We start from the raw sequence: 115,343 nt of genomic DNA on the forward strand, positions 1-115,343 counted from the left end.
AGCGGATGATGCGCGACGCCAAGATCACCCAGATCTACGAGGGCACCAACCAGATCCAGCGCATGGTCATGGCCCGCCAGCTCCTCAAGTAGCGCGGTCCCGAAGCAGCGCGGTCCCGAAGCAGCGCGGCCTCGATGCAGCGCGGCCTTGAAGCAGCGCGGCCTTGACGCAGTGCGCGGGACGGCCGTCGGGGCGGGCCGTGCGGCCCGCCCCCTCGGCTCCGGCTCGCCGGTGCGAGCGGCTCGCCTGGGCGGAAGGCTCAGGCGTGTGAGATGTCGAGGATGACGCTGCCGTCCTTGCCCCGGTGCGGGCGCAGCGTGATGCCGTTGTAGGTGCCGGAGCTGGGCCCGTCCGTGTCGAGCGAGGCGGTCAGCGTCCCCTGGCGGCCGCGGGCGGTGAAGGTCAGCCGGCGGCCCTCGATCTTGATGTGCAGCGGGGCCATCCCGTACTTCTTGTCGAACGTGATCGTCTGGCCGTCCTTGACCTCGACCTGGCACTGCGCGTCCTCGCACGCCTCCAGGTCGGTGCCGTCCTCGGCCTCCGACTTCGGCTCGGGCTTGCCCTTCGGCTTGTGCTTGGACTTGTGCTTCGGCGGCGACTTCGGCGCCTCGGCCTCCGGGGCCTCCGCCTCGTCCGCCCGCGGCTTGGGGTCCGCCGACCTCGGGCGGGGCGCCGCGTTCTCCGACGACCCGTCGGACGACGGGTTCAGGCCGTATGCCGGATTGATGTCGTATGCCGGGTTTGTATCGAGGTTCGGGGCCGGCGGGGCCGGCGGCGGCGCGGTCTGCGGGCCGCTCGCGGCGGCGACGCCGGTGAGGGCGACCGAGATCGCGGCGGTCGCGGTGAGCAGTCCGGGAATCCTTGTGGACATTTCTCTGCACTCCTGACGAGGTCGGAACTCTGTTCACTGTCGCCCGGGCGCCACTCACTGTAGCAGAGTGATCACTTAGCGTGTTGGTCCAGCTCAGAGGCCGAGTTCAGTCGGACGGGCGCTCGTCCACGAGAAGGGTCTGCAGGACGCCGCCGAGCTCGCCGGAGCGGTCGGCGAGCGTGCCCCGGCACAGCGCGCTGCCGCCCGGGGCGGCGTCCAGCGACGCGTCGAGGCAGAGCCACTCGCCGACGGGGTCGCGGTGCAGTGCCACGGTCACGTCGGTGTTGATGATCAGCCATTTGGCCAGGTCGAGCTGGCTGCCGATGCCGGAGGCGCTGTCGGCGAGCGTCAGCGCGCGGACGAGGGGGGTGTCGGCCTCGCCGGCCACCAGGGGGATCCGCGAGCGCGCCCAGACCGTCCCCGGGCCGGGCTCGCCGAAGGCGCCGCGGACGAGCCGCCACTCCATCGCGGACAGGTAGCCGTCCATGTGCACGTCCGGCCATTCCCCGAACGGCCGCGGCGTCTCGGGCAGCGGCGGCGGCGTCGGCGCGTGCGCGACCGGCTCCAGCCGCGCGGGGGCCGCCATGATCCGCCAGGCGGAGGCGCGGACGACCGTCCGCCCCTCATGCGCGATCTCGCCTTCGAGGAAGGCGACCCTCCTGCCGGGACGGACCACGCGCACGCTGACGTCCAGTTCCGCCACGGGCACCGGGTTGAGGATCTCGACGGTCACCCGCGCGACGCGGCCGCCGGGGACGGGGTCGTGCCGCTCGAAGGCCCGCCCGATGAGGGCCGACACCGGCCCCCCGTGCTGCAGCCCCGGCGACCAGGGCCCGGCCGTGGCGGGCGTGCCGGCGAACCGCCCCTCGCCGGCCGGCTCGTAGAAGGCCCCGGCCGGCACGTCCTCGCCCATGCTGCTTCCTCCCCGCCCGTGACTAGAAAAGCATTCTAGAAGGCGAGGTGGCCGCGGGGACGGCGCCGGGCCGGCGGGCCGCTCAGCCGCAGAGCTTCTGGGTGGCCGTGCCGGTCTCGATCGCCGAGCCCGGCGACGGCGACGCGCTCGGGGACTCCTTCACCTTTACGTCCTTCACGCCGGCCCAGCCGGACCCGTCCCAGTCCGCGCCGACCATCACCTGGATCTGGGAGCCGAGCGAGGAGACCTTTTTCAGCTTGGCGTCCGGGATCGCGGCCGCGAGGGTCTTGGCCGAGTCCTCCCGCTTCGGCCCGTACAGGATCTGGGTCGTCTGCTGCCCGCGCCGCGCCACGCCCGGCGCGACGCTCACCTTGAAGCCCGCCTTGCGGAGCTGGCCGCCCGCCTGGGTCGCGAGGCCGCGGGTGCCGATCGCGTTGAGGACCCGGACGGAGATCTCGTCCGGCGGCACCGTCAGCTCGTCCTCGGCCTTCTTCGTCGGCGTGGCGCTCGGCTTGGGGCTCTCCGCCGCGAGCGGCTGGTCGCGGCGGAGCCGGGTGAACAGGTCGCGCGCCTTGTGCTGGTCCCACTGGACGGTCGACTGCGGCGACGGCGAGTTCCACAGCACGGCGTTGTAGCCCGGGTTCGACAGCGGCACCTTCGCGAACGTGAGGTCGTCGGTCGACAGGTTCTTCATCTGGTCGGCGAGCCCGGGCAGGTTGTCGGCGAGCTTCTCGTCCACGCGCAGCGACTTCAGCGAGGCGTTGAGGAACTTCGTGGACTTGACCGGGTCGCCGAGCGTCCTGGTCGACAGCGCCTGCTTCATCATCGACGCGATGAACTGCTGCTGCCGGTCGATGCGGCCGAGGTCGCTGCCGCCCGTCAGCGAGTAGCGGGCGCGGGCGAACGCGAGCGCCTTCAGGCCGTCCACGTGCGACTTGCCGGCGGGGAGCCGCAGGCCGCTCTTCTTGTCGTCGATGGCCTGCTCGGTGCACACGTCCACGCCGCCGAGCGCGTCCACCATGTGCACGAACCCGTAGAAGTTCACCTCGACGTAGTGGTCGATGGACACGCCGGTCGCCTGCTTGACCGTGCTGACGGTGAGGTCGGGCCCCCCGAACTGGTAGGCCCAGGTGAGCTTGCCGGGACGCGCCGGGACCCGCGTCCCCTTGGCGCCCTCCGACCCGTTCGACTTGTGCCCGGGGATCGTCACGTAGGAGTCGCGCGGCAGGCTCACCACCGACACGCTGTCGTGGTCGCGGGACACGTGCACCAGCATCATCGTGTCGGAGCGCTCGCCCGGCTCGTGCCCGAGCTTGGCCGCCTTCTGCTGCTCCTTGGTCAGCCCCTGGCGCCGGTCGACGCCCGCCACCAGGATCGTCATCGCGCCCTTCGGCGTGTCCTTGCCCTTGCCGAGGCCGCCGACCGACACCTTGTCGATCATGCCGGTGACGTAGTTCTGGAACGCCCACGCCCCGCCCGAGGTGAGCAGGACGAACGCCGACGCCGTCCCGGTGAGGGTGAGGAAGCGCTTCTGCCGCCGCGCGCTCACCGCCGCCCGCGGGCTCAGCCCCCGGCCCGGCCGGCGCGGCCCGCGCGGGCTCTCCACCGGGACCCGGGGAGCGGGCATCCCGTCGATGGTCACGCCTTCGATGTCGCCGTCGTCGTCGGCCGCGTGGGCGCCCGGACGAGGCCGGAAGTAGCGCTCCAGGGGGTCCGCGTCGCCGCGGCCCGAGTCCTGCCCGTCTGCCATGCCGGCCGCCGCCTCCCGATGATCACGTGCTGACGCGAGTCCACACCACTCTAAAGTGGGGGACACCCGTCCGTTCGCTACCTGGACGTCGTGTCCTTGCAGTAACGTGGCGCCGTCTTGACCACACCCCGGCGGCCCGCACGCAAACCTGGGTGGCGTGGGCTGCGTCAGACAAGCGAGCAAGAGAGAGGAAGGGGCGCCTCACTCCGGTCCGCCGGACGGGTGCGCCCGCGAGCCCACATGAATTCGTCTCCCCATGCCCAGCGCGCCATGAACCAGGAAACCCGCTACGCCGTGAAGCCCCTTCCCGACTCCGGTCAGCGCACGTGGCCCGCCGTCTCGGTCGTGATGCCCGTCCTCAACGAGGAGCGCCACCTGACCGACGCCGTGCGCCGCATCCTCGGCCAGGACTACCCCGGCGAGCTGGAGCTCGTGCTCGCCATCGGGCCGTCCCGCGACCGCACCGAGGAGATCGCGCGCAAGCTCGCCACCGAGGACCCGCGCGTCATCGTCGTCGCGAACCCGACCGGGCGCACCCCGCAGGGCCTCAACATCGCGATCAAGGCGTCGCAGTACTCGATCATCGTCCGGGTGGACGGGCACTCGCTGCTGCCCGCCGACTACGTGCGGGCCGCCGTCGAGACGATGGAGGAGACCGGCGCCGACAACGTCGGCGGGATCATGGCGGCCGAGGGCGTCACCCCGTTCGAGAAGGCCGTGGCGCGCGCGATGACCTCCAAGCTCGGCGTCGGCAACGCCCGCTTCCACACCGGCGGCGAGGCGGGCGAGGTGGAGACCGTCTACCTCGGCACGTTCCGCCGCAGCGCGCTCGACCGCGTCGGCGGCTACGACGAGACGTTCACCCGCGCGCAGGACTGGGAGATGAACCACCGCATCCGGCAGACCGGCGGCCGGATCTACTTCACGCCCCGGATGCGCGTCACCTACCGGCCCCGGCCCAACCTGCGGGCCCTCGCCAAGCAGTACTTCCACACCGGGCGCTGGCGGCGCGTCGTGGGGCGCGAGCACCAGGGCACGCTGAACCTGCGCTACCTCGCCCCGCCGATCGCCGTCGTGGCGATGGCGGCGGGCGCGGTCGCGGGGCTGTTCGGGTTCTGGCCGGGCTGGATCCTGCCCGGCGGGTACGCGGCCGCGATGATCGCCGGCGCCGCCGTGGAGGGGCGCGGGCTGCCGCTGTCGGCCTGGATCCGGCTCCCGCTCGTGTTCGCCACCATGCACGTGACCTGGGGCGTCGGGTTCCTGACCAGCCCGCCGCGGCTCGGCCAGCCCGCCCCGGTCAAGCCCGGCGAATCCATTCAGTAGCGGGACAGAAATACACGATCACCCCCGAACCCCCGTGGTGCCGGGCACGTCCGACCGTTAGGTTTGGCGGGATCTCGCCCGTCGCTGTTCGGAGGTGTCCATGTCCAACGGAGCACGCCACGGCCTCGGGGTGCTGATCGGGCTCGTGGTGACCCCGGTGGTCGCGCTGAGCCTGTGCTACAGCACGACCGGGTTCAACCGGATGTTCCAGTTCTACCGCCTGCACAGCGGCGACCGGTGGGTCAGCACCGGGCTGGTCCTCCTGGCGGCGGTGCTGGTCGGCGCGGTGGCGGGGTCACGCCTCTCGCCGCTCGCCTCGCTCGTCCCGGGCGTCGTCTACACGGCGGTCGGCCTCGCCTGGGCGGTGTCCCCGACCTGGGCGGTCGAGCACTCCGGCCGCGAATCGATGCGCGACGCGGCGCTTTCCGGGTTCCGCTCGCTGCCCGGCAAGATCCAGTTCGGCTACATGACGCTCGGCCCCTACGGGGTCTTCCTGCTGCTGGGCGTCGCGCTCCTGGTCGCCTCGCTCGCGCCCTCGCGGTGGAAGTCCCGGAAGGCGGCCGCCGCCGCACCGCAGTTCGGCGGCCCGCCGCCCGCACCGATGGGTCCGCCGCCCATGCACGGCGGTCCGGCGCCCATGGGGGCGCCCCAGCAGCCTCCCGCGCCGGGGCAGTCCCCGTCCTGGCAGAGCCCGCCGCAGTACGGGCAGCCGGCCGGCTCCAACCCGCCTCCGCTGCCGCCTGCCCGGTCCGGCGAGGACCGGCCGTCCGAGCCGCCCGCCAAGAGCGGCTCGGAGGACGACGAGCCGCCGGGCGAGTGGACGCAGATGTACGGCGGCAACCGCCCGAGCTGACTCCCCGCCGCCCGGGCCGTCGCCGGCCGCTGTCCGGCGCGGTCGTCAGGCGCGGTCGTCAGGCGGGGGCGTCGGCCCCGGGCGCGGCCGCCGACGGCTGGACGGCCGCGAGCACGCCGGGGACGTCGTTGACCACCATCGCGTCGAACCCGGCCTCCGCGTACGTCGGGGCGGCCTCGGCGGACGGGCACCAGGCGATCGCCTCCAGGCCCGCCTTGTGCGCGATGTCCACGCAGTGCTCCAGCGGCCGCAGCCGCGTGTCGGGGTGCTCGATGCCGCACGACCCGGTGTGCACGGCCACGACGTCCATGCCGAGGCCCGCCGCGGCCGGGACGGCGTGCCACAGCGGGAACCGCAGCCACGTCAGCAGCCCGAGCGGGACGCCGGGGACCTCCTCCCGCAGGAACATCAGCAGCGACGGGTCGAACGAGGTGACGAGCAGCCGGCGCCGCTTCGCCTCCCGCCTCAGCACCGGCGCCAGCAGCGCCCCCGTGCGGCGGGACGGCTCGTCCAGCGCGTCCTCCAGGACGGTCTTCACGTCCACGTCCACCGCCACGTCCGCCGGCAGCGCGTCGAAGATCTCGGTGAGCCGCGGCAGGCCGCTCGCGGTCGCGGGCAGGTCGACCAGGTGGTCGCCGTCCACGGTCGTCGGGTCGTGCCGCAGCACGAGGACGTCGTCGGCGGTCCGCGTCACGTCGATCTCGACCCAGGACAGGCCCGCGTCGACCGCGGCGAGCATCGAGGGCAGCGTGTTCTCGGCGACGGGCTCCTGCGCCCCGGGCGGGGTGATCTCGCCCGAGCCGAGGCCGCGGTGGCCGATGACGGTGGGGGTGTTCTCGAAGATCAAGGTGCTTCCTCGCTGGCGAGATGTTCGGCGATGACGGCGTCGAGCGGCTGGGTGACCTTGAGGTTGCGCTCGCTGCCCGCGACGACCCGGATCGGGACGTCCGGCAGGTAGCGGTGCACGATCCCGCAGTCGTCGGTGGCGCGCAGGTCCGGGTCGGCGAGGGCGAGCTCGTAGGCCTTGCGGATCGTGCCGAGCCGGAACCCCTGCGGCGTCTGGAACCGGCTCAGCGTCTCGCGCGGAGGCATCGACGCGACCGTCCCGTCCTCGACCACCACGATCGTGTCGGCCGAGGGCACGCCGACCGCGACGGCCTCGCAGTCGTCCAGCGCGTCCAGCACGCGGTCGATGACCGGGCGGTCGACGAAGGGGCGGGCCGCGTCGTGGAACAGGACGCGGACGTCGTCGGGGCGGTCGTCCAGCAGGCGCAGCGCCGCCACCGTGGACGCGGTCCGGGTCGCGCCGCCCTCGATCACCGCCGCCGTCTTGCGGAACGGCGCGGCGATCACGGCGGCCTCGCGCAGGTGCCCGGCCGCCATCACGACCACGACCTCGCCGATCCCCGGATGCGCGTCGAACGCCCCGATCGCGTGCGCCAGGATCGGCCGCCCGCCGACCTCCATGAGCTGTTTGGGGCGCCCGGCGCCCATGCGCTCGCCGACCCCGCCGGCGAGCACCACCGCAACCGTCCGCGTCGCCATCTCTCTCCGGGATTCTCTGACTCCGTGTATCGGAGCCACTACGCTTTGCACTTACTCCGCTTCTCCGACCGGCCCGGAGGCACCGATGGATCAGGCGCCCGCGCGTGAGCGGCCGGTCACGCTCAACGTACCGGACCACCCCGCGGTCGCCCGCCCGGATCGAGAGGCCGCCCACGTCGTGGACTCTGTGGACCCCGTCGACGCCGCGGACCCCCTCGACGACGAGGGAGCGCGGCCGCGCGGTCGCGCCGAGCCCGGTGAGGGCCTCGTCGCCGGCTACGTGACCGGTCCCTGCGGCGCGCTCGTCGCCCGGTGGGCCGACGAGCGCGGGCTCAGCGCCGGCGCCGTGTCGGCGTCCTCGCTCGCACTCGCGGGTTTGGCGGCGGTGTGGTTCTCCGACGGCGCGCGCCACGGGCTCGTCGCGGGGGCGCTGCTGCTGGCCGCCTCGCTCGTCCTCGGGCAGGCCGGCGCGGTCCTCGGCCGCCGGGCGAGCCCGTTCGCCGTCCGGCCGGACGCCGTCCTCGACCGGGTCAAGGAGCTCGCCGTCTACGCGGGCCTGGCGGTCGGCGCCGCCGGTGCCGCCGGTGCCGCCGGGGAGGCCTCCGCGGAGGACGCGTGGTGGCTCGCGGTGGGCGCGGCGGCGCTGCTGGCCGTCCGCCACACGGTCTCGGCCTCCTACTCGGCGAGCAGGCCCGCGCGCCGCTCCCGCCCGTCCCGGCGAGGTACTTCCCCGCGCGGCGCGTCCCAGCGGGGCAGGGCCGCACGGCGCGCCGCCAAGAGCCTCCGGCTGCCGCTCGGCGAGCGGTTCGCGCTGATCTCGCTCACCGCGGCCCTCGCCGACGCGCGGCTGACGTTCGCCGCCCTGCTCGCATGGGGGTCGGCCGCCGCCGCGGCGACCCTGGCCGGGCGGGTGGCGAGGTCGCTCACGCCATGACGGCGGTGCGGGTGTACCGCGACGACGGTCCGCTGTCGCGCGCCCTCGGGCGCACGGCGGGCGGACGGCTCCCGCCGCTGCCGTTCACCGTGCTGGCGGCGGCGGCGACCGGCGTCCTGCTCGCGGTCGGGCCCCAGCCCGGGACGCGGATCGGCCCCGAACCGGCGGTGTTCGCCCCGCTCGTCGTGCTGCTGCTGGCCGGACCCGCGTCCGACCACCCGCACACCGGGCGGCTGGACTGGCTGGTTCCGCCCATTCTGCGCGGGATCGAGTATGGTTACCTCGCCGTGTTGGGGGATGCGCGGGCAGTTCCGGTGCCGCTCGTCTACGTGCTGCTCACGGTTCTCGCGCTCCACCACTACGACGCCGCCTACCGCACCCGCCAGGGGCGCCGGCCGCCGCGGTGGGTCCGCCTCGCCGGGCTCGGCTGGGAGGGCCGGATGCTGTTCACGGCCTTCGCCGGGCTGCTCGCGCCGCTTCCGTTCGCGTACGCGGCGCTGGCCGCCTACCTTGGCGTGTTGTCCGGCGGAGAGAGCGCCGCCACGTGGGCGCGGCACGGCCGCGCCGGCGGAGTGATGGTCGACCTGACGAAGAAGTTGTCCGAGGGTGTGGGGGACGGGCCCCACGGCGAGAGGGAGAAGAGAGCATGATCGGCATGGTGCTGGCGGCGGGCGCGGGCCGGAGGCTGCGGCCGTACACCGACACCCTCCCCAAGGCCCTGGTCCCCGTGGACGGCGAGACCACCATCCTCGACATCGCCCTCGGCAACCTCGCCGAGGTCGGGCTGACCGACGTCGTCATCGTCGTCGGCTACTGCGCGGACGCCGTGCACGACCGCAAGGCCGCCCTCGAGGAGCGGTACGGCGTGTCGCTCACGCTCGTCCACAACGACAAGGCCGAGGAGTGGAACAACGCCTACTCCATGTGGCTCGCTCGGCAGTACTTCACCAAGGGCGTCCTGATGGTCAACGGCGACACGGTCCACCCGGTGGGCGTCGAGAAGACACTATTGGCGAACCGCGGACCGGACATCCTCCTGGCGGTGGACGACGTGAAAACTCTCGCCGACGAGGAGATGAAGGTGATCCTCGACGGTGAGGGCCACCTGAAGACCATCACCAAGCTCATGGACCCCGCCACCGCGAACGGCGAGTACATCGGCGCCACCCTGATCGAGCCCGCCGCGGCCGGGCCCCTGGCCGACGCGCTCAAGGCCACCTGGGAGCGCGACCCCGACCTCTACTACGAGGACGGCTACCAGGAGCTCGTGAACCGCGGCGGCCGCATCGGCGTCGCGCCGATCGGCGAGGTCGACTGGGTCGAGGTCGACGACCACGACGACCTGGAGAAGGCCCGCCGGATCGCCAAGGGCTACTGACCGCACGGCACGAACCGACCTCAGGCCGGCACGACGCGAGGAGGCCCATGCCCCTGCTGACGCGGATGCTGAACGCGCCGCTCTCCATCGACGTGCGGCGCGGCGCCGTGGCGAGCCTCGGCGAGCTGCTCGCCGACAGGCGGATCGTCACCGAGGGGCGCGTCGCGATCGCCGTCGGCCCCGGCCAGGGCGACCAGATCGCCGAGCACGTCCGGCCGTCCCTGTCGTCCTGCGAGGTGTTCCACGTCGAGGGCGGCACCGTGGAGGCGGCGGTCAGCCTGGGCTCCCGGCTGCGCGCCGGGTCCTACGAGGCGGTCGTCGGCATCGGCGGCGGCCGGACGATCGACGCCACCAAGTACGCGGCGACGCTGTCGGGCATCCCGATGGTGTCGGTCGCCACGAACCTGTCGCACGACGGCATCTGCTCGCCGGTCGCCTCCCTCGTCCACGACAAGGGCAAGGGCTCGTTCGGCGTCGTGATGCCGCTGGCGATGATCGTCGACCTCGACTACGTGCACGCGGCGCCCGACCGGCTCGTCCGCGCCGGGATCGGCGACGTGGTGAGCAACTTCTCCGCCGTGGAGGACTGGCTCCTCGCCGCCGACGAGTGCGGCGAGCGGGTCGACCGGATGGCGCTCACCGTGGCGCGCACCGCCGCCGAGGCCCTGCTGCACCAGCCCGGCACCATCGACTCGGACCGGTTCCTCACCGTCCTCGCCGAGGGGCTCGTGCTGTCGGGGATGGCGATGGCGTTCGCGGGCGACTCCCGCCCGGCGTCCGGCGGCGACCACGAGATCCTGCACGCCATCGACCAGCTCTTCCCGGACACCGGCAACCACGGCGAGCTCGCCGGCATCGGCGCCGCGTTCTGCTACCACCTGCGCGCCACCCGGCTCGGCGCGGGGGAGGACCGGCTCGAAGAGATCCTCGCCTGCCTCGGCCGGCACGGGCTGCCCCGCTTCCCGGCCGACGTCGGGCTGACCGCCGAGCAGTTCGCGGAGGCGGTGCAGTACGCCCCGCACACCCGGCCCGGCCGCTATACGATCTTGGAACACCTCAGCCTCGACGAGGGCGAGACCCGCAAGGCGGTGCACGAGTATGTCCAGGCCCATGGAGGCTGAGCTGTCCGGGCAGAACCCTTCCACGCAGCCCCCCGGCTCCCCCGAGCGACCCGGCGCCGCCGAGCCGCCCGGCGCCGCGGAGCCGCCCGGTGACGACCACCGGCCGCACCGCAAGGGCGCGAAGGTCGCCGACATCCGCCGGTACGGCCAGCCGCCCGGCCTGAAGGACCGGCGCAACGAGGAGCACTGGGCCGGCCGCCTCTACATGCGCGACCTGTCCCCGTACTTCGCGTGGATCTCGCTGCGCCTCGGGTTCAGCCCCAACCAGCTGACCTACCTGATGATGCTCAGCGGCGTCCTCGCCGGCGTCGCGGTGTCGCTGCCCGCCGACCCGCTGTGGACGGCGCTCGCCGGCGCGTTCCTCATCCAGGTCTACCTGCTGCTCGACTGCGTCGACGGCGAGGTCGCCCGCTACCTGAGGCAGACGTCGGTCGCCGGGGTGTTCCTCGACCGGATCGGCCACTACCTCTCCGAGGTGTCGCTGCTCGCCGGGCTCGGCTTCATGGCGCAGGGCGGCTGGGAGAACGGCGGCTGGGTCGAGCTCGGCCTGCTCGCCGCGCTCGGCGCCGCGCTGATCAAGGCGGAGACCGACAACGTCGTCGTCGCCCGCGCCAAGTCCGGGCTGCCCGCCGACCCGACCGGCGGCGACCGCGCGCTGCGCCCCCGCTCCACCGGCATCGCGCTGGCCCGGCAGGCGGCGTCCATGCTGCGCTTCCACCGCATCATCGGCGCGGTCGAGCTGTCGCTGCTGATCCTCGCCGCCGCCGTGATCGACAGGCTGACCGGCGCGGACGACCCGGTCGCGGTCCGCGTCCTGATGGTCGCGGTCGCCGCCGTCGCCGTCGTGCAGACCCTGCTGCACCTGGTCAGCATCCTGGCCTCCCGGAGGCTGAAGTGAAACTGTCCGTCGTCGTCCTCACCATGGGCAACCGGCCCGAGGAGCTGGCCCGCGCCGTCCGCAGCGCCCTGGAGCAGGAGCACGTGGACGTCGAGGTCGTCCTCGTCGGCAACGGCGTCGACCCCGTCGGCGCGGCGGCGGGCGCGCCGCCGTTCGACGACGAGCGCGTCAAGACCCTCAGCCTGCCGAAGAACCTCGGCATCCCCGGCGGCCGCAACCGGGGCGTGGAGGCGTCCTGCGGCGACGTCATCCTGTTCCTGGACGACGACGGCTGGTACCGCTCGCCCCGCCTCGGCGCCCACCTGCGCGACCGGTTCTCCGCCGAACCCGACCTCGGTGTCGTCTCGTTCCGCGTCCGCGACCCCGAGGGCGGGCGCGGCGAGCGCCGGCACGTGCCCCGGCTGCGCGCGGGCGACCCGGAGCGCTCGTCCGCCGCCACCACGTTCCTCGGCGGCGCCTGCGCGATCCGCCGCGCCGCGTTCGACGCCGGCGGCGGCCTCCCGGAGGACTTCTTCTACGCCCACGAGGAGACCGACCTCGCCTGGCAGATCCTCAACGCCGGCTACCGCATCGTCTACGACGCCTCGGCGGTGATGTTCCACCCCGCCGTCCTGCCGACCCGGCACGCCATGTTCTACCGCTACAACGCCCGCAACCGCGTCTGGCTGGCCCGCCGCAACCTGCCGTGGCCGCTGGCGCTCACCTACCTCGCCGTCTGGGTCGGCATGACCGTCCTCCGCGAGCGCAAGCCGAGCGCCCTCAAGCCCTGGTTCAAGGGCTTCCTGGAAGGCTGGCGCAAACCAGCGGGCCCCCGCCGCCCCATCTCCTACCGCACCGCCTGGCGCATGACCCGAACAGGCCGCCCCCCGATTATCTAGGGGGTTGTGACGGCGGCGAGGATGAGGTGGGTCAGTTCGGCGGTTATGGCGTCGAGGGGGACGTCCTGGTCGCGGGCGGACCAGTGGTGGACGAGGTTGTTCACGGCGCCGATGACGGCGATCATCGTGAGGCGGTGGTCGCGGTCGACGGCCTCGCCGCGGGCGGCGGCCTCGCGGATCATGGCGAGCATCGCGTCCTCCCACCGGCCGCGCCAGCGGAGGCGGTGCCCCTCCAGGCCGGCGCTGACGCCGATCACCTCGACGAACGCGATGCGCGCCCAGCGCGGGTCGCTCGCGGTGACGGTGACGAACGCGCGGACCGCGCGCTCCACGCGGGTCGCCAGGTCGGCGCCCGCCGCCTGCGCGTACGCGGCGGCCACGGCCTCGGCGGCGCGGTCGTTGACGGTGCGGTGCAGGGTGGTGAGCAGCTCCTCGCGCCCGGAGAACTCCTCGTAGAAGTTGCGGGTCGAGACGCTCGCCGTCGCGCACAGCCGCTCGATGGACGTCGCCGCGTAGCCGCGCGTCCCGAACAGTTCGAGCCCGGCGGCCAGCAGGCGCTCGCGCCGCTCCGCGCGGCGCTCCTCGGCCGACCGGCCTGCGTAGCTGCGCCTGGGTGCGGGATTGCGGCCGCTCATCGGTCTCCGTTCACCCGTGCGGATGGGGCAGCGTCAGCCTAACCCCGAGCGGATCGGGCGGCGTCGGCTCCGACCCCGAGCGGAACGGGGCGCAGGGGTGCTCAGCCGGTGAGCAGGGCGTCCTTCCACTCCGGGTCGGCGGTGAGGACGGTCAGGCGCTGCGTCGCGCGCGACACCGCCACGTACAGCACGCGCAGGCCGCGCGGGGACTGGGCGGCGACGGTCTCGGGCGCCACGATCACCGCCGCGTCGAACTCCAGGCCCTTGGCCTCCAAGACGTCCAGGACCTGGACGCGCTCGGGCAGGCCCGCGCCGAGCCGGTCGCGGTCGGCGGGGCCCCAGGCCGTGGCGGGCTCGCCGAACAGCGCGGCCTGGGCGCCGGACTCCTCCAGGGAGAGCGGGACGATCAGGCCGATGGTGCCCTCGACCTGGCCGAGCAGCTCCTCGACGGCGGCGCGGGCGGCGGAGCCGAGACCGGATTCCGGGACGACCCGGACGACGGGCTCGAGCCCCGACGTGCGGACGGCGCGGGCCGGTCTCGCCTCCGGCAGCGCGCGGGCGAGCACCCGCGCGGAGACCGCCGCGATCTCGGTGGAGTTGCGGTAGTTCGTGGTCAGCTCGTACTCGTGCCGGGCGCGCGGCGGGGGCGCCTTGCGGGTCCGGCGGCGGCCCCGGGACGCGGGGCGCTCGCCGCCGAGCGCGGCCTCCATCGCGCGCCGGGCGGCGGCGAGGTCCTCCCAGGCGCTCTGGGCCGGGTCCTCGACGATCGTCCAGCTCGCCTGGCGGCCGCGGCGGCCGAGCATCCGCCACTGCATGGGGGACAGGTCCTGCGCCTCGTCGACGACGAGGTGCGCGTACTCGGGGCGGTCCTCCACCACGCCGTCGTCGACCCGGCGCGAGCGCTCCAGCCGCTCGATGGACGTGGTGAGCTCCTGCATCTCCGGCTCCCACGTCTCGTCCACGACCTCCTCGCCGGTGAGGATGTTGACGCCGTCCACCACGAACGGGTCGTCCTCGGACGGGGCCTTGCGGCGGCGGGACGGGCGGGGCGGGGAGCCGAGCAGCGCGTCGATCTCGTCCAGCAGGGCGACGTCCTGGTAGCTGAGCGGCGCGTCCTCCCCGGCCCAGGACGCGGCGACCGGCTCGACGTCGGCGCGGTCGAGGTCGCGTCCGGCGGCGCGGCGCAGCCGGGCCGGGTCGCCGAGCGAGCGCAGCACGTCCAGCGGGCGCCGGATCGGCCACCAGGCGACGAGGAAGTCGGTGAAGGCGCGCTGCTCGCGGACCCGCGCGTCGAACTGGGCGCGCTTGGGGTCGCCGTTCCCGTTCCCGCCGGCGTGGCCGCGCGCCGGCTCCTCGTCGAGGGAGGCGAGGCCGTCGGCGGCGAGGATCGCGTTCCACAGGCCCGCCTCGGCGCCCTCCTCGGCCTCGGCGGCCTCGGGGCCCCCGACCTCGCCGAAGCGGCGCCAGAGGGCGTCCAGGAGCATCTCCGCGGCCCGGCCGCGCGCGGCGTTCACGCTGCCGCGGCTGCGCCGGTGGACCTCGTTCCTGATGCGGTCGAGGCGGGCGCGGTCGAGCGAGACGACGACGCCCTTGAACACGACGCGCAGCTCCTCGGGGGCGCCGGGCGCGTGGTCGGCGACGGCGCGCCGCAGCACCGCCGCCATCGCCTCGGAGCCCTTGACGCGGGCGAGCCGCGGCGGGTCGTGGACGGTCGCGGCGGCGCCCTCGACGAGGTCGCCGAGGGAGCGGAGCGTCGCCGAGCCCTCGCCGAGCGACGGCAGCACCCGCTCGATGTAGGCGGTGAACCGGCGGTTCGGGCCGACGACGAGGACGCCGCGCGAGCCGAACCGGCGGCGGTGCCGGAACAGCAGGTAGGCGACGCGGTGCAGCGCGACGGCGGTCTTGCCGGTGCCGGGGGCGCCGCGCACCAGGACGGTGCCGTCGGCGGGGGCGCGGATCACCTCGTCCTGCTCCCGCTGGATGGTCGCCACGATGTCGCGCATGGCGCCCTCGCGGGTGCGGGCGAGCGAGGCGAGGAACGCGCCGTCGCCGACGACGGTCATCCCCTCGGAGGCCTCCGGGTCGAGCAGGTCGTCCTCCAGGTCGACCACGGTGTGGCCGCGGGAGTGCAGGACGCGGCGGCGCACGACGCCGCGCGGGTCCTCGGGGGTGGCGCGGTAGAAGTCCTCGGCGGCGGGCGCCCGCCAGTCGATGACGAGGGAGTCGTGCTCGCTGGTGCGGACGCCGACGCGGCCGATGTAGCGGACCTCGCGGGAGGCCAGGTCGAGCCGGCCGAACACCAGGCCGTCGTCGGCGATGTCGAGGGCCTGGACGCGCAGCGCCGCCTGGTGGACCATCGCGTCCCGGTCCACGAGCGAGCCCTTGGTGCCGGCGAGCGACTGGCGGTAGCCCTCGCGGATCATGGCCTGGGCGTCCGCGCGCATCTCCTCCAGCCGCGCGTAGGCGGTGTCGACGTAGCGCTGCTCGGCGGCGATCTCCCGATCCTTCACCGTGCCGCCGGGACCGGTCGGCCGCCCGTTGGCCTGGGACGACATGCAGGCTGCTCCTCGCGCGTGGGTCGGGCCGGGGACGTCCCGGCACCTCGAAGGCGAAGAGACAGCTTATGCGGTCCCGCCGACGTTCAGCGTCGGGCGAGCGCCGGGAGGAGCGCCCGGCGGGCCGGCCCGACCCGTACGTGGACGTCCGCGGCGGGACGCGCCAGCGAGCGGTCCATGGCGTCGAGGACGGGGCCGTGCGGCGTCCCGGCCGCCGCGTGGACGCAGCGCAGCGCCACGCCCCGCCCGCCGTGCTCGGCGAACAGCGCGTCGGCGTAGGCGGCCACTGCGGCGGCGGACGGGCTCTCCGGCGGGCCCGAGGCGCCCGGGCAGAGGAACAGCTCCCCGGCGCGGCGCTCCAGCATGCCCGGCAGCGTCGCCCGGACGATGTGGACGGCGCCGAGGACGTTCGTCCGCAGGACGTGCTCCACCTCGTGGAGCGGCTGCGCGAGCACCGGCCCGGCCGACGCGGCCGACGCGGCGTGGACGACGCGGTGCACGGGGCCGGTCATCGCCAGCACCTCGGCGACGGCGCCGGGGTCGGTGACGTCGCACACCCGCACGTGGGTGTTGGGGGAGCGGTGCGCCGTCTTGGCGAGACCGAGTTCGTCCACGTCCACCGCGACGACGTCCCACGCCGCCGCGGCCAGCCGCCGCGCCGCCGCGGCGCCGAGCCCGCGCGCGGCGCCGGTCACCAGCGCCGTCCGCCTCACGTGCGCACCTCCTCGGCGCCCTGGAAGACCATCTGCAGATGCCCGACGGTGCTGGTGGTCAGCGCCCGCGCCCGGTCGAGCCCGAGGCCGCGCAGCTCGTCGGCCACCGGGTGGTCGCCCAGGACGACCTTCGCGCCGCCCGGCCGGGTCCGGACATCGGACGGTGTGAGCGTCCACGGGGTCCGGCGCGTCACGCCGTCCAGGCAGGAGTAGGCGTCGACGCTCGGGGCGCCCGCCCCGGACGGCATCGGCAGGCCCGGCCGGACCGCCACCTCGATCACCGTCCGCCCGCCGATCCGCACCGCGCAGCGCTTCACGCGCCCGGCGAGGTCCATGGGGATGTCGGCGATCTCCTTGGGGAAGCCCCAGATCGTCCGTCCGGCCTCCAGCGTGAACTCCTGGTTGACCGGCAGCCAGTGGATGAAAGCCCCGATCCCGCGCAGCCGTCCGAGCACCCCCTGCGGCGGCGCCGCGCCGGGCGGGCGCACCAGGAAGGCGACGGCGAACTCGTGGTAGGGGCCGAGGTCCCCGTCCGCGTACCGGACGAAGGCCAGCGAGCAGATGGCCCGGCCTGGCAGCGGCTCGGCGACGTCGAGCCCGGAGTAGGCGATGACGTCCCGGGCCGCGCCGGCGGGCACGGCGAACATGGCCGAGGCGACGGCGGCGTCGCGGATCCGCACCGGGAGGGTGACCCGCTCCCCCTGGATCGCGTGCGCCTGGGCGGTGGTTGTCACACCGCTAAGTAGAACAGGTTCTCGTTTTGCTGCCAAGGACCGACCCGCGGACCGCGGCGGTCAGCCCTTCTCGAGGGCCGTCCGCATCCGGTCGAGGGTGGCGCGCATGCCCTTGCGGTTGACCTCGGCGCGCCCCTCGGCCGGGACGCCGGTGAAGACCTTGCCGAGCAGCGAGACGAACGCCGCGCCGCGGTGGTCGCGGCGCTGGTCCTCCCAGTACTCGGTGAGCCGGGTCCGGGGCGCGGCCGGGTCCTGCGTGACGTCCTCGAACCGGTAGCCCCACAGGGCCACGGGGATCCCGAAGCTCGACACCCGGAAGGCGAACACCTCCCCGGGGACCGCCGCGCTCACCTGGCACGTGGTGAACCACACGCGCCAGCCGGCGCGGTTGAACCCGACGAACCTCGTCCCCGGCCGGATCGCGCGCCCGCGCACCCAGGTCGCGAACACCTCCGGGCTCCAGTCGCCCATCCGCCGCGGATCCGCGACCGCCGCGTAGACGTCCCGCACCGGCGCGGCGACGACCACGCTCTCCTCGACGACCCACTCGCGTTCCATGGCCCGCATCCTCCCACTACATGACCGGCGGGTCACTGGAGGTGGGCGAAATGCCGCCTCCAGTCCGCGTACCAGGCCCGGAACCAGGGCTCGGGCTCGGCCAGCGGGACGATGTAGGTCAGGGTCTCGGCGTAGTAGCGGCGCTGGAAGTCCGGCGGCATCGCGTCGAGGGTCTGCACGTTGCTGGCGCGGTCGGCGAGCTTGACCAGGACCGCCTCGCGCGGGGCGTCCCGCAGGCGCCGCAGGTAGGCGGCCTTGGCGGCGCGCTTGGCCTGGCGTCCGGCCCCGCCGGCGGGCGGCTTGGTGACCCAGTCGACCAGCTCGGTCACCTCCGGGCCGAACTCGGCCTCCACGTCGGCGAGGGAGGCGGGCGTGTCCTCCACGACGTCGTGCAGGACCGCGGCGGACAGGACGGCGGACGCCGTCACCCCCGCCCCGCGCACGAGCACTTCGAGGGCCTCCAGCAGGTGCTCGACGTAGGGGGCGCCGGTCGGCCGCCGCTGGTCGCCGTGCCAGCGGACGGCGGCGGAGACGGCCCGGTCCAGGCCGTCCAGGTCCACGTCCGCACCGGACGCGGTGATGTCCGCCCGGGCCGTCTCCCAGGCGTGCCAGCGGGTGAAGACCTCCACGGGTCGCTCCGTTCTTTCCGGCCGTGTCGCGCGGGAGCCTCGCACAGGGCATGGTGGGTGTCGTCCTTTTGAGCACAGTCCTTGTCAGTACGGTACGTGGGGGAGGCGGCGCGGTCGTGGTCGGGAGCCGGCAGCGGCCTGAGGGCCGACCGGAGTCCGTGGGCAGGGTCCGCGTCGCGCTCGGGCTGCTGTCCGGGGTCGTCGCCGTCGCGCTCTGCGTCGTCCTCGTCGACACCTACGTCCTGCGCGCCGAGTGGTGGCAGGTCCGCCACACCGTGACCGGGGCGCCCGTGGCGCCGCAGAGCGAGGCGGGCCCGCCGCCGGGCCCGCTCGCGGTGAGCTGGGAGCGGACGACGCGGGCGCACCGCGGTTCCGTCGCCGGCTACGACGGCGTCGCCTACCAGGTCGCGCGGGGACAGGTCGTGACGGCGTCCGGGCACGGGATCGAGGTGCGGGACGCGCGCACCGGCGCCGCGCGCTGGAGCTACCGCCGCGCCGGGTGGTCCCTGCTCGGCTGGACGTCCACGGGGTCGCGCGTCGTCGCCTACTTCGAGCGGGACGGCGACCGCGGCGACCGGGCGCTCATCGCGTTCGACGCGCTGTCGGGCGGGCTGCTGTGGCGGCGCGAGGACGAGCGGCCCGCCGCGGTCTCCCGCACCACGCTGCGCTGGCCCGCCGGGTCCGACGTGCTGCTCACCACCGACGAGGGGCGCCGGACGCTCTTCGGGGTCTCGGCCGTGACGGGGAACCGGGTGTGGCGGCTGGCCCTGCCGCGCGGCTGCCGCCTGTTCGAGGGCGGGGCGCACCCGTCCGACGGCAGGGAGGACCTCGCCGCGCTGGGCCTGCGCTGCGCGGACTCCCGCGGCGATCGCGGCGGCGACCCGGGCGGCGACACGGGGCACCGCAGCCGGCTGCTGGCTGTCGATCCCACGAAGGGCCTCGTGCGCTGGGACCGGCGGCTCGGCTCCCGGGAGTCCCCCGAGGTGTCGATGCTGGAGGGCGTGACGCTCGTCTCGGACGGGACGGCCCTGCGCGCGTTCGACGACGGCGGCCGCCAGTTCGGCGCCTGGAAGGGCGACGGCGTGTGCGGCGACCTGATGTGCCCGGGCGTGCTGGCGGCGGGCCGGCTCGTGGTCGTCTACCACCCGGACGGGACCGGCCCCGAAGAGGACGGCCCTGACGGAAGCGGCACAGGGGAGAACGGCACCGAGGAGAAGAGCACCGAAGGGGACGGCGCCGACGAGGCCCGCATGGAGGCGGTGGACGTGCGCTCCGGGCGGGTCGAGTGGGGCCGCGACGTGCCCGCCTACGCCGCGCTCGCGCAGGCCGGCGGTCAGGTGTTCGCGCTGCGCCCCCGGCTTTCGGACCGCCTGCTGCCCGCGGGGGTCGACATCGTCGCGCCCGGTGACGGGAGCACCACGACCGCGCCCGCCCCCTTCTCGATGGACCCGGACCTGCCGGGCGTCCGGCCGTGGCTGGCGGCCGCGGGCGGGCTGCTGTACGCGGCGCTCCCGCAGGCGGCGCCGCGCCCGGACGGCGGGGCCCGGCTGGTCGCCCTGCGCGGCGGGCTCACCGGCACCGGGCCGCCGGAACTCGGCGGCGTGCCGGAGGAGGACTGGCCGGACGCGTGCGCCCTGCTCAAGAAGCCCGACCTGGCGGCGGTGCGGATGGCCGGCCACGCGCCCGAGCCGAGCCGCGCGGCCGTCGGGACGGTGCGCCTCCCGCACCCGGTGTCCTGCACGTACGAGCCCCGCGGCGGGCGGGCGCGGGCCGGCGGGCGGAAGTCCCCCGAGCCGAAGCCGAGCGCGACGGGCTCGGCGTCGCCGCGTCCCTCGGCGGGGCAGGAGGCCGTCCCGAACTCCGGCAAGGACGGCCCGCGAGAGGACGATCCGAAGAAGAGCGGCTCGAAGACGGACGGGCCGGACCCGGACGGCGGCCAGGAGGCGGTGGTCACCGGTCTCACGGTGAGCGTCCGCTGGGTCGCCGACACCGACGAGGCGGCGTCGCGGATGCTGGGGACGCTCCAGGCCGCGCAGGCGCAGGTCAGGCGGCGCCGCGACATCGGCGGCGACGAGGCCTACGAGATCGGCCCGACCGCGGGGATGATCGCGCTGCGGGTGGGCCGGTGCGTCGTGATGGTCGAGGCGAACCGGCCGCCGGGCGCCGCCGCCCGCATCGCCCGCTCGGTCGCCTACCGCCTGCGCCACATGTCCGAGTCCGGCTCCTGAACGCGGCCGGGCGGCCGCGGGCCCGGGCGGCTCAGAACTCGGGGACGGGCTCCGGCTCCGGTTCCGGGGCGACCAGGGAGGAGCGGCCCGCCCACGCCTCCAGTTGGGCGACGAACCGTTCGGCGTGGACGGGCCAGTGGAACCGCTCGCGGGCGGCCTCGTAGCCGCGCTTGCCGAGCCCCGCGCGCAGGCCGGGGTCGTCCCGCAGCCGCAGGACGGCCTTGGCGGCGGCCTCCGGCGCCTCGAACGGGACGATCAGCCCGCAGTCGGCGGGCTCGATGATCTCCACGGCGGGCGGGTTCGGCGTGCTGATCACCGGGATGCCGCGGGCCATGTACTCGACGACCTTCGTCGGCATCGAGTGCCGGTAGTTCGGCTCGTCGTGCAGCAGCGCCAGCCCGGCCATCGCGCCCTCGGCGATGCGCAGCGCCCGGTCGTTCGGGACGAACCCGTACCAGCGGACGATCCCCTCGCGCTGCGCGTCCCGCAGCGCGCCCCGGACGTCGGCGTCGGCCGCGCCGATCAGCTCCACCAGCACGCCCTCGGCGGCCAGGGTCCGGGCCATCTCGATCATGTCGAGGGCGCCGCGCGCCCGCGACAGCTGCCCGACGTAGACGGCGCGGCGGCCGTCCGGCGGTCCGGGCGGCACGTCGGAGACGTAGGTGGTGTTGGGCACGACCGGGTGCTCCCCGCGGAACCGGGCCCGGTAGCCCTCCTCGGCGAGCAGCAGCCGGTGCCGCCGCTCGCTGCGCCGCTCCAGATGGTGGACGGCCGGGCGCAGCAGGGGACGGGCCGGCCCGGGCACCCAGCCCTTGGCGGAGAGGGCGGCGGCGGTGTCCTCGTGGACGTCCCAGACGACCGTCCGCCCCTGCACCTCGCGGGGCAGCGACACCAGCAGCTCGGGGTCGTGCAGGAGGATGACGTCGGCGTACGCGGCGTGCTCGGCGAGCGCGCGGTGGGCGGCGCGCAGGGCCCGGATCCGGCGCCGTCCGGTGGCGCGCGGGACGTCCACCGGGCTGATGTGCCGCCACGGGGTCGCGTTGCACGCCCGGAACGGGGCGATGTACGTGACCTCGTGACCGGCGTCGAGGAGGGCGCGTATCTGCCGGTGCAGAATGCGCGCGTCCTCGGGGTGGTGCACGACCGTGCAAACGCAGACCCGCATCACACTCACTCCGCAATGTCCGAATCGACCATCACCGGTGATTCTTGGTCCCGGATGGAAATTGCCGATGAATTCCGGCTGGCCTGGGCATGGACGCTGCCGGGCGACTCGTCCTTGACTGATAGGGCCGTCCGCCGGTCAGGGACGTTCCGGCGGACGGGAAACCCCTGTCAAAGAATCCCGCCCGCCGGAGAAGTCCGCTTGCCCTGGAAGTCTCGGCGGTGCAAAGAGGCTCGAAGGCGCCGGAGAACTCGATGTCGAGAAAGCCTCGGCGCCACCGATGCTCAGAGGAGCTCGACGGTGTCCTGCTGGACGTTGCGGGTCCGGCCGCGGGTGTCGAACAGCAGCCGCGCGTGCCGGGACAGCGTCGCCGCGTCGTAGGCGGCGTGGTCGGCCAGGACGATCGCCAAGTCGGACGCCTCCAGCGCGGCGACCAGGTCGTCCCCGGCCGACGGCACCGGCGCGCCGTCCACCTCCCACGAGGCGACGAACGGGTCGTGGAACGACAGGTCGGCGCCGAGGCGGGCCAGCCGCCGCGCCACGGGGCGCGCCGGCGACTCGCGCTGGTCGGCGATGTCGGCCTTGTAGGTGACGCCGAGCAGCAGGACCCGGGCGCCCTTGAGCGCGCGGCCCTCCCGGTTGAGGAGCTGCTGGGCGCGTTCCGCCACATAGCGGGGCATCCGGTCGTTGATCTCCTGGGCCAGCTCGACGAACCGGAACGGGTAGCCCAGCGAGCGGACCTTGTAGGACAGGTAGTTCGGGTCGATCGGGATGCAGTGCCCGCCGACGCCCGGCCCCGGGCGGAACGCCTGGAAGCCGAACGGCTTGGTGGCCGCGCAGTCGATGGCGTCCCACAGGTCGATGCCGAGCTCGTTGCAGAACACCGCCATCTCGTTGACCAGCGCGATGTTGACGTGCCGGTAGGTGTTCTCCAGCAGCTTGGCCATCTCGGCCTCGCGCGTCCCCTTGGCCTCCACGACCCGGTCGACGAACTTGCCGTAGAACGACGACGCCGCCGACGCGCAGGCCGGCGTCAGCCCGCCGACGATCTTCGGGGTGTTGCGGACGCCGTAGACGGGGTTGCCGGGGTCGATCCGCTCCGGCGAGAACGCCAGGTGGAACTCCTCCCCGGCGACCAGGCCGGACGTCTCCAGGATCGGCCGGACGACCTCCTCGGTGGTGCCCGGGTAGGTGGTCGACTCCAGCACCACCAGCGTCCCGGGCTCCAGGTGCCGGGCGACGGTCTCGGCCGCGCCGCGCACCGCGGTCAGGTCCGGGCCGCCCTCGGGCGAGAGCGGCGTCGGGACGCAGATGACCACGGTGCGGGCGCCGTCCAGGACGTCCTCGTGCAGGCTCGGGGCGAACCCCGCCTGCAGCATCTTCTCGACCTCGGCCGGCGACACGTCGTCGACGTGCGACAGCCCGGCCTTGAGGCCGGCGACCACGCGCGCGTCGAGGTCGAGCCCGCCGACCCGCAGGCCGGCCCGGCAGGCCTCCCGCACGAGCGGCAGTCCCACGTAGCCGAGTCCGATGACCACGAGATCCACGCGGCCGGCTCCCTTCGATCCATGTGCTTGGCGTATCTGTGTGCTGGGCGTGTCTATGTGCTCTGGTGGAGAGCGAAGCGGTATGCGGCCCGGTATCCGGCCGTCACGGCGCGCCAGGTGCGTTCCGCCGCGACCCATTCACGGGCCGACCGCCCGATTTTCTGTCTCCTTTCGGGACTGTAAGCCAGGTCTTCCAGACAATTCGCCCAGGCTTCCGGGTCTTCCGGAACTGTTAACGCCCCCGTCACGCCCGGTTCCACGATTTCGCGGAGAGCCTTGACATCACTGGCTATAACGGGGATTCCCCCCGCCATGGCCTCGATCGGTTTCAGAGGCGTCACCAACTGGCACACCCGGTCCGCCCGGCGCGGAACCGCGAAGACATCGAGGACGGCGTGGTAACGGCGAACGGACTCCATCGGCACCCGGCCGGTGAACACGGCGTGGACGCCGCGTTCGGCCGCGCGCCGTTCGAGCGCGCCGCGCTCCGGGCCGTCCCCGACGAGCAGCAGCGTGACCGGGGCGCCGCGCCCGCGCAGCAGGGCGGCCGCGTCGATGAGCGTGTCGATGCCCTCGTAGCCGTAGAACGACGACGTGAGGCCCACGACCGTGGCGCCGGGGTCGATCCCCAGGCGTTCGCGCAGGTCCGAGGCGTCCGGGAGCGGTTCGAGGAACGCCTCGTCCACACCGTTCGGCACCGTGAAGATCTTCTCCTCGGGGACGCCGCGGGACGCGATCTCCGCCCGCATCGCCTCGCCGAGCGTGACGACCGCGTCCGCCTCGGCCATCCGGCGGGTCTCCAGCTCGCGGGTCAGCCGGTAGAACTCGTCGTCCTCGCGGTGCGCGGGATCGCGGGAGAGCCAGGAGTCCTCCAGGAAGCCGCGCACCTCGTAGACGACGGGGAGGCCGTGGCGGTGGCCGAGCTCCAGCGCGACGGCCGCGTTCAGGTGGTTGCTGACCGCGTGCAGGACGGACGGCCGCAGCTCCCGGACCAGCCGTCCGGCGAGGTCGGCGCTCTTCGCCACCGCGTCCAGCGGATCGGCCTGCGGGAACCAGGGCAGCAGCCGGTGGTACGGGACGCCGTCGACGTCCACGCGCGCCCGCGCGTCGCCGAGGCCCTGGCTGAGCGGGTATCCGAGCCGGGTCACGATGTGGGGTTCGACGCCCGTCTCGCGCAGGGCGAGGGCGATCCGGTGCGTCCGCACGGTGTAGCCCGCGTTCGTGCGCGGCAAAGCGTTGGTCACGAACTGCAGGACCACCCCGTGATCCACGGCGCCGCCCTGCGCGGAGCCGTCCTGGAGCGTCCGGCGCGCCCGCGCGGGCTGGGCGAGCAGGAGCCGCAGGTCCCGGGTCTCGCGCTGGACGTCCCGCGGCTTCGGGACGACGAGGCGGGAGCGCCGCAGCCGCGCGCCGAGCGGGGTCCGGGCGGCCAGCCGCACGGCGAGCCTGGACGCCCGCCCCGGATCGTCGCGGAGCTGGCGCCAGGCGAGTCCGGCCAGGTAGACGGTCTTCTTCACGGGTTCGTCGGGCACAAGGCCGGACGGTAGGCAACTCCGATGAACAGAAGGGAAATCGTGTTGGCACCCATCGTGCACGTCCTCGGGGCGCGACCCAATTTCGTCAAGGCGGCGCCGGTGATCTCGGCGCTCGCCGCGGCGGGCGCCGAGCAGGCGGTGATCCACACCGGCCAGCACTACGACGCGCGGATGTCGGAGGTCTTCTTCGACCAGCTGGGCCTGCCCGAGCCCGACGTCAACCTCGGCGTCGGGTCGGGCGGGCACGCCGAGCAGACCGCCGCGCTCATGATCGGGCTGGAGAAGGAGTTCACGGGCCGTTCACCCGCGCTCGTCATCGTGTACGGCGACGTGAACTCGACGATCGCCGCCGCCCTCGTCGCGGCCAAGCTGCACATCCCGGTCGCCCATGTGGAGGCCGGGCTGCGCAGCTTCGACATGACCATGCCGGAGGAGGTCAACCGCAGGGTGACCGACCAGCTCTCGGCGCTGTGCCTGGTCACGAGCCCGGAGGCCATCGGCCACCTGGCCGCCGAGGGCGTCCCGGTGGAGCGGGCCCACCTGGTCGGCAACCCGATGATCGACACGCTGCTGGCCAACCTGGACCAGTTCGACACGGCCGCCGTGCGGGCGGCGCACGGGCTGCCGGAGCGGTACGTCCTCGCGACCATGCACCGCCCCGCGAACGTCGACGCGCCGGAGACGGCCGCGGCGCTCGTCCGGCACCTGCACGGCGTCGCCGACCTCGCCGACCTGGTCATCCCCGTCCACCCGCGCGGGCGGGCGAACCTGCTGGCCGCCGGGCTGGACGACCACGACCGGGTGCACATTCTGGAGCCGCTGGGGTACATCGACTTCATCGCGGCCGTGCGGGGCGCGGCGGCGGTCGTCACCGACTCGGGGGGTCTCCAGGAGGAGACGACGATCCTCGGGGTGCCGTGCCTGACCGTCCGCCCCAACACCGAACGGCCGATCACGATCACCCACGGCACGAACCGGCTCGTCACGTTCGAGGAGCTGGTGCCGGGGGTCCGCAAGTGCCTGGAAGGGGGATCGGCGAGCGGGACGGCCGCGGCGCCGGGCGCGCGGGCGGGCGGGCGCAGGCCGCCGCTGTGGGACGGCCACGCCGGTCCCCGCATCGCCGATGTGATCATGGAGTTCCTGGGTGAGTGACGAGGAGACGAACGCCAAGGCCAACCAGCGGATCGGGCGGCTGAGGTCCGCGCTGCGCGAGCGCGAGGCGCGCATCGACGAGCTGGAGCGGCGGCTCGCCGCGCTGGAGGCCTCGACGGCCGTCCAGTTCGGGCGGCTGGTCGCCGGCGCCGCGCGCGACCCGAAGCGCGGCAAGCGGCTGCCGCGGGAGCTGTACCGGCTCTGGCGCAAGCGGAGCGCCCCCGTCTCGGCGGCGGCGCGCTCCACCGGCGGCGGGTCCCAGCCGGACCGCGTGGACCGGCCGGAGGACCGCCTGCTCGTCGCGGGCCCGTCCGACGTCCCGGTCATCGCGGGCGTGCTCGCGCCCGGCACGGCCGCCGTCCTCGCCGAGCACGCCAAGGTCGTCGCCCTTTACCCGCACGACGCCGCGATCGCCCTCGAAGCCGCCGACGTGGACGCGCTCGTGGTGGACGCGGCGGCCGGCGAGCCCGGCGGCCCCTGGGCCTACCTGGGCGTCCCCGGCATGTACGACCGCGATCTGGCGCTGCACCGGATCCGCCGGATCGCCGCGGCCCGCTCGCTCCCGCTCGTCCTGTGGGGCGAGGCGCCGCCCGCCACCCTGGCGTCCCTGCGCTGGGACGCGACCGCCACCGCGCCCGCCGCGCTCATCGAGCTCCTCGAACCGGCGCCTTCGCGGCAGGACGCGGAGGGGCGTCCCGCCACGAGGAGCCCGGCCCGTTGAAAGGAACCACCGTGCGACCACGCGCCCTCGTCTACGGCGACGTCGACCTGAACATGATCGACGGATCGGCCATCTGGGCCCAGGGCATGGTGCAGGCCCTGGCCCGCGCCGGCTGCGAGGTGACCCTGGTCCTGAAGGCTCCCGTCCGGACCGGCCGGCTCGTCGACCCGCTCCGCGCGCTGCCCGGCGTCACCGTCCGCAGCCCGCACGCCGAGGGGCTGTTCGACGGCCCCGCCGGCATGTCGCCCCGGCAGGCCGCCGAGGTCCTCGCCCGCGTCGACGAGGAGGCCCCGTACGACCTCGTCGTCGTGCGCGGCCGCCACCTCGTCGGCAAGCTCGCCGCGGGCCCCCTGGCCGGGCGGCTCTGGACGTACCTGACCGACGTGCCCCAGTCGGCGGCGGAGTTCACCGCCGCGGCCAAGGGCGACCTGCGCCGGATCGCGGACGCCTCCCGCGTCCTGCTCTGCCAGACCGAGGAGCTGCGCGGGTTCCTGGAGAGCGCCGTCCCGGCCACGGCCGGCAAGAGCGTGCTGTTCCCGCCGGTGGTCGTGCTCCCGGACGGCCTGGAGACGCGCCGCCCCGGCCCTCCGGGCCACCCGCTCCGCCTCGTCTACACCGGCAAGTTCGCGCCGCGCTGGAACACCTACGAGATGACGTCCCTCCCGCGCCTGCTGGCCATGCGCGGCGTGGACGCCGAGCTGCACATGGTCGGGGACAAGATCCACGACGACCCGGCCGACCCCGGCTTCGCGGCCCGGATGAGGACCGCGCTGGAGACGGGCGAGGGCGTGGTGTGGCACGGCGGCCACCCGCGGGCCGAGGCGATGCGGCTGACCGCCGGCTGCGACGTGGGCCTGTCCTGGCGCGACGCCTCCATGGACACGAGCCTGGAGCTGTCCACGAAGGTCCTGGAGTGCGGGACGCTCGGCGTCCCGGTCGTCCTCAACCGCACCCCCATGCACGAGCGGCTCCTCGGCGCCGACTACCCCCTGTTCGCCGCCACCGAGGACGACGTCCTCGACGCGCTCACCCTCATCGGCAAGAACCCCGAGGTCTACACGCTCGCCGCCGACCGCTGCCGCGCGGCCGCCGCCGCGTTCAGCCTCGACGCGGCCGCCGCCCGCCTGCGCGACCACCTGGCGCAGGCGTTCCCGGAGCCGTCCGACCGGGTCCTCGGTGTGAAGGGCCGCCGCCTGCGGGTGGGCGTGGCGGGCCACGACCTGAAGTTCTTCTCCCGCCTGCTGGACTACCTGCGCTCCCGCTCCGACCTGGAGGTCCAGGTCGACCACTGGGCCGCGCTGAAGGCCCACGACGAGGAGCGCAGCCAGGCCCTCGTCGACTGGGCGGACGTGATCGTCTGCGAATGGTGCGGCCCCAACGCCCTCTGGTACGCCCGGCGCAAGCGCCCGGACCAGCGCCTCGTCGTGCGCCTGCACCGCTTCGAGCTGTACGCCGGCTGGCCGAAGCAGCTCGACATCGGCGCCGTCGACCAGGTCGTCTGCGTCAGCCCCCACTACAACGAGCTGACCCGCGAGATCACCGGCTGGCCCGCCGGGAAGGTCGTCACGATCCCGAACTGGGTGGACGACGCGCAACTCGACCGCGACAAGCTCCCCGGCGCCGAGCACCACCTCGGGATGATCGGCATCGCCCCGTCCCGCAAGCGCCTGGACCTGGCCCTCGACGTCGTCGAGGAGCTCCGCCGCGACGACCCCCGCTTCACCCTCTTCGTCAAGTCCAAGCTCCCGTGGGAGTACTGGTGGATCTGGCAGAAGGACGAGGAGCGGGCCCACTACGAGGAGGTCTTCCGCCGCATCCGCCGCTCCCGCGTCCTCTCCGGCGGCGTCGTGTTCGACTCCTACGGCCGCGACGTGGCCTCCTGGCTGCGCCGCATCGGCTGGGTCCTGTCCACCAGCGACGACGAGAGCTTCCACCTGGCCCCCGCCGAGGGCATGGCCTCGGGGGCCGTTCCGGCCCTGCTTCCCTGGCCTGGCGCGGACACCATCTACGACCGCCGCTGGATCCACGACGACACGTCCGCCATGGCCGCCTCCATCGCCACCACGGTCTCCCTGGGCCGCTGGCAGGAGGACGCCGAGCTGGCCCGCACCCAGGTGAAGAGCGCCTACGGCCTGGAGGGGGTCTGCCGCCAGTGGACGGACCTCCTCACCGGCTAGGCGCGCTCAACCGGCCTCGGCGGGACGGGGGACACCGGCGTACGGGGGAAGGGTGAACCACGTCGGGACGCCGCGGCGCAGACGCTCGGGCCCTTCCAGCTCGACCGTCCCCGCGCGCAGCGCGTCGGCCCAGGCGAGGTCACCGCGCCAGATCCGCACCAGGGCGCGCAGGGGAGCGGTCACCGTCACGGAGACCTCGTGGCCGGGGTCGTGGTCGCAGACGTCGGTGGCGTCCCCGGTCAGGACAAGCCACCAGTGGCGGTCGGCGGCCGGGACGTCCGGGAAGCGGAACATGACCACGGTCCTGCCTTCCGGGACCGCGGCGGGATCGACGTTCCGCCGCATGTCCCAGAGGAGGAGTTTCGGGTCGAGGTCGCGTTCGCCCAGCTCGCCGATCCAGCGCACGCCCCAGACGGCGAGGGCCTCGGCCACCGGGCGGAGCTCCTCGCCCGCCGGGGTCAGGACGTAGCGGTCGTCCCGCTTCTCCACGATCCCGGCGCGGACGAGCTGGCTCAGCCGCTTGGCCAGCAGGGTGGGCGACATGCGCGGCACGCCGCGCCGCACCTCGTTGAAGCGCTCGCTGCCCGCGAGCAGCTCCCGGACGATCAGCAGCGTCCAGCGCTCGTCGAGCAGCTCCATCGCCTTGGCGACGGGGCAGAACTGGTAGTAGGAAGCCCCCATAACGGGCAGGCTAGGCGGGCGACTCCCCGTCTGACCAGGGCTCGGTACAGATCCTGTACTAGGAGCGCGCCCGGCCGGTTCCTAACGTGGACCCCACGACACGAGGGGAGAAAAGTCATGGGGGACGCAGTGAAAGCCGCGCACCGGGCGATGTGGGCGACGGGCGACTACCCGGCGCTGGCGGACGAGGTGATCCCTGATCTGGGGGCGGAACTGGTCCGCGCCGCCGGGATCGGGCGCGGGCAGCGGGTGCTGGACGTCGCGGCGGGGGCAGGCAACGCCGCCATCGCGGCGGCGCTGGCGGGGGCGGACGTGGTCGCCAGCGACCTGACGCCCGAACTGCTCGACGCCGGGAAGGCGGCCGCGGCAGGGCTCGGCGCGAAGCTGGAGTGGCAGGTGGCCGACGCGGAGGCGCTGCCGTACGCGGACGGGGAGTTCGACGCGGTGCTGTCCTGCGTGGGCGCCATGTTCGCCCCGCACCACGAGGCCACCGCGGCCGAACTGGTGCGCGTCTGCCGGCCGGGCGGCACGATCGGGCTGCTCAACTGGACGCCGGAGGGCTTCATCGGCCGGATGTTCGGCGTGATGAAGCCGTACGCGCCGCCGCCCCCGCCCGGGGCGCAGCCGCCGCCGCTGTGGGGGAACCCGGAGCACGTCCAGGCGCTGTTCGGCGAGCACGTCGCGGAGGTCGGCTTCCGGCGGGAGGCGCTGCGCGTCGACCTGTTCGAGAAGCCGGGCGACTTCCGCGACTACTTCAAGAGCCGCTACGGGCCCACGATCAGCGTCTACAACCGCATCGCGGACGACCCCGACAAGGTCGCCGCGCTGGACGAGGCCCTCGCCGACCTGGCCCGCGAACACGACCGCGGAGGGCCGACCCTGTCCATGGACTGGGAGTACCTCCTGGTGACCGCCCGCCGCGCGGGCTGAGGGGGCCGGGAGCCGCCTCCGAGGCGCCCGTCGCGCAGGGAACCGTTCCGGAAAGGTCCGATCCAGAGAGGCGATCCAAAGAGAAAGGTCCCCGCGGCCGTGCCGCGGGGACCTTTCCATGTCCGGGTCGGTGGGAAAAGCCGGGTCAGCCGGAGCTGCCGACCACGGCGCCGGCCTCGGCGGGCTCGGCGGGCAGCTCGGCGCGGTAGGTCTCGATCTTGGCGTTGAGCTTGGCGAGGCTGCGGCTGTAGTCGCGGCTGGACAGCCAGAACTTGTAGATGATGATCAGCTCGAAGGCCAGCAGGCCGACGCCGCTCAGGACCACCACGGGGATGATGGCGCCCGGCACGATCGCGGCGGCGATGGGGGCGACGATGAAGACGCCCATCTGGAACTCGATGCCGCTGATCAGGTGCGGGCGGATGCGGCCCGCCATGAGGACGTTGCGGATGCGGGCGTACCAGGGGAAGCGCTGGTTGAAGCCCGCCTGGAGGACGGCGATGTTGGGGTCGTCGCCGACGACGCGGTTCTCCGCGTCGGCCTCGGGGTCCTCGGTGAGCGCCTCGGCGGAGCGCAGGTCCTCGTCGGCGTCCGCGAGCTCGCCGTTGGCGCGGCGGGCCGCGAGTTCGAGGTTCCTGGCCTCCTCGCGGGCCGCGTTGAGGGTCGTCCGCATCTGCGAGCGGACCTTGTAGATCTCCAGCGCGTCCATGTAGCGCAGCATGTCGAGGAAGACGACGCCGAGCGCCGTCCAGACGTAGGCGACGTTGCCGGTGGCGGCGTACTGTCCGGCCATCAGGGCGATCGCGCAGGCGAGGACGCGGACGCGGTCGAAGATGTAGTCGAGCCAGGCGCCGAAGACCGAGCCGGTGCCCTTCAGCCGAGCGATCTTGCCGTCCATGCAGTCGAGCGTGAACGACAGGTGGTACAGCAGCGCGCCGGCGAGCAGCCACGGCCAGGACGCGACGGCGAAGCAGGCGCCGGCGGCGAGGCCGAGGACGAGCGCGCCGACGGTGAGCTGGTTCGGCGTCACGCGCGTCCGGTTGGCCGTGAACTTCACCAGCCTGGCGGCGAGCGGGTCGACCAGCAGCACGGTCCACCAGGCGTCACGCGCCTTGTACGTCCGTTGCCGAACGTCATCGAGCGTGAAGTTCGCCATGGGGTTCCTTTCGTTCGCGGAGCGGTCCGATGGTAGCGGCTGTCCGGTTCCGGTCACCGCTGATCTCCCGGATCGTGATCGTCCGGTCACATGACGATCAAATTCCGGGGTATGCGACGCGGGGTGCGTGTGCGTTCCGTCCTGCCTCACCTCCCCTTCTTCGGAGTGCTCGCGGTCGCGGTCTGGATCCGGGCCCTCGCCGTCCTCGCCTATCCCGCGCCGCTGTGGTTCGGCGACTCGCCCGGCTACCTGCGGGCCGCCGTCGAGTTCCGGCCCGATCCGACCCGCCCCAGTGGATATCCGATGCTGCTGTGGCTCCTCAAGCCGTTCCACAGTTTCACCGTGATGGTGTCCGTGCAGCACGCGATCGGGATCCTCACCGGCGTTCTGGTGTACGTCCTGGTCTGGCGTGCGGGGCGGGCGGCCCTGCCCGGCGCGGAGGCAGGAGGACGGCGAGCGTGGCTGCCCGGCGTGGTGGCGGCGCTCCTGACCGTCCCGGTGCTGGTCCCCGTGCACCAGGTCGCCCTGGAGCACATGCTCATGTCGGACTCGCTGTTCGCGTTCCTGCTGCTCGCCGCCGTCGCGGTCGTGCTGTGGCGGCGCCGCGCGACCTGGTGGCTCGGCGCGGCGGCGGGGATCCTCACGGCGGGGGCGGCCCTCACCCGGACGGCGGGCGTCCCCCTGATCGCCCTGATCCTGGCGGCGATGGCGATCAGGCGGGCCGGCTGGAGGACCTGCGCGGCGGCCGCGGCGGCGTTCGTCCTCCCGGTCGCCGGCTACGTCTTCTGGTTCCACGCGGAGTACGGCCAGTACAAGCTCGCCAAGGCCGACCAGGTGTTCCTGTACGGGCGCACCGCCGCGTTCGCCGACTGCCGGGTCATCAAGCCCCGGCCCGAGCTGGCGGTCATGTGCCCCAAGCGCAGCGACCCGCGGATCTCCAAGTCGTTCTCGGTGATGTGGACGCCCGACTCCCCGTTCCGCCGCATCCCCGGCTGGGTCTACGGCGACGAGGGCAACAGGCTCGCGGGCGAGTTCGCGTGGGCCGCGATCAAGGCGCAGCCCGCCGACTACGCGGAGGTCGTCGTCAGGGACACGCTGCGGTCGTTCGCCTGGCACCGGCAGCCGTACCCCACGCCGTGGACGTGGCTCCAGTACGAGTTCCCCGAGGGCGAGGCGTGGAGCGACAAGCAGGCCCGCCTTGCCCGGCACTACGGCCCGGACGGCGAGACCCGGGTCGTCCGGCCGTGGGCGGGGCAGGTCCTCGCCTACCAGGACCGCGTGGTCATGCCCGGCACGATCCTCGGCGTCCTGCTGCTCGGCGGGCTCGCCGCGGCCGCGCCGCACGCGCGTTCGGAGGGGCGGTGGCGTCCGTCCCGGGCCGTGCGGCACTGGGCGACGGGCCCGCTGCTCCCGTGGGGGACGAGCCTGGCGCTGCTGGTGGTCCCCGCCGCTACCGCAGACTTCGACTACCGCTACGTCCTGCCCGCCGTCCCGTTCGCGTGTGTCGCGCTCGGCCTGGCCCTGTTCCCGCCGCTCCGCCCGCCGCGGGTTCCCGCGCCGCGCGACGAGGACCGCCCGGCGCCCAAGGAGAAGGTCGACGCCTGAACCGCCCCGGAAGCCCGGGCCGTGCCGGACGCCGGATGCGCCGCCCGATGACTCCTACAGGCCTCGACCGGTCGTGCCGAAGACGCGGTCGACCGCACGGGACGCGGCATGCCCGTCGTCCAGAGGGCAGAAACGCGCCACGAAGTCCTTGTAGCGGTCGCGGTACTCGGCGGTGGCCGCCTCGACGTCGCGGACCGCGTCGACGAGGTCGCCGGAGGTCTCCAGGAGCGGCCCGGGGGCCTCGGCCTCGAAGTCGAAGTAGAAGCCGCGCAGCCGGTCGCGGTAGTCGGCCAGGTCGTAGGTGAAGAACAGCATGGGCCGGCCGGTGTTGGCGTAGTCGAACATCACCGACGAGTAGTCGCTGATCAGCATGTCGGAGATCAGGTACAGCTCGGTGATGTCGGGATAGGCCGACACGTCCCGGACGAAGCCGTGCTCGTCCTCGCGGACGCCGTCCACGACGTTGGTGTGCAGCCGGACGAGCAGGACGTGGTCGTCGCCGAGCGCGGCGCGGGCCCGCTCCAGGTCGATCCGCATGTCGAACTTGTAGCGGCCCCGGCTGTAGTACTGGTCGTCGCGCCACGTCGGCGCGTACAGCACGACCCGCTTGCCCTCGGGGATGCCGAGCCGGGCCCGGACCCGCCTGGCGACCGTCCCCGCCTCCGGGTTGTGCAGCAGGTCGTTGCGGGGGTAGCCGACCTCCAGCATCTCGCCCTTGAACGCGAACGCGCGGCGGAAGATCTCCGTGCTGAACGGGTTGGGGGACACCAGGTGGCTCCACTCGGGCACGGCGGGCCCGGTGTCCTTCGTCCGCGACTGGAGCGCCTTCTTCATGCCGGGCGCGTAGGCGAAGTGCACCTCCTTGATGTCGCCGCCGATCTTCTTCAGCGGCGTGCCGTGCCAGGTCTGCACGACGACCTGGTCCGGGTGCCGCCGGAACGCGTCGCCCAGCCGGTGGTTCGTCACGATGTAGCGGGACGTGGCGAGCGCCTCGTGCCACTCCCTTCCGTGGAGCCGGACGGCCCGCAGCGTGTCCGGCAGCTCCACCTGCGCGTCGTTGACCACCCAGAGCTGCTCCAGGTCCGAGCCGCGGCGCACCAGCTCCTCGTGGACGGCCTTCGGGCTGTCGGAGTACTGCCGCCCGCTGAAGCAGGAGAACAGGACCGCGTCGCGGAGCCCGTCGCGGTCGACGCGGCGGCGCGCCTCCTCCCGGTACCTGGTGCCGGCGCTCTTCTCCTCCGGCGACACGTCGCCCGTCACGGCGAGGGCGAGCAGCCCGTCGCGCGCCTCCAGCGCGTAGCCGCGCCGCGCGACCTCCAGCGGCTCGGGCAGGTCCCGCTGCGCCTCCGGCGACAGCCGGACGGTCAGCGCGCGGCCGCCCGGCGGCCGGAACAGTACGTCCCAGCGTCCGGGGCGCAGCGGCAGGACGCCCGCGACGCCGGGCACGGCCGCGACCGGGACCTCCGCGCGCAGCGCGCCGGACGCCGGGTCGGCGACGAGGTCGAACGCGTGCTCCTTGCGGTGCCATCGGCCGCGCAGCACGACCTGCCCGCTCCCGTGACGGCCCTCCGCGCGCGGGCCGTCCGTGAGCGCGGGGTGCGTCGCGGTCAGGACCAGGGTCCCGTCCGGCCGCCAGGCGCAGCCGTCGACGGCGAGCCGCGCCGTGGTGCGCCGGACGCGCAGGTAGCCGCCGGGCCCGCGGCCCGCGGCGACCTCCAGCGGGCCGAACGCGCGCTGGACGTCCGCGACCCCTTCGGCGAGCACCAGCGGCCGGCCCGCGGCGCGGACCGCCCAGTCGCGGGTGTCGTCGATCTCCTCCGGGGGCGGCGGGGCCCCGTCGAGGGACTCCGGGTCGACGCGGGCGGCGTACCGGCCGCCGGACGCGGTGACCGGGACGGCGATGCTCTCGTCGCCGAGCGCCAGCTCCAGCTCGCCCGGCGGCTCGTCCGCCTCCACCTCGATGACCAGCTCGCCGCCGTCCCAGCGCAGCCCGACGGCCGCCGTCCGGACCCGCTCGACCTCGATGACGAGGCGGTCGTCGTCGATCCGCGGGACGACGCGCACGCCGTCCGCGACGTAGCGGTACGGCGGGTGGGCCCCGGTGCCGGACCTGCCGCCGCGCAGCGGCCCCCGCCGGAACACGCCGGCGGCCAGCACCGACGCCTCGACGGTCCAGACGCCCTCGACCCACCGCCCGCGGTGGCGGAGCCGTCCGACGTCGAGGTCGAACGCGAAGCCGGACCAGCCGGACCGCTTGCCCGGCGCCGGCGTCTGCCGGGCCCGCGCGAGGAGCGCCCGTCCGGCCGACCGCAGCGTCATCGCCTTCACCGACGTCCAGCGGCGCCGCATGCCGACCGAGTTGATGTAGGCCTCGCCGGTGACGGTGAGCCGGTCGCCGTCCCAGCCGACCGCGTGGACCCGGCCCCGCATCCGCAGCTCGTCGCGGGCCCGGTAGACCTCGCGCGGGACGGCGACCTTGGGGTCCTTCCAGTACGGGTAGACGACGTACCGGCGCAGCGGGTCGCGGACGATCGCCGGGGAGGCCTTGCCCCGCTCGTAGCGGACGACCTTCACCAGCTCGGTGGTGTGGCCCGCGGCGGCGAGATGCCACTTCAGCCGGGTCAGCGCGGGCACGTCGGCGAGCAGCTTCGCGGGCAGCCCCGCCACGTGGCCGGCGGCCTGCGCGACGACCTGCTCGCGCTCGTCGGCGGGCAGGTCCGGCAGCGCGTCCAGGAACACCCGCAGCTCCTCGGCCGCCGCGAGCGCCTGGAGCCGCCGCCGCGACCGGGCGTGGCCGTGCTCGCCGAGCCAGGCGGCGGCGAGGGCGACGGCGGCGAACCCGTCCGCGATCTCCTGTGCCTCCGTCGTCGCCGGGAACCGCTCGCCCCGGCGGCGCAGGACGACGTCGGGCAGCACGTCGACGCCCGTCGCGAGGTGCAGTGCCTGGAGCGCGGGAAGCAGGTCCTCGTACCGGCCGAGGTCGGGGAACTCCAGCCCGTGCGACGTCCAGAACGACCGCCGGAACAGCTTCCCGGAGACGCCGCGTTCGCGGACGAGGTCGGGCGTGCGGCGCACGTCCGTGCCGGTGGCCGGCGGGAGGAACGGCTCGGCGGGGCGCCACGGGGCCGTCCGGTCCGTCCCGCGGCGTTCGGCCTCGCGGCCCACCGCGATGTCGGACCCGGACGACTCCAGCGCCTCGACCAGCGTCGCGGCGGCCTCCGCCGGCAGCTCGTCGCCGCCGTCCACGAACAGCAGGAAGTCGCCCTCGCTCTCGGCGGCGCCGAGGCCGCGCGCCGCGCCCCGGCTGGGCGCGCCCTCCCGGACGACGCGGAACCGCTCGTCGGGCAGGACGGCCCCGGCGGCGGCGCCGGCGCCGTCGTCCACCACCAGCACCCGCAGGCCGGTGTGCGACTGGGCGGCGATCGAGGCGAGGGTTCCGGCGAGCGACTCCCCGGCCCCGTGCGCGAGCACGACGACACTGACCCTGCTGGCGGACAAGCGACCCACTCCTTCGGGGGTGACCGGGCATGACGGGGCGGTCGCCGGACGCCGCCGCGGCGGCGTCCGGCCGCGCGGCCTACCGCGGCGGGTTCGGGACCTTCTCGCCGAGGAACATGCGGCGGACGGCGCGCTCGGCCGCCTGCCCGTCGTCCCACGGGCAGAACCGCGCGCGGAAGTCGGCGAGGTCCTTCGCCGCCGCGTCGCTCCACGCGGACCGGGACGTGAACGCCTCGACCAGTTCGGCCTCGGTGGTGGCGACGACGCCGGGCGGGGTCTCCGTCAGGTCGAAGTTGACCCCGCGGGTGAGCCGGTAGGTCTCCCAGTCGTTGGCGTAGATCACGATCGGCCGGTCGAGGTTGGCGTAGTCGAACATGACCGAGGAGTAGTCGGTGAGCAGCGCGTCCGAGGCGATCATGAGGTCCTCGACGGACGGGTGCCGGGACACGTCGATGACCCGGTCCTCCGGCCAGCCGAGGTCGGCCGCCATGTTCTTGATCTTGTAGTAGTAGTGCGCCCGCAGCAGCAGGACGTGCCCGTCGCCGAGCTGGTCCGCGACCCGCCCGATGTCGAACATGGGGGTGTAGCGGCGCTGGTAGTCGCGGTGCGTCGGCGCGTACAGGATCGCGGTCGCGCCGTCCGGGACGCCGAGCTCGGCGCGCAGCCGGGCGCGCTCGTCGCCGTCGGCACTGACGAGCCGGTCGTTGCGCGGGTAGCCGATCTCCAGCATCTCGTAGTCGCAGGGGAACCCGCGCTCCCACGCCTCGGTCGACAGCGGGTTGGACGAGACGAGGTAGTCCCAGCGGTCCGACCGGGCGATGAGGGCCTTGAAGTCCATGTCGTTGGCGCCGACCGGGTACTCCATCTGGTCGAGGCCCATCTTCTTCAGCGGCGTGCCGTGCTGCGTCATCATGTGGACCTGCCCCGGCCGCTTCACGTAGTTGTCGGGGAAGTTCACGTTGTTGACGAAGTACTTGGCGCGGGCCAGCGTCCGGTAGTACTCGGCGGAGCCGGCGACGACGAAGTCGACGCCCTCCGGCATCGTCCTGCGCGCGCGGGGCTTGACGATCCACACCGGGCGGATGTGCGGGGCCAGCTCCCTGACCTTCTCGTAGATCGCCGCCGGGTTGCAGGCGTACCCGCGGTACCAGTACGCGGCGAAGACGGCGAGGTCCTCCTCGACCGGGAGGCGCCGCTGCATCTGGTAGTAGCGCTCCTTGGCGAGCTCCTTGCCCAGCAGCACGCCGCGCTTGCGGATCTTGGCTGCCCTGCCGGCCCGGCTCCCGGCCTTGTCCTTGGCCTCGGCGGCCCGGACCCGCTCGTACCCGCGGAAGTCGCCCGCCTTGATCATCCGGTGCTTGTCGGCCAGGAACGGCTTGTCGTCCGGCGGGACGTGCCCGGCCGGCTCGTACTTGCCGTACGTCTTCGACATCTCCGCGAAGAAGCGGGCCTTCTCCGACTCGTGGACGCGGTCGGGCCGCTCCAGGATGACGAGCAGGTGCCAGATCGTCCGGTCGAACATCAGCGGGCGGAACGGGTCGGCCTTCGCCCCCATCCCGTCCATGAACTCGAAGATGCGGTCGTACTGCGCGAACGCGTCGAAGTGCTTCGCGCTCGCGGTCTTGGTGATCGCGCCGCGGCGGCGCTGCCGGTAGATGTAGCAGACCCGGTCCAGCAGGCTGAGCCGCTCGGCGGCCATCAGGATCGGGTAGGTGACGTTGACGTCCTCGTAGTAGCCGCCGCTGAAGCGCAGCCCGAGGTCGAGCAGGAACTCCCGGCGGATCGCCTTGTTCCACGCCGTCATCATCATCTCGAGGACGCTCTGCCGCTCGGCGAGGGTGAACACGTCCGGCGCGGGCGGCTCGCGGAACAGGTCGTTGATGATGCTGCGCTTGACCTTGCCGTTCCAGTAGGCCCGGGCGTAGTCGAACACCAGCACGTCGGGGCGGGTCTCGGCGAGGCGGTCGCAGATCGCGCGGACGGCGCCCTCGGTGGCGTAGTCGTCGCTGTCGAAGAACCAGACGTAGTCGCCCGTCGCCATGTCGAGGCCGATGTTGCGCGCGCGGCCGAGCCCGACGTTCTCGCCGAGATGCCGGACCTTGACGCGCGGGTCGCGCTCGGCGAACTCGTCGAGGATCTCACCGCAGCCGTCCGGTGAGCGGTCGTCGACGGCGATGACTTCGAGATTGGGGAGATCCGGGTCGAGGATGGAATCAAGGCATTGCCTGATGTACCCCTGCACTTTGTGCACGGGCACGATGACGCTCAAAGAGATGTCGTGATCAGAGCTCACGCGAAGGCCAATCAACTACTCGGTGATTCTGGACTATACCCACAGGTCAGCGTTGAACCTCAGGTCCTGGCGGGGGCGGGGCGGAGGAGCCGCCGCGCGTCGGGCTCGACGGCCCACCGGGTGCACCGCCGCACGGGGGCGGTGGCGAGGACGACGCCGAGCGCGGCGGCGGCCACGGTGACCGAGACGATGCCGAAGGGGTTGTGCAGGACCGGCTCGTCCAGCACGCCGGTGTAGTCGAACGACTTCATGACGAGCCCGTGCAGCAGGTACACGTACATCGTCCGCGTCCCCATCTCGGTGTACCAGGACCGGCCGCGCGGGACGCACGCGAGGAAGGCGGCGCCGAGGAGAACGGCGAAGGCGAGGGCCACGAGCCGCCACATCATGCCTTCGGCGGTGCCGAAGCCCATGGCCTCGTAGCCCTGGTTCCAGTAGAGGAGACCGCTGTCGATCCTGGGGACGACCGCGCCGAGCTCCCAGACGTAGGCGACGGGGAGGGCGGCGGCCAGCACGGCGAGCCCGGCCCACCGCGCCCGGTCGGCGCGAAGCCGGCGAACGTGCTCCGGGTCGACGGTCAGCCCGAGGACGAAGAGCGGCAGCAGCCCGGCCGTGCGGCTGAGCGTGGAGTCGGCGGTGAACGCCCAGCTCCCGCCGACGAGGCAGAACGCCACCGAGACGGCCACCGGGTGGCGCAGGTGCCCCCAGAGCGGGGCGCTCAGCCGCCAGAACACGAGCGCCACCAGGAACCACATGAGGAAATGCGGCCGGAACAGCTCGCTCAGCCGGAATTCGACCCCGTTGAGAAGGACCAATTGCGCCCGGTAGAGCAGGATGAAGATCACATAGGGGACGACCAGCGTGGGCAGGACGCTCCGGAACTTGTCCGTCGAACGCATGAATCCGCGCGAGAAATAGCCGGATACAAAGACGAAGACCGGCATGTGGAAGGCGTAGAGGACGACATACGCGGCGTGTGCCGCGCGGCTGTCGCCGAACTGGGACCAGAAGTGGCCGACCACGACCAGGACGGCCGTGAAGAACTTGGCGTTGTCGAAGTACGCGTCCCGCGCGCGCGGAGCGGGCTTCGGCGCCGCGGTGGGCATGGGGGGCGCGGCGGGCACAGGGGGTGCGGCGGGTATGGGAGGTGCGGTGGGCATGGGAGGTGCGGTGGGCACGGCTAGCGCACTGCCCGTGGCGGGGGGCGTACTGCCCGTGGCGGGAGGCGGCGTGGGGAGGACGTCGGTCATATCTCCGGGGGGTTCGGGCCTCAGGGGGAGCGGGCCGGGTGTTCAGCGGGAGCGCGCGGGCCTTCTCAGGGGGGTGAAGACCCACGTCATCTTCGGTTCCAGCGCCCAGCTCATCGTCCGGACGACGGGGGCGGAGCACAGGAACGTTCCGACCACCAGGGCGCCGGCGACCACGATGACGACCCCGAGCGGGGTGTGCATCCAGTCGGCGCCCCACCAGCCGGTGAAGTTGAGCAGCCGGGTGACGAACCCGTGCAGCAGGTAGGCGTAGAGCGTGTAGGCGCCGAGCTTGGTGTACCAGTGCTCCCGGCGCGGGACGAGGCTGAGGAACGCGGCGACGAGCACGACCGCGGCGGCGAACATCGCGAGCCGCATCAGGGTGCCGGCGAAGTTGCCGACGCCGAGCGCGAAGTGCGGGTGCTTCCAGTAGATCCAGTCCCGCGACATGTGGTTCATGACGAGGTAGGAGCCGGCGAGGCCGGCGGCGAGCACCACCGCGCCGATCGGCCGCGCGGCCGGCCGCTTCAGCAGCTCGAAGTGCGCGGGCTTCAGCGTGAGGCCGAGGACGTAGAAGGGCAGCAGCCCGATCACCCGGTGGATGTCGAACGTCCCGCCGAGGTCGCTCATGTACGACAGCAGCGCGAACACCGTCGCCACGGCGAGCGGCCAGCGGATCTGCTGCCAGACCGGCGTGGAGAGCCGCCACATGAACAGCGCGCACAGGAACCACGTCAGGTAGTACGGGTTCAGCAGGCTGATCTCGAGGTGGTTGCGGCCCGCGAGCCAGTCGTACAGCGAGTAGGCGAACTCGAACACCACGTACGGCACGCCGACGTTGGTGATGAGCTTGCGCGCCTTGCCGCCGGCGAACGTCCAGTTCCGGGAGAAGTAGCCGGTGATCACGATGAACAGCGGCATGTGGAACATGTAGACGAACAGGTAGAGCCCCTTGGCCATCGGGACGTTCAGCAGGTTGGCCAGGGAGTGTCCCGCCACCACCAGCAGGATCGCGAAGTACTTCGCGTTGTCGAAGAACGGGTCGCGCACCTTGCGCGCGGGGCCCCGCGGCGCCGACCCGCCGGAGGAGGCGGTGCCCGCGGATCCGGGCGCCCCCGCCGCGGGGGGCGCCGCCGGGTCCGTGGACGTCGGCCGTTCGTCTCGCTGTGCCGCGTCGGCCCCCGAGGGCCTGGTGGTGTAGGTCATACGGCTGCCCGGTCAGGTCTCCTTGCAGATGTCGTCGCTGGCGCGGATCTCACCCTGCTGCTTCGGGATGCCGCTGCCGGCGCTCTTGAGTTTCGTCCAGTCGCGTCCGACGACCAGGTCGACGACGCCCGGAGTGCCGCCCGTGGTGCGCGCCGCGGCCTGCGGGTTGCTCGGGATCAGCGCGGTCAGGGTCTGGGCCTGCTGGTCGGCACCGGAACCGTACATCACCTTGGTGACGGCGGTGGGGGAGGGGGCGTTCCCGCCGACCGTGACCTGGAAGCCCTGCGACTCCAGGTCGGTGGCGACGCGCCCGGCCTGCCCGTCGATGCCGCTGCCGTTGTAGACCCGCACGCGCACCTGGCTCGGCGGGATCTTCGTGGCGCCCGGCTTGGGCTCCTTCGGCACGGTCTTGTCGTTGCGGACGGCGGCGAAGAACGGCTGGGCGTTCGGGGTGAGCGCCACCCGGTTCGGGTCGAGCGGGTCGGGCCCGGAGGGGACGGTCACGAAGCGCAGCTTGCCGGAGGTCATGCCCTGCATCTCCTGGCCGATGTCCATCATGACCTGCGGCGTCAGCTCCTTGTCGGTGGTGAGCGACTTGGTCACGGCGTTCATCAGCTGGAGCATGCGCCGGGGGTTGCTGAGCACGCCCGCGCTCATCGCCTTGCTGGCGAGGGCGCCCATGAACTTCTGCTGGCGCTTGATGCGGTCGGTGTCGGAGCCGTCGCCGAGGCCGTGCCGCACGCGCACGTACGCCAGCGCCGTCTCACCCTTGATCACGTGCTTGCCCCTGCTCAGCTTGAGCTTGGACTTGGGGTCGTTGACGTCCTTCGGCAGGCACACCGGCACGCCGCCGACGGCGTTGGTGATGGACTTGAAGCCGTTGAAGTCGACCTGCATGAAGTGGTCGATGCGGATGTTGGAGATGCTCTCGATCGTCTTGATGACGCAGGCCGCGCCGCCGTTGCTGAACGCCGAGTTGATCTGCGCGCGGGTCTGGGCCGGGATCACCCCGCCCTTGCGGCTCTTGCAGGAGGGCATCCGGACCATCAGGTCGCGAGGGAAGCTGATGCCCATCGCCTGGCCGCCGCCGGGGGACAGGTGCAGCAGGATCATCGTGTCCGAGCGCGGCACCTCGTTCTTCAGCGAGCGGCCGTACTTGGCGTTCGCGCCCTCGCGGGTGTCGGACCCGAGCATCAGGATGTTCATCGCGCTGTTCAGCTTCTTCGGCCGGTTGGGGCCGAGCTGGGCGTTGACGTCCTCGTGCGAGATGTTCCCGAACGCCTGGCGGTACAGGCCGTACGCGGTGAGCGAACCGACCACCATGACCGCCGACAGTCCGATGCACACCCAGCCGAGGATGCGCCAGCCGCGTCGCGGCGCCGGCTGCGGGTCGGCGTCGTCGACGTACTCCATGTACATCGGGTTGCTGTTCATCGGCTCCGAGGTCCGGGGGTATGGGCGGTTCCGGGGGTCCGGGGGCCGTTCCCCGGCTGGGGGCGGCCCGTGGGCTCATGGTTCGAACGGACGGGACGAGGGCAAAGGGAAGCGTAGGTCAGGGGAGGCGGTACGGGGAGCCGGATTCCGCATTCGGTCCGGACGTACCGGCCACCACCGTCACATGCTCCAGGGTCAGGCGACGATCTAGGGCGGCTTTGTCAAAGTTTCGTTGGATTATGACGGAAGCACCCGAGGCTAGTGGTGCGAGAAGGCCGGTCAGTACCCCGTCGAGTGTGGCGAAGGACATGTCAACCAGGAGCCGGTCGCGGGCGTCCAGCTCCCATTTCTCAACGGCCCCGCGCGCCGCGCCCACCAGGTCCGCTCCGCTGAATGTGGTCTTTGTCACACTCAACGCGGGCGCCTCCGGGGCGACCCGCGGGCCGGTGAACCGGTCACCGTACGTGCGCACCTCCGCCGCGTAGTCGGTCACGCCGGGCGGGCAGTCGGCGAGCGGGCCGCCGAGCGCGTGCAGCGAGAGGCCGACGACCTCTTCGGCCCCTCCTGCGAGCACCTCGTCCGCGAGCACGTCGTCCAGCACCTCCTGCGCCGCCGCCAGGATGTACGGACCGGAGGCCTCTGCCGGTTCGGCGCCGCCCCTCCCGAACGCCTCCGGGTCGACCGGTTCGGCGACGAGCCCGGCCGACCAGCAGGCCATCAGCCACACCGCTGTCTGCCAGTGCGGCGGCAGGACCAGGACGACCCGGGTGCCCGGCTCGGCGGCGAGGCCGTCCACCAGGAAGTTGGCCGTCTTCGCCACCCAGTTGTCGAACGTCCGCGCGGACAGCTCGACGCGTTCGCCGCTCGCGTCGTCGTAGAAGGTGACCAGCGGTCGGGACGGGTCGCCGGCGACCCGCCGCCGCAGCAGCTCCGCGGGCGTGCCCGCGTCCCCGGCTTGTGCGCTCATGCTCCGAGCGTATGCCCGCATGATCGTCGTGGCGCCGCCACCGCCCCGGTGCCGCTACGCTCCGCACGGGTGAAGGACGCAACAGTGGCGGGCGCGCGCCGCGGAGGCGAGCCGCACGGCGCCGAGCAAGGCGACGGCGGGCACCGCGGCGCGGGAGCACGGGGCGGAACCATGGACGCTGGTCGGCTGCTCGCCCGGGCCACCGCGGCCCCGGCGCTGGTCGTCGTCGCGTGGCTGGCGGTGTCGCTGCCGCTGCTGATGGCGGGCGTCTTCCGCCCCGCCCCGGCGGTCGCGCTGTTCGTGCCCGTCGCGGCCCTGGTGCTGTGGCTCGGCCTGCGGTCCCGCCCCGGGGACGTTCCGGGCGGACGCTCGGAGGGCCCGCACGCGGGGCAGCGCTGGCCGGTGTGGTCGGTCTTCGCCGTCACCGCCGCGTTCCTGGTGCTCCAGATCGTCATGTGCTCGGAGCAGATCGTCGTCCGCCGCGACCCGGCGTCCTACGTCCAGTTCGCGACCTGGCTGGCCGAGCACGGGTCGCTGCCGATCCCGCTGATGGAGGGGGCGTTCGGGGGCGCGCACGGCGTCCTGCGCTTCGACAGCCCCGCCTTCTACCAGGACGGCGGGGCCGTCGTGCCGCAGTTCATGGCGGGATGGCCGCTGGTGCTGGCGCCCGCCGGATGGATCGGCGGCGCCCACGGGATGCTGCTCATGGCGCCGCTGCTCGGCGCGTGCTGCGTGCTGTCGTTCGCCGGGCTGGTCGCGCGCCTCGTCGGCCCCCGCTGGGCGCCCGCCGGGGCGCTGCTGCTCGCGCTGACGCTGCCGATGCTCTATGTCTCCCGCAACACGTTCAGCGAGCTGCCCGCCATCATCCTGCTGCTGGGCGGCCTGTCGCTGATGTACGACTCCCGCGAGGACGCCGGTGACGGCCGGGACGGGCGGGTCGCCGGCCCCAAGGCCTTCCTCGCCGGGGCGGCGCTCGGCCTGATCGTGCTCGTCCGCATCGACGGACTGCGGGACGTCCTGCCGGTGGTGGCGTTCGCGGGCCTGCTCATCGCGCGCAGGCGTGCGGCCGGGTACTGGACGGCCGGGGGTCTGCTGCTCGGCGCGGGCGCCGGGGTCGTCGAGGGCTTCACGATGTCCCGGCCCTACCTGTCCTACCTGCGGTCGTCGCTCGTCCCGCTGGCGGCCATCGCCGCGGCGGTGCTCGTCCTGACCGTCCTCATGGCGGCCGCGCTGCGGTGGGACCGGACGGGGACCCGGCTGCGCCGCGCCGGCGCGGCGGTCGCGCGCGGCCGGGCGCCCGGCGCCGGCGCCGTCCTCACCGTGCTGGTGCTGGTGGGCTTCGCGGTCCGGCCGCTGGTGCAGACCGTCCGCCGCCCGCCCGCGACCCGGGACGACGAGCTGAACGTCCGGTTCATCGAGATGGTCCAGAAGATCCAGCACCTTCCGGTGGACGGCACCCGGCAGTACTCCGAGCTGTCCCTGTACTGGGTCGTCTGGTACATCGGCGTCCCCGCGCTGCTGTTCGCGGCGGTGGGCGCGGCGCTGCTGGTGCGGCGGCTGCTGCGCGGGCAGTCGCCGGAATGGCTGCTGCCCTTCGCGATGGTCGTCTGGACGACCGCGCAGGTGCTGGTGCGGCCGGGCATCACCCCCGACCACCCGTGGGCGTCCCGCCGGCTGATCGGCCTCGTCATCCCCGGCGTGCTGCTGTTCACGGTGTTCGCCTCGGCCTGGGCCGTCCGGCGCGTCCGGCGGCTCGGGTACGGGCCGAAGGCGGCGCGGGCGTGCGCGGTCGCCGGCGTCGCGCTGATGCTCGTGCCGATCGTGCTGACGTCCGGCGGCTACCTGGTCACGCGCACGGAGCAGGGCGAGGTCGCCGCCGTGGACGGGATGTGCCGCTCCCTGCGGCCGGGCGCCTCGGTCGTGGTGGTCGAGCAGGCCACCGCCGACCGGTTCCTCCAGGTCGTCCGCGGGATGTGCGGGCTGCCCGCCGCCCGCACGACCGGCGCCGCCTCGCGCGAGGACGTGCAGGGCGTCGTCGCCGGGGTGTACCGGGCCGGACGGCATCCGGTGATCATGGCGTCGAGGCCCGACCAGGTCGCCCCCTACGGGACGCCGCGGCGGGTGCTGCACGTGGTGACGCGGCAGGACGGGCGCACCCTCACCGGCCCGCCCGGCGGGACCTGGGGGCTGACCATGGACGTGTGGACGGCCGAGCCCGCGCGGCCGTAGTGGCCGCCGATGCGCGCGGGGGCGAGTATCCTCGCGCTGCGTGAGCACCCAGTCTGTCGAGCCGACGCCCCAGCCGCCCGCCGATGTGGAGCCCGCGTCCGAACCCGCGCCCGATCCCGTCCCCGCGCCCGGTCCCGCGCCCGCCGCGGTCGACGCGTCCGACGCCGTGCACGTCACGATCGTCCTGCCGTGCTACAACGAGCAGGACCACGTGATCGACGAGGTCGAGCGCATCTGCAAGGCGATGGACGCCAGCGGCAAGACCTACGAGCTGCTGGCCGTCGACGACTGCTCGACGGACGCGACGCTCGCCCGGCTGGAGGAGGCGGCGCCCCGCTTCCCGAACATGCGCATCATGGCGTTCCAGCACAACAGCGGGTCGGGCACCGTCCGGCGCATCGGCTCGCAGCAGGCCCGCGGCGACATCGTCGTGTGGACGGACGCCGACATGTCCTACCCCAACGAGCGGATCCCCGAGCTGGTCGAGGTCCTCGACACCGACCCGGCGGTCGACCAGGTCGTCGGGGCGCGCACGACCGAGGAGGGGACGCACAAGGCGCTGCGGGTGCCCGCCAAGTGGTTCATCCGCAAGGTCGCAGAGCGGCTCACGAACACCAGGATCCCCGACCTGAACTCGGGGCTGCGCGCGTTCCGCCGCGAGGTGTCGCTGCCGTACCTGCGGCTGCTGCCGCCCGGGTTCTCCTGCGTCACGACGATCACGATCGCGTTCCTGTCGAACCAGCACCCCGTCCGGTACATGCCGATCGACTACGCCAAGCGGGCCGGCAAGTCGAAGTTCCACTTCACCAAGGACGCCTACCGCTACATCCTTCAGGTGCTGCGGATGGTCATGTACTTCAACCCGCTCAAGGTGCTGATGCCGCCCGCGCTGTGGCTGATCGTGATCGGGCTGCTCAAGGGCGTGTTCGACATGGTGGTGCACTTCGGCTACTTCGCCAACAACACCATCATGATCTTCGTGACGGGGCTGATCATCGCGTCGCTGGCGCTGCTGGCCGACCTGATCGTCCGTTCCCGCGGCGACGTCTAGCGGCATGCGCGTCGCGATCGTCGGGCCCGCGTTCCCCTACAAGGGCGGCGGCGCCCGGCACACCACCGAGCTGGCCCACCGGCTGGCGGCGGCGGGCCACGACGTCGTCATCGAGTCGTGGCGGGCCCAGTACCCCTCGTTCCTGTACCCGGGGCAGCAGACGATCTCCGAGCCGGAGGGGGAGCCGTTCCCCGGGACCCGGCGCCGGCTCGACTGGCGCCGCCCTGACGGCTGGTGGCGCACCGGCCGCGCGCTGCGGTCGAGCGACCTGGTCGTCCTGGTGGTGCTGAGCACCGTCCAGGTGCCGTCCTACCTCGGGATCCTCGCCGGCCTCCGCGGCCGGACCCCGGTGGTGGCGCTGTGCCACAACGTCCTGCCGCACGAGCGCAAGCCGTACGACGAGCCGCTGATGCGGCGCCTGCTGCGGAAGGTCGACGGGGTGCTCGTCCACACCGAGGCCCAGGCGGAGCTGGCGCGCACGCTCACGGGGCGGCCCGTGCGGGTCGCGGAGATGGCCGCGCACCTGCCGGCGGCCACCGCCGCCGCGCCCGGTGACGGGAAGGTCCGCCGGCGGCTGCTGTTCTTCGGGATCGTCCGCCCGTACAAGGGGCTGGACGTCCTGCTCCGGGCCCTCGCCGAAGGCCCGGACGACGTCGCGCTGACCGTCGCGGGGGAGTTCTGGGGCGGCCTCGACGAGACCCGCGAGCTGATCCGCTCGCTGGACCTGACGTCACGGGTGGAGCTGCGGCCCGGCTACGTGCCCGCCGCCGATGTTCCGGGACTCTTCGCCGCCGCCGACGCGCTCGTCCTGCCGTACCGGACGGCGACCGCGTCACAGAACGTCTGGATGGCCTACGAGCACGGCCTCCCGGTGATCGCCACCGATGTGGGCGGGTTCGCCGAGCAGATCCGCGACGGCGTGGACGGGCTGGTCTGCGCGGCCGGCGACGTGCCGGCGCTCGCCGGCGCCCTCCGCCGCTTCTACGCGCCGGGGGAGCCGGAGCGGCTGCGCTCCGGCGTCCGCCCGGTCGACCACGGCCCGGTGTGGGCCGCCTACCTCGACGCCCTTACAGGTGCGGTTCGATGACCTTCATCAGGGCGCGCTTCGGCTTGGCGCCGACGATCTGCTCCACGACCTCGCCGTTCTTGAGGAGCAGCAGGGTCGGCAGGCCCATGACGCCGTACTTGCCCGGCGTCTGCGGGTTCGCGTCGTAGTCCATCTTCGCGATCTTGATCTTGCCGTCCTGCTCCTGCGCGATCTGCTCCAGGATCGGAGCGATCATCCGGCACGGCCCGCACCAGTCGGCCCAGAAGTCGACCAGTACGGGAGTGTCGCTGCTCAGGACCTCGTCCGCGAACGTCGCGTCGGTCACGGTGATCGGGGCCGTCACGGTCCCTCCTTCGTAGGCTGCGCGCCCGTCGTGGGCTGCGTACCGGTCACAAGTTCCTCCGGCCGCTGTTCATTCCCGGCGGCCGGGGCCGTCCTGCCGAGCAGGAGCGCGACGCCCGCGTTCAGGAGGTCGGCGGCGGTCAGCAGCACCCGGGACGCGATCGCGACCACGACCGGGGCGCCCGCCGGGAGCACCGGCGTCAGCACGACCGTCAGCGCCGCCTCCCGCGCCCCGATGCCGCCCGGCGCGATGAAGACGAGGAAGCCGGCGACGAACGCCAGCGCGTACGCCCCGGTCGCCAGGAACGGCAGCCCCTTGCCGTCGCCGCCCACGGCCGCGCACAGCAGCCAGGTGTGCACGCCGAACAGGGCCCAGCCGAGGACCGTCCACCCGACGGCCCTGAGCGTCGCGCCCAGGCTGACCGGGTGCTCCAGCGGCGGCCGCCGCACGAGCCTGAGCAGCACGCCGAGCGCCCAGCTCACGATCTTCGGGTGGAGCATCGCCAGCAGGACGGGCGCCAGCAGGAACAGCCACCAGTACTCCCGGCGCGCCGCCGCGGAGGTCAGCGGCAGTGTCACCGCCGCGACCGCGAGCCCGCACGAGGTGGACGTCGCGACCGCCAGCAGCGTCGAGCCGAAGCTGCGCTCGGGCGGCACCTTGTGCTCGCGCGTCATCTCGATCTGGGTGACCAGCGCCCACACCTTGCCCGGGACGTACTTGCCGAGCTGGCTGATCCCCGAGATCCGGAAGATGGCCCGCACCGGCAGCGGCGATCCGAGCCCGGCGAGGAACTCCCGCCAGCCGAGCATCCAGACGAAGAGCCCCGCCAGCCCCGCGGCGAGCGCCCCGGCGAGCGCGGCCCACGACATCTGCTGGAACGCGTCCACCGTGGCGTCCCACTGGGACGCCACGCTGTAGCCGCAGAACGCGAGCGCGAGCAGGACCAGGAGCACGCGCAGGCCCCGGACGGCGACGACCTTCATCTTCACGCGCCCAGCGTAGGCGAACGTGACCTCGCGGCCGTCCGATCGGCCTAGAGTTGGGGGGCGATGAAGATTTCGGATGTGGTCGCCTTCATGGGGCACCAGGTGCACGTGTGCCGGTACCGCGAGGCGGGGACGCTGCTCGACTGGATGGGGCGCGACCTGCGCGGCAAGCGGGTCCTCGACGTCGCGGGCGGTGACGGCTACTGGGCCGGCCGCGCGCGCCGGCGCGGCGCCGACGCCGTCTCGATCGACCTGGCCCGCGGCAAGATGGTCTACGGGCGGACGCTCGCGCACGCCCCCGCGCTGATCGAGTGCGACGCGCTGCGGCTCCCGTTCGCGGACGGCTCGTTCGACGCGGTCCTGTCGGTCTGCGCGATCGAGCACTTCGACGACGGCGGCAGGTCGCTGGACGAGATGGCGCGGGTGCTCAGGCCGGGCGGTGAGATCTTCATGTCCGCCGACGTGCTGAGCCGCGCCGACGCCTGGCCGAAACTGCGCGACGCGCACAAGGCCAAGTACCACGTCCAGCACACCTACACCCACGACAGCCTGAGCAAGCTGATGGACGAGCGCGGCCTCGACCTCGTCCGGTACAGCTACCAGTTCCGCACCGCCGCCACCGAGCGCCTCTACCTGTCCCTGTCCACCTATGGGGGCAAGGTCGGTTTCAATGCGGCGGCGCCGCTCACCCCCCTCGTCGCCCTCGCCGACCGGGCGGCCCCGAACGAGCGCGGCAGCATCGTTCTGGTCCGGGCCCGAAAAAGATAGGGGCGCGCGAAAGCCAGGGCGCGTAAGAGGTTCGCGTGTGGGGAGGGCCCCTCACGATGAATCGCGTGGAACGAGATCCGGCGAGTGCGCGCCCTCCGGGCGTACGCTCGAAGAGTAAAGAGTGATCTACGCCACCGCGCTGGATGGGGGAAGGACCGTGGCGCCTCGGATTCTGCTCGACGCCACCGCCGTGCCTGCCGACCGCGGCGGGCTCGGCCGGTACGTGGACGGGCTGCTGTGCGCCCTGCACCGGCAGGGCGCCGACCTCGCCGTAGCCTGCCAGCGCGCGGACGCGGAGCGCTATGAGGGCCTCGTGCCCGGGGCGCAGGTGGTCGCGGGCCCCGCGACGCTCTCGCACCGCGCCACCCGGCTGGCGTGGGAGCAGTCGGGCCTGCCGCACGTGGCCGCGCGCGTCGGCGCGGAGGTCATCCACCTGCCCACCTACACGATGCCGGTGAGCGCGGGCCTGCCGACCGTGGTGACCATCCACGACGTGACGCTGTTCGCCGAGCCGGAGCTGCACGACCCGGTGCGCACGTCCTACATCAAGTCGGCGACCCGCAACGCCGCCCGCCGCGCGACGCGGCTCATCGCCCCGTCCCGCGCGACGCGCGACGAGCTGGTCAGCCTGCTCGGCGCCGACCCGTCCCACATCGACGTCGCCTACCACGGCGTCGACCACGAGGTCTTCCACCGCCCGTCCGAGGCGGAGGTCAAGCACGTCTCCGACCGCCTCGGCCTGCACGGCCGCCCCTACGTCGCCTACCTGGGCGCGCTGGAGCCGCGCAAGAACGTCCCGAACCTGATCCGCGGCTGGGTGAAGGCCTGCGCCGGGCGCGAGGACGCCCCGGCGCTCGTGCTCGCGGGCAGCGGCGGCTGGGACGACGAGGTCGACGCGGCCCTCGCCACCGTCCCCCTGGAGCTGCGCGTCCTGCGCCCCGGCTACCTGCCCTGGCCGGCCCTGCCCGGGTTCTTCGGCGGCGCCCTGGTCGTCGCGCTCCCGAGCCGCGGCGAGGGCTTCGGGCTGCCCGTCCTGGAGGCCATGTCCTGCGGCGCGCCCGTCCTCACCACCCACCGCGGGCCCCTCCCCGAGGTCGGCGGCGACGCGGTCGCCTACACCGAGCTCGACCCGGACGGCATCGGCTCCGCCCTCGCCGCCCTGATCGACGACCCGCCGCGCCGCGCCGAGCTGGCGGAGGCCGCCCACGCCCGCTCCGAGCGGTTCTCCTGGTCGGCGTCCGCGGAGGCGCACATGGCCTCCTACCAGCGGGCCGTGGAGCAGTACGCGAAGGCCCGCACCCACTAGGCTCGCTTCCAACCCGGCGAAAGGAACCGAGTGGAAGCGATCCTCCTGGTGGGCGGTCAGGGCACCCGCCTGCGCCCCCTGACGATCTCCACGCCGAAGCCCCTGCTGCCCACCGCCGGGGTGGCGTTCCTCGCCCACCAGCTGGCCCGCGCGCACGCCGCGGGCGTCGAGCGCATCGTGTTCGCCACGTCCTACCGCGCCGAGATGTTCGAGGCCGCCTTCGGCGACCGCGCCTACGGGGTCGACCTCGCCTACGTCAGCGAGGACGAGCCGCTCGGCACCGGCGGCGCCATCCGCAACGCCTCCCGCGCCCTCACCTGCGGACCTGACGACCCGGTCCTCATCCTGAACGGCGACATCCTGTCGGGCCACGACGTCCGCGCCCAGGTCAAGCTGCACGAGGAGGCCGACGCGTCGGTGACGCTCCACCTCACCGAGGTCGACGACCCGTCCCGCTTCGGCTGCGTCCCCACGGCCGACGACGGCCGCGTCACCGCGTTCCTGGAGAAGACGCCCCATCCGGTGACGAACCAGATCAACGCCGGCTGCTACGTCTTCCGCCGCTCGGCCGTCGACGCGATCCCCGAGGACGAGGTGGTCTCCGTCGAGCGCGAGACGTTCCCGTCCCTGATCTCCTCCGGCGCGGTGGTCATGGGGTACGTCGAGTCGGGCTACTGGCTGGACGTCGGCACCCCCGAGGCCTTCGTCAAGGGCTCGCGCGACCTCGTCCTCGGCGCCCTGACCTCGCCCGCCATGCCCGGCGAGCCGGGCGAGCGCCTCGCCCTCGAGGGCGCGCGTGTGGCGCCGGGCGCGGTCGTGCGCGGCGGTACCACCGTCGGCCGGGGCGCCGTGGTCGAGGCGGGCGCCACCGTGGTCGGCAGCGTCCTGCTGGAGGACTCGTTCGTCGCCGAGGGCGCCACCGTCCGCGACTCGGTCCTCAGCCGGGGTGCCCGGGTCGGCCCCGGCGCGGTCCTCGACGGCGTCGTCCTGGGCGACGGCGCCGTGGTCGGGCCCGGCAACGAACTGCGCTGCGGCGTCCGCGTCTGGCCCGGCATAGAGCTGCCCCCGACCGCCGTCCGGTTCTCTACCGACGCCTGAGGCAGTCGGCGGAAGCGGTCGTCTTACCGGGTCTCCACAGGCGTTCGGCCCGTCCGCCCGGCGGCCGGGAGTCGATCGCCGTCTGACGGGTGGCAGACTGAAAGCCGGGAGCACCGAGGTGCGGAGGCCCTGGTGGGCCGGTGGGTGTGTCAAGCAGGGAGAGTCGGCTCGTTGAGCGTTGCGGAACCGTCGTCCGGGGTGGCCGGTGAGGCGACCGCTGGGCGCCTCACCGGCCGGGTCCGGGAGTGGCGGCCGCCGTGGCCGCTGGATCTGCGCGACGCGCTGGCGCCGCATCGGCGCGGGTCGCGCGATCCGGCGTTCCGGATCGAGCGGGACGGGTCCGTCTGGCGGGCGTCCCACACTCCGGACGGGCCCGGCACGCTGCGCCTGCGCCGGGCCGGGGACGCCGTCGAGGCCACGGCCTGGGGGCCGGGCGCCGAATGGCTCCTAGACGGGGTACCCGAACTACTGGGGGCCGACGACGAGCCGGAGGGGTTCGTCCCGCGGCACGACGTCCTCCGCGACCAGGCGCTCAGGCGGCCGGGGCTGAGGATCGGCCGGACGCGCCGCGTCTTCGAGGCGCTCGTTCCGGCGGTGATGGAGCAGAAGGTGCTCGGGCAGGAGGCGTGGCGGGCGTGGGCCTACCTGCTGCGCAGGTTCGGGCAGCCCGCGCCCGGCGCCCCGCACATGCGGGTCCCGCCGCCGCCGGAGGTCTGGATCGCGATTCCCTCGTGGGAGTGGCACCGGTCCGGGCTGGAGGCCGTCCGGGCCCGCACCATCATCGGGGCGGCGCGGGTCGCGCGGCGGCTGGAGGAGGACCCGGCCGAGGCGCGGCTGCGGTCGCTGCCGGGCATCGGCGTCTGGACGGCCGCCGAGGTCAGGCAGCGCGCGGCGGGCGATCCCGACGCCGTCTCCGTCGGCGACTACCACCTGCCCGGCCTGGTCGGCTGGGCGCTGGCGGGCCGCAAGGTCGACGACGCCGGGATGCTCGAACTGCTGGAGCCCTACGCCGGTCATCGCTACCGGGTCACCCGGCTGCTGGAATCGTCCGGGATGCACCCGCCGAGGCGCGGCCCCCGGTTGCCTGTCCGGGACTACCGGTCCTTCTGACCGGGGCCTGCGCCGTCCGGCGGCGCAGCCAGAAGTTGTTCGGGGCCCAGTCGAGGCCGTCCCTGCTGTCGGCGCCGAAGAGGGGGCCGAGGACGGCGAGGGCGATGATCAGGCCGAGTACGTACAGCATCTCTTCTTCCTTGGGATCGCAGTGGCAGCGTTCCCGCGCGGGACGAGCGGAGGAGCCGGGGTCACCGCCTCTTCTTCCGTCGCACCTACAGTTTGACTCCGTCCAACATTGAGGTCCAGCGACGCTTTCTGGAGGGATTGTGTAAGAATCGCTTCACTATGCTGGATCTCGGGCGATTGCGGGTGCTGCGCGAGCTCAAGCTGCGCGGAACGCTCGCGGCGGTCGCCGACTCCCTGGGCTACACGCCGTCCGCGGTGTCGCAGCAGCTCGCGCAGTTGCAGCGGGACGTCGGCGTGCCGGTCGTCGAGCGCGCCGGGAGGCGGCTGCGGCTGACCGAGGCGGGCGAGGTGCTCGTCGTGCACGCCGAGGCGCTGCTGGCGCGGGCGAAGCGGGCCGAGGAGGAGGCGCTCGCGGCGAGCGGGCGCGTCGCGGGGGCGGTGCGGCTCGTCGGCTTCCAGACGGCGCTGCTGCACGTCCTCGCCCCGGCCCTGCCGCGGCTGGCGGAGGCGTATCCCGATCTCGTGGTGGACGTGCTGGACGAGGAGTTCCACCGGGTGCTCCAGGCGCTGGTGCTCCAGGAGATCGACGTGGTGCTGACCGACGAGTACTCGCACCTGCCGCGCCCGCGCAGGCCCGAGCTGACCTCCGAGGTCCTCGTCACCGAGATCATGCGGGTCGGGATGCCCGAGGACCACCCGCTCGCCCGCGCGGACGGCCCGGTGCGGATGGCCGACCTGGCCGGCTGTCCGTGGGCGACCGGGCACGTCGGCACCAACCACGCCGACCTGCTCGAGCGGACGTGCGTGGAGCTGGGCGGTTTCCGGCCCGACGTCCGCTACCGGTCCAACGACCTGATGGTCATCTTCGCGATGGTCGCCCAGGGCGGCGCCGTCTGCCTGGTGCCCGACCTCGCGCTCGCCGAGCGGGAGGAGGGCATCGTCGTGCGGGACGTCGCGGACGCCCCCGTGGAGCGCCGCATGGTCCTGTGGACGCGCGTCGGCGCGGAGGTGCGGCCCTCGGTCGAGGCCGTCCTGCGCGAGCTGCGCCGCTCGGCGGACCAGCTGGTCGAGCGCCGCCCCAGCGTCCGCCGCGGCGCGCCCTGATCAGCCCTTCGCGACGAGCGGGCCGCGCCGGTGGGGAGCGCCCGCGGGACGGCTCCGCCACCGGCGCAGCTCACCGGTCATACCGGACGGGACACCGGGGTCAGGGTGAGCGCCTGCCGCCCGAATTGCCCGATGCCGTCCGTGCGGCGGGACGCCTCCAGGCGCTCGGCCGGGACCTCGCCGTAGAGGGTGGTGCGCTGCCTGGCGGGCCGGCCCGCGCGCGCCGCTATCGCCTCCAACTCGCTGATGGGCTTGAACGACCCGTTCTCCGAGCCGGCCATGCGGCTGATCGTCTCCTCCATGAGCGTCCCGCCGAGGTCGTTCACCCCGCCCTGCAGGACGCGCGTGCACAGTTCGTCCCCGAGCTTCACCCAGGACGTCTGGATGTTGGGGATCGCGCCGTGCAGCAGGATGCGCGCGAGGGCGTGGACGGCGACGTTCTCCCGCGCGGTCGGCCCCGGGCGCGCGAGCCCGGCGAGGTAGATGGGCGAGTTGTGGTGGACGAAGGGCAGCAGCACGAACTCGCTGAAGCCGCCCGTCCGCTCCTGGATCGACCGCAGCAGCCTGATGTGCGCGACCCAGTGCGCGGGCGTGTCCACATGCCCGTACATCATCGTGGACGTCGTCGGGATACCGATCTCGTGCGCGGTCGTCACGACCTCGACCCACTGGTCGGTGGGCAGCTTCCCCTTGGTCAGCACCCACCGCACGTCGTCGTCCAGGATCTCGGCGGCCGTCCCCGGCAGCGAGTCGACGCCCGCCTCCTTCGCCGCCTCCAGCCACTCCCGGATCGACAGGTCCGTCCGGGACGCGCCGTTCACGACCTCCATCGGGCTGTAGGAGTGCAGGTGGATGCCGGGCGCGCGGCGCTTCACCTCGCGGGCGAGGTCGAAGTAGGCGGTGCCGGGCAGGTCCGGGTGGATGCCGCCCTGCATGCAGACCTCGGTGGCGCCCGCCTCCCACGCCTCGTCCACGCGGTCGCCGACCTGCTCCAGGGACAGCGTGTACGCGTCGGCGTCCGTGCGGCGCTGCGCGAACGCGCAGAACCGGCAGCCGGTGTAGCAGACGTTGGTGAAGTTGATGTTGCGGGTGACGACGTAGGTGACCTCGTCGCCGACGGCGTCGCGCCGCAGGCCGTCGGCCAGCGCGGCGAGCGCGTCCAGCTCCGGGCCGTCGGCGTGCAGGAGGGCCAGCGCCTCGTCGTCCGACAGCCCCGCGGGGTCGCGCTCCGCGCGCGCCAGGGCGGCCTTGACGTCGGCGTCGAACCGCTGGGGCGCGGCCATGCGGTCGCGCAGCGCGTCCCAGTCGCCGTACACCTCGTCGAAGTCGTCGCGCCGGTCCGCGGTGCGGCCGGTCGTGTCGATCTCGGTGTGCAGGTCGGTCCGGCCGGACGCCGTGAAGCCGCCGTCGGGCTCCTGCCAGGGGCGCCCCTCGAGGACGGCGTCCTCGCGCGCCAGCCCGGTCGCGGGGTCGGCAAGGGCGGCGACGTGGCCCGCGAGCCGCGGGTCCAGCCACGGCTCACCGCGGCGCACGTACTCGGGGTAGATCGTCAGGCGCTCGCGCAGCTCGAACCCGGCCCCGGCGGTCCGGGCGGCCAGCTCGTCGATCTGCGGCCACGGCCGCTCCGGGTTCACGTGGTCGGGCGTCAGCGGCGACACCCCGCCCCAGTCGTCGATCCCGGCGCGCAGCATCAGCGCGTACTGGTCGGCGACGAGGTTCGGGGGCGCCTGGACGCGCGCCTTCGGCCCGAGGACGAGCCGCGTCACCGCGATCGTCGCGGCCAGCTCCTCCAGCTCGGCGTCCGGGGTGTCGCGCATCTTCGTGTCCGGCTTCGCGCGGAAGTTCTGGACGATCACCTCCTGGATCGCCCCGTACTCGCGCATCGTCCGCCGGATCTCGAAGATCGCGTCCGCGCGCTCCTCGACCGTCTCGCCGATCCCGATGAGGATGCCGGTCGTGAACGGCACGTTCGTGCGGCCCGCGTCCTCCAGCACCCGCAGCCGGACCGCCGGGTCCTTGTCCGGAGACCCGAAGTGGGGGCCGCCGCGCTCGCTGAACAGCCGCGTCGCGGTCGTCTCCAGCATCATCCCCATGGACGGCGCGACCGGCTTGAGCCGCTGGAAGTCGCGCCAGGTCAGCACCCCGGGGTTGAGGTGCGGCAGCAGCCCGGTCTCCTCCAGCACCCGGATCGCCATCGCGCGCACGTACGAGAGCGTGTCGTCGTAGCCGTGCGCGTCCAGCCACTCGCGGGCCGGGCGCCACCGGTCCTCGGGCCGGTCCCCGAGCGTGAACAGCGCCTCCTTGCAACCCATCTCCGCGCCCCGGCGCGCGATCTCCAGCACCTCGTCGGGGCTGAGATAGGGGGAGTCCAGCCGGTGCGGGACGGTCGCGAACGTGCAGTACCCGCAGCGGTCCCGGCACAGCCGGGTCAGCGGGATGAAGACCTTGCGGCTGTAGGTGATGACGCCGGGGCGGCCCGCGGCCTCCAGTCCGGCGTCGCGGACGCGGGCCGCGTGGGCGAGCAGGTCGTCGAGCTGCGCCCCGCGGGCCCGCAGCAGTGTGGTGGCCTCGGATCGGTCCAGTGTCTTGCCGTCGCGCGCGCGGGCCAGGGCCCGGCGAAGAGCGGAGCTCGTGCCGTCCATGCGGGCACTCTATGCCAATCGTCATATTCTGCGCCGCGCCGGGGGTCCGAGAAACCGGACAAAAAGATCGGCCCCGGCTGTTCAAGCCGGGGCCGCTCCGCATCTATTCCCGCGCCGTCACCGGACCGGGTTCACCGGGCCGGGTTCACCGGGCCGGATTCACCGTGTCTCGATGAAGGCGTCCGGGCTGCGCGGCGGCCGCTCGCGCGGGGGCGCGGCGGCGTGGCCCACCCCGACGGCGCCCATCGGGTCCCAGTCGTCCGGCAGGTCGAGGACGTCGCGCACCACGTCGCGGCAGAACATCGTGCTCGACACCCAGCACGAGCCGAGCCCCTCCACGGCCAGCGCGACCAGCAGGTTCTCCACGCCGGCCCCGGCCGCCACCACGAACATCTCGCGCTCGGCGCGCGAGCGCCGCTCGTCCGGGTAGTCGTGCGAGCCGTCCATGACCAGGCACGGGACGACGAGGTAGGGGGCCCGGCGCAGCACCTCGCCGCGCCGCAGCCGCTTGGTGACCGACTCCTCGGAGAAGCCGTCGCGGCGCAGGTCGGCCTCCCAGGCGTCGCGCATCGCGTCCAGCAGCCGCGTCCGGGACTCCGCCGACTCCAGCAGGACGAACCGCCACGGCGTGGTGTGGTGCGGCGCCGGCGCGGTGATCGCGGCGCCGACCGCGCGCCGCACCGCCGCCGGGTCCACCGGCTCGGCGGTGAACTCGCGGATCGTGCGCCGCGCGCGCAGCACGTCCGCCGACCCGAAGCGGAACATGTCCTCCTCGGGGGGACGCACCAGCGCCCGCGCGCCGGGCCCGTCCTCGCGCGTGACCAGGCCGGGCAGCCCGCGCACGACCGCGATCGGCACGCCCTCCAGCTTGCCCTTGACCAGGTCGCCGGCCGCCGCGATCTCGTCGGCGACGGCAGTGATCGTGGCGTCCAGCCGGTTGCCGTAGGCGTCGTCGCGCCCGCGCAGGTCGCTGAGCGGGGCCAGCCCGGCCGCGCCGATCGCCGCGTCCGTCAGCCCGTTGCGCCAGGGCCGGCCGAGCGTGTCCGACACGATCACGGCCACGTCGGCGCCGGTCCGCTCCCGCACCCCGGCGCGGATGCGCCGCGCCGAGGCGTCCGGGTCCTCCGGCAGCAGCAGCACCGTGCCGGGCCGGGTGTTGGACGCGTCCACGCCGGCGGCGGCCAGCACCAGCCCCTGCCGCGTCTCCACGATCCGGGTCTCGCCGCGCGCGTGCGCCCGCCGCGCCACCACCCGCACGGTCTCGGCGTCGATGGCCTTCTCCCGGTCGCCCGCGACCAGGACCCGCCCCTCCGCCTTGCTGACGATCTTGGAGGTGACCACGAGCACGTCGCCGTCCTCGACGGTCCCGTCCGGGATCAGCGCCGCGATGTCGGCGCCCTCGGCGACCTCCGGCAGCCCCGGCACCCCGAAGACCTCGATCCGCTGCGGGGGGACGGCCCCGCGGTCCGCTCCGCCCGGTCCCGCGCTCACTCGGCGACCCCCGCCCGCTTCAGCTCCACCGCGACGTCGAGGGCCGCGCGCGCGATCGCGGCGGTCGCCTCGGCGTCGCGCATCAGCAGCGGGCGCGAGCGCACCTCGATGCCCTCGACCCGCACGCCGGCGTCGGCCTCGTCGACGAGCCAGCCGTCCAGCAGCCCGAGGCCGTAGTGCTCGGCGACCGCGCGCGCCGACGTCTCCACCCCGATCGCGGTCAGGCACGCGTCGGCCATCCCCCGCACGGGCGCACCGCCGACGATGGGCGACACGCCCACCACGGTCTTGGCCGCGACCGCGTCCCGGATGCCGGGCACCGCGAGGATCGTCCCGATGCTCACCACCGGGTTGGACGGCGGGAACAGCACCACGTCGGCGGCCTCGACCGCCGCCAGGACCCCCGGCGCCGGCTTGGACTCCGCTGCGCCGACCGCCGCGATCGACAGCGCCGGGACCGAGGCGCGCATCCGCACCCACCACTCCTGGAAGTGGATCGCGCGCCGCCCCTGCTCGTCCTCGACCACCACGTGCGTCTCGACCTGGTCGTCGGTCATCGGCAGCAGCCGGACCCCGGGCCGCCACCGGTCGCACAGCGCCTCGGTGACCGCCGACAGCGGGTAGCCGGCCGCCAGCATCTGGGTCCGGACGATGTGCGTGGCGAAGTCGCGGTCGCCGAGCCCGAACCATCCCGGCCCCACCCCGTAGGCGGCCAGTTCCTCCTTGACGGTGAACGTCTCCTCCGCCCGGCCCCAGCCCTGCTCCTCGTTGATGCCGCCGCCGAGGGTGTACATCACGGTGTCCAGGTCGGGGCACACCCGCAGGCCGAACAGGGAGATGTCGTCCCCGGTGTTGCCGATGACGGTGATCTCCGCCTCCGGGGCGGCCGCCAGGAGCCCGCGCAGGAAACGGGCGCCGCCGATCCCGCCCGCCAACGCCACGATCTTCATGGCCTTAACCCTACGGTGATCCCCGGGGCGACCGGAGGGGTCGCCGCTCCGGGCGACACTATGCAAAGCTTTGCCTGCAATGGGGAACGGCCCGTCCTGAGCCTTGGAGATGTCACCGTGAACAAGGAAGCCGTCCAGCGCCTGCGCGAACCGGCCGCCTGGGTTTTGCTCGCCGCGGCGGGCGTGCATCTTCTCGCGGGCATCATCTCGCTTCTCGGCGGCGGGGGCAGCTTCACGCTGCGCGCCCTCGCCCAGACCAACGACGGGACGTTCCTGCAGGTCGCGATGGTCGGCCTCGTCGTCCTGGCGGTGGCGCTGACGACCTCGGGCGCCACCCCGACCCCGCAGGCGCGGACGATCGCGATGGGGGCGCTCGGCATCCTCGGCGGCATCGCGCTGTTCGGCGTGATCTCGTGGCTGAGCGGGATGCTCGCGAACTCCGACTACGCCGGCGCGGTGAGCAAGCTCACGACCTTCCTGGTCGGCGCCGGCGACCTGGCCGTGGTCGGCGTCGGCGGCTGGTACGCCTTCACGGTCTTCCAGGGGATGCAGCCCCCGCGCCCGCAGCCGCAGATGCAGCAGGGGGCCTACCCCGACTTCGGCTACCAGCAGGGTCAGCAGGGTCAGCAGGGCCAGCAGCAGTACGGGCAGCAGCAGTACGGCCAGCAGCAGTACCAGCAGTACCAGCAGTACGGGCAGCAGCAGGCCGCCGAGGGCCAGCAGGCTCCTCAGCAGGGGTACGAGCAGCAGTACGGCCAGCAGCAGTACGGCCAGCCCGCCCAGCAGGGCTACGAGCAGCAGCAGTACGGCCAGCAGGAGTACCAGCAGTACGGCGGCCAGGGCGGCTACCAGGCCGGGCAGCAGGGCCAGCCGTCCGCCGACCAGGAGGAGATGGGCGAGTGGACCCGCGCCTACGGCGGTGGCGGCGGCTCCGGACAGGACCAGGGCCCGCAGGGCACCCAGCCCGCCCCGCCGCAGGCCGGCGACCAGGAGGGCGGCGACTGGTACCGGGACAACCGCCCCCCGCCCCCGCAGTAGTACCCGCGGCCGGACCCGCCGTGAAGCCTCCCGCGAACCCCCTCGGTGAGGCCTCGCCTTCGCGGTGACCGCCCGATTAACTGATCTTCATCTGAAGGTCAGCATGCCCATCCCGGCAAAACCCGCTATGTCGCCCGGGAATGCCTTCCGGCTTGACGGGGCGGCTGATACACGCGTGTAATTTCGTCCGTGTAGTTTCAATGCCGTCTCGGGGGAAGGAAGCTCTGGAGGGCATTGACCAGGGGGTTCCACGGGCAGGGAGGTGCGCTGTGAGCGAGGTGGTCATCCCGCTGGCGCACGGCACAGAGGACGAAGAGTTGGGCTGGCAGGAGCGCGCCCTGTGCGCGCAGACGGATCCGGAGGCGTTTTTTCCGGAGAAGGGCGGCTCCACTCGCGAGGCCAAGAAGGTGTGCCGGGCATGCGAGGTGCGTACGGAGTGCCTTGAGTACGCGCTGCAGCACGACGAACGGTTCGGCATCTGGGGAGGGCTTTCCGAGCGCGAGCGCCGGAAGTTGAAGCGCCAGGCCGTCTGACCCGGCGGGCCGCGACCCCGGATCTCGGGGGATCCGGAGCGTGCCCGGCGCGGCCACGCGTACAGTTATCAGCCGTGCCGGCCCCAGGGCCGGCACGGCTGACGCTCGTTCAGCGCCGGATGCCCGTTCGGCACCGGCCGTTCGGCCAGCACTGCCATCGTCCGTCCCACAGATCGAGCGACCCTTGGCCCCCACACTCGATCGCCATGTCGTCACCGCCGTCCTCGTCGCGCACGACGGCGCGCGGTGGCTTCCGGAGGCGCTGAAGGCGCTGCTCACCCAGTCGCGCCCCGTGCAGCGCCTCGTGACCGTCGACACCGGCAGCCGCGACCGCGGCCCCGCCGTCCTCGCGGAGGTCGTCGGCGAGGGCGAGGTCCTCACGCTGCCCCGCACCACCGGCTACGGCGAGGCCATCGCCGAGGCGCTGCGGCAGGACGCCGCGTCCGCCCCCGTGACCGGCGACGACCCCGCTCCCGCCGACCAGTCCCAGGGGTCGTCCCGGCCCCGCACGGAGTGGCTCTGGCTGCTGCACGACGACTGCGCGCCCGACCGCGACGCGCTCGACCGGCTGCTGCGCACGGCCGACGCCGACCCCAACATGGCGGTGCTCGGCCCCAAGGTCCGCGACTGGGACGACCGCCGCGTCCTGCGCGAGCTCGGCGTCACCGTCGACGCCGCCGGGCGCCGCCACACCGGCCTGGACCGGCGCGAGTTCGACCAGGGCCAGCACGACGGCGTCCGGGACGTGCTGTCGGTCGGCAGCGCGGGGATGCTCGTCCGCCGCGACGTCTGGGAGAAGCTCGGCGGCTTCGACGTCGAGTACGGCATCTTCCGCGACGACCTCGACTTCTGCTGGCGGGTGCACGCCGCCGGGTACCGGGTCGTCACCGCGAGCGACGCCGTCGTCTACCACGCGGAGGCGTCCCGGCGCGGGCTCCGCGAGATCGGCATGACCACCGAGCACCCGGCCCGCCGCGACCGCCGCAACGCGCTGCTCACCCTGCTCGCCAACCAGCCGCTCGGCGCGATGCTGCGGGCCCTCGTCCGCAACGTGTGGGCGTCGCTCGCCCACGCCCTCGTCCTGGTGGCGACCAAGCGGCCGGGCATGGCCCGCGAGGAGCTGCGCGCGCTCGGCGACGTCCTGCGCTCACCCGGCGGGCTCCGGCGGGCGCGGGCCGTCCGCGCCGAGGGCCGCACGCGCGTGCGGCGCAGCGTCCGGCGGTTCCAGACGCGCTGGGTCGTGCTGCGCCGGGCGGGCGAGGCCGTCTCGGAGTACTTCGCCGCCCACGAGCGCGACCGCGAGGACGTCGCCGACGACATCACGGCCGACGAGCCCGGCCCGATCCGCCGGTTCCTCGCGCGGCCCGGCGTCATGGTCGTGCTCGGCCTCGCCGCCGTCGCGGTCGCGGCCGAACGCTCCCTGGTGACGGCCGCCGGGCGGCTCGGCGGCGGCGCGCTCGTCCCCGCGTGGGGCGGCGCGAGCGACCTGTGGGCGCAGTACCTGTCCGGCTGGCATCCGGTGGGGCTCGGTACAGACGCCGGCAGCCCCCCGTACGTCGGGGTCCTGGCCGTCCTGTCCACCGCCGCGTTCGGAAAGCCGTGGCTGGCGGTGTCGGTCCTGCTGCTCGGCAGCGTCCCGCTGGCCGGGCTCACCGCCTACCGCGCGTCGCGGCTGCTGGTGGTGGAGGCGCCGCGGACGGGACGGCGCGCCCGCGCGACCGGCCGCCGCGTCCCGGTGCCGGCCGTCCGCGCCTGGTTCGCCGCCGTGTACGCGCTGCTGCCCGCCGCGACCGGCGCCGTCGCCGGCGGGCGCCTCGGGACCGCCGTCGTCCTCGTCCTGCTCCCGCTGATCGCCGTGCACGCCGCCCGCGTCTACGGGTACCCCCGGTCGGAGGCCGCCGCCCTCGACCCCCGGACGCGCCGCAAGCGCGCGGGACGGGCCGCCTGGACGGTCGCGCTGCTGCTCGCCGTCGCGATGTCCTTCGTCCCCCTCGTCTGGCTGGTCGCTCTGCTGGCCGCGGGGATGGTGTGGGCGCTGCTCGACCGACCGGGGCGGCAGGGCCTGCGCGGCCTCGCCATCGCGCTCGGCGTCCCGCCGCTGCTGACGCTCCCGTGGACCGCCGGCCTGCTGCTCCATCCGTCCGGGTTCCTGACGGAGGCGGGCCTGCACCGGCGGTTCGACCCCGCCGCCCCGGCCGACCTGCTGGCGCTCGACCCGGGAGGGCCGGGCACGCCCGCGCGGTGGGCGCTCGCCGGGCTGCTGGCGGTCGCCGTCTGCGCGCTGCCGCTGCGCAGCCGCCGGGGCCAGGTGCTGGCCGGCTGGCTGCTGGCGGTCTTCGGGCTGCTCGTCGCGGTGCTGACCAGCGCCGCCACCGTCACCAAGGGCGCGGACGCGGCGCCGGTGTGGCCCGGCGCGGCGCTGCTGTTCGCCGGAGCCGGAGTCCTCCTCGCCGCCACCGCCGCCGTCCAGCGCGCCACCGAGGCCCTGGCGGGCCAGCACCTGATCTACAAGGCGGGCGGTGCGGTCGTGGTGGCCGCCGCGCTCACCGCACCCGTCCTGGCGGCCGGGTTCTGGGTTGTCGGCGGCGCGGGCGGCCCCCTCGGCAGGCTCGACCCCGACACGGTCCCCCAGTTCGTCCAGGGCTCCGGCGGGGTCAGGACGCTCGTTCTGCACCGGGAGCCGACCGGACGGGTCTCCTACACGGTTCTGAGGGGCGTGCGGCCCCATCTGGGCGAGTCGGAGGTCACCGTCAAGGGTCCGGCCCGCGACCGCATGGACGACCTCGTCGCGGGCATGGCCGCCGGCCGGGAGGGCGACGACGGGCCCGCCCTGACGCGGATGGGCGTCCAGTACCTCCTGGTGCCGCATCCCGCGAGCGACCCGCTCACCAAGGTCCTCGACGCGTCGCCCGAACTCACCCGCCTCAGCCGCACCGGCACGTTCGCCGTGTGGCGGCTCCAGGCGGCGTCCGGCCGGATGATGCTCCTGCAGGGCTCGACGGTCACGCCGCTGCCCGCCGGGCGCGTCGAAGCCCGCGTGCGGATCCCACCGGGGACGGGCACGCGCACGCTCCTCCTGGCCGAACCGTCAGACGGCGGCTGGCGGGCCGCCCTGAACGGCCGCGACGTCAAGGCCCGGACGGTGGACGGCTGGGCGCAGGGCTACGACATCCCCGCCGCCGGGGGAGAGTTCGAGCTGACCCGGTCGATGGCCACCCGGCACGCCTGGGTCGTCGTCCAGGGGATCGCCGTCCTGCTGGTGGCCGTCCTGGCGCTGCCGGGCGCGCAGGCGGACTTCATGCCCACCGGCGAACGGGAGCGCCGCCGCCGCGGCCGGCGCGGGCGGCGCCGCGCGCCCCGCGCCCGCCCCCAGCCCGCGCTGCCGGCCGCCAAGCCCCTGGAGCTCGCGGCGCCTGCGGAACCCGCAGAGCTCGCGGAGCCCGGGGAGCCCGCGGAGGAGACGAGCCCCGAGGAGGTGTCCTGATGGACAAGGTCCTGCGCCTCCTCGGCATGCGCTACGCCACCGCCGCCCTCATGCTCGTCGCCGTCGCCGCCCTCTACGGCGCCGCGACGTTCTCCCGTCCGGGCGAGGCGTCCGAGAAGGGCCGCGAAGCGCCGGTCACGCACGCCGTGATGGTCTGCCCGGGGCACGAGGGCGGCCGCCTCGCCGTCCAGTCACTCGCCCGCAAGACGGGCGGCGGACGCGTGGACGTGGCGCCGACCAAGGGCGGCTCGCCGCTGGGATCCGTGACGTCGCCCGGCCAGGCCTGGGGCGAGGACACCAAGTCCGGCCAGGACTCCTACACCCTCCGGGCCACCGGCCCCATCGCCGGCGGGCTGGAGGCTGAGCAGACCGCGTACCGGGACGGCGGCGACGACCGCGGCCTCGCCGGCGCCCGCTGCGCCGTCCCCGGCACCGACCTGTGGTTCATGGGCCCCGGGCCGGTCGCCGCCGACGAACTCGACCTCTACCTGACCAACGTCGACGCGCAGCCCGCGTCCGTCGACGTCTCCGCCCTCTCCGGCGAGGGACCCCTCGACACCACCGACGGGCGCGGCACGCCCGTGGAGCCCTACACCACCCGGATCGTGCGGATCGGCGGATCGCCCGAGGGGCTCGGCGACATCGTGAAGACCGCCGCCGACCTGGCGCTGCGCGTCCGCACCACCAGCGGCCGCGTCGCCGCGTCCCTGCGCGTGCGGATCGGGAAGAAGAAGGGCACCGAGTGGCTGCCGCAGTCGCCCGCGCCCGCGGCCTCCGTCCTCGTCCCCGGGGTGCCGGGCGGCTCCGGCAAGCGCCGCCTGCTGGTCGCCGTCCCCGGCGAGGCCGACGCCCGCATCAGGGTCCAGGTGATCACCGCGGAGGGCGCGTTCGCGCCGCAGGGCCAGGACGTCCTGGACGCCCCCGGCATGACCGTGACCTCCGTCCCCCTCGACGGCGCCCTGTCCGGCCGGGCCGCCGCCGTCCGGCTCACCGCCGACCGTCCGATCCTCGCGGGCTTCGCCGCCGAGCGGGGCGCCGACGTCGCCTACGGCGCCGCCACGCCCCCGCTGAGCGCGTCCGGCCCCGGCGTCGTGGCCGACAACCGGTTCGACTCGTCCCTCGCCCTGACCGCCCCGTCAGGCGCGGCGACCGTCCAGGTCACGACCATGAACGCGCAGGGCGCGGGCACGCCTCAGGAGGTCAGGATCGGAGCGGGACGCACGGTCGAGACCAAGCTCGCGGCCCCCGGTACCGGCGCGGACGCCGCCTTCGGCGCGGTGATCATGCCGAAGCCCGGCTCCGCTCCCGTCTACGCGTCCCGCATCCTCGCCACCGGCAAGGGCGGCGACTACCTGTTCACCGTGCTGCCGATCGTCCCGGCCCCGACGGTCCTGCGCCTCCCGCAGACCGCCGACTCCCAGACCGCCCTGACCCCGAACTGAGCCCCGGGACCGCGGCCTTCCGTTCCAGGCGCCGGGTCAGTCGGCAGCGTCTCTCCACCGGTCAGTCGGCAGGGTCTTTGAGGGGGGCGACCCCCCACGCCCCCCGCCCGACTGACCGGCACCCTCCGCTGCGCTCCGGGCGCCGCTCAGTCGGCAGGGTCTTTGAGGGGGGCGACCCCCCACGCCCCCCGCCCGACTGACCTGCGCCCTCCGCTGCGCTCCGGGCGCCGCTCAGTCGGCAGTGTCTTCGTGGAGGGGCGACCCCCCACACCCCCCGCCCGACTGACCTGCGCCCTCCGCTGCGCTCCGGGCGCCGGTCAGTCGTCGGGAGAGTCGTAGCTCGGGTCCACGGACTCGGGGGAGAGGCCGAGCAGGTCGGCGACCTCCTCGACGAGCAGGTCGCGGACCAGGTGGGCGAGTTCGGCCTCGTCGGCGGCGCGGGCCTCGACGGGGCGGCGGTAGACGGCGATGCGCACCGGCCGGTCGCCGGCGCCCGGGAGGGTCTGGCCGAGCGGGACCGGCCCGTCGAACGACGGGTCGATGGCCGGCACCTCCTCGACCGTGAACTCCACCCGGGCCAGTTCGCGGCCCCAGCGCCCGGCGAGGCGCCGCACCTCGTCGTCGACGAGGTCGGCGAACCGTTCCGCGCGGGTGCGTGAGACCGGCGCCTGCGGGGGCGTCAGAGGACCACGGAGGCCGCGACCGTGCCGATCGCGGCGCCGTACGCCTGCCACACGGGATCGCACGCCTCAAGAGTACCTCCGCTGGTGACGCGGCCCACCCGTAAGGCCCTTCCATGTGGACTTTTGTACCGCTCTGTCCGGAACGGCCCGTGCAACGGGCCGTTCGTATGGCTCTGCCGTGAAAAGAGTGGTTACAGTGGCGGAGCCATGGCTCCCGGGCCCGCGTGGCCGATGGTGCATTTCGAAGGGCCGATTTCCCGTGAATCCCCCGTCCCGGCGCGCACGCCGGAGCCGCGACCAGGTCACCGTCGCCGCCGCCATGGCCCTCGGTGTGGGGCTCGTCCTCGGAGGCGGCGGCTGGGCGCTGGCCGCGCGCGACTCCGGTTGCGACGGCGCGCGCGAGCGGCTGTCGGTCAGCGCCGATCCCGCGATCGCTCCGGCGGCGCTCGCCGCCGCCGCCCGTTTCAACGCGGCCCGGCGCGCCGCCGGGCAGTGCCCCTCGGTGCGGGTCACCGCGCGCGGGTCGGGCGAGGCCGCGGGCGTCTTCCGCGCCGCGCGCGGCGTCCCAGACGTGTGGATCCCCGACTCCTCCGCCTGGCCCGACCTCGCGGGACGGCGGCCCGCCGGGCAGGCCCCTTCGATCGCGTCGAGCCCGATCGTGTTCGGGGTGTCCGCCACCATGGCGAGCCGGTACCGGAGGGACCTGGAGCGCAGGTCATGGGGCGCCTTCCGGCCCGGACGCCGCACGCCGGAGTTCCACCTCCGGCTGCCGGACCCCGCGCGCACCGGGGCGGGCACGGTGTCGCTGCTCGCGCTCCAGGCGTCCGCCGGAAGCGGCAAGGGCGCGCTGGACAGGTTCACCGCCGTCCTGCGCACCGCCGAGACCATCCCGAACGGGAAGGGCGTCGAGACCGCCTTCGGCGGAGGCGGCGACGAGGGGTCCGCGGTCGTCGCCGCCCCGGAGCAGGCCTTCCTCAAGTACAACGAGCGTCTCAAGCAGCAGGGCCGCGACGGGGAGCCGATCGCCGTCGCCTACCCGCGTCTGGGCACGCCCTACCTCGACTTCCCGTACGTCGTCGCCACGTCCGACGCCAAGCGGAAACGGGTCGCCGACGGGTTCCTGAAGGAGCTCCGGTCGCCCCGGACGGCCGGCGACCTCAAGCGGGCCGGCCTGCGCGGCCCCGGGCAGCGCGCACCGCGACCGCTCGCGGTGGTCCGTCCGGGGGCGGCGGCCGGAGTCCAGGAGACGTGGCGCAAGCTCGGCCAGGGGCTGAACGTGCTCGCGCTCATCGACCCGTCGCGGGGCGGCGCCCCGATGCCCGGCGCCACCGGGACGCGGTTCGACGCGATGGTGAAAGCGCTCTCGACGGGGTTCGCGCTCGTCCCGGACGACTCGTCCTTCGGCCTCTGGACGCTCACCGGCGCGCCGGGCCGCCCCTACCGGCCCCTGACCCCGATCCGGGAGCTCGGCGCGCGCACGCAGGACGGCGGCAACCAGCGCCTCATCCTGCAGGAGCGGCTCCAGCACGTCCGGCCGATCCGCGGCGAGGCCGCCGGGCTGTACCCGGCGATCAGGGCCGCGTACCGGGAGGTCGACCGCCACTACGGCAGGGACGGGCTCAACGTGGTCCTCGTCCTCACCGCCGGGGGCCCGCGCAGCGCCCCGGGAACGGAAATCGCCCGAACGGTGAAGAATCTTGGAGGGGCCTTCAACGCGCGGCGCCCGGTGAGCGTCATCGTTCTCGGGTTCGGCGCCGAGGCGGACCCCTCCCTCCGGAAGGTCGCCGCCGTCACCGACGGCGGCGCCTACAAGATCGACAAGCCCGAGATGGTGATGCGGCTCTTCCTGCGTTCCGACCAGCTCCGCGTCTGCGACGAGCCCCGGTGTCCCGAGTGACCGAGGACGCCCGGGCCACGACGCGGGTCGCCGTGACGTTCCGGCTGCTCCTGCTGCTGCGCTGCCTCCTGCTCGCCATGGCGGTCGTCCTCCAGGACAGCTACGGGCCGGAGAGCGGCGGCGGGCTCAACCGCGGGCTCGCGGCCGCCATCGCTCTGCTGGGCGTGGAGAGCGCGCTCGCCCTGGTCGTGTGGCGGCCCGTCCTGCGGCTCGTCCGGCGCATGCCCCTGCTGTGCTGCCTGGACGCCCTGCTCGTGTTCGGCGTCCTCGTCAAGGGCGGCGTCTTCGGGCCGTTCTTCCTGTTCACGGTGATGACGGCCGCGCTCGCCGGCGTCCTGTACGCGTGGGGGCCCGTGCTGCTGGTGTGCACCGCGCAGGTGGCGCTCTGCTTCGCCGCGATGGGCTCGGCGACGCCCGCCGACCGGCACGACCCCGGGCTCCTCATCGCCCTGCCCGTCTTCTACCCGCTCGCGGCCTGCGCCGGAGTCGTCCTGCGGATCCTGTTCGACCAGTACGCCGAGGCGGAGGAGGCGCGCCGCCGCGCCGAGGCCGCCGTCGCCGCGGCCGACGAGCGCACCCGGCTCGCCCGCGAGATGCACGACTCGCTCGCCAAGACCCTGCAGGGCATCACGCTGTCGGCGGCGGCGCTGCCCGGCTGGATCCGCACGTCCCCCGACCGCGCGGAACGCGGCGCCCGCGACATCCTGTCCGCGCTGCGGGTCGCCGCGCACGAGGCCCGCGGGCTGATCGCCGACCTGCGCGAGGAGGCGTACGGGCTGCCGCTCCCGGACGCCGTCCGGCAGGTCGCCGAGGAGTGGAGCCGGATCGCCGGGGTCCCCGTCGACGTCGTGGCCGACGGGACGCACGACGACGTTCCCATGGCCGTCCGCTACGAGATCGTCTCGGTGCTGAAGGAGGCGCTGACCAACGTGGAGCGGCACGCGCGGGCCGGCCGGGTCGAGGTCCGGCTGGAGGGGTCCCCGGACGGGCTGGAGCTGTCGGTCCGCGACGACGGCGCCGGGTTCGCCCCGCCGCAGGGAGGGCGGTTCGACCTGCTCGCCCGCGAGGGCCACTACGGCGTCGTCGGCATGACCGAGCGCGCCCGGCGCGCGGGCGGGCGCCTCGGCGTGCGCTCGGCCCCCGGGTGCGGCACCACCGTCACCCTCACCGTCCCGCGCGCCTCGTGGCCCGCCGAGGACGCCCCCGAGTCGGCGGGGCAGCTGTCATGAGCGACCGCGTCCGCGTCCTCGTGGTGGACGACAACCCCGTCGTCCGCGCCGGCCTGGCGACCATCCTGGAGTCCGGGGGAGTGGAGGTCGTCGGCGAGGCCGTCGACGGCGCCCACGCCGTCGAGCAGGCCCGGTCGCTGCGCCCCGACCTCGTCCTGCTGGACGTCCGCATGCCCGGGGTGGACGGCGTGGTCGCCGCCGGGCCGCTCAGCGCCATCGCCAAGGTGCTCATGCTGTCCTACGACACCGACGCCGACGTGATCGGCCAGGCCATCCGCAACGGCGCGTCCGGGTACCTGGTGCACGGGGCGTTCGAAGCGGACGAGCTGCTCGCCGCCGTCCACGACACGGTCACCGGGCGGTCCAGCCCGCTGTCGCCGCCCGCGAGCCGCGCCGTCGTCGAGGCGCTGCGCGGCGGGGCCGCACCGGCCCGGCCCCCGGCGCCCCGCGACGACCTCGGGCTGTCCCCGCGCGAGGCCGAGGTGATGGACCTGATCGCCAGGGGGTGCTCCAACGGCGAGATCGCGCGGGCCCTGGTCGTCTCGGAGTACACCGTCAAGAACCACGTCAACCGGATCTTCGCCAAGCTGCACGTCCGCACCCGGGGCGCGGCCATCGCGCGCTGGCTCGGCACCGCGCGGTGAAGGCACGGTGAATATTCGGATCGTTACGGGATGTAGTTATTACCACGGAAATCGCCCGGTAACGGCGACACGTGCGCCGGGGTGGTGGCGGAGCCGGGTGGGGGGAGGTACGGTCAGCCATCGTGAGCCCCGTCCGCACTTGCTCCCGCACCGCCTGCAAGGCGCCCGCAGTGTTCACGCTCACGTACGTCTACCGCGACTCCACCGCGGTCCTGGGGCCGCTCGCAACGTACGCCGAGCCACACTGCTACGACCTGTGCGCAGAGCATTCCGAACGGCTCACCGCCCCCATGGGGTGGGAGCTGGTGAGGCTCCCCGTCGAGGAGGAGTCCGAGCCCACCGCCGACGACCTCGAGGCCCTCGCCGACGCGGTCCGCGAGGCCGCCAGGCCCGCCCCCGGGTCCGGCCACGAGCCGGTCGGCCAGGGCACGGAGGTCGGCCGCCGCGGCCACCTGCGCGTGCTCCGCTCCGAGCCCGCCGGAACGCAGCCCGGCCAGGAGTGAGCGCGGGGGCCCGCCCCCGTCCCGGTCCCCGGTCCGGCGTCGCGGCGGGGCGCGTCCCGTCGTCCCGGTAGGCTCGTGAACCTGCCGTTTTCCGCGCACGGTTCTTCGGACAGGGAGCAGGAGTGGGCGACCTCGCCAAGATCTTCAAGGCGTACGACATCCGCGGTGTGGTGCCGGACGAGCTCGACCCCGCCACCGCCGAGGCGGCCGGCGCGGCGTTCGTCCGCGTCACCGGGGCGAGCGCGGTCGTCACCGCCCACGACATGCGGGAGTCGTCGGTCCCCCTGGCGGAGGCGTTCGCGCGCGGCGCGACCTCCCAGGGCGCGGACGTGATCGAGGCCGGGCTCGGCTCCACCGACATGCTCTACTACGCCAGCGGCGACCTCGACCTGCCCGGCGCCATGTTCACCGCCAGCCACAACCCGGCCAAGTACAACGGGCTGAAGCTGTGCCGCGCGGGCGCCCGCCCCGTCGGCCGCGACACCGGGCTCACCGAGATCCGCGAGATGATCGAGAACGGCGTGCCCGGCTACGACGGCGAGCCGGGCACGGTGACGCGGCGCGACATCCTCAAGGGCTACGCCGACCACCTCAAGACGCTGGTCGACCTGTCGTCCATCCGCCCCCTCAAGGTCGTCGTGGACGCCGGCAACGGCATGGGCGGCCACACCGTCCCCTCGGTGTTCGAGGGCCTGCCGATCGACCTGGTCCCGCTGTACTTCGAGCTGGACGGCACCTTCCCCAACCACGAGGCCAACCCGATCGAGCCGGAGAACCTGCGCGACCTGCAGGCCGAGGTCCGCGAGACCGGCGCCGACATCGGCCTCGCCTTCGACGGCGACGCCGACCGCTGCTTCGTGGTGGACGAGCGCGGCGAGATCGTCTCGCCGTCCGCGATCACGGCGCTGGTCGCGACCCGGGAGCTGGCCAAGCACCCCGGCTCCTCGATCGTGCACAACCTGATCACCTCCAAGGCCGTCCCGGAGATCATCGCCGAGCACGGCGGGACGCCCGTGCGGACGCGGGTCGGGCACTCGTTCATCAAGCAGACGATGGCCGAGACCGGCGCGGTGTTCGGCGGCGAGCACTCGGCGCACTTCTACTTCCGCGACTTCTGGTTCGCCGACTCCGGCATGCTGGCGGCGCTGCACGTCCTCGCCGCCCTCGGGGAGCAGGACGGCCCCCTGTCGGAGCTGCTCGGCGAGTACACCCGCTACGCGGCGTCCGGCGAGATCAACAGCGAGGTCGCCGACCAGGACGCGGCCGCCGCGAAGGTCAGGGAGGCCTTCGCCGGCCGCTCCGGCGTCGAGATCGACGAGCTGGACGGGCTGACCGTCCGCGACGACACCGCCGGATGGTGGTTCAACCTGCGTCCGTCCAACACCGAGCCGCTGCTGCGCCTGAACGCCGAGGCCGGCGACGAGGGCACCATGGCGGCGATCCGCGACGAGGTACTGGCCCTGGTCAGGGAGAAGTGACCGGGCCGGGAAAAGCGACTGCAAGGGAGATGTGACGCTGCCATGACGATGAAGCTGGACTCCTGGCTCCTGGAGATCCTCGCCTGCCCGAACTGCGGCGGCGACCTGCGCGCCGACGAGGCGGCCGACGAGCTGGTGTGCACCGGCTCGTGCGGCTACGCCTACCCCGTGCGCGACGACATCCCCGTCCTCCTCGTCGACGAGGCCAGGACCCCCGCCTCGTGAGCGCCTCCCTCGACCCCTCCCGGCTGGAGGACGCGGAGGCGGCCGAGGCGGCGGATCCCGGCGGCGTGCTGCGGCAGGTCGCCGCGTCGGCTGCGCAGGTGCGTGAGGCGCAGCGCGCCGCGGCTGAGGCCGGCGTCGCCGGGCTGGCCGAGGACGGCCGCCCCCGCGCGATCGTGGTCGCCGGCACCGGCGCGTCAGCCGTCCCGGGCGACGTGCTCGCGGCCGTGTGCGGCGCGGGCTGCGCCGTCCCGATCTCCACGGTGCGCGGCTACCGGCTGCCCGGCTGGGTGGGCGCCGCCGACCTGGTCGTCGCGGTCTCCCCCTCCGGAGCCGCCGAGGAGACGCTGGAGGTCGCCGCGGAGGCCGCCCGCCGCGGCTCCCGGCTCCTGGTCGTCGGCGAGGCCGACTCGCCGCTCGCGGAACTGGCCGGAAGGAGCCGCGGTGTCGTCGTCCCCGTCCGCTCCCAGGGGCCGGCGCGCTCGGCCCTGTGGAGCATGACGGTCCCCCTGCTCCTCGCCGCCCGGGCGCTCCGGCTGGCCGACGTCCCCGACACCGTGCTGGAGTCCACGGCCGCGCTGCTGGAGGACGTCGCGCACCGGTGCCGCCCGTCCAGCGAGCCGTTCGTCAACCCGGCCAAGCGCCTCGCCCTCGACCTGGCCGGCGACGTGCCGCTGGTGTGGGGCTCGTCGGCGCTCTCCTCCGCGGCGGCGTACCGGATGTGCTGCCAGCTCAACGAGAACGCCAAGTACCCGGCGGTGTTCGGCGAGGTCCCGGAGACCGGCCGCAACCAGGTGGCGGTGTTCGACGGCTTCTTCGCCCGCGGCGGCTCCCCGGCCGACCCCGACGACTTCTTCCGCGACCGGGTCGACGAACCCGAGCACGGCCTGCACCTCGTCGTCATGCGCGACCCTGAGGAGCACCCGCGGGTGCGTGCGCGGTGCGAGGCGTCCGCCGCGCTGGCCCGCGACCGGGGCGTGGCGGTCACCGAGATCCGGGCCGAGGGCGACCATCCCCTGGAGAGGATCGCGTCGCTGATCGCGCTGGCCGACTATGTCACGGTTTACTTGGCTATCGCGCTCGGCGTGGACCCCGCGTCCGAGCCTGCCGTACAAGAGCTCAGAGCGAGGATTGCGTAGATGAGTGCTGAGGGTGGAACGAAGGCCATCGTCGCCGCGTTGGCCGCCAACCTCGGGATCGCGGCGTCGAAGGCCGTCGCGTTCGCGTTCACCGGTTCGTCGTCGATGCTGGCCGAGTCGATCCACTCGGTGGCCGACTCCGGCAACCAGGGGCTGCTGCTCCTCGGCCGCAAGCGGTCCGAACGCGACCGGACCCCCCAGCACCCCTTCGGGTACGGGCGCGAACGCTACTTCTACGCGTTCGTGGTCGCGGTCGTCCTGTTCACCGTCGGCGCGGCGTTCTCGCTCTACGAGGGCTACCACAAGATCTCCCACCCGGAGGAGGTCAAGTCCCCGGTCTGGGCCTTCGGGGTGCTGATCGTCGCGATCGGGCTGGAGTCGTTCTCGTTCCGCACGGCGATCAAGGAGTCGAACGAGGTCCGCGGCGAGCAGTCCTGGTGGTCGTTCATCCGCCGTGCGAAGGCCCCCGAACTGCCGGTGGTGCTGCTGGAGGACCTCGCCGCCCTCGTCGGCCTGTTCCTCGCCCTCTTCGGCGTCTCCATGGCCGTGGCCACCGGCGACGGCGTCTGGGACGGCGTCGGCACCGTGGCGATCGGGCTGCTGCTCGGCGCGGTCGCGACGATCCTGGCGATCGAGACCAAGAGCCTCCTGATCGGCGAGGGCGTCGACCCGCAGACCGAGCGGCGGATCATCGAGGCGCTGGAGTCGGTGGACGAGGTCGACCACCTCATCCACATCAGGACCGAGTACATGGGGCCGGACGAGCTGCTCATCGCCGCGAAGATCGCCGTCAACCACGACGACACGGCCGCGGACGTGGCCCGCGGGATCGACGCGGCGGAGGCGAGGGTCCGGGCGCAGATCCCGGAGGCGAAGCTCATCTACCTGGAGCCGGCGCTGGACGAGGCGTCCCGCACGCGCGTCGAGGAGACGCGGAAGCCGGAGACGCCCGCGACGTCCTGACCCGGGACGACGCGCGAGGACGTTCCGCGCGGCCCGCTCGGCGGGCCGCGCCGGACATGGGACCCCTCGCCGGGCGGCCGCCGCAGGCGCCGGCCGAACCCCAGCCCAGGCGAGACCGGCGAGTGCCTCCGAGGAGGCGAGCCGCGGCCGTCCGGCGAGGTGCTTTCCCATGCCTCCCCGCCCGGACCCCTGAAACCGGGCGGTTCTGGTGTGACCGCGGCGACCCCGCCGAACCCCCTACGTCGGCGACGGCCACCGTCGCGGTCACGGTTAAGACACTACGTTCGCGGCACTCCTCCGCACGTCCCCCTCAAGGAGGGAAAGCGGGTGGTACTCCAGACGGATCCCCGCGTCCCGCATACACCCGCGTGGTGAGGCCACCGCCCGCCTCAGCGGTCAGTATTGAGGGGTGACGACCGACGACAAGGCCCGGACCGGACCCGACCCCGCGGGGTTCGGCCCAGCCGTCGCGCACCACGCGTGGCGGCTGTCCGGCCGGATCGTAGCGGGGGTCGGGCAGCTGCTGCTGTGGATCCTCACGGGCATCGGCACGCTCCTGCGCCCGCTGGCGGTCAGGCTCGGCGCCCGGCTGAACGGCGGGGCGGGACGCGGTCCCGGTGCCCCGCCCGGGCAGACGGCGCCGCTGCCCCGCTGGATCAACACGTGGCGGGAGGTCGTCGGGTCCTGGTACTTCGCGCCGCTGACCGGGCTGGCCCTGACGATCGCGGCGCTGGCGGAGCTCGCGCCGCGCGTCGACTCCCCGCTCAGCCTGGCGGGCGGGTTCGCGGTCGCCGCGACGCTCCCGCTCGTGTGGCGCCGGGAGAACCTGCGCGCCGTCGCGGCCGTCGTGCTCAGCGCGGTCGCGGCGAGCCTGCTCACCGGGCAGGTCCTGCTGGTCACGACCAGCTTCGCGGCCCTCTACACGCTGTACGCGCTGGGACGGCGGCTGCCCCGCCAGTCCACCGGCGTCCTCGCGGTCGGCAGCGTCGCCGCCCTCGGGGTCGTCTACCTCGCGACCGGGACCCTCGACGACGTCCCGTGGCCCGCGGCGATCGTCGCGGTGCTCGCCGCCATCGGCCTCGGCGACGCGCGGCGCGTCGTGGAGTCCGCCGGCCGGACGGAGGCGGAGGCCGCCGAGCGCACCAACGAGACCCTCACCCGGCTCACCGCCGTCCAGCGCGAGCAGGCCGTCATGCGCGAGCGCGCCCGCATCGCCCGGGAGCTGCACGACGTCGTCGCACACTCCGTCTCCATGATCGCCGTGCAGGCGGAGACCGCCCCGTACACGATGGAGAACCTGTCGCCCGAGGCCCGCGCCGGCTACACCGAGATCGCCAAGACGGCCCGGGAGGCGCTGGTGGAGATGCGGCGGCTGCTCAGCGTGCTGCGCGCCGACGCCGCGCCCGAGCCGGAGGCGGCGAACTCCCCGCAGCCGCGCCTGGACCGGCTGCCCGACCTGATCGAGCAGCACCGCGGCGCCGGCGGCCACGTCGACCTCGCCGTGCACGGCGACCCGCGCGCCCTGTCCACGACGGTGGAGCTGTCGGCGTACCGGATCGTCCAGGAGGCGCTGACCAACGCGCGGCGGCACGCGCCCGGCGCCGGCGTCCGCGTCGACCTGACGTTCCTGCCGGACCGGCTCGCGGTCCGCGTCCAGGACGACGGCGCCGCCGCGGCCACCCAGGTCCTGAACCGGCCGAATCCCGGCCCCCGTACAGCAGGAGCGGACCCCGCGGGCCCGACCGCCGCGGACGCCGGCCGCACCCGGCTGGAGGCGCCCGGATCAGCCGGCGGACATGGCCTCGTGGGGATGCGGGAACGTGCGACCATGCTGGGCGGGCGGTTCTCCGCCGGCCCGGCCACCCAGGGCGGGTTCCTGGTGGAGGCCGAGCTTCCGGTGACGAGTGAGGGGAATTCCATCCGTGGACACGGTTCGCAGGCGCCGCCCGGCCGCCCCTGACCCCGCCGTCCCCGCGCCTCCGGGGCGGCCGCTGTGATCAACGTGCTGATCGTCGACGACCAGACGATCGTGCGGGCCGGGTTCGCCGCCCTGCTCGCCGCCCAGGACGACATCACCGTGATCGGCGAGGCCGGCGACGGGCGGGAGGCCGTGGCGATCGCCGAGCGCCGCCGTCCGGACGTCGTCGTGATGGACATCCGGATGCCCGGCATGGACGGCATCGAGGCCACCCGCCGCATCCTCGCGCTGCCCGGCGCGGAGAACGTCCGGGTGCTGGTCCTCACCACGTTCGACGTGGACGAGTACGTCTACGAGGCGCTCGCCGTCGGCGCGAGCGGCTTCCTGCTGAAGGACGCGACCGCCGACGAGCTGGTCTCGGCGGTCCGGGTGGTGGCGCGCGGCGACTCGCTGCTGGCCCCGCAGGTCACCGGACGCCTCATCCGCGAGTTCACCAAGCAGCGCCGCAGCCGCCCGCAGGCCCCGTCGGAGCTGTCGACGCTGACCGCCCGCGAGACGGAGGTCCTCGTCCTGATCGCGGGCGGCCTGTCCAACGGCGAGATCGCGCAGCGCCTGTTCGTGAGCGAGCACACCGTCAAGACGCACGTGGCGCGCGTCTTCACCAAACTCGGCCTCCGCGACCGCGCCCAGGCGGTCATGCTCGCCTACGAGTCAGGCGTGGTCGTCCCAGGCGAGAACGCGGCGGGCTAGCCCCGGTAGGGCGGGTACCCGCCGTGCGGCGGATACGGCTGCCCCGGCGGCGGGTACGCGGGCTGCGCAGGCGGGTAAGAGGGCTGCGCAGCGGGCGGATATCCGCCCGGAGCGGCCGGTGGGTAACCGTGCGGCGCCGCGGGCGGGTACCCGTGCGGCGCGGCATGGCCCGGTTGACCGCCGTAAGGCGCGGGCGGGGCACCGTGCGGCGCGGGCGGGGCACCGTGCGGCGCGGGCGGGTGGGCAGCGTGGTGGACGCGGCGCCGCCGCCCGGACGTCCCGCCGACGAGGAACACGACACCGCCGATCGCCACGAGCGGCCCGACGACCATCATCAGGATGTTCTCGCGGCCGTTCTGCGACTTCTGCTGTGTTCATTGCAGTGCTCTCCTCCTTCGGGCCTGGCGGCCCTCCATCGTCGAGCACTGCGGGCGATCGCTGGCATCGCTCCGTCTCGCCTGGCGGCTCGCTGCGCGATCAGGTTCTCGCAAGCTCGAACCTGCCTTCGGACGCGATCGCAACCGGTCCGGTCGTTGAGTGGTTGCCGGGGTGGCTGAGGCTGTTGTTCGGACGAAAGTGGAGGTCTAAGGACGGCGGCGGAGGAGGCGCATTGCCTTTTCCTTTTCGAAGTCCAGGGCTCGGGTCGGTGGGGCGGAGAGGCGGCCTATGCGTTCGCCCAGTTCGCGTACGTGGGCCTGGACCTGGGGCTCTGCCAGGACTCTCAGGCCGAAGGCCAACTCGGCGGGGCCTATGTCGTAGCGCTTCTCCAAGGCCAGGGCCAGCGCCACCGCGCGCAGTTCGGCCTCGCCGAAGCGGCGGTGGCCGCCGCCGCGCCTGGCGAGGGCGGCCTCGCGGGTGACGGGCAGCAGGCCGAGGGCCTCCCGGTAGCGGAGCATCCGGGGCGAGGTGCCGAGCCGCCGGGCGGCCTCCGTGATACGCATGGGGTGATTCTGACAAATTCGTGTCAGGAAGTCCTCCTCGGCCGTGCCTTGGCGCGCCGGGCGGCCGTAGACTCGCCACCGTTGACGCGGCCGTGCACTCGCCCGTCAAGACCTCGCGTACCCGACGGCGCGCACATGACCAAGGGAGCAACGAAAGCATGGACTACAAGGTCGCCGACCTGTCGCTGGCCGACTTCGGGCGCCGGGAGATCCGGCTCGCCGAGCACGAGATGCCGGGCCTGATGGCGGTGCGCGAGGAGTACGCCGCCGCCCAGCCGCTGCGCGGCGCCAAGATCATGGGCTCGCTGCACATGACGATCCAGACGGCCGTGCTGATCGAGACGCTGGTCGAGCTCGGCGCCGACGTCCGCTGGGTCTCGTGCAACATCTTCTCCACCCAGGACCACGCGGCCGCCGCGGTCGTCGTCGGCAAGGAGGGCACCGTCGACGACCCGAAGGGCGTCCCGGTGTTCGCGTGGAAGGGCGAGACGCTCGAAGAGTACTGGTGGTGCACCGACCAGGCCCTGCAGTGGCCCGACGGCACCGGCCCCAACATGATCCTGGACGACGGCGGCGACGCGACCCTCCTCGTCCACAAGGGCGCCGAGTACGAGAAGGCGGGCGCCGTGCCGACCGCCACCGAGGACGACCCCGAGGAGTGGGGCATCATCCTCGACACCCTCCGCCGCACCATCGCCGACAAGCCCGGCCGCTGGACCGAGGCCGCCGCCGGCATCAAGGGCGTCACCGAGGAGACCACCACCGGCGTCCACCGCCTCTACGAGATGGCGAAGGCCGGCACCCTCGCGTTCCCGGCGATCAACGTCAACGACTCGGTCACCAAGTCGAAGTTCGACAACAAGTACGGCTGCCGCCACTCCGTCATCGACGGCCTCAACCGCGCCACCGACGTGCTGATCGGCGGCAAGGTCGCCGTCGTCTGCGGCTACGGCGACGTGGGCAAGGGCTGCGCCGACGCGCTGCGCGGCCAGGGCGCCCGGGTCATCGTCACCGAGATCGACCCGATCTGCGCGCTGCAGGCCGCGATGGACGGCTTCCAGGTCACCACCCTGGAGGACGTCGTCGACCGCGCCGACATCTTCGTCACCACCACCGGCAACTTCAACATCATCACGGCCGAGCACATGGGCCGGATGAAGCACCAGGCGATCGTGTCCAACATCGGGCACTTCGACAACGAGATCGACATGGCCGGGCTCGCCAAGGTCCCGGGCATCGAGAAGATCGAGATCAAGCCGCAGGTGCACGAGTGGCGCTTCCCCGACGGCCACTCCATCCTCGTCCTCGCCGAGGGCCGCCTGATGAACCTCGGCTGCGCCACCGGCCACCCGTCCTTCGTGATGTCCAACTCCTTCACGAACCAGGTCATCGCGCAGATCGAGCTCTTCACCAAGACCGACGAGTACCCGGTCGGCGTGTACGTCCTGCCCAAGCACCTGGACGAGAAGGTCGCCCGCCTCCACCTCGACGCCCTCGGCGTCAAGCTCACCGAACTCACCAAGGAGCAGGCCGCCTACATCGGCGTCCACGTCGAAGGCCCCTACAAGCCCGACCACTACAGGTACTAATTGCATTTCTCTCCTCCTTCGGGCCTTGGCGGCCCTCCATCGTCGAGAAACGCGGGCGATCGCTGGCATCGCTCCGACTCGCCTTGCGGCTCGCTGCGCGATCAGATTCTTGCTTCGCTCGAATCTGCCTTCGGACGCGATCGCGGATGTCGGGGTCGTCGCGGGGTTGCTGTGGTGGCTGAGGTCGTTGCGATACGGCGATCGCTGGCCTCGATCGGGGGAGAGTGCGCGTATTGGGACTGCCGGACGGGGGTCACCCCGTCCGGCAGCCGCTTCGTAAGGGTGTGTTGATGAGCGATATCGCGGATCGGTCGTTGGCGTATGAAGGCGTCAAGCGGATCGAGTGGGCGGATCGGAGCATGCCGGTGCTGCGGCAGATCCGGGAGCGGTTCGCCGCCGAGCGGCCGCTGGAGGGGTTCAAGGTCGCGGCGTGCATGCACATCACGACCGAGACGGCCGGGCTGATCCGCACCCTTCAGGCGGGCGGCGCGAGTGTGGCGTTGGCGTCGTCCAACCCGCTGTCCACGCAGGACGACACCGCCGCGGCGCTCGTGGAGGAGTACGGGGCCGAGGTGTTCGCTCGCGCGGGCATCGACCGAGAGGGGTACTACGCGCACATCCACCAGGCACTGGAGACCGGGCCCGACTTCGTCCTGGACGACGGCTGCGACCTGGTCAACACCCTGCACACCGACCGGACGGATCTGCTCGGCACGGTGAAGGCGGGGTGCGAGCAGACGACGACGGGCGTCATCCGGCTGCACCAGATGGCCCGCGAGGGCGCGCTGAAGTTCCCCGTGGTCGCGGTGAACGACACCGACACCAAGCACATGTTCGACAACCGGTACGGGACGGGCCAGTCGACGCTCGACGGGATCGTGCGCGCGACCAACACGCTGCTGGCCGGCAAGACCGTGGTCATCGCGGGCTTCGGCTACTGCGGGCGCGGGCTGGCCGAGCGGGCGCGCGGCCTCGGGGCGCGGGTCGTCGTCACCGAGATCGACCCGGTGAAGGCGCTGGACGCGACACTGCAGGGTTTCGCCGTCCTGCCCATGGCCGAGGCCGCCGAGGAGGGCGACGTCTTCATCACGGTCACCGGGAACCGCGACGTCGTGAACGCCGACCACCTCGCCGTGATGAAGGACGGGGCCATCCTCGCGAACTCCGGGCACTTCGACGTCGAGATCGACGTGCGCGCCCTCAGCGACATGGCCGTGGAGGTGCACCACGGGATCCGGCCGCAGACGGACGAGTACGTGCTGGCCGATGGGCGGCGCCTCGTGCTGCTCGCGGAGGGCCGTCTCGTCAATCTGGCCGCCGCGGAGGGCCATCCGGCGGCCGTGATGGACATGTCGTTCGCCGACCAGGCCCTCACGTGCGCGTGGCTGGCCACGGCCTGCGAATCGCTGCCCGCGGCCGTCCACGACGTGCCGAAGGAGATCGACACGGAGGTGGCGCGGCTCAAGCTGGCGTCGATGTCGGTCTCCATCGACCTGCTGACGCCGGACCAGGAGGAGTACCTCCGGTCCTGGCGCATCGGGTCCTGACCCGTGCCCGCCGGGACGTACCTGCACCTCGACGAGGGGGTCGAGGAGCGTTTCCAGTGCGCGCCCGGGCCCGGCGGGTGGCGGTACACCTCCACGCGCTCCGACGGCGTCCGCGTGGACCTGGTCGTCGACGCGCGCTGGCGGCAGATCCGCGTCGAGGTCGTCACGCCCGGCTGGTGGGTGCGCGGCGGCGTGACCGGGCGCGAACTGGCCTGGGTGCGCGCCGCCGGTGAGACGGGCACCGAGCACGCCGAGCAGGCGTCGGGCTTCCTCGCCGACTCGCCGGGCTTCCTCGTCGCCGTCGCCCGGTCCTTGGGGCTGGACGAGGGCGCGCAGACCGATGTCCGTCTCGTCCGGTTGAGCGGGACGTCGCTGTCGGCCCTGACGACCCTGTGGCGCTGGCGGCTGGCCGGGACGTCCATGTACGAGACGGAGACCGAGCCGCTGCCCGTCGCGGAGTACGAGGTCACCGACCTCTCCACGGGCGAGGTCGAGACGGTGCACCTGGCCGGGGACGTCGTGCTGGCCGCGCCCGGAATCGAGCTCACCGCCCTGGAGTCGCCGCCGAACACGGCGAACCTGCCCTGACCTGCCTGCGGTATCTTCTCGTACCTCTCCCGACAAGATCATGTATGGAGGTTGTGCCGTGTACGGGCAGGTTCCGGAGGGGCCAGGTCAGGGGCAGGGGCCGGGCCAGGGCCAGGGGCAGGGCTGGGGGCAGCCGCCGGCGGGCGGCCCGCCGATGCCCGGCCCGTTCCCGCCCGCCGGTCCGCCGGGGCCGCCGCCGGCGAAGCGGCCCTCGCCGATCGTGTGGGCGGCCGTGGCGGTCGCGGGCGCGGTCGTGCTGGCCGGCGTCGCGTTCCTGGCGCTCAACGGGACGGGCGCGCCGACCGGCCCGGTGAAGGCCGAGCAGTGCGTCGACACCGCGTTCGGGATGGACGACGGCGACCGGATCCCGCCGAGCCTCCGGGTGAGCTGCGACGACGCCAAGGCGAAGGCCAAGGTGCTGAAGGTCGTCGGCAAGCGCGAGGCGTCGGCCTTCCGGTTCGGCGCGCGTGCCGAGCCCGACTGCCCCGCCGGGACCGACGGCTTCACGAACGTCCGCGGCAAGAAGGACGACAGGACCTACTACGAGGCGTGCGTGCGCAACGTCAAGGGCTCCCACCCGGGCGACCCGGGCGCGGGCGGAGGCTTCCTCGCGGCGGGCGACTGCGTGAGCAGCGGCTCCGTCGGCTTCGGCAAGGAGCAGCCGTGCTCCAAGCCGGACTGGTACGGCAAGGTGGTCGCACGCGTCGCCACGGAGAAGTCGTGCCCGTCCAAGACGCTGGAGACCATGAAGATGCGGTCCTTCGGCGGGGGCGGCGATGTGGCGAACCCGGTGCTGTGCCTGGGTGCGGGCGGCGGCGTGCTGTCCCCTGGCGACTGCATCGAGGACCCGTCGTTCAACGTCGGCGACCTGGGCAAGGCCCAGTGCGGGTCCAGCGACGCCGTCGCGAAGGTCGTCGGCAGGGTGGCCACGGCGAAGGAGTGCCCGGCCGAGGCCACGAACTACATGACGAGCGAAGGCGCCTTCCGGCCGGTGCTGTGCCTGAAGAAACTGCGGCCGACCCTGAGCGAGCGGCTGCGCTCGCTCCCCGGGTAGGGCGCCGCCCTCGATCTCCGGTGCGCCCGCCCCGCCCGTCAGTAGCCCGGATAGGGGCCCTGCGGCTGCGGAGGGCCGGCGGGGCCCGCCGGGTACGGCGCGGGCGGCCGGGGCGCGTTCAGGACGTTCTGGTACGGCCCCGCGCCGTACTCGGGCGGCGGAAGGAACCGCGGCTGCCCGGGCCCGGGACCGCTGAACGGCGGGGGAGCGGGGGGACCCTGCCGCGGCGGGCCGGAGGGCGGGGGCCCCGCCATCGCCATCGCCGGGACGGGAACGGGCGCGGCGCCCCACGCGGGAAGGCCGAGGCGGCGCATCCGGCGGGCGCGGCGCTCGGCGAGCCGCCGCTCCTCGCGGTGCCGGCGCTCGGCGAGGACGGCCGACAGCAGGATCTCGGGCCGCACGCCCGGCGGCGGTGGCGGGCTCACCACCGCGACGACCTGCGAGGCGATCCGCTGCCCCAGCGAGTCGCGGACCTCCGGCAGCAGTTCCCAGAACCGCGACAGGTACTGCCGGGCCGTCATCGCCAGCTCGTCCGACAGCATCGACAGCTCCAGCGTCCGCGCCCACCAGGCGAGCTGCGGCGGCATCACCGCGACGGGACCGAACAGCGCCGACGCGGGCACCCGCTCCTGGATGACGATCGTCCCGGCGAAGAGGTCGCCGAGCCGCTTGCCGCGCCGGTTGCAGAACGACGTGATCAGCGCGGGCGAGCCGTAGAACATCCAGAACTCGACGAACCCGGCGAGCGCCCGCACCAGCGCCTGCCGGAACCGGACCGGCCCGCCGTCGTCGCCGACGACGCGCAGCCCGAGGGCCATCTTGCCCGGCGTCCGCCCCCGCGTGAGCGTCTCGAACAGGCACGGGTAGCCGACGAGGACGGCGACGACGCCGAGCAGCGACAGCCCGACCGTCCACGCCTCGTCGGCCACCAGCGAGGTCATCGACGTCACGTAGACGACGCTGTTCAGCAGCACGCCCTGGATCATCAGGTCGAGGAGGAGGGCGCAGCCGCGGCTGGCCAGCCGCGCGACCCGGAGGTCGAGCGCGACGGCCTCGCCGGTGACGAGATCGGCCATATCCTCTTCCTCCAAATCCGGCGGATGGCCCATTGTGCCGGTTTCGCGGGCCGACGCGTTAGTCTCGCCGGGTGGACGTCGACGCCTACGTGGCCGAGCACAACGCCGAATGGGTGCGCCTCGAACGGCTCATCAACCGCGGCCGCAGGCTGACCGGCGCGGAAGCCGACGAACTGGTCGAGCTCTACCAGCGCACGGCGACGCACCTGTCGGTCGTGCGGTCCAGTTCGCCGGACCCGCAGCTCGTGGGACGGCTGTCGTCGCTCGTGGCGCGCGGCAGGGCCGCGGTGGCGGGCGCGCAGGCGCCGCTCTGGCGCGACGTCACCCGCTTCGCGACCGTGTCGTTCCCGGCCGCCGCGTACCGGATGCGGTGGTGGTGGATCGGCAACGCCGTCCTCGGCAACCTGCTGGCGCTCGCCCTGGCGATCTGGGTGGTGCACAGCCCCGAGGTGCAGGGCACCATCGGGACGCCGGACGAGATCCGCGAACTCGTCGAGCACGACTTCGCGAACTACTACACCGAGCACTCGGCCTCGTCGTTCGCGTTCCAGGTGTGGGTCAACAACGCCTGGGTGTCGGCGACCGCGCTGATCTTCGGGATCCTGCTCGGCATCCCGACCGTGTTCGTCCTGCTGCTGAACCAGGTCAACCTCGGGATCAGCGGCGGCCTGATGTTCGCCTACGGCAAGGGCGACGTGTTCTTCGGGCTGATCCTCCCGCACGGCCTGCTGGAGCTGACCGCCGTCTACCTCGCCTGCGCCGGCGGCCTCAAGCTCGGCTGGACGATCATCGACCCGGGCCCGCGCCGCCGCGGCCAGGCCCTCGCCGAGGAGGGCCGCGCGGCCGTCAGCATCGCCATCGGCCTCGTCGCGGTGCTGTTCGTGTCCGGCCTCATCGAGGGCTTCGTGACCGGCTGGGTCCACATCACGTGGCTGCGCATCGCGATCGGCGTCGTCGCCGAGGCCGCGTTCCTCGGCTACGTGATCGTCCTGGGCCGCCGCGCCGTCCGCCAGGGCGAAACCGGCGACAGCGACCTCCACCCCGACCTAGTTCCGGTCTCTGGCTGAGTTACCTGCGCTTCTCTCCTCCTTCGGGCCTGGCGGCCCTGCTGTGCCTATTGCAGTGCCCTCCTCCTTCGGGCCTTGGCGGCCCTCCATCGTCGGGCACTGCGGCGATCGCTGGCATCGCTCCGTCTCGCCTCGCGGCTCGCTGCGCGATCAGATTCTTGCTTCGCTCGAATCTGCCTTCGGACGCGATCGCAACCATTGAGGTCGTTGTGTGGTACGGCCCGGGTTGGGGTTCTTACAGCCTTCCTGCGGCCTTTAGAGCCAGGTAGGCGTCGGCTAGGGCGGGGGCTATTTCTGCTGGTGGGGCGTCCACGACTTCTACGCCGTGGCCTCGTAGTTCGGCCGTGAGGCGGCGGCGTTCGGCTCTCGCGCGCTCGGCGGCGGCCGCGTCGTAGACGGACGCCAGGTCGCCGCGGGCCTCCGCCATCTCCGTGAGCCGCGGGTCCGAGACCGCGGCGATCATGACGAGGTGCCGGGCGGTGAGCTGCGGCAGCAGCGGCAGCAGCCCCTCCTCGATCGCGGCGGTGTTCAGCTCGGTGAGCAGCACGACGAGGCACCGCTGCCGGACGCGCGCCATCAGCGTCGACACCATTCCGGCGGCGTCGCATTCGAGCAGCTCCGGCTCCAGCGGCGCGAGCGCGTGCACCATCGCGGGCAGCAGGTCGGTCCGGGACGCGCCCTCGACGCGGGCGCGGACGCGGCGGTCGTAGGCGAGCAGGTCGACCCGGTCGCCGGCGCGGGACGCGAGCGCGCCGAGCAGCAGCGCCGCGTCCATCGAGCAGTCGAGCCGGGGGATGTCGCCGACGCGGCCCGCGGACGTGCGGCCGGTGTCGAGGACGAGGTAGATGCGCCGGTCGCGTTCGGGACGCCAGGTCCGCACGACCACGTCGCCGCGCCGCGCCGTGGCGCGCCAGTCGATGGAGCGGACGTCGTCGCCGTCCACGTACTCGCGCAGGGAGTCGAACTCGGTGCCCTGCCCGCGGATCAGCGCGACGTGCGCGCCCGTCAGCTCCCGCAGCCGGGCGAGCTTGGCCGGCAGGTGGCGGCGGGACGGGAACGCGGGCAGCGCCCGGACGGTCCAGGGCGCGGAGCGGGAGAGCTGCCGCGCGGCCAGCCCGAGCGGCCCCACGGAGCGGACGACGACGGTGACGGCCTTCCGGTCGCCGCGGCGCGTGGGCGTCAGCGCCATCTCGACGCGGCGCCGCTCGCCGGCGGGCACGTCGACCTTCACCACGCGGGGCGCGGCGCCCGCGCTCGGCGGCCACACGTCCCGCAGCCGGGCCTTGAGGCGCCGCCGACCGAGGTTCTCCACGACCAGCGCCACCTGGGCCGTCCCGCCGAGGCGCACGCTGGTGTCGCCGGCGCGGTGGAAGCGCAGGGCCCGCACGTTCCCGGCCAGGGCGAGGTCGGCGACGACGCCGAGCAGCAGGGCGCCCCACACCGCGAACAGCGTCCACCAGCTCGGCGCGAACAGCGGGACGATCGCGCCGAGGAGGGCCAGCAGGCCGAGGCGGCCGGTCAGCGCCATCAGCGCGGGGCGGGGACGTGGGCGAGGATGCCCTCCAGCACGCCGTCGGCGGTCGCGCCCTCCAGCTCCGCCTCGGGACGCAGCTGGACGCGGTGCCGCAGCGTGGGCCTCGCCAGCGCCTTCACGTCGTCCGGGGTGACGTAGTCGCGGCCCGACAGCCACGCCCACGCGCGGGAGGTCGCCAGCAGCGCCGTCGCGCCGCGCGGCGACACGCCGAGCTGGAGCGACGGGGACTGCCGGGTGGCCCTGCACAGGTCGACGACGTAGGCGGCGACCTTGGGGTCGAGGTGGACGGTCCGGACGGCGGCCTGCCCGGCGGCCAGCTCGGCCGCTCCGGCGACCGCCTTCACCTCGGACAGGTCGCGCGGGTCGAACCCGGCCGCGTGCCGCTGGAGCATGGAGATCTCCTCGTCCCGGGTGGGGACGGGCACCGTCAGCTTGACCAGGAACCGGTCGAGCTGGGCCTCGGGCAGGGGATAGGTCCCCTCGTACTCGATCGGGTTCTGCGTCGCGCACACCACGAACGGGTCGGGCAGAGCGCGCGCGGCGCCCTCCACCGAGACCTGGCGCTCCTCCATGGCCTCCAGGAGGGACGCCTGCGTCTTCGGCGGCGTCCGGTTGATCTCGTCGGCGAGGAGGAGGTTGGTGAAGACCGGCCCCTCGCGGAACTCGAACTCCGCCGTCCTGTTGTCGTACACCAGCGAGCCGGTCACGTCGCCCGGCATCAGGTCGGGGGTGAACTGGACGCGCTTGAAGTCGAGGTCGAGGGCCCGCGACAGCGTCTTGATGAGCAGCGTCTTGGCCGTGCCGGGGACGCCCTCCAGCAGGACGTGGCCGCGGCAGAGCAGCGCGATCACCAGCCCGGTCACCACGGAGTCCTGACCGACGACCGTCTTGGCGACCTCGGCGCGCAGGGCCGCGAGCGCCGCGCGGGCCGTCTCGGCCTGGCGCCGGGCGTCCTCGGAGATCGTGCCCGGCCCCGCGCCGCCGGGCACGTCGTCCTTCCCGAGCTCTACAGGGGGGTTCAAGACTCGCGTACCTGCCTTTCCAGGTCGTCGAGGACGTCCGTGAGGGCGATCAGCCCGGCGTCGTCCAAGGGTTCAGGACCGTACAGGGCCGCTCCGACGTACGTCTCGTCGTACGCCGTGCGGCGGGCGACCGCCGTGACGATCTCCTGTGCGGCGGAGGGGTCCTGCGCGCTGCTGCGGGGCAGCCCGAGGAGCGGCACGAGCCGTTCGCGCGCGCCGGAGCGCAGGGCGTCCGAGGCCCGGTCGCGGGCGCGCCCGGCGCGGTACAGGCGGGAGAGGCCCTCGACCGTCTCGGCGGACCGGACGACGACGGGCAGCGCCTCCGCCACGACCGGGCCGAGGCGGCGGGCCCGCCACAGGGCCACCAGCAGCACCGCGACGAGCAGTTCCAGGATGAGCAGCTTCACCCCGAACGGCAGCAGGTCGCCGAGCGACCGCTGCCCCGCGCCGGCCCCCGCCTCGGGCAGGCCGGGGGCGAGCCAGACCGCCGAGGAGCCCGCGCCGACCAGGTTCATGGCCAGCGCGGCGTCGCCCTCCTCGGCGAGCCTCCGGTTCGTCAGCGGGGCCGTCGCGCCGAGCACCGTGACGGTGTGCACGCCGTCGCGGATCTGGACGAGCCTCGCGCCGCCGTAGCCGGCCCCGTAGCAGGCCGTGGAACCCGAGGCCTCGTAGGTGTCCGACTCGTGGAAGGCCACCTTGCCCGCGAGCGTCGCCGCCGGCAGGTCGCAGCCCGGCTCGGCGCTCTCGTCGAACGACGGGCCCTTCCTGCGCACCTGCGGGGCGAGCGCGTCCAGCGCGAACGACGTCGGCCGGACGAGCAGGACGTCGGCCGGTGCCGAGCTCAGCCGGGCCAGGTCGTCCTCGGTGAGCCGCTCGGTGCGCGTCACCACCAGAACCGTGCCCGGCGCGGCCGCCACGAGGGCGTCGCCGGTGCTCCGGGCCACCGTCACCGGCGTGCCGTGCCGCCTGAGGATCTCGGCGAGCGCCCGGCTGCCGTCCCGCTTCGGCGACTCCGGGTCGAGCTCCTCCGCCGACGCGGCGGGGCGCAGCGCGGCCAGCGCCACCGCGACCGCGACCAGCGCGAGGACCGCCGCGACGATGCCCCGCGCCGACCGCCAGCGGCGCCCCGCGACCTGCCGGGCGGACGGCTCGGCCGCCGGCGCCCCGCCGCGCGGCGGGGAGGCCGTCACCATCGCGGCCCCCCTTCGTCGCCGGATCCGGCCAGGGTGAGGTCGTCGGACTCCAGCGGCTTCGGCCGCGCGGCCCGCAGCCGCTCGTCCAGCTCCTTCATCCGCGCGTATCCCTCCGGGGTGCCGGGACGGTCCCCGTACCAGACGTCGTCGAAGATCCGCACGCCCGCGGCCAGCTCGCCCGCCAGCTCCGGCACCGCCTCGCCCGCCTCGGCGGCCAGCTCGTCCGCGGTGCGCCCCGGGCGCGCCGCCAGCACCGCCCGCTCCTCGAGGTCGCGGGCGATGGCGCGCAGCCGCTCGCGGATCGCCTCGGCCCACCGCCCCTCCGCCGCGTGCCGCTCCGCGGCCTCGCGGTGGTCGAGCGCGGTGGACGGCGCGTCCTCCAGCAGCGGGCCCTTGCGGGAGCGCGGGTTCCGGCGCCCCCACATCAGCCACACCACCAGCGCCACCGCGACCAGCACGATCACGATGATGACGACGATGGACAGCCATCCGCCGCCGCTGCCCTGCGACTCCGGCGCGGGCGCCTTCTGGAAGAGGTGGCGCAGCCACTCGGAGAAGTCGTCCCAGAGGCGCTCCAGCCCGGACGGCTTGTCGCGCTGGTAGATCTGCTTCTCCAGCTCGCGGCGGGCCATCTCGCGGGCCTCGTCGCGGCCGATCGGATCGAGAATCACGTGCCCGCCCCCGTCCACGGACGCGCCTGCGGCGGACCCGTCCGCCACAGGCCGATGAACCCCTCGTCGTGCTCCCCGGCGCCGTCCTGCTCGCCGCCGCCTTCCTGCTCCCCGCCGGTCCCCTGAGCCGCGCCGGTCCCTTGCGCGCCGGCGGGCGCTCGCGTCCCCGCGGCGTCCCGCTCGCCGGCGGCGACGGCCGCGGCCGAGCGGCCCCGGGTGCGCAGGTCGAGGTCGAAGCCCTCGCGGCGCATCCGCCGGTCCATGTAGAGCAGCGCGATCACACCCGCGTCGAACGGCATCACCACGGACCAGGCCACGATCCGGCCCGCGGTGTCCACCGCGAGCGCGCCCATCGTCGCCTCGCTGCCGGAGGCGTCGCCGAAGAAGATCAACTGCGCGAACAGGAACGGGATCCGCAAGGCGAAGAAGCCCATGAACACGGTCACGAGCAGGGCCAGCACCAGCGTCCCGCACGTCCGGAACCACCGGCCCTTGGACAGCGTCCTCGCGCGGCGCAGCGCGCCGCCCACGGTCTGCCGCTCCAGGACGACCGCGGGCACCGCCTGGACGAACAGGATGTACAGCCACACCATCAGCCCGATGCCGATGGGGAAACCGAAGACCCCCGCGAGCACGGTCAGCGCCGGATGCGCCCCCACCGCGATCAGCACGAAGAACGGGACGATCGGCAGGACCAGCGCGCCCAGGGAGATGCCCATGACGGCCGCCGTCGTGGCGATCAGCCGTCCGAGCCGGGGCCTGGCGTCGCGCCACGCCTGCCTGGGCGCGATCGGCATGCCCAGGAGCTCGCGCCCCAGGATCGGCGCCATCAGCCCCGCGAGCAGCAGGATCCCGAACGCCGACAGCACCATCCCCAGCAGGGACAGCGTGAGCTGAGCGCCCAGCGACTCCATCAGCACGTCGGGGGTGACCTCGTCGCGGGCCTCCTCGCCGATGAAGAAGTAGGCCGCGACCGAGCTCGTGGCCTGGATCAGCGTGGCGGCCGCCGCCGAGAGGCCCAGCGTGGCGCGCGGCCTGCGGCGGATCCCGGCGATGGCGCCGTCCAGCATCTCGGAGATGGACATGGGACGGAACGGGACGCCCCGCGTCACGTCGGCGGCGTCGGCGGCGTCGTCCCAGCCGTCCGGTCCCGGCATCCCGTCTCCCTGCGATCTCCGGCGGGGGTTGGCGGCGTGTCCGCCCGTGCCCGTTCTGGGCCCGTTCGCGACCGCCGGTCAGGTCATCCTGTCACGGGCGCGGCGTGAAACTTGCGATGGTTTGGGGAGTCGCCCCCGATCGCGAGTCGGCCGGACGGTTCGAGGGAGCGCCGTATGACGCAAACGCGGGTAACCTTGCACGCCGAGGCATATCTCTCCCTGGCGAGGTGGCGCCGGAGCATCGCGCCCCACTCCACCGAACCCCGACTTTGTGACGATGAGGGCCATGAGAGGACGTGTACTGGTCGTCGACGACGATCTCGCACTCGCCGAGATGCTCGGCATCGTGCTGAGAGGCGAGGGCTTCGAGCCCTCCTTCGTCCACGACGGCGACAAGGCGCTCGAGGCGTTCCGGGAGACCCGGCCCGACCTCGTGCTGCTCGACCTGATGCTGCCGGGGGCCGACGGCATCGACGTGTGCCGGCAGATCCGCGCCGAGTCCGGCGTGCCGATCGTCATGCTGACCGCCAAGAGCGACACCGTGGACGTCGTCCTCGGCCTGGAGTCGGGCGCCGACGACTACATCGTCAAGCCGTTCAAGCCCAAGGAGCTGGTGGCGCGCGTGCGCGCCCGCCTGCGCCGCACCGACGAGCCGGCGCCGGAGACCCTCCAGATCGGCGACATCACCATCGACGTCGCAGGCCACTCGGTCAAGCGCGGCGACCGGCACATCCCGCTCACCCCGCTGGAGTTCGACCTGCTCGTCGCCCTCGCCCGCAAGCCCCGCCAGGTGTTCACCCGCGAGGTGCTGCTGGAGCAGGTCTGGGGCTACCGGCACGCCGCCGACACCCGGCTGGTGAACGTGCACGTCCAGCGGCTCCGCGCCAAGATCGAAAAGGACCCGGAACGGCCCGAGATCGTCGTCACCGTGCGCGGTGTCGGCTACAAGGCCGGCCCGGCCTGAGGCCCCTCCCGCCGTGCCGCCGTCCCCGTGACACGCCGATGACCCACCAGCGCCCCTCCCCCCCGCCGCGCCGCCTCGCGGACCTCCCATGAACGTCGACATGCGGAGGGCGAAGCGGTTCGTCCGGCGCGGGCTGGGCGCCGTCCGGCGCGTCCTGCAGGGCGGAGCGAGCGCCGCCTACCTGCGCTGGCGGCGGTCGATCCAGGTCCGGGTCGTCACGTCCACCCTGTTCATCTCCGCGATCGTGGTGGCGATCCTGGGCGCGTTCCTCATGCAGCAGGTGTCGTCCGCGCTGATGGACGGCAAGGTCAAGGCCGCCCGCCTCCAGCTGGACGACGGCCTGGCGCAGGTCCAGCGCGACCTGGGGAACACCACCGGCGACGGCAGCAGGCTGAACTCGACGATCGACCGGCTGAAGGCGCGCAGCGGGCCGTCCGGGCTCTACGAGGTCTACATCCGCGACACCACCGAGCAGTACTTCGACGGGTACAGCACCAACGAGCTGCGGGAGGAGAGCGTCCCGAAGCGGCTCCGCGAGGAGCTGAGGAACGCGCCCGCCGGCTCCCGCGCCTACACCTACGGCAAACTGTCCTACTTCGGCCACCGTCCGGACGAGCGCGGCCTCATCGTCGGCGGCAGGACCGGCCAGTTCGAGCTGTACTACCTGTTCCCGCTGACGCAGGAGCAGCAGACCCTCACCAACGTCAGCCGGTCCCTCGCCGGCGTGGGCATCGTCCTGGTGCTGCTCCTGGCCGCGATCGCCTCCCTCGTCACGCGGCAGGTCGTCATCCCGGTGCGGCTCGCCGCCCAGGGCGCGCAGCGGCTCGCCGCCGGACGCCTCGAAGAGCGCATGCGGGTCCGAGGGGAGGACGACCTGGCAAGGCTCGCCCGCTCCTTCAACGACATGGCCGCCAACCTCCAGGAGAAGATCGGCGAACTGGAGGACCTGTCCCAGGTCCAGCGCCAGTTCGTCTCGGACGTCTCCCACGAGCTGCGCACGCCCCTGACCACCATCAGGATCGCCGCGGACATGCTCTACGAGAGCCGCGACGGCTTCGCCGACCCGTCCGTCGGACGGTCCGCGGAGCTGCTGCAGAGCCAGCTGGAGCGGTTCGAGTCCCTCCTGGCCGACCTGCTGGAGATCAGCCGGCACGACGCGGGCGCCGCGACGCTCGACGCCGAGTCCCTCGACATGCGCGACCTCGTGCTGCGCGTCGTCGGCGACATCCAGGGCCTCGCCGAGCGCAAGGGCAGCAAGGTCATCCTGCAGCTGCCCGGCGAGCCCTGCATGGCCGAGGTCGACCGCCGCCGCGTCGAGCGCATCCTGCGCAACCTGCTCGTCAACGCCGTCGAGCACGGCGAGGGCGAGGACATCGTCGTCTCCGTCGGCGCCGACCGCGACGCGGTCGCCGTCGCCGTCCGCGACCACGGCGTCGGGCTGAAACCGGGGGAGGGGCAGATGGTCTTCGACCGCTTCTGGCGCGCCGACCCGGCCCGCGCCCGCACCACCGGCGGCACCGGCCTCGGCCTGTCGATCTCCCGGGAGGACGCGCAGCTGCACGGCGGCTGGCTCCAGGCGTGGGGAGAGCCCGGTGCGGGGTCCCAGTTCCGCCTCTCGCTGCCGCGCGTGGCCGGGGCCGAGCTCCGGGGCTCGCCGCTGCCGCTCGTCCCGCCCGGGGCCGGTGACGCCCGCCCGCTGTTCGCGGAACTGGAGGCGGGCGAATGAGCCCCTGCGTGGGAACCCGGCGGATCACGCGGCTGCTCGTCGTCGCCGTCCTGGTCCTCGGCGGCGCCGGATGCGCGAACGTCCCGAGCGGCGGGCAGGTCGTCTCCGGCAGGCCGCCCGAGCGGGCCGAGCGCGTCGACGACCCGTACGTCCGGCTGATCCCGGTGAAGCCGCGCCCCGAGTGGGGGCCCGACCAGATCGTCTCGGGGTTCCTCGCCGCGTCCGCGAGCTTCGACGACGGCCACCGGGTCGCCAAGCAGTACCTGTCCGGCCAGACGTCCTGGAACCCCGGGCTGCGGCCCTTCGTGACCGTGCTGGCGAGCCGTATCACCGACCCGCACGTGATCAAGTCGTCCGGCGACCAGGCCACCGTCCGCGTCACCGGCGAGGAACTCGGCACGATCACCGCCGACGGCCAGTACACCGCCTCCCCGAAGGCGCTCGACGCCACGTTCCAGCTCGCCAAGACGCCGCAGGGCGTCTGGCGCATCACCGGCCTGCCCGGCGACGACAAGGCCGGCCTGCTGCTCACCAAGGACGACGTCGAGCGCGCCATGCGCACCGTCAACCTGTACTTCTTCGCGCCCGACCGGCGCACCCTCGTCCCGAACGGCGTCTTCCTGCCCGTCGTGAACCGGCAGACCCTGCCCACCCAGCTCGTCCAGGCCCTGCTGGCCGGCCCGACCTCCTGGCTGAACGGCGCGGTCGACACCGCCTTCCCGGAGGGCACCCGGCTCCGGCGCGGCGTGCAGATCGACAAGGACGTCGCGACCGTCGACCTCACCGGGCAGGCCCGCGGCGGCGACGTCGAGCGCATGTCGGCGCAGCTCGCGTGGACGATGCGGCAGCTCTCGGAGATCAAGTCGTGGCGGCTGTCGATCGAGGGGAAGACCGTCGCGCCCGACGACATGGACGCCACCCAGCCCGTGAACGCCTGGGAGGGCAACTCGCCCGACGGCCAGGTCCCGGGCGAGGGCGTGCGGCAGAACGCCTACGTCGTCGGCCCCTCCGGCTTCCTCGGGACCCTGGAGAGCGACCGCGCCCAGCCCGTGGTGACCGGCGCCGCGGGCCGCCTGTCCCGCCCCGCGGTGGCCCCCGACCACCAGGAGCTCGCGGGCCTGAGCGCCGACCGGAGCCAGGTCCTGGTCGCCGGCCCCGTCACCGGCCAGCCCGTGCCCCGGCTCCTGCTGACCGCGCGCCCCGGCGCCCACTTCACCCCGCCGACGTGGAGCCACGACGGCACCCTGTGGATCGTGGAGACGAAGAAGAACGAGTCCTCGCTGTGGGTGCGCAGGCGCGGGCAGCCGCCCGTCCGGGCGGCCCACTGGGGCCTGGGCGGCCGCGAGGTCCTCGCCTTCCGCGTCGCCCGCGACGGCGTCCGCGCGGCCGTGATCGCCCGCATCGACGGCCGTCCGCAGGTCCAGTTGGGGCGCATCGTCCGGGCCCCCGACGGCGCCTTGGACGTCGGCTCGTTCCTGCCCGTCAGCTCCGAACTCCAGGACGCCGTCGACCTCGCCTGGCGCGACTACGGCACCCTCGCCGTCCTGGGCCGCGCCAAGCGCGACTCGCAGACGCTTCCGTTCCTGATGCCGATCAGCGGCAGCGCCATCACGTCGCTGGGCGTCGGGTCGCTCGGCGAGCCCCGCACGATCGCCGCCGCCCCCGGGGCCCCGATCCTCATCGGCACCCGCTCGTCCGGCAAGGACCAGGTCTGCCGCCAGCGCTCCCCGAGCAACTCCTACAGCGCCTGGATGTGCCCCACCCCCGCCAAGGACCCCTCCTACCCCGGCTGAGGGCCCCTCCTGGCGGGCAGAGGGCTCTGGCAGGGAGGGTCGCGGCGGGCCGGAGGCGCGACCGCCCGTCGCCGCCGATCTCTGTCACGGCGTGGTCGCCGAGAGTTATCCACAGTTTGTGGACGGCGGGGCGGCGGCCGGGCGGGCTCGGCATCGTCGGGGGCATGAGTGTTCTCGCCGATCTGATCGACCTGCTGCTTCCCCAGCACTGCGCAGGGTGCGGGAAGCATCCGGTGCTGCTCTGCGACGCGTGCGCACGGCCCCTGCGGGCGGCCGCGCGGCCTGCCGGGCAAGCGCCCGCCGGCCTGCCCCCTCCGTGGACGGTGGCCGCCTACGAGGGGCCGCTCCGGACGATCCTGGCCGCCTACAAGGAGCGCGGACGTGCGGCGCTCGCCGTCCCGCTGGGGGAAGCCCTGGCGACCGCCGTCCATGCCGCCCTGCCCTCCGGGCCCGATCCGCCGCCGGTGGTGGTGTGGGTGCCGTCGGGGCGCCGAGCCGTGCGGCGGCGCGGCCACGATCCGTTACGGGGCGCGGTCGACGTCGCGGTCCGGCGGCTTCGCGCGGACGGGGTTCCCGTGACCGCGCTGGACGCCCTCCGCCAGCGGGGGCGTGTCGCCGACCAGGCGGGGCTGTCCGCCAAGGAGCGGGCCGCCAACCTCAGCGGAGCGGTCGAGGTGCGGGCCGAGGTCGCCGGGCGCCGCCTCGTCCTGGTGGACGACGTGGTCACGACGGGCGCCTCCCTCGCCGAGGCCGCCCGGGCCCTGCGCGCGGCCGGAGGGGAGGTGACCGCGGCGGCCACCATCGCGGCGACGCCCCGTCACCGCCCCTGGTGACTCCATGTAGCGAAAGATGTCGGACTGGTGTGGTGTGAGGGGAATGAGTGGAGTTAATCAAGTCACATTCGGACGTCGAGGGGTAGAGATTTCGCAAACTCACCGCGAGGCCAGTCCCGGCTGACCTGGGCGGGCGTCGGGCCCGTAAGCGGCGCGTACACGGGGGTTCCGCGCCTGTGAGGGGGCCGTGGAGGGGCGGCGGGAGATCCCGCTGAGGCAGTCAACGATGACGGTCAGTGAGTTTTTCCTCGCCTCACCCCCCTGACATTCGTGGCGTAAGGGGTTAGCGTTCCTGACATGGCACCCGCCCGGGTCCGTGGTTGCGTTGGATCGCAGTGCCCGTCAGGGGCACGGCAGACGATCCGGCTAGCCGATGCCAGGCGCAGGCGAAACGGCCCACGTAAGGCGACTTCTCGTCGACCGATCACGGTGCGCCTTAGAGGTAAGTCCTGCCCCGTCGGGGGATCCGACATCCCCCGAACCGGGAGAAGGGCAGTAGTGGCGAGAGCGCCGCGAGCCCCTCAGCAGGCGGATGTGGGGACGAAGACCAGGTCGGCCGGGCGGGTGCGACCCATCGTCCTGTGGTACCCGTCCGGGGCCCCCAGGGTCCCGGAGCGGGCAAGAATCGCAACCGGGAGAAGGGGGGTCCCCGCGTGAACATCACCGTCAGGGGCCGGCACACCGAGGTCAACGACAGGTTCCGTCGGCACGTCGACACGAAACTGGCCAAGATCGAGCGGCTCGACCAGAAGGTCATCCGCGTGGACGTGGAGGTGTCCGAGGAACGCAACCCGCGGCTCGCCGACCAGCGCGAGCGGGTGGAGCTCACGATCCGCTCCCGCGGCCCGGTGATCCGGGCCGAGGCCGCCGCGGACGACCGGTACGGAGCCCTCGACCTCGCTCTGGACAAGCTGGAGTCACGGCTGCGCCGCGACTCGGAGCGGCGCAAGGGCCACGGCGGCAAGGGCCGCGCCAAGCTCGCGACGATGGAGACGATCCCCGAGGCGTTCCCCGCCGCTCCCGCGGAGCCCGCCGCACCGGCCGCCGAGGTCGAGGAGGAGGCCGAGCCCGCGGCGATCACGCAGGAGGAGAACCTCGTCCCCATCCCCATGGACGGCGACGGCCCCATCGTCGTCCGCGAGAAGTTCCACAAGGCCGAGCCGATGGGCATCGAGCAGGCCCTCTTCGAGATGGAGCTCGTCGGCCACGACTTCTTCCTGTACCGCGACAAGTCCACCGGGCACCCCTCGGTCGTGTACCGGAGGAGAGGCTGGGACTACGGAGTCATCAGGCTCGTCGAAGAGTGATGCCGTACTCGCATCACGTGACCGCCTGAACCATGTCATGATCTGAAAAGGCGCATGAGCCGAGCCACGACGCGGCGCGTCCCGGGAACCTCCCGGGGCGCGCGGCGGTTGAACGGGAGACACCCCGGTCCGAAATCCCCCGGGTTCGTCCCCGGACCCCGTAAGTTCCCGAGGACCACCCGCAGGAGAACGACCCTCCGGCAGTTCCATATCGCTGAATAGTGAGAGGGGGAAGCGGCGTCTCCTCCACGCCGCGACTCTGGTGAGCGAGAATCCCGAGCCTCGCGACGCCGCGGCGGTACCCCGCCAGACCGGCGCCGGCACCGCCCCCGCCGGCCGGGAGGCGGCATCGCCGACCGGAGCGGCAGACCCCATCCGCGTGCTCATCGTCGACGACCACGCGCTGTTCCGCCGCGGCCTGGAGATGGTCCTCCAGGGCGAGGACGACATCGAGGTGATCGGTGAGGGCGGCGACGGGCAGCAGGCGGTCGAGATGGCCGGCGACCTGTTGCCGGACGTCGTGCTCATGGACATCCGCATGCCGCGCCGCAGCGGCATCGAGGCGTGCACCGCGATCAAGGACGCGGCGCCCAGCGCGAAGATCGTCATGCTGACCATCAGCGACGAGGAGGAGGACCTCTTCGAGGCGATCAAGGCGGGCGCCAGCGGCTACCTGCTCAAGGAGATCTCCATCGACGAGGTCCCGCAGGCCGTCCGCGCCGTGCACGGCGGCCAGTCGCTGATCAGCCCGTCGATGGCGTCCAAGCTCATCACCGAGTTCGCCGCGCTGGCCAAGCGCAGCGACGAGCGCACCCAGCAGGTCCCCGCGCCCCGCCTCACCGAGCGCGAGATGGAGGTGCTGCGGCTGGTCGCCCGCGGCCTCGGCAACCGGGAGATCGCCCGCGAGCTGTTCATCTCCGAGAACACGGTGAAGAACCACGTCCGCAACATCCTGGAGAAGCTCCAGCTCCACTCCCGGATGGAGGCGGTCGTCTACGCCGTCCGCGAGAAGCTCCTGGAGATCACCTGACCTTCGGCCACCGGCAATCCGGTTTTGTCGGTGTTGTGCCGTAGCATCGCCCGCGTGGTGGAACTCAGCGCGGACGAGGCACGGCGGCTCCAGCTGCGCGCCCAGGGCTTCCTTGGGGCGCGCCCGAAGGGGGGCGTTCCGGCGATGCTGGAGCGGCTCGGCGCCGTCCAGCTCGACACGATCTCGGTCCTGGCCCGCTCCCACGAACTGGTGCCCTACGCCCGCCTCGGCCCGGTAGGGCGGAACAGGATCGAGGCCGCCTACTGGGAGCGGCCGACCGGCGGGCGCCGTTCTGGCGGGCCCGGGGCGTTCGAGTACTGGGCCCACGCCGCGTCCATCCTGCCCATGGCCGACTGGCCGCTGTTCGCTTTCAGGCGCCGCGCCTACCTGCGCCGGGGGTGGCGCTGGCACAAGGTGCCCGAGGGCGTCTGCGACGAGATCCGCGCCCGGCTGGCCGCGGACGGCCCCCTCACCACCAAGGAGCTCGGCGGCGCCAAGGCCAGCGCCGAGTGGTGGGACTGGAGCGACCACAAGATCGGCATCGAGTGGCTGCTGGACATCGGCGAGGTGGTCTGCGTCGAGCGGGTCGGCTGGCGCCGCGTGTACGACCTCGCCGAGCGCGCGGTCCCCGCCGAGCTCATGGCGCGGGACCTGGACGACGACGCCTGCCTGACCGCCCTCGTCGCCCGCGCGGGACGGGCTCTGGGCGTGGCGACGCGCGCCGACCTCGCCGACTACTACCGGGTCAAGCAGGACCAGGTCGACCGGGTGGTGGAGGCGACCGGGCTCGTTCCGGTCGAGGTCGCGGGATGGCCCCAGCGCGCCTGGGCCGATCCCGAGGCGCTGGCCTCACCGCCCAAGGGCAGGCACGCCACCGCGCTGCTCTCGCCGTTCGACTCCCTCGTGTGGGACCGCGCCCGCGCCTCCCGCGTTTTCGGCTTCGACCACCGCCTTGAGGCGTACGTCCCGAAGGCCAAGCGCGTCCACGGCTACTTCGCGATGCCGCTCCTCGCGGGCGGCCGTCTCATCGGGCGCGTCGACCCCGCCAGGGAGGGCCGCACGCTGATCGCCCGCCAGGTGTCCATGGAGCCGTGGGCGACCCGCACCGCCGCCCGCACGGAGTCTTCGGCGGCGGCGCTCGCCACCGCCCTGTGGCGCGCCGCGGCGTGGGTCGGCTGCGACGACGTCCGCATAGAGCGCACCACGCTGCCCCCCACCCTCCTCAACGCCGCCCTGGCGACCGCCACCCCCTCCTAGCCCCGCACCCCTCCGCACAGCCGCCACAGGGCCCGCACAAGGGCTGGCACGGAGGTGATCGGGAGGAAGGGCGCAGGCGGCGGCGCGCCGAGGACGGCGGACAGCCTGAGTTTTACCCCCGGCGGCTCGGACGCGGTGGGGCGGCAGGGCGGGAGGCTCAAGAAGCCGCCCCCGGGGCCGGTGGGGCGCTCGCGGTGGGCGAGGGCGTGCCGGGGGCCGGGGGCGGCTGTCGAAGGGGCCGGGGGCCGGTCAGCCGTGGGGGGCCTGCTGGGTGTCGGTGGCCACGGGGGTGTCGAGGACCTCGCCGGCCTTGCCGCCGCGCCGCTTGGACGACTGGGATCCGAACAATGAGTAGTCGACGATCTCGGGGATGACGCGGGGCGCGTCCACGACGACGTCGGAGAACAGGTGGACGGCCCAGCTGACGAGCAGGCCGAGCACGATGATGCCGCCCCCTGCCCAGAACATGACCCACAGAGGGCCCAGGCAGAGCCCGACGCCGCCGACCACGAAACCGGCGAAGATGACGGCGACGGCGATCCACGAACTGGGCCGGCCGGCGTGCGAACCGTGCGACTCTTCAGACATAGCGGCTCCCTCCTGAGGTGTGGGACATCTTCTCCGAGGCCCCGAAAGTCAAACGGGGCGCGCTGTGGATTGCGCTCCGGAGTGACCTAGACCATTCTGGGTCTCGCCTACGATGGGCATCGTACGTGTGGTGTGCGCGCCGCCTGGAGCGGTGACCCACGATCTGCAAGGAGCCTTCGAGAGTGCCGCCAGTCATCGACAAGATCCTTCGTGCGGGCGAGGGAAAAACTCTGCGCAAGCTCAAGAAGCTCGCGGATCAGGTCAACTCGATCGAGGAGGACTTCCTCGAGATGAGCGACGCCGAGTTGCGCGAGCTGACCGACAAGTACCGGGAGCGACTCGCCGACGGCGAGTCCCTGGACGACCTGCTGCCCGAGGCGTTCGCGACCGCACGCGAAGCCGCCAAGCGCGTCCTCGGCCAGCGGCACTACGACGTCCAGGTCATGGGCGGCGCGGCGTTGCACCTCGGCAACATCGCCGAGATGAAGACGGGTGAGGGCAAGACCCTGACCTGCGTGCTCCCCGCCTACCTCAACGCCCTCTCGGGCGAGGGCGTCCACGTGGTCACGGTGAACGACTACCTGGCCAAGCGCGACGCCGAGTGGATGGGCCGCGTCCACCAGTTCCTCGGCCTCGAGGTCGGCGTCATCCTCCCGCAGATGACCCCGGACGAGCGCCGGGCGGCCTACAGCGCCGACATCACCTACGGGACGAACAACGAGTTCGGGTTCGACTACCTGCGCGACAACATGGCGTGGAGCCTGGAGGAGTGCGTCCAGCGCGGCCACAACTTCGCGATCGTCGACGAGGTCGACTCGATCCTCATCGACGAGGCCCGGACCCCGCTGATCATCTCCGGCCCGGCCGAGCAGAACTCCAAGTGGTACTCGGAGTTCGCCAAGATCGTCCCGCGGCTGAAGCGCGCCGAGCTGATCAGCACGGCCGGGCAGGTCGACGAGTACGGGCCGGGCGACTACGAGGTCAACGAGAAGAAGCGCACGGTCGGCGTCACCGAGTCGGGCGTCGAGAAGGTCGAGGACTGGCTCGGCATCGACAACCTCTACGACTCGGTCAACACGCCGCTGGTGAGCTTCCTCAACAACGCGCTGAAGGCCAAGGAGCTGTACAAGCGCGACAAGGACTACGTCGTCATGAACGGCGAGGTCCTGATCGTCGACGAGTTCACCGGCCGCATCCTCCACGGCCGCCGCTACAACGAGGGCATGCACCAGGCCATCGAGGCCAAGGAGGGCGTGGCGATCAAGGACGAGAACCAGACGCTCGCCACGATCACCCTGCAGAACTACTTCCGCCTCTACAACAAGCTGTCCGGCATGACCGGCACGGCCGAGACCGAGGCGGCGGAGTTCAACAAGACCTACAAGATCGGCGTGGTGCCGATCCCGACGAACAAGCCGATGATCCGCAAGGACGTCGCCGACGTCGTCTACAAGACCGAGCAGGCCAAGTTCGAGGCCGTGGTCGACGACATCGCCGAGCGGCACGAGAAGGGCCAGCCGGTCCTGGTCGGCACGACGTCGGTGGAGAAGTCCGAGCGGCTGAGCAAGATGCTCAAGCGGCGCGGCATCCCGCACGCGGTGCTGAACGCCAAGCACCACGAGCAGGAGTCGGCGATCGTCGCGGAGGCGGGCCGCAAGGGCGGCGTCACCGTCGCGACGAACATGGCGGGCCGCGGCACCGACATCATGCTCGGCGGCAACCCCGACTTCCGCGCCGACCTGGAGCTGCACCAGCGCGGCCTCTCGCCGCTGGAGACGCCCGAGGAGTACGAGGCGGCCTGGCCCGAGGCGCTGGAGAAGGCCAAGGAGGACGTCAAGGGCGAGCACGAGGAGGTCGTCGACGTCGGCGGCCTGTACGTCCTCGCGACGGAGCGGCACGAGTCGCGGCGCATCGACAACCAGCTGCGCGGCCGCTCCGGCCGCCAGGGCGACCCGGGCGAGTCCCGGTTCTACCTGTCGCTGGAGGACGACCTGATGCGGCTGTTCAACTCGGCCCGCGTCGAGGCGATCATGACCCGGCTGAACATCCCGGACGACGTGCCGATCGAGTCCAAGATCGTCACCAACGCGATCAAGTCGGCGCAGAGCCAGGTCGAGCAGCAGAACTTCGAGATGCGCAAGAACGTCTTGAAGTACGACGAGGTGCTGAACCGCCAGCGCAAGGTCATCTACGCCGAGCGCCGCAAGGTGCTGGAGGGCGAGGACCTGCACGAGCAGGTCCGCCGGATGATCGACGAGGTCGTGGCCGGCTACGTCGCGGGCGCCACCGGCGAGGGCTTCGCCGAGGAGTGGGACCTCGACAAGCTGTGGAAGGCCTTCAAGCAGCTCTACCCGATCTCGATCACGGTGGACGAGCTGGTCGAGGACATCGGCGGCGACATCTCCTCCCTGGACGCCGAGACCCTCGCCGACAAGATCCGCGAGGACGCCCGCGCGGCCTACGACAAGCGCGAGGAGGAGCTCGGCTCGGAGGTCATGCGCGAGCTGGAGCGCCGCGTCGTGCTGTCGGTGCTGGACCGCAAGTGGCGCGAGCACCTCTACGAGATGGACTACCTCCAGGAGGGCATCGGCCTGCGGGCCATGGCGCAGCGCGACCCGCTGGTGGAGTACCAGCGCGAGGGCTACGACATGTTCAACGCGATGCTCGACGGCATCAAGGAGGAGTCGGTCGGCTACCTGTTCAACCTCGAGGTCGAGGTCGAGGAGCAGCCGGAGGCCCCGGTCGTGGGCGCCGCGCCGGTGTCGGTCGCCAAGTCCGCCACCGCGGTGGACATGGAGAAGGCCGACGAGGCGGAGCCCGAGGAGGCCGAGGAGGCCGTCGCCATCAAGGCGAAGGGCCTCGACGAGCCGAAGCGCCCGAAGAAGCTGGAGTACTCGGCCCCGACCGTCGACGGTGAGGGCGGCGTCGAGCACCACAGCGAGGAGACCGCCGACGAGTACGCGGGCGTGAACCGCAACGACCCGTGCCCCTGCGGCTCGGGCAAGAAGTTCAAGCGCTGCCACGGCGACCCGCGCAACAAGGGCAAGTAGGGCGCCGGAGAGCACGAGCAGGACGCGGGAAGCGGCCTCCCGAGGTTTCGGGAGGCCGCTTCCGCATGTCAGGGGGCCGTCGTCTCCAGCGCCGTGCAGCGCCACCGCCCCCGCGCGTGCTCCAGCCGCAGGGCCAGCGCGTGGACGCGTCCGGCCACGACCACCACGGCGACCGCCTCCGCGACGGCGGGCGACGGCCGCTGCGCCCGCGTCGACAGCACCTTCGGCGGGACGACCCGCCCGCCGCGGGACACGGGGCCGCGCCGCGCGGCGAGCTCCCGGCAGACCGCCGGGACGGCCACGAGGGCCAGCTGCTGCGCCGGCCGTGCCCCCGCCAGGACCTCCACGGCGAGCCGCACGGCGGCCTCGGCGACGGCCTGGACCTCCGCGTCCACCCCGTCCGCCGGCCGGACGAGCCGCAGTCCGGGCCCGCGCGGCGCGGCACCCGCCGCCGGGCGCAGCGCCAGCGCCCCCTGAACGCCGGGCGCCGGACGGTACCGAAGGAACCGCACCGCGGCGGTTCTGGGCGGACGAACCATGGAACCTCCTGAATCGCTTTTTGAAACAGGAGTCACGAAGCCTGTGGAAAATACGTCCTGACCGCATACGGCCGTTTCCGTAACACGCCCTGTGAACCGAATGCGGAAGGCGGCGGGACGCGAGGTGCGTCCCGCCGCCTTCGGGAGCGAGTCCCGGGGTGCGAGGACCCGGGACTCGGGAGGAGCCGGGGCGGCGGGTGCGCGCCGCCCCGGCTCGGGGCTCAGGTCGCCGGGGACTCCTGCGGTTCCGCGGTGCCCTTGCGCTTCTTCTTCTTGCCGCCGCCGAGCTCGGGGTCGGCCGCCGCGTCGACGGCGGTCGACTCCTCGTCGTCGGGTTCGCGGCCCGGGGTCGCGATGTTGAACTTCGTGATCAGGAACTTGAAGATGAAGTAGTACAGGAAGAAGTACAGGACGCCCATGCCGAGGATGAGCCACAGTCCCTTGGTGTTGTCCTTCGAGGCGTTCAGCAGCAGGTCGATGCCGCCCGCGGAGAAGCCGAAGCCGAGCTGGGCGCCGGCCGCCTCCAGGACCGCCATCGAGATGCCGGTGAGGACGACGTGCACGCCGTACAGGACGGGCGCGACGAACATGAACGCGAACTCGATCGGCTCGGTGACGCCGGTGACGAACGCGGTGAGCGCGGCGGAGATCATGATGCCGCCGACCGCGGGACGGCGGTGCGGGGGAGCGGCGCGCCAGATGGCGAGGGCCGCGCCGGGCAGGCCGAACATCAGCACGGGGAAGAACCCGGCGAGGAAGCCGCCCGCGTGCGGGTCGCCGGCGAGGTAGCGGTTGATCTCGCCGTGGACGGTGCCGTCGGGGCCGTTGTAGGAGCCGAACACGAACCAGACGAGCGAGTTCGGGATGTGGTGCAGGCCGAACGGCAGCAGCAGGCGGTTGATGACGCCGTAGATGCCGGCGCCGGCCGCGCCCGCGCCGGTGATCCAGTTGCCGAAGTCGGTCAGCCAGCTGCCGAACACGGGCCAGATGAAGCCGATCACGACGCCGAGCGCGAGGGCGGCCACCGCCGTGATGATCGGGACGAACCGGCGCCCGCCGAAGAACGCCAGGTAGGTGGGCAGCTTCACCCGGTAGAAGCGCTGGTAGAGCAGCGCGGCGACGACGCCGATGAGGATGCCGCCGAGGACGTCGGTGGGGTTCTTGGCCCCGAAGTCGATGACCTCCTTGGGCGCGCCGTCCACCATCTTGGTGATCAGCACGTTGCCCTTGAGCTCGTCGCTGTGCGAGAACATGATCTTGGAGACCTGGTCGAACACCAGGTACCCGACCACGGCGGCGAGGGCGGTGGAGCCGTCGGACTTGCGGGCGAACCCGATCGCCACACCGACCGCGAACAGCAGCGGCAGGTAGCTGAACAGGGCCTGGCCGGCGCCGCCGACGACCTCGGCGACGCGGGTCCAGCCGAGGCCGTCCTCGCCGAGCATGTCGGGCTGGCCGAACCGGAGCAGCAGCGCGGCGGCGGGCAGCACGGCGATCGGCAGCATCAGGCTGCGGCCGATCCGCTGCAGCACCGCGAGGGCGCTCGACCCTCGGCGCGGCGCGGAGTCCACTGTTGTCGCGGTCATCGCGAGTTCCTCCTCAGGGGATTAGGAGTGCGGCGGGGGATTTCCGAGGGCCGTGTGGATCTGGTAGCGGTCCGCTCTGTAGGTCGACACGCCCAACTCGGCGCACACTCCTCCGGTGTAGGAGCGCCGTTGCAGGAGCAGCACGGCACTGCCCCGGGCGATCTGCAGGTGCCTGGCGTCGGCCGCATCGGCCAGGCTGGCGTCGATGGTCTGGTCGCCCGCGTCGAAGACGAGCCCGTAGACCGCTTCGAGGACGCCGTACAGCGAGCGGTCGGCGAGCCTGCGGTCGAGCAGGTCGGGTGCGAGCGAGGCCAGGATGTGCGCGCGTTCGAGTGCCATCGGCTCGCCGTCGGCGGTGCGCAGCCGCTCGATGACGTGGATCTCGGTGCCCGGCTCGACGTCGAAGATCCTGGCCAGCCGCGCGTCGGCGGGGACCGTGCGCCGGTCCAGGTCGACGGCGCCGGGCCGCAGTCCGCGGGCCAGCATGTCCTCGGTGAACGAGACCAGCCGGAGCGGCATCTCGATCTTGGGCCGGGCGACGAAGGTGCCCTTGCCGGGGACGCGGTAGAGCCGCCCCTCGGACACGAGCTGGTCGACGCCCTGCCGGACGGTCATGCGGGACAGCTGGTACCGGACGCACAGCTCGCGCTCCGAGGGGATCGGGGCGTCGACGGGCAGTTCCGCGCTCTCGATGAGGTCGAGCAGGATCGCGCGGAGCTGGAAGTACTTCGGTACCGGGCTGTGCGGGTCGATGGTGGTCACGGGGGTGTCCTCGATGGCCGGTGGCCGGATCGATGGGATGCGCCGGGTCTCGACGGTGGGGTTGGCGGGATCGGGGCTGTGACGGTGCTGCTTCGACGGTATTCGATTTGGTTCGTACTGGTCTAGGCCGGACTAGACCACAGCATCGAAACGCATGTCAATGCACGAATTCGTAACGGCCAGATCACGCCGCGACGACGTCAAGATCGGCGAAGTCGCAGGTCAGGCCCGGACGTCGGACGGCACCTCCGGTTCGACTCGGGGGCGGGCTCGTCTCGGACGCCCTCCGTCACGTGCCGGCGCGTGGGCCTCGCGGTGTCTGCCGGGTGCCGGCTCAGGGGTCGGACGAAGTTGCGTTCCGCATCTTCATCTCGCTCCGATTCGTGGAGTATGGTGCGTACTGGTCTAGTCCGGACTAGACCAGTTGGAATCCGCAGGAAACCATCCGCGATCATCGCGTCACAGAGAGCGCGCCCCCATGGCATCACTGCTGATCACGGCCGACCGCATGATCCTCACCCCGGCGGGCGGTCCGCACCGCGTCGTGTCCCCGGGATACGTCCGCGTGGCGGACGGTGTGATCGCGGAGGCCGGCGAGGGGCGTCCGCAGGGCGCGCCGGACGTCCACCTGCCCGACGGCCTCCTCGCGCCCGGGCTCGTCGACCTCCAGGTGAACGGGTACTTCGGCCACGACATGGTGGACGCGGACGAGGCCGCCTGGCACACCGTGGTGTCCCGCCTCCCCGAGACCGGTGTGACCGCGTTCCTCCCCACCTTCATCACGGCTCCGGTGCGGACGCAGGCCGAGGCGCTCCGCCGCACCCGCGATCTGCTGCCGGGCCTGCCCGCCGGGACGCGCGTGCTCGGCGTCCACCTCGAAGGCCCGTTCCTGTCGGAGAAGCGCAAGGGCGCGCACAACGCCGCGCACCTCACCGACCCCCTGCCCGGCGACATCGAGACCCTGCTGGAGACGGGCCTCGTCAAGCTGGTCACGCTCGCGCCCGAGCGGAACGGAGCGCTGGAGGCGATCCGCACCCTGACCGCGGCCGGCGTGCTGGTCAGCGTCGGGCACAGCGACGCGACCGCCGCGCAGGTCGCCGCCGCGGCCGACGCCGGCGCCCGCAAGGTCACCCACATCTTCAACGCGCAGACCGGCGTCCACCACCGCGACCCGGGCGTGGCCGTGCAGGCCCTCATCGACGAGCGCCTGAGCCCCGGCCTCATCCTCGACCTGCACCACGTCGGCCCCGAGGTGGCGACGCTGGTCTTCCGGGCCGCGGCGGGACGGGTCGTGCTCGTCACCGACGCGGCCTCGGCCGCCGGGATGCCGCCCGGCGCCTACGACCTCGGCGGCGAGCCCATCACCATGCCCGAGCAGGGCCCGCCGCTGCGCGCCGACGGCACCATCGCCGGATCCGGCCTCCGGCTGGACGAGGCGGTCGGCAACGCGATCGCGCTCGGGGTCGGCGCCGCCGCCGCGGTGGACGCCGCGACCCGGATCCCGGCCGACCTCGTCGGCCGGCCGGACCTCGGCCGGATCGCCCCCGGCGCGGCGGCCGACCTGGTCTGGCTGGGGCCGGACCACCGGGCGCATGCGACGTGGGTCAACGGGCAGGAAGTCTTCGGAGGGGGATCATGACAACCCAGATGCGCGCCGAGATCGGTGAGCAGCCGGACGCGCTGCGCCGGACGATCGACGCGCTCCTCCCGCGCACGCCGGACATCGCGGCGCTGGCGCGGGAGACCCGGCAGGTGCTGTTCATCGCGCGCGGGTCGTCCGACAACGCCGCGGTGTACGGGCGCTACCTGGCGGAGTCGCACGCCGGGCGGCTGGCCACGCTGGCCGCGCCGTCCATCGCGACCGCCTACCGGCGCCGGCTGGACCTGTCCGGCGTGCTGGCCGTGGCGATCAGCCAGTCCGGCAAGACCGAGGAGATCGTCGAGACCCTCGACTGGGCGCGCGACTGCGGCGCCCGGACGGTCGCGGTCACCAACGGCGCCGGGTCGCCGCTCGCCGAGGCCGCCGAGGTCGCGCTGGTCACGCAGGCGGGCGCCGAGATCGCCGTCCCGGCCACCAAGACCTACACGACGCAGCTCGCCGCGCTGTCGGTGCTGGGCCTCGGGCTCGGCGCGGACGTCGCCGAGGACGACCTGCGCCGCGTCCCCGACGAGGTCGCCCGGATGGTGGAGCTGACCGAGGCGTCGCCCGCCCTCCCGGAGATCGTCGAGGAGCTGGCGAAGGTCCCGGGTACGGTGGTGTCCGGGCGCGGCATCGCGTTCGGCACCGCACTGGAGCTGGCGCTGAAGATCAAGGAGGCGTGCTACCTGCACGCCATGGGCCTGTCGTACGCCGACCTGCTGCACGGCCCGATCGCGGTCGTGGACGCGCAGACCCCGGCGCTGCTGGTCGCCGCCGACTCCGGCCCGACGCTGCCCGGCACCGTCGCGCTGGCCCGGCGGGTGCGCGGCGCCGGGGCCCAGGCGTTCGGCGTCGGCGGCGGCGCGGAGCTGGCGCGGGCGTGCACGGCCGCGCTGCCCGGCCCCGGCCTTCCCGAGTGGGTGGCGCCGCTGGGCCTCATCGTCCCCGGCCAGATCATGGTCGAGAACCTGGCCCGCCGGCTGGGGATCGACCCCGACGTCCCGCGCGGGCTCAACAAGGTGACCCAGACGGACTGAAGTCCGCGACCCCCACCCCGAGAAGACCGAGAAGAGAGTAAGAACATGGACAAGGCCGAGGCCATCGTCGCCGCCCTGGGCGGGGCCGACAACATCGTGGAGATCGAGCCGTGCGCGACCCGGCTGCGCACCGAGGTCTCCGACGCCGGAAAGGTCGACGAGGCGGCGCTGAAGAAGGCGGGCGCGTACGGCGTCATGCGCAGCGGCACCGTCGTGCAGGTCGTCGTGGGCCCGGAGGCCGACACCATCGCCAGCGACATCGAGGACATCCTCGACTGACAGGACCTCCTCGACCGACCAAGGGAACCCCTCTGATGACCCGAGTACTGTCCCCGGTCGCCGGCCGGGTCGTCGGCCTCGCCGGCGTCCCGGACCCGGTGTTCGCCCAGGCCATGGTCGGCCCGGGCACGGCCGTCGACCCCGTGCGCGGCCCCGGCCACGCCATCGCGCCCGTCACCGGGAAGATCGTCAAGCTGCATCCGCACGCGTACGTCGTGGTGGACGCCGAGGGCCACGGCGTCCTCGTCCACCTCGGCATCGACACCGTCAAGCTGAAGGGGCAGGGGTTCGCGCTCCTGGCCGCCGAGGGCGACGAGGTCACGGCCGGGCAGCCGGTCGTCGGCTGGGACCCGGCCGTGATCGAGGCGGGCGGCCGCTCGCCGATCTGCGCGGTCGTCGCCCTGGACGCGGGCGCCGACGCCCTGTCGGACGTGCGCGAGTCCGGCGAGGTGACGGAGGGGGCCGAACTCTTCACATGGACCTGAGCACGGGGACCGGAGCACATGGAGCTGGGCACATGGAGCTGGGCACATGGAGCTGGGCACATGGAGCTGAGCACATGGCGGTGATCGGTCTCGGCGCGGCCGTCTTCGACCTCGACGGCACGCTCATCGACACCGAGCCGCGCAACCGCGTGATGTGGTCGCGGCTGTTCGACGCGCACCGCGTCCCCTACGACGAGACCCTGATCGGCTCGTTCGCGGGGCGGCGCGGGCACGAGGTGCTGGCCGACCTCGCGCACCTGTTCCCCGGCCGGACCGTCGAGGAGCTCTTCGAGCAGGCGATCTCCTACGAGTCGCTGCCGGGGATGCCGGACGTCGCCCCCGTCCCCGGCGCGGTCGACCTCGTCCGGTCGCTGGCGGACGCGGGCGTGCCGCTGGCGGTCGTGACCTCGGGGCAGCGGCCCTACGCCGAGCGGCTGCTGGACGAGCTGGGCGTCCGCTCCCTGCTCGACCTCGTCGTGACGGCGGGGGACGTGGTCACGGGCAAGCCGCATCCGGAGGGGTACCTGGCCGCCGCGCGCGACCTGGACGTCCCGCCGGAGGAGGCGATCGGGTTCGAGGACGCCCCGGCCGGCGTGGCGGCCGTCAAGGCGGCCGGGATGACGTGCGTCGGCGTCATCACCACCCAGTCGGTGGGCGCGCTGGCCAAGGCCGACCACGTGGTGGCCGATTTCATGGAAGTGGACGTCGTGCCGGGCCCCGCGCTGCGGGTGCTCCGGACGGTAACGAGCTGATTGGGAGTGTGTGCGGTGACCGAGCGCAACGTCAAGATCGAGTCCAGGGTGGGGCTGCACGCGCGGCCGGCCGCGCTGTTCGTCCAGACGGCGGCCAAGGCCCCGATGGACGTGACGGTGGCCAAGCGCGGCGGCGCCCCGGTGAACGCCAAGAGCATCCTCGCCGTGCTCGGGCTCGACGCGCGGCACGGCGAGGAGGTCGTCCTGTCCGCCGAGGGCGAGGGGGCCGACGAGCTGCTCGACGACCTGGAGAAGCTGCTGTCCACCCCGGAGCCCGAGGGGGCGTGACGTGGGCCAGGTGATGCAGGGCGCGGGCGTCAGCCCCGGCGTCGGGGTCGGGCCGGTGCGCACGATCGCCGGGGCCGTCCCGGAGCCGCCCGCCGGGTCGCGGCACGGCGGCGATGCCGACGCCGAGCGCGACTCCGCACTGGCCGCGCTGGAGGCCGTCGCCGCCGACCTGGAGGAGCGCGGGGAGCGCGCCGCCGCGGCCGGCAACACCGACGGGCGCGACGTGCTGAACGCGCAGGCGCTGATGGCCCGCGACCCCGGCCTCGCCGACGGCGTCCGCGCCAAGATCGTCGAGGGGACGGCGGCGGCGCGCGCCGTGTTCGAGGCGTTCGGCGTCTACCGGGAGATGCTCGCCGGGGCCGGCGAGTACATGGCCGCGCGGGTCACCGACCTCGACGACATCCGCGACCGCGCGATCGCGCGGCTGCTCGGCCTCCCGGTGCCGGGCGTCCCGGAGTCCGGCGAGCCGTTCGTGCTCGTCGCCCGCGACCTCGCCCCCGCCGACACGGCCGTCCTCGACCCGGCGCAGGTCGTCGCGTTCGTGACGGAGGAGGGCGGCCCGACCAGCCACACCGCGATCCTGGCCCGGACGATGGGCGTCCCCGCGGTGGTCGCGCTCCCCGGCGCGACCGCGCTCTCCGAAGGGACCCGTGTCCTGGTCGACGGCGCGGCGGGGACGGTGCGGCCCGACCCGTCCGAGGCCGAGGTCGCCACGGCGCGGGCCGCTGCCGCCGCCCGCGCGACCGCGCTCCAGGAGTCCACCGGTCCCGGCGCCACCGGCGACGGGCATCGCGTCCCGCTGCTGGCGAACATCGGCGGTCCGAAGGACGTGGAGGCCGCGCTGGCGAACGGCGCCGAGGGCGTCGGCCTGTACCGGACGGAGTTCCTGTTCCTCGACCGGGCGGCGCCGCCGTCCGACGAGGAGCAGGAGGAGGCGTACCGGAAGGTGCTGGAGGCGTTCCCGGAGGGCCGCGTGGTCGTCCGGACGCTCGACGCCGGGGCCGACAAGCCGCTGGCGTTCCTGCCCGCACCCGGCGACGAGCCGAACCCGGCGCTCGGCGAGCGCGGCCTGCGGATGATGCGCCGGCACCCCGGCGTGCTGGCCTCCCAGCTCGCCGCGCTGACCCGCGCCGCCGCCGGTCTCAGCGCCAAGCTGCAGGTCATGGCGCCGATGGTGACGGACGCCGACGAGGCCGCCGGCTTCGCCGCCGCCTGCCGGGAGGCCGGCGTCGCGCATCCCGGCGTCATGATCGAGGTGCCGGCCGCCGCGCTGCGCGCCCGCGACCTGGCGTCCGAGGTGGAGTTCTTCAGCATCGGCACCAACGACCTCACCCAGTACGCGTGCGCGGCGGACCGCCAGGTCGGCGGCCTCGCGCACCTCCAGGACCCGTGGCAGCCCGCCGTCCTCGACCTGGTCGCCCCCGCGGCCGGCGCGGGCGTCCCGTGCGGGGTGTGCGGGGAGGCGGCGGGCGATCCCGCGCTCGCCTGCGTGCTGGTGGGGCTCGGCGTGACGTCGCTGTCGATGAGCGCGCCGTCCCTTCCGCTGGTGCGGGCCGCGCTGGTGCGGCACACCCTGGAGCAGTGCCGCGCGGCGGCGGAGGCGGCCCGCGCCGCCCGGACCGCCGAGCAGGCCAGGGAGGCCGCCCGCGCCCACCTGCCGGGGCTGGCGGACCTCGGGCTCTGACCCGGGGTCAGCCCGCGACCTGCCAGCGCGCGCCGTTCCTGCGCAGGACGAAGCTCGCGGCGAGCAGGCCGCCGGGGCGGGCGGGCGCGCCCTTCCACCGCAGGTCCTCGAACCGGACGGTGCAGTCCGCGCCGCCCGGCCCCACCTGGCAGGCCGGGACGGTCACGCCGCGCAGCGCCGCGAGGTCCTGCGGGCGCAGCTTCGCGCGGGCCCTGCCGAGCCCCGGACGGCAGCGGCCGGGCCCGCCGAACACGCGCCGCTCGTAGGCGGGCGCCAGGTACGCGCACGCTTTGACGTTCCCCACCGCGACCCCGCGCAGGTACTTGTAGAGCGCCATCCGTGCCGGGAGGGTGCGTCGCTGCGGTGCGGCGGAGGTGGACGCGTCGGGGGCGGGACGGGAGTCGCCGGGCTCGGGGGTGAGCGGCGGCATCGTGACCTCGTTCCCGCCCCCGCACCCCGCCAGCAGCGGGAGCAGTGTCAGGGCGGCGACGAACCGGCGGGCGCGCACGAAGACCTCCTGGGGGCGCGAAGGCGGCCCGATCCTCCCAGCCGACCGGCCTTCGCGTCCATCGGGCGGAGCGCTACCGGCAACCGCCTGCCGGGAGCCGCCTACCGGTACCCCAGCCCGTGCCCGGCGGGTTTTCCGCCCGCGGGCACCGGCAGCCTGCCGGTGGGCTTCACCGCCCCGCTCAGCACCTTGGCCAGGGCGTCCACCGACACCCGGCTGGAGGAGTAGGTGGCGAGCGCCGCCTTCGCGCCGCCCGCCGAGTCGAGGTCGTAGGGGCGGCCGAGCGCGGCGACGACCACCGGCTTGGACCCCAGCGCCCGGATCCGGGACGCGGTCGCCGCCCCCGCGTTCACGGTGGTCAGCACCGTGACGTCGGCCGAACCGGGCGCCGCCGTCGCGACCCCCTGGCGGCGCAGCGCCGCCAGCAGCCGGCCGCTGTCCGGCCCGGACACCGCGACCTTCCTGCCCTTGAGCGGGAGCAGGCCGCCGTCGTTGCGGACGAGGGTGACCGAGTGCTCGGCGACCCGCCGCGCGGTCGCCTTGTGCGCGGGCGTGCCGACGGCCGCCGCGGCCTTGGCGGGATCGGCGGCCGTCCCCTGGAACAGGCCGCGCCGCTGCTTGAGCCGGAGGATCCGCGTCACCGACTCGTCCAGCCGCCGCTGCGTGATCTTCCCGGTCCGGACGGCCTTCACCACCGCGTCGTAGGCGCGCGGCAGGTCCGGGGGCATCAGCAGCTGGTCGGCGCCCGCGTTGATCGCCCTCACCGGGACGGCGGCGTCGCCGTACTTCTCGCGGACCCCGGCCATCTCCAGCGAGTCGGTGGTGATGACGCCCTGGTAGCCCAGCTTCTCGCGCAGCAGCCCCGTCAGGACCGTCTTGGAGAGCGTGGACGGGTCGCCCGACCCGTCGAGCTTCGGGACGACGATGTGCGCGGTCATGATGAGGTCGACCCCCGCCGCGACCGCCGCCTTGAACGGGGGCGCGTCCAGCTTCTCCCACGTCCGGGGCGAGTGCCGGATCACGGGCAGGCCGGTGTGGCTGTCGGTGGCGGTGTCGCCGTGGCCGGGGAAGTGCTTGGCCGCGGCCGCGACCCCGGCCGCCTGGAAGCCGCCGATCGCGCCCTGCACCAGCGTGGACGCCAGGGCGGGGTCGGACCCGAACGAGCGCAGCCCGATCACGGGGTTGCGCGGGTTCACGTTGACGTCGGCGTCCGGCGCGTAGTCGAGGTTGATGCCGACCGCGCGCAGCTCGGCGCCGGTGACCTGCGCGGCGGCGCGCGCGTCGGCCGGGCTGCGGGTCGCGCCGAGCGCCATGTTGCCGGGGAACGTCGTGACGAACGGCGTCCGCGACACGATGCCCTGCTCCTCGTCCACGCCGAGCAGCAGCGGGATCTCCGAGGCCTTCTGCAGCGCGTTGGACTGCGCCGCCGTCCTTGCCGGACTGCCGATGTTGCCGGGGAAGTAGATCAGCCCGCCGACGCGGTACTTCCTGATCTTCGCGAGCGCGTCGGCGCGGCTGGAGAAGGTCGGCACGAACAGCTGCCCGACCTTCTCCGGCACGCTCATCTTCGCCACCCGGCCGGGGATCCACGCGTCCGCCGCCGCGCTCGGCGAGGCCGGGGAACCGGGCGCGGCGGAGCGGGCGGACGGCGTCCGCCCGCCCTTCCCGCCCTCGCCGCCGCCGCAGCCCGCGGCCCCGCCTGCCAGCAGGACCGCCGCCGCGAGCGCGAGGGATCGTGAGGCACGCACCCGGCCAGGCCCCCCGGGATGGTCTCGGTCACTCGGTCGCA

Annotated in this window: 97 protein-coding genes and 1 pseudogene; 57 read left to right on the forward strand and 41 right to left on the reverse strand. The window is 73.6% G+C overall.

Annotation, left to right across the window (positions count from 1 at the left end):
* Positions 1–92, forward strand: a 92-nt coding sequence (locus tag AB0C21_RS19595) for an acyl-CoA dehydrogenase family protein (protein WP_353821960.1), incomplete at its 5' end; no start/stop codon positions are given.
* Between the two features lie 167 nt (positions 93–259).
* Here the strand turns inward: AB0C21_RS19595 and AB0C21_RS19600 are convergent.
* The 3 genes from AB0C21_RS19600 to AB0C21_RS19610 all read right to left on the reverse strand — a co-directional run bounded on the left by AB0C21_RS19600 (position 260) and on the right by AB0C21_RS19610 (position 3,534).
* A complete protein-coding gene (locus tag AB0C21_RS19600; RefSeq protein WP_500205785.1) occupies positions 260–871 on the reverse strand; it encodes a hypothetical protein in 612 nt (203 codons plus the stop codon).
* Between the two features lie 106 nt (positions 872–977).
* Positions 978–1,784, reverse strand: a complete 807-nt coding sequence (locus tag AB0C21_RS19605; protein ID WP_500205786.1) for a thioesterase family protein — start codon at positions 1,782–1,784, stop codon at positions 978–980.
* Positions 1,785–1,866: 82 nt separating this feature from the next.
* Complete coding sequence (locus AB0C21_RS19610; protein WP_500205788.1) at positions 1,867–3,534, reverse strand: LCP family protein; 1,668 nt, start codon at positions 3,532–3,534, stop codon at positions 1,867–1,869.
* A 270-nt stretch (positions 3,535–3,804) separates the two neighbouring features.
* On the opposite strand from AB0C21_RS19610, the gene AB0C21_RS19615 reads away from it, so the two are divergent.
* Together AB0C21_RS19615 and AB0C21_RS19620 are read left to right on the forward strand one after the other, a co-directional pair.
* A complete protein-coding gene (locus AB0C21_RS19615) occupies positions 3,805–4,857 on the forward strand; it encodes a glycosyltransferase family 2 protein (RefSeq protein WP_500205789.1) in 1,053 nt (350 codons plus the stop codon).
* A 100-nt stretch (positions 4,858–4,957) separates the two neighbouring features.
* A complete protein-coding gene (locus AB0C21_RS19620; RefSeq protein ID WP_500205791.1) occupies positions 4,958–5,710 on the forward strand; it encodes a hypothetical protein in 753 nt (250 codons plus the stop codon).
* 58 nt (positions 5,711–5,768) lie between these two features.
* On the opposite strand, the gene AB0C21_RS19625 is transcribed toward AB0C21_RS19620, so the two are convergent.
* Both AB0C21_RS19625 and ispD read right to left on the reverse strand, forming a co-directional pair.
* Positions 5,769–6,557 carry a glycerophosphodiester phosphodiesterase gene (locus AB0C21_RS19625; RefSeq protein WP_353821950.1) on the reverse strand — a complete coding sequence of 263 codons (789 nt, stop codon included), beginning with the start codon at positions 6,555–6,557 and terminating at the stop codon, positions 5,769–5,771.
* On the reverse strand, positions 6,554–7,255 hold the full coding sequence (gene ispD / locus AB0C21_RS19630; protein WP_500205793.1) for a 2-C-methyl-D-erythritol 4-phosphate cytidylyltransferase: 702 nt from the start codon (positions 7,253–7,255) through the stop codon (positions 6,554–6,556). The genes AB0C21_RS19625 and ispD overlap by 4 nt, the downstream gene beginning before the upstream one ends.
* An 85-nt stretch (positions 7,256–7,340) precedes the next feature.
* On the opposite strand from ispD, the gene AB0C21_RS19635 reads away from it, so the two are divergent.
* The 6 genes from AB0C21_RS19635 to AB0C21_RS19660 all read left to right on the forward strand — a co-directional run bounded on the left by AB0C21_RS19635 (position 7,341) and on the right by AB0C21_RS19660 (position 12,464).
* Positions 7,341–8,189 (forward strand): hypothetical protein, encoded by an 849-nt coding sequence (locus AB0C21_RS19635; RefSeq protein WP_500205794.1) that lies wholly within the window; start codon positions 7,341–7,343, stop codon positions 8,187–8,189.
* Positions 8,186–8,839, forward strand: a complete 654-nt coding sequence (locus tag AB0C21_RS19640; protein WP_353821952.1) for a DUF5941 domain-containing protein — start codon at positions 8,186–8,188, stop codon at positions 8,837–8,839. Before AB0C21_RS19635 ends, AB0C21_RS19640 begins: the two co-directional genes overlap by 4 nt.
* Positions 8,836–9,567, forward strand: coding sequence for a phosphocholine cytidylyltransferase family protein (locus AB0C21_RS19645; protein ID WP_500205796.1), 732 nt, complete (start codon positions 8,836–8,838; stop codon positions 9,565–9,567). Before AB0C21_RS19640 ends, AB0C21_RS19645 begins: the two co-directional genes overlap by 4 nt.
* A gap of 65 nt (positions 9,568–9,632) precedes the next feature.
* Positions 9,633–10,688 carry an iron-containing alcohol dehydrogenase family protein gene (locus AB0C21_RS19650; RefSeq protein WP_500206170.1) on the forward strand — a complete coding sequence of 352 codons (1,056 nt, stop codon included), beginning with the start codon at positions 9,633–9,635 and terminating at the stop codon, positions 10,686–10,688.
* Entirely contained in the window at positions 10,678–11,586 is a 909-nt protein-coding gene (locus AB0C21_RS19655) for a CDP-alcohol phosphatidyltransferase family protein (RefSeq protein WP_500205798.1), read from the forward strand. The genes AB0C21_RS19650 and AB0C21_RS19655 overlap by 11 nt, the downstream gene beginning before the upstream one ends.
* A gap of 23 nt (positions 11,587–11,609) precedes the next feature.
* The gene (locus AB0C21_RS19660; RefSeq protein ID WP_500206172.1) at positions 11,610–12,464 is read left to right on the forward strand and encodes a glycosyltransferase family 2 protein; all 855 of its coding nucleotides are present in this window, start codon (positions 11,610–11,612) and stop codon (positions 12,462–12,464) included.
* Here AB0C21_RS19660 and AB0C21_RS19665 read toward each other — a convergent pair.
* The 6 genes from AB0C21_RS19665 to AB0C21_RS19690 all read right to left on the reverse strand — a co-directional run bounded on the left by AB0C21_RS19665 (position 12,461) and on the right by AB0C21_RS19690 (position 18,288).
* Positions 12,461–13,099 carry a TetR/AcrR family transcriptional regulator gene (locus AB0C21_RS19665; protein ID WP_500205800.1) on the reverse strand — a complete coding sequence of 213 codons (639 nt, stop codon included), beginning with the start codon at positions 13,097–13,099 and terminating at the stop codon, positions 12,461–12,463. The two genes, AB0C21_RS19660 and AB0C21_RS19665, sit on opposite strands and share 4 nt — an antisense overlap.
* A gap of 101 nt (positions 13,100–13,200) precedes the next feature.
* Positions 13,201–15,654 (reverse strand): HelD family protein, encoded by a 2,454-nt coding sequence (locus tag AB0C21_RS19670; RefSeq protein WP_500205802.1) that lies wholly within the window; start codon positions 15,652–15,654, stop codon positions 13,201–13,203.
* Between the two features lie 86 nt (positions 15,655–15,740).
* The gene (locus AB0C21_RS19675) at positions 15,741–16,367 is read right to left on the reverse strand and encodes an SDR family NAD(P)-dependent oxidoreductase (RefSeq protein ID WP_500205803.1); all 627 of its coding nucleotides are present in this window, start codon (positions 16,365–16,367) and stop codon (positions 15,741–15,743) included.
* Complete coding sequence (locus AB0C21_RS19680) at positions 16,364–17,101, reverse strand: acetoacetate decarboxylase family protein (RefSeq protein WP_500205805.1); 738 nt, start codon at positions 17,099–17,101, stop codon at positions 16,364–16,366. Before AB0C21_RS19680 ends, AB0C21_RS19675 begins: the two co-directional genes overlap by 4 nt.
* 60 nt (positions 17,102–17,161) lie before the next feature.
* A complete protein-coding gene (locus AB0C21_RS19685; protein ID WP_149259109.1) occupies positions 17,162–17,659 on the reverse strand; it encodes an SRPBCC family protein in 498 nt (165 codons plus the stop codon).
* Positions 17,660–17,691: 32 nt separating this feature from the next.
* Positions 17,692–18,288 carry an HD domain-containing protein gene (locus AB0C21_RS19690; RefSeq protein WP_500205808.1) on the reverse strand — a complete coding sequence of 199 codons (597 nt, stop codon included), beginning with the start codon at positions 18,286–18,288 and terminating at the stop codon, positions 17,692–17,694.
* A 158-nt stretch (positions 18,289–18,446) separates the two neighbouring features.
* On the opposite strand from AB0C21_RS19690, the gene AB0C21_RS19695 reads away from it, so the two are divergent.
* Positions 18,447–20,516 (forward strand): outer membrane protein assembly factor BamB family protein, encoded by a 2,070-nt coding sequence (locus AB0C21_RS19695; protein ID WP_500205810.1) that lies wholly within the window; start codon positions 18,447–18,449, stop codon positions 20,514–20,516.
* 31 nt (positions 20,517–20,547) lie between these two features.
* Here the strand turns inward: AB0C21_RS19695 and AB0C21_RS19700 are convergent, their stop codons facing one another.
* The 3 genes from AB0C21_RS19700 to AB0C21_RS19710 all read right to left on the reverse strand — a co-directional run bounded on the left by AB0C21_RS19700 (position 20,548) and on the right by AB0C21_RS19710 (position 24,760).
* A complete protein-coding gene (locus AB0C21_RS19700; protein ID WP_149259112.1) occupies positions 20,548–21,681 on the reverse strand; it encodes a glycosyltransferase family 4 protein in 1,134 nt (377 codons plus the stop codon).
* Between the two features lie 284 nt (positions 21,682–21,965).
* Entirely contained in the window at positions 21,966–23,228 is a 1,263-nt protein-coding gene (locus AB0C21_RS19705; RefSeq protein WP_500205813.1) for a nucleotide sugar dehydrogenase, read from the reverse strand.
* 53 nt (positions 23,229–23,281) lie between these two features.
* Positions 23,282–24,760: a glycosyltransferase family 4 protein gene (locus AB0C21_RS19710; protein ID WP_500205815.1), complete on the reverse strand. Its 1,479-nt coding sequence runs from the start codon at positions 24,758–24,760 to the stop codon at positions 23,282–23,284.
* A 24-nt stretch (positions 24,761–24,784) separates the two neighbouring features.
* Here AB0C21_RS19710 and wecB point away from each other — a divergent pair, with 24 nt between their 5' ends.
* Genes wecB through AB0C21_RS19725 form a run of 3 tightly spaced genes read left to right on the forward strand, consistent with a single transcriptional unit; the run spans position 24,785 to position 28,813 of the window.
* The gene (gene wecB, locus AB0C21_RS19715) at positions 24,785–25,915 is read left to right on the forward strand and encodes a non-hydrolyzing UDP-N-acetylglucosamine 2-epimerase (RefSeq protein ID WP_500205816.1); all 1,131 of its coding nucleotides are present in this window, start codon (positions 24,785–24,787) and stop codon (positions 25,913–25,915) included.
* The gene (locus AB0C21_RS19720; RefSeq protein ID WP_500205817.1) at positions 25,908–26,636 is read left to right on the forward strand and encodes a hypothetical protein; all 729 of its coding nucleotides are present in this window, start codon (positions 25,908–25,910) and stop codon (positions 26,634–26,636) included. Before wecB ends, AB0C21_RS19720 begins: the two co-directional genes overlap by 8 nt.
* A gap of 53 nt (positions 26,637–26,689) precedes the next feature.
* Positions 26,690–28,813 (forward strand): glycosyltransferase family protein, encoded by a 2,124-nt coding sequence (locus AB0C21_RS19725; protein WP_500206174.1) that lies wholly within the window; start codon positions 26,690–26,692, stop codon positions 28,811–28,813.
* A 6-nt stretch (positions 28,814–28,819) separates the two neighbouring features.
* Here the strand turns inward: AB0C21_RS19725 and AB0C21_RS19730 are convergent, their stop codons facing one another.
* Positions 28,820–29,494, reverse strand: a complete 675-nt coding sequence (locus tag AB0C21_RS19730; protein WP_500205819.1) for a winged helix-turn-helix transcriptional regulator — start codon at positions 29,492–29,494, stop codon at positions 28,820–28,822.
* Between the two features lie 117 nt (positions 29,495–29,611).
* Here AB0C21_RS19730 and AB0C21_RS19735 point away from each other — a divergent pair, with 117 nt between their 5' ends.
* Entirely contained in the window at positions 29,612–30,424 is an 813-nt protein-coding gene (locus AB0C21_RS19735; RefSeq protein ID WP_500205820.1) for a class I SAM-dependent methyltransferase, read from the forward strand.
* Positions 30,425–30,569: 145 nt separating this feature from the next.
* Here AB0C21_RS19735 and AB0C21_RS19740 read toward each other — a convergent pair whose 3' ends face one another.
* A complete protein-coding gene (locus tag AB0C21_RS19740) occupies positions 30,570–31,580 on the reverse strand; it encodes a CDP-alcohol phosphatidyltransferase family protein (RefSeq protein ID WP_500205821.1) in 1,011 nt (336 codons plus the stop codon).
* 123 nt (positions 31,581–31,703) lie between these two features.
* Here AB0C21_RS19740 and AB0C21_RS19745 point away from each other — a divergent pair, with 123 nt between their 5' ends.
* Entirely contained in the window at positions 31,704–33,185 is a 1,482-nt protein-coding gene (locus AB0C21_RS19745; RefSeq protein ID WP_500205823.1) for a hypothetical protein, read from the forward strand.
* A gap of 54 nt (positions 33,186–33,239) precedes the next feature.
* On the opposite strand, the gene AB0C21_RS19750 is transcribed toward AB0C21_RS19745, so the two are convergent.
* The 6 genes from AB0C21_RS19750 to AB0C21_RS19775 all read right to left on the reverse strand — a co-directional run bounded on the left by AB0C21_RS19750 (position 33,240) and on the right by AB0C21_RS19775 (position 43,830).
* The gene (locus AB0C21_RS19750) at positions 33,240–36,683 is read right to left on the reverse strand and encodes a bifunctional glycosyltransferase/CDP-glycerol:glycerophosphate glycerophosphotransferase (protein WP_500205824.1); all 3,444 of its coding nucleotides are present in this window, start codon (positions 36,681–36,683) and stop codon (positions 33,240–33,242) included.
* 79 nt (positions 36,684–36,762) lie between these two features.
* Complete coding sequence (locus AB0C21_RS19755) at positions 36,763–38,976, reverse strand: bifunctional glycosyltransferase/CDP-glycerol:glycerophosphate glycerophosphotransferase (RefSeq protein ID WP_500205826.1); 2,214 nt, start codon at positions 38,974–38,976, stop codon at positions 36,763–36,765.
* A gap of 59 nt (positions 38,977–39,035) precedes the next feature.
* Positions 39,036–40,082 carry an acyltransferase family protein gene (locus AB0C21_RS19760; protein WP_500205827.1) on the reverse strand — a complete coding sequence of 349 codons (1,047 nt, stop codon included), beginning with the start codon at positions 40,080–40,082 and terminating at the stop codon, positions 39,036–39,038.
* Between the two features lie 186 nt (positions 40,083–40,268).
* Positions 40,269–41,429, reverse strand: coding sequence for an acyltransferase family protein (locus AB0C21_RS19765; RefSeq protein ID WP_500205830.1), 1,161 nt, complete (start codon positions 41,427–41,429; stop codon positions 40,269–40,271).
* Positions 41,430–41,441: 12 nt separating this feature from the next.
* Positions 41,442–42,863 carry an LCP family protein gene (locus AB0C21_RS19770; RefSeq protein ID WP_500205832.1) on the reverse strand — a complete coding sequence of 474 codons (1,422 nt, stop codon included), beginning with the start codon at positions 42,861–42,863 and terminating at the stop codon, positions 41,442–41,444.
* A gap of 118 nt (positions 42,864–42,981) precedes the next feature.
* Complete coding sequence (locus AB0C21_RS19775) at positions 42,982–43,830, reverse strand: TIGR03089 family protein (protein WP_500205834.1); 849 nt, start codon at positions 43,828–43,830, stop codon at positions 42,982–42,984.
* A 69-nt stretch (positions 43,831–43,899) separates the two neighbouring features.
* Between AB0C21_RS19775 and AB0C21_RS19780 the strand changes: the two genes are divergently transcribed.
* From AB0C21_RS19780 to AB0C21_RS19790, 3 genes are read left to right on the forward strand one after another with little or no spacing between them, the layout of a single operon-like run.
* Complete coding sequence (locus AB0C21_RS19780; protein WP_500205836.1) at positions 43,900–46,059, forward strand: hypothetical protein; 2,160 nt, start codon at positions 43,900–43,902, stop codon at positions 46,057–46,059.
* Between the two features lie 40 nt (positions 46,060–46,099).
* Entirely contained in the window at positions 46,100–47,110 is a 1,011-nt protein-coding gene (locus AB0C21_RS19785) for a glycosyltransferase family 2 protein (protein ID WP_500205839.1), read from the forward strand.
* 4 nt (positions 47,111–47,114) lie between these two features.
* A complete protein-coding gene (locus AB0C21_RS19790) occupies positions 47,115–48,197 on the forward strand; it encodes a glycosyltransferase family 4 protein (RefSeq protein WP_500205841.1) in 1,083 nt (360 codons plus the stop codon).
* On the opposite strand, the gene trxA is transcribed toward AB0C21_RS19790, so the two are convergent.
* Both trxA and AB0C21_RS19800 read right to left on the reverse strand, forming a co-directional pair.
* Positions 48,178–48,501 carry a thioredoxin gene (trxA, locus tag AB0C21_RS19795; RefSeq protein ID WP_149259125.1) on the reverse strand — a complete coding sequence of 108 codons (324 nt, stop codon included), beginning with the start codon at positions 48,499–48,501 and terminating at the stop codon, positions 48,178–48,180. The two genes, AB0C21_RS19790 and trxA, sit on opposite strands and share 20 nt — an antisense overlap.
* The gene (locus tag AB0C21_RS19800; protein ID WP_500206176.1) at positions 48,498–49,484 is read right to left on the reverse strand and encodes a lysylphosphatidylglycerol synthase domain-containing protein; all 987 of its coding nucleotides are present in this window, start codon (positions 49,482–49,484) and stop codon (positions 48,498–48,500) included. The genes trxA and AB0C21_RS19800 overlap by 4 nt, the downstream gene beginning before the upstream one ends.
* A gap of 66 nt (positions 49,485–49,550) precedes the next feature.
* Between AB0C21_RS19800 and AB0C21_RS19805 the strand changes: the two genes are divergently transcribed.
* The 5 genes from AB0C21_RS19805 (at position 49,551) to AB0C21_RS19825 (ending at position 55,002) form a co-directional block, all read left to right on the forward strand.
* A complete protein-coding gene (locus tag AB0C21_RS19805) occupies positions 49,551–50,255 on the forward strand; it encodes a class I SAM-dependent methyltransferase (RefSeq protein ID WP_500205845.1) in 705 nt (234 codons plus the stop codon).
* Between the two features lie 157 nt (positions 50,256–50,412).
* Positions 50,413–51,561, forward strand: coding sequence for a glycosyltransferase family 4 protein (locus AB0C21_RS19810; protein ID WP_500205846.1), 1,149 nt, complete (start codon positions 50,413–50,415; stop codon positions 51,559–51,561).
* A gap of 30 nt (positions 51,562–51,591) precedes the next feature.
* Positions 51,592–52,659 (forward strand): mannose-1-phosphate guanylyltransferase, encoded by a 1,068-nt coding sequence (gene manB, locus AB0C21_RS19815; protein WP_500205848.1) that lies wholly within the window; start codon positions 51,592–51,594, stop codon positions 52,657–52,659.
* 171 nt (positions 52,660–52,830) lie between these two features.
* Positions 52,831–53,769, forward strand: a complete 939-nt coding sequence (locus AB0C21_RS19820) for a DNA-3-methyladenine glycosylase family protein (protein WP_500205850.1) — start codon at positions 52,831–52,833, stop codon at positions 53,767–53,769.
* A 288-nt stretch (positions 53,770–54,057) separates the two neighbouring features.
* Positions 54,058–55,002 carry a LysR family transcriptional regulator gene (locus AB0C21_RS19825; RefSeq protein WP_500205852.1) on the forward strand — a complete coding sequence of 315 codons (945 nt, stop codon included), beginning with the start codon at positions 54,058–54,060 and terminating at the stop codon, positions 55,000–55,002.
* Positions 55,003–55,079: 77 nt separating this feature from the next.
* On the opposite strand, the gene AB0C21_RS19830 is transcribed toward AB0C21_RS19825, so the two are convergent.
* The 3 genes from AB0C21_RS19830 to cofD form a co-directional block, all read right to left on the reverse strand.
* Positions 55,080–57,644: a bifunctional FO biosynthesis protein CofGH gene (locus AB0C21_RS19830; RefSeq protein ID WP_500205854.1), complete on the reverse strand. Its 2,565-nt coding sequence runs from the start codon at positions 57,642–57,644 to the stop codon at positions 55,080–55,082.
* A gap of 159 nt (positions 57,645–57,803) precedes the next feature.
* Entirely contained in the window at positions 57,804–59,084 is a 1,281-nt protein-coding gene (locus AB0C21_RS19835; RefSeq protein ID WP_500206177.1) for a coenzyme F420-0:L-glutamate ligase, read from the reverse strand.
* 47 nt (positions 59,085–59,131) lie between these two features.
* Positions 59,132–60,085, reverse strand: coding sequence for a 2-phospho-L-lactate transferase (gene cofD, locus AB0C21_RS19840; protein WP_500205856.1), 954 nt, complete (start codon positions 60,083–60,085; stop codon positions 59,132–59,134).
* Positions 60,086–60,202: 117 nt separating this feature from the next.
* On the opposite strand from cofD, the gene AB0C21_RS19845 reads away from it, so the two are divergent.
* From AB0C21_RS19845 to AB0C21_RS19860, 4 genes are all read left to right on the forward strand, one after another.
* Entirely contained in the window at positions 60,203–61,123 is a 921-nt protein-coding gene (locus tag AB0C21_RS19845; protein WP_500205858.1) for a hypothetical protein, read from the forward strand.
* 269 nt (positions 61,124–61,392) lie between these two features.
* Entirely contained in the window at positions 61,393–61,656 is a 264-nt protein-coding gene (locus AB0C21_RS19850; RefSeq protein WP_141581130.1) for a WhiB family transcriptional regulator, read from the forward strand.
* 184 nt (positions 61,657–61,840) lie between these two features.
* Positions 61,841–65,140 carry a glycosyltransferase gene (locus tag AB0C21_RS19855; protein WP_500205860.1) on the forward strand — a complete coding sequence of 1,100 codons (3,300 nt, stop codon included), beginning with the start codon at positions 61,841–61,843 and terminating at the stop codon, positions 65,138–65,140.
* The gene (locus AB0C21_RS19860) at positions 65,140–66,582 is read left to right on the forward strand and encodes a DUF5719 family protein (protein ID WP_500205862.1); all 1,443 of its coding nucleotides are present in this window, start codon (positions 65,140–65,142) and stop codon (positions 66,580–66,582) included. The genes AB0C21_RS19855 and AB0C21_RS19860 overlap by 1 nt, the downstream gene beginning before the upstream one ends.
* Before the next feature lie 317 nt (positions 66,583–66,899).
* Here the strand turns inward: AB0C21_RS19860 and AB0C21_RS19865 are convergent, their stop codons facing one another.
* The gene (locus AB0C21_RS19865; protein ID WP_235036763.1) at positions 66,900–67,328 is read right to left on the reverse strand and encodes a metallopeptidase family protein; all 429 of its coding nucleotides are present in this window, start codon (positions 67,326–67,328) and stop codon (positions 66,900–66,902) included.
* A 196-nt stretch (positions 67,329–67,524) separates the two neighbouring features.
* Here AB0C21_RS19865 and AB0C21_RS19870 point away from each other — a divergent pair, with 196 nt between their 5' ends.
* From AB0C21_RS19870 to AB0C21_RS19915, 10 genes are all read left to right on the forward strand, one after another.
* Positions 67,525–69,162, forward strand: a complete 1,638-nt coding sequence (locus tag AB0C21_RS19870; RefSeq protein WP_500205864.1) for a substrate-binding domain-containing protein — start codon at positions 67,525–67,527, stop codon at positions 69,160–69,162.
* Positions 69,150–70,391 (forward strand): sensor histidine kinase, encoded by a 1,242-nt coding sequence (locus AB0C21_RS19875; RefSeq protein ID WP_500205866.1) that lies wholly within the window; start codon positions 69,150–69,152, stop codon positions 70,389–70,391. The genes AB0C21_RS19870 and AB0C21_RS19875 overlap by 13 nt, the downstream gene beginning before the upstream one ends.
* Entirely contained in the window at positions 70,388–71,035 is a 648-nt protein-coding gene (locus AB0C21_RS19880; RefSeq protein WP_500205869.1) for a response regulator, read from the forward strand. The genes AB0C21_RS19875 and AB0C21_RS19880 overlap by 4 nt, the downstream gene beginning before the upstream one ends.
* A gap of 122 nt (positions 71,036–71,157) precedes the next feature.
* A complete protein-coding gene (locus AB0C21_RS19885) occupies positions 71,158–71,538 on the forward strand; it encodes a DUF3499 domain-containing protein (RefSeq protein WP_149259154.1) in 381 nt (126 codons plus the stop codon).
* A gap of 122 nt (positions 71,539–71,660) precedes the next feature.
* On the forward strand, positions 71,661–73,016 hold the full coding sequence (locus AB0C21_RS19890) for a phosphomannomutase/phosphoglucomutase (RefSeq protein ID WP_500205875.1): 1,356 nt from the start codon (positions 71,661–71,663) through the stop codon (positions 73,014–73,016).
* A gap of 42 nt (positions 73,017–73,058) precedes the next feature.
* On the forward strand, positions 73,059–73,241 hold the full coding sequence (locus AB0C21_RS19895; RefSeq protein WP_149259156.1) for a Trm112 family protein: 183 nt from the start codon (positions 73,059–73,061) through the stop codon (positions 73,239–73,241).
* Positions 73,238–74,377 (forward strand): SIS domain-containing protein, encoded by a 1,140-nt coding sequence (locus tag AB0C21_RS19900; protein WP_500205876.1) that lies wholly within the window; start codon positions 73,238–73,240, stop codon positions 74,375–74,377. The genes AB0C21_RS19895 and AB0C21_RS19900 overlap by 4 nt, the downstream gene beginning before the upstream one ends.
* Positions 74,378–75,340, forward strand: a complete 963-nt coding sequence (locus AB0C21_RS19905; RefSeq protein WP_500205878.1) for a cation diffusion facilitator family transporter — start codon at positions 74,378–74,380, stop codon at positions 75,338–75,340. It begins immediately after the preceding gene.
* Between the two features lie 409 nt (positions 75,341–75,749).
* Entirely contained in the window at positions 75,750–77,300 is a 1,551-nt protein-coding gene (locus AB0C21_RS19910; RefSeq protein WP_500205880.1) for a sensor histidine kinase, read from the forward strand.
* A 33-nt stretch (positions 77,301–77,333) separates the two neighbouring features.
* Positions 77,334–78,008 (forward strand): response regulator transcription factor, encoded by a 675-nt coding sequence (locus tag AB0C21_RS19915; protein ID WP_149259160.1) that lies wholly within the window; start codon positions 77,334–77,336, stop codon positions 78,006–78,008.
* Between the two features lie 584 nt (positions 78,009–78,592).
* Here AB0C21_RS19915 and AB0C21_RS19920 read toward each other — a convergent pair.
* The gene (locus AB0C21_RS19920) at positions 78,593–78,949 is read right to left on the reverse strand and encodes a MerR family transcriptional regulator (RefSeq protein WP_149259162.1); all 357 of its coding nucleotides are present in this window, start codon (positions 78,947–78,949) and stop codon (positions 78,593–78,595) included.
* A 158-nt stretch (positions 78,950–79,107) separates the two neighbouring features.
* Between AB0C21_RS19920 and ahcY (AB0C21_RS19925) the strand changes: the two genes are divergently transcribed.
* The 4 genes from ahcY (AB0C21_RS19925) to AB0C21_RS19940 all read left to right on the forward strand — a co-directional run bounded on the left by ahcY (AB0C21_RS19925) (position 79,108) and on the right by AB0C21_RS19940 (position 83,727).
* On the forward strand, positions 79,108–80,538 hold the full coding sequence (gene ahcY / locus AB0C21_RS19925) for an adenosylhomocysteinase (protein WP_149259163.1): 1,431 nt from the start codon (positions 79,108–79,110) through the stop codon (positions 80,536–80,538).
* A gap of 290 nt (positions 80,539–80,828) precedes the next feature.
* Positions 80,829–82,085 carry an adenosylhomocysteinase gene (gene ahcY, locus AB0C21_RS19930; RefSeq protein ID WP_149259164.1) on the forward strand — a complete coding sequence of 419 codons (1,257 nt, stop codon included), beginning with the start codon at positions 80,829–80,831 and terminating at the stop codon, positions 82,083–82,085.
* Positions 82,086–82,088: 3 nt separating this feature from the next.
* Positions 82,089–82,673, forward strand: coding sequence for a hypothetical protein (locus AB0C21_RS19935; RefSeq protein ID WP_500205882.1), 585 nt, complete (start codon positions 82,089–82,091; stop codon positions 82,671–82,673).
* 58 nt (positions 82,674–82,731) lie between these two features.
* Complete coding sequence (locus AB0C21_RS19940) at positions 82,732–83,727, forward strand: LppU/SCO3897 family protein (RefSeq protein WP_500205884.1); 996 nt, start codon at positions 82,732–82,734, stop codon at positions 83,725–83,727.
* Positions 83,728–83,765: 38 nt separating this feature from the next.
* Here the strand turns inward: AB0C21_RS19940 and AB0C21_RS19945 are convergent, their stop codons facing one another.
* Entirely contained in the window at positions 83,766–84,803 is a 1,038-nt protein-coding gene (locus tag AB0C21_RS19945; protein WP_500205885.1) for an RDD family protein, read from the reverse strand.
* A gap of 71 nt (positions 84,804–84,874) precedes the next feature.
* Here AB0C21_RS19945 and AB0C21_RS19950 point away from each other — a divergent pair, with 71 nt between their 5' ends.
* A complete protein-coding gene (locus AB0C21_RS19950) occupies positions 84,875–85,870 on the forward strand; it encodes a stage II sporulation protein M (protein WP_500205887.1) in 996 nt (331 codons plus the stop codon).
* Between the two features lie 235 nt (positions 85,871–86,105).
* Here the strand turns inward: AB0C21_RS19950 and AB0C21_RS19955 are convergent, their stop codons facing one another.
* From AB0C21_RS19955 to AB0C21_RS19975, 5 genes are read right to left on the reverse strand one after another with little or no spacing between them, the layout of a single operon-like run.
* Entirely contained in the window at positions 86,106–87,398 is a 1,293-nt protein-coding gene (locus AB0C21_RS19955; protein WP_500205889.1) for a DUF58 domain-containing protein, read from the reverse strand.
* Complete coding sequence (locus AB0C21_RS19960) at positions 87,398–88,366, reverse strand: AAA family ATPase (RefSeq protein WP_500206179.1); 969 nt, start codon at positions 88,364–88,366, stop codon at positions 87,398–87,400. The genes AB0C21_RS19955 and AB0C21_RS19960 overlap by 1 nt, the downstream gene beginning before the upstream one ends.
* Positions 88,367–88,422: 56 nt before the next feature.
* On the reverse strand, positions 88,423–89,619 hold the full coding sequence (locus tag AB0C21_RS19965) for a DUF4350 domain-containing protein (RefSeq protein ID WP_500205890.1): 1,197 nt from the start codon (positions 89,617–89,619) through the stop codon (positions 88,423–88,425).
* Positions 89,613–90,290 carry a DUF4129 domain-containing protein gene (locus AB0C21_RS19970; RefSeq protein ID WP_149259172.1) on the reverse strand — a complete coding sequence of 226 codons (678 nt, stop codon included), beginning with the start codon at positions 90,288–90,290 and terminating at the stop codon, positions 89,613–89,615. The genes AB0C21_RS19965 and AB0C21_RS19970 overlap by 7 nt, the downstream gene beginning before the upstream one ends.
* Positions 90,287–91,447, reverse strand: a complete 1,161-nt coding sequence (locus AB0C21_RS19975; RefSeq protein ID WP_500205892.1) for a hypothetical protein — start codon at positions 91,445–91,447, stop codon at positions 90,287–90,289. The genes AB0C21_RS19970 and AB0C21_RS19975 overlap by 4 nt, the downstream gene beginning before the upstream one ends.
* Positions 91,448–91,733: 286 nt before the next feature.
* Here AB0C21_RS19975 and mtrA point away from each other — a divergent pair, with 286 nt between their 5' ends.
* From mtrA to AB0C21_RS20010, 7 genes are all read left to right on the forward strand, one after another.
* Positions 91,734–92,411 carry an MtrAB system response regulator MtrA gene (gene mtrA / locus AB0C21_RS19980; protein ID WP_021598338.1) on the forward strand — a complete coding sequence of 226 codons (678 nt, stop codon included), beginning with the start codon at positions 91,734–91,736 and terminating at the stop codon, positions 92,409–92,411.
* A gap of 88 nt (positions 92,412–92,499) precedes the next feature.
* Complete coding sequence (gene mtrB / locus AB0C21_RS19985) at positions 92,500–94,137, forward strand: MtrAB system histidine kinase MtrB (protein WP_235036764.1); 1,638 nt, start codon at positions 92,500–92,502, stop codon at positions 94,135–94,137.
* Between the two features lie 8 nt (positions 94,138–94,145).
* A complete protein-coding gene (locus tag AB0C21_RS19990; protein ID WP_500205894.1) occupies positions 94,146–95,930 on the forward strand; it encodes an LpqB family beta-propeller domain-containing protein in 1,785 nt (594 codons plus the stop codon).
* Between the two features lie 164 nt (positions 95,931–96,094).
* Positions 96,095–96,763, forward strand: a complete 669-nt coding sequence (locus AB0C21_RS19995; protein ID WP_500205896.1) for a ComF family protein — start codon at positions 96,095–96,097, stop codon at positions 96,761–96,763.
* A 653-nt stretch (positions 96,764–97,416) separates the two neighbouring features.
* On the forward strand, positions 97,417–98,070 hold the full coding sequence (hpf, locus tag AB0C21_RS20000) for a ribosome hibernation-promoting factor, HPF/YfiA family (protein WP_149259176.1): 654 nt from the start codon (positions 97,417–97,419) through the stop codon (positions 98,068–98,070).
* 262 nt (positions 98,071–98,332) lie between these two features.
* Positions 98,333–99,100, forward strand: coding sequence for a response regulator transcription factor (locus AB0C21_RS20005; RefSeq protein ID WP_149259177.1), 768 nt, complete (start codon positions 98,333–98,335; stop codon positions 99,098–99,100).
* A 54-nt stretch (positions 99,101–99,154) separates the two neighbouring features.
* Entirely contained in the window at positions 99,155–100,357 is a 1,203-nt protein-coding gene (locus AB0C21_RS20010) for a winged helix-turn-helix domain-containing protein (RefSeq protein WP_500205898.1), read from the forward strand.
* Between the two features lie 249 nt (positions 100,358–100,606).
* Here the strand turns inward: AB0C21_RS20010 and AB0C21_RS20015 are convergent, their stop codons facing one another.
* Positions 100,607–100,945 (reverse strand): HGxxPAAW family protein, encoded by a 339-nt coding sequence (locus AB0C21_RS20015; protein WP_500205900.1) that lies wholly within the window; start codon positions 100,943–100,945, stop codon positions 100,607–100,609.
* 182 nt (positions 100,946–101,127) lie between these two features.
* Between AB0C21_RS20015 and secA the strand changes: the two genes are divergently transcribed.
* Positions 101,128–103,995, forward strand: a complete 2,868-nt coding sequence (secA, locus tag AB0C21_RS20020) for a preprotein translocase subunit SecA (protein ID WP_500205901.1) — start codon at positions 101,128–101,130, stop codon at positions 103,993–103,995.
* Positions 103,996–104,063: 68 nt separating this feature from the next.
* On the opposite strand, the gene AB0C21_RS20025 is transcribed toward secA, so the two are convergent.
* The 3 genes from AB0C21_RS20025 to AB0C21_RS20035 form a co-directional block, all read right to left on the reverse strand.
* Positions 104,064–104,534, reverse strand: a complete 471-nt coding sequence (locus tag AB0C21_RS20025) for an Rv3235 family protein (protein ID WP_500205903.1) — start codon at positions 104,532–104,534, stop codon at positions 104,064–104,066.
* 221 nt (positions 104,535–104,755) lie between these two features.
* Positions 104,756–106,120 (reverse strand): PTS transporter subunit EIIC, encoded by a 1,365-nt coding sequence (locus AB0C21_RS20030; protein WP_500205904.1) that lies wholly within the window; start codon positions 106,118–106,120, stop codon positions 104,756–104,758.
* Positions 106,121–106,141: 21 nt separating this feature from the next.
* Entirely contained in the window at positions 106,142–106,882 is a 741-nt protein-coding gene (locus AB0C21_RS20035) for a GntR family transcriptional regulator (RefSeq protein ID WP_353817187.1), read from the reverse strand.
* A gap of 478 nt (positions 106,883–107,360) precedes the next feature.
* Between AB0C21_RS20035 and nagA the strand changes: the two genes are divergently transcribed.
* From nagA to ptsP, 7 genes and pseudogenes are all read left to right on the forward strand, one after another.
* Positions 107,361–108,521 (forward strand): N-acetylglucosamine-6-phosphate deacetylase, encoded by a 1,161-nt coding sequence (nagA, locus tag AB0C21_RS20040; RefSeq protein WP_500205906.1) that lies wholly within the window; start codon positions 107,361–107,363, stop codon positions 108,519–108,521.
* Complete coding sequence (locus AB0C21_RS20045) at positions 108,518–109,558, forward strand: SIS domain-containing protein (RefSeq protein ID WP_500205908.1); 1,041 nt, start codon at positions 108,518–108,520, stop codon at positions 109,556–109,558. Before nagA ends, AB0C21_RS20045 begins: the two co-directional genes overlap by 4 nt.
* Positions 109,559–109,597: 39 nt before the next feature.
* Positions 109,598–109,837 (forward strand): annotated as a pseudogene (locus AB0C21_RS20050) (PTS sugar transporter subunit IIB); the annotation flags it as partial.
* 35 nt (positions 109,838–109,872) lie between these two features.
* Complete coding sequence (locus AB0C21_RS20055; RefSeq protein WP_500205909.1) at positions 109,873–110,322, forward strand: PTS sugar transporter subunit IIA; 450 nt, start codon at positions 109,873–109,875, stop codon at positions 110,320–110,322.
* 74 nt (positions 110,323–110,396) lie between these two features.
* Positions 110,397–111,074 carry an HAD family hydrolase gene (locus tag AB0C21_RS20060; RefSeq protein ID WP_149259187.1) on the forward strand — a complete coding sequence of 226 codons (678 nt, stop codon included), beginning with the start codon at positions 110,397–110,399 and terminating at the stop codon, positions 111,072–111,074.
* Between the two features lie 15 nt (positions 111,075–111,089).
* Positions 111,090–111,362: an HPr family phosphocarrier protein gene (locus tag AB0C21_RS20065; RefSeq protein WP_149259188.1), complete on the forward strand. Its 273-nt coding sequence runs from the start codon at positions 111,090–111,092 to the stop codon at positions 111,360–111,362.
* 13 nt (positions 111,363–111,375) lie between these two features.
* Positions 111,376–113,046 carry a phosphoenolpyruvate--protein phosphotransferase gene (gene ptsP / locus AB0C21_RS20070; RefSeq protein ID WP_500206182.1) on the forward strand — a complete coding sequence of 557 codons (1,671 nt, stop codon included), beginning with the start codon at positions 111,376–111,378 and terminating at the stop codon, positions 113,044–113,046.
* A gap of 7 nt (positions 113,047–113,053) precedes the next feature.
* Here the strand turns inward: ptsP and AB0C21_RS20075 are convergent, their stop codons facing one another.
* Positions 113,054–113,554, reverse strand: coding sequence for a hypothetical protein (locus AB0C21_RS20075; protein ID WP_500205912.1), 501 nt, complete (start codon positions 113,552–113,554; stop codon positions 113,054–113,056).
* Positions 113,555–113,655: 101 nt separating this feature from the next.
* Complete coding sequence (locus tag AB0C21_RS20080) at positions 113,656–115,302, reverse strand: glycoside hydrolase family 3 protein (protein ID WP_500205914.1); 1,647 nt, start codon at positions 115,300–115,302, stop codon at positions 113,656–113,658.
* Positions 115,303–115,343 lie beyond the last annotated feature (41 nt).

The sequence above is a fragment of the Spirillospora sp. NPDC049024 genome, from assembly GCF_040649235.1.
GTDB lineage: Bacteria > Actinomycetota > Actinomycetes > Streptosporangiales > Streptosporangiaceae > Spirillospora.

Excerpts from the sequence above, each read along its gene's own strand:
- AB0C21_RS19600 (WP_500205785.1), bottom strand. The coding sequence starts at position 871 with ATGTCCACAAGGATTCCCGGACTGCTCACCGCGACCGCCGCGATCTCG.
- AB0C21_RS19605 (WP_500205786.1), bottom strand. The coding sequence starts at position 1,784 with ATGGGCGAGGACGTGCCGGCCGGGGCCTTCTACGAGCCGGCCGGCGAG.
- AB0C21_RS19610 (WP_500205788.1), bottom strand. The coding sequence starts at position 3,534 with ATGGCAGACGGGCAGGACTCGGGCCGCGGCGACGCGGACCCCCTGGAG.
- AB0C21_RS19615 (WP_500205789.1), top strand. The coding sequence starts at position 3,805 with ATGAACCAGGAAACCCGCTACGCCGTGAAGCCCCTTCCCGACTCCGGT.
- AB0C21_RS19620 (WP_500205791.1), top strand. The coding sequence starts at position 4,958 with ATGTCCAACGGAGCACGCCACGGCCTCGGGGTGCTGATCGGGCTCGTG.
- ispD (WP_500205793.1), bottom strand. The coding sequence starts at position 7,255 with ATGGCGACGCGGACGGTTGCGGTGGTGCTCGCCGGCGGGGTCGGCGAG.
- AB0C21_RS19635 (WP_500205794.1), top strand. The coding sequence starts at position 7,341 with ATGGATCAGGCGCCCGCGCGTGAGCGGCCGGTCACGCTCAACGTACCG.
- AB0C21_RS19640 (WP_353821952.1), top strand. The coding sequence starts at position 8,186 with ATGACGGCGGTGCGGGTGTACCGCGACGACGGTCCGCTGTCGCGCGCC.
- AB0C21_RS19645 (WP_500205796.1), top strand. The coding sequence starts at position 8,836 with ATGATCGGCATGGTGCTGGCGGCGGGCGCGGGCCGGAGGCTGCGGCCG.
- AB0C21_RS19650 (WP_500206170.1), top strand. The coding sequence starts at position 9,633 with ATGCTGAACGCGCCGCTCTCCATCGACGTGCGGCGCGGCGCCGTGGCG.
- AB0C21_RS19655 (WP_500205798.1), top strand. The coding sequence starts at position 10,678 with ATGGAGGCTGAGCTGTCCGGGCAGAACCCTTCCACGCAGCCCCCCGGC.
- AB0C21_RS19660 (WP_500206172.1), top strand. The coding sequence starts at position 11,610 with ATGGGCAACCGGCCCGAGGAGCTGGCCCGCGCCGTCCGCAGCGCCCTG.
- AB0C21_RS19665 (WP_500205800.1), bottom strand. The coding sequence starts at position 13,099 with ATGAGCGGCCGCAATCCCGCACCCAGGCGCAGCTACGCAGGCCGGTCG.
- AB0C21_RS19670 (WP_500205802.1), bottom strand. The coding sequence starts at position 15,654 with ATGTCGTCCCAGGCCAACGGGCGGCCGACCGGTCCCGGCGGCACGGTG.
- AB0C21_RS19685 (WP_149259109.1), bottom strand. The coding sequence starts at position 17,659 with ATGGAACGCGAGTGGGTCGTCGAGGAGAGCGTGGTCGTCGCCGCGCCG.
- AB0C21_RS19700 (WP_149259112.1), bottom strand. The coding sequence starts at position 21,681 with ATGCGGGTCTGCGTTTGCACGGTCGTGCACCACCCCGAGGACGCGCGC.
- wecB (WP_500205816.1), top strand. The coding sequence starts at position 24,785 with ATGAACAGAAGGGAAATCGTGTTGGCACCCATCGTGCACGTCCTCGGG.
- AB0C21_RS19725 (WP_500206174.1), top strand. The coding sequence starts at position 26,690 with ATGATCGACGGATCGGCCATCTGGGCCCAGGGCATGGTGCAGGCCCTG.
- AB0C21_RS19730 (WP_500205819.1), bottom strand. The coding sequence starts at position 29,494 with ATGGGGGCTTCCTACTACCAGTTCTGCCCCGTCGCCAAGGCGATGGAG.
- AB0C21_RS19735 (WP_500205820.1), top strand. The coding sequence starts at position 29,612 with ATGGGGGACGCAGTGAAAGCCGCGCACCGGGCGATGTGGGCGACGGGC.
- AB0C21_RS19740 (WP_500205821.1), bottom strand. The coding sequence starts at position 31,580 with ATGGCGAACTTCACGCTCGATGACGTTCGGCAACGGACGTACAAGGCG.
- AB0C21_RS19760 (WP_500205827.1), bottom strand. The coding sequence starts at position 40,082 with ATGCCCACCGCGGCGCCGAAGCCCGCTCCGCGCGCGCGGGACGCGTAC.
- AB0C21_RS19765 (WP_500205830.1), bottom strand. The coding sequence starts at position 41,429 with ATGACCTACACCACCAGGCCCTCGGGGGCCGACGCGGCACAGCGAGAC.
- AB0C21_RS19770 (WP_500205832.1), bottom strand. The coding sequence starts at position 42,863 with ATGAACAGCAACCCGATGTACATGGAGTACGTCGACGACGCCGACCCG.
- AB0C21_RS19775 (WP_500205834.1), bottom strand. The coding sequence starts at position 43,830 with ATGAGCGCACAAGCCGGGGACGCGGGCACGCCCGCGGAGCTGCTGCGG.
- AB0C21_RS19790 (WP_500205841.1), top strand. The coding sequence starts at position 47,115 with ATGCGCGTCGCGATCGTCGGGCCCGCGTTCCCCTACAAGGGCGGCGGC.
- AB0C21_RS19800 (WP_500206176.1), bottom strand. The coding sequence starts at position 49,484 with ATGAAGGTCGTCGCCGTCCGGGGCCTGCGCGTGCTCCTGGTCCTGCTC.
- AB0C21_RS19805 (WP_500205845.1), top strand. The coding sequence starts at position 49,551 with ATGAAGATTTCGGATGTGGTCGCCTTCATGGGGCACCAGGTGCACGTG.
- AB0C21_RS19825 (WP_500205852.1), top strand. The coding sequence starts at position 54,058 with ATGCTGGATCTCGGGCGATTGCGGGTGCTGCGCGAGCTCAAGCTGCGC.
- AB0C21_RS19830 (WP_500205854.1), bottom strand. The coding sequence starts at position 57,644 with ATGGACGGCACGAGCTCCGCTCTTCGCCGGGCCCTGGCCCGCGCGCGC.
- cofD (WP_500205856.1), bottom strand. The coding sequence starts at position 60,085 with ATGAAGATCGTGGCGTTGGCGGGCGGGATCGGCGGCGCCCGTTTCCTG.
- AB0C21_RS19860 (WP_500205862.1), top strand. The coding sequence starts at position 65,140 with ATGGACAAGGTCCTGCGCCTCCTCGGCATGCGCTACGCCACCGCCGCC.
- AB0C21_RS19880 (WP_500205869.1), top strand. The coding sequence starts at position 70,388 with ATGAGCGACCGCGTCCGCGTCCTCGTGGTGGACGACAACCCCGTCGTC.
- AB0C21_RS19895 (WP_149259156.1), top strand. The coding sequence starts at position 73,059 with ATGACGATGAAGCTGGACTCCTGGCTCCTGGAGATCCTCGCCTGCCCG.
- AB0C21_RS19905 (WP_500205878.1), top strand. The coding sequence starts at position 74,378 with ATGAGTGCTGAGGGTGGAACGAAGGCCATCGTCGCCGCGTTGGCCGCC.
- AB0C21_RS19920 (WP_149259162.1), bottom strand. The coding sequence starts at position 78,949 with ATGCGTATCACGGAGGCCGCCCGGCGGCTCGGCACCTCGCCCCGGATG.
- ahcY (WP_149259163.1), top strand. The coding sequence starts at position 79,108 with ATGGACTACAAGGTCGCCGACCTGTCGCTGGCCGACTTCGGGCGCCGG.
- ahcY (WP_149259164.1), top strand. The coding sequence starts at position 80,829 with ATGAGCGATATCGCGGATCGGTCGTTGGCGTATGAAGGCGTCAAGCGG.
- AB0C21_RS19945 (WP_500205885.1), bottom strand. The coding sequence starts at position 84,803 with ATGGCCGATCTCGTCACCGGCGAGGCCGTCGCGCTCGACCTCCGGGTC.
- AB0C21_RS19955 (WP_500205889.1), bottom strand. The coding sequence starts at position 87,398 with ATGGCGCTGACCGGCCGCCTCGGCCTGCTGGCCCTCCTCGGCGCGATC.
- AB0C21_RS19965 (WP_500205890.1), bottom strand. The coding sequence starts at position 89,619 with ATGGTGACGGCCTCCCCGCCGCGCGGCGGGGCGCCGGCGGCCGAGCCG.
- AB0C21_RS19975 (WP_500205892.1), bottom strand. The coding sequence starts at position 91,447 with ATGCCGGGACCGGACGGCTGGGACGACGCCGCCGACGCCGCCGACGTG.
- mtrA (WP_021598338.1), top strand. The coding sequence starts at position 91,734 with ATGAGAGGACGTGTACTGGTCGTCGACGACGATCTCGCACTCGCCGAG.
- mtrB (WP_235036764.1), top strand. The coding sequence starts at position 92,500 with ATGAACGTCGACATGCGGAGGGCGAAGCGGTTCGTCCGGCGCGGGCTG.
- AB0C21_RS19995 (WP_500205896.1), top strand. The coding sequence starts at position 96,095 with ATGAGTGTTCTCGCCGATCTGATCGACCTGCTGCTTCCCCAGCACTGC.
- AB0C21_RS20015 (WP_500205900.1), bottom strand. The coding sequence starts at position 100,945 with ATGTCTGAAGAGTCGCACGGTTCGCACGCCGGCCGGCCCAGTTCGTGG.
- AB0C21_RS20025 (WP_500205903.1), bottom strand. The coding sequence starts at position 104,534 with ATGGTTCGTCCGCCCAGAACCGCCGCGGTGCGGTTCCTTCGGTACCGT.
- AB0C21_RS20030 (WP_500205904.1), bottom strand. The coding sequence starts at position 106,120 with ATGACCGCGACAACAGTGGACTCCGCGCCGCGCCGAGGGTCGAGCGCC.
- nagA (WP_500205906.1), top strand. The coding sequence starts at position 107,361 with ATGGCATCACTGCTGATCACGGCCGACCGCATGATCCTCACCCCGGCG.
- AB0C21_RS20045 (WP_500205908.1), top strand. The coding sequence starts at position 108,518 with ATGACAACCCAGATGCGCGCCGAGATCGGTGAGCAGCCGGACGCGCTG.
- AB0C21_RS20055 (WP_500205909.1), top strand. The coding sequence starts at position 109,873 with ATGACCCGAGTACTGTCCCCGGTCGCCGGCCGGGTCGTCGGCCTCGCC.
- AB0C21_RS20060 (WP_149259187.1), top strand. The coding sequence starts at position 110,397 with ATGGCGGTGATCGGTCTCGGCGCGGCCGTCTTCGACCTCGACGGCACG.
- ptsP (WP_500206182.1), top strand. The coding sequence starts at position 111,376 with ATGCAGGGCGCGGGCGTCAGCCCCGGCGTCGGGGTCGGGCCGGTGCGC.